At 62.0% G+C, this 115,343-nt stretch carries 104 protein-coding genes, 2 tRNA genes, 2 pseudogenes and 1 riboswitch (2 of these 109 running past the window's edge); of the genes and pseudogenes, 48 read left to right on the forward strand and 60 right to left on the reverse strand.

Features of this window, described 5'->3' with window-relative positions:
* On the reverse strand, positions 1-764 hold the 5' portion of the coding sequence (locus RS897_RS03745; RefSeq protein WP_315835257.1) for a LysR family transcriptional regulator. 166 nt of this gene lie to the left of the window's left edge; 764 of the gene's 930 nt are visible here — the first part of the coding sequence; the start codon lies at positions 762-764; its stop codon lies off the left edge, out of view.
* A 247-nt stretch (positions 765-1,011) separates the two neighbouring features.
* Here RS897_RS03745 and RS897_RS03750 point away from each other — a divergent pair, with 247 nt between their 5' ends.
* The 3 genes from RS897_RS03750 to RS897_RS03760 all read left to right on the forward strand — a co-directional run bounded on the left by RS897_RS03750 (position 1,012) and on the right by RS897_RS03760 (position 5,294).
* Positions 1,012-3,477: an MFS transporter gene (locus RS897_RS03750; RefSeq protein ID WP_315835258.1), complete on the forward strand. Its 2,466-nt coding sequence runs from the start codon at positions 1,012-1,014 to the stop codon at positions 3,475-3,477.
* A gap of 137 nt (positions 3,478-3,614) precedes the next feature.
* The gene (locus RS897_RS03755; RefSeq protein ID WP_315835259.1) at positions 3,615-4,943 is read left to right on the forward strand and encodes an Hsp70 family protein; all 1,329 of its coding nucleotides are present in this window, start codon (positions 3,615-3,617) and stop codon (positions 4,941-4,943) included.
* A 105-nt stretch (positions 4,944-5,048) separates the two neighbouring features.
* Positions 5,049-5,294, forward strand: a complete 246-nt coding sequence (locus RS897_RS03760; protein WP_315835260.1) for a hypothetical protein — start codon at positions 5,049-5,051, stop codon at positions 5,292-5,294.
* A 25-nt stretch (positions 5,295-5,319) separates the two neighbouring features.
* Here the strand turns inward: RS897_RS03760 and RS897_RS03765 are convergent, their stop codons facing one another.
* The 10 genes and pseudogenes from RS897_RS03765 to fdnG form a co-directional block, all read right to left on the reverse strand.
* Positions 5,320-5,715 (reverse strand): hypothetical protein, encoded by a 396-nt coding sequence (locus tag RS897_RS03765; RefSeq protein WP_315835261.1) that lies wholly within the window; start codon positions 5,713-5,715, stop codon positions 5,320-5,322.
* The gene (locus RS897_RS03770) at positions 5,702-6,202 is read right to left on the reverse strand and encodes a hypothetical protein (protein WP_315835262.1); all 501 of its coding nucleotides are present in this window, start codon (positions 6,200-6,202) and stop codon (positions 5,702-5,704) included. Before RS897_RS03770 ends, RS897_RS03765 begins: the two co-directional genes overlap by 14 nt.
* A 23-nt stretch (positions 6,203-6,225) precedes the next feature.
* Positions 6,226-6,321, reverse strand: a tRNA-Sec gene (locus RS897_RS03775).
* A 156-nt stretch (positions 6,322-6,477) separates the two neighbouring features.
* A pseudogene (gene selB / locus RS897_RS03780) lies at positions 6,478-8,304 on the reverse strand (selenocysteine-specific translation elongation factor); the annotation flags it as partial.
* Positions 8,301-9,098: a tetratricopeptide repeat protein gene (locus RS897_RS03785; protein ID WP_407654426.1), complete on the reverse strand. Its 798-nt coding sequence runs from the start codon at positions 9,096-9,098 to the stop codon at positions 8,301-8,303. The pseudogene selB and the gene RS897_RS03785, both read right to left, overlap by 4 nt.
* Positions 9,085-10,530 carry an L-seryl-tRNA(Sec) selenium transferase gene (selA, locus tag RS897_RS03790; protein ID WP_315835263.1) on the reverse strand — a complete coding sequence of 482 codons (1,446 nt, stop codon included), beginning with the start codon at positions 10,528-10,530 and terminating at the stop codon, positions 9,085-9,087. Before selA ends, RS897_RS03785 begins: the two co-directional genes overlap by 14 nt.
* 8 nt (positions 10,531-10,538) lie before the next feature.
* On the reverse strand, positions 10,539-11,462 hold the full coding sequence (gene fdhE / locus RS897_RS03795; protein WP_315835264.1) for a formate dehydrogenase accessory protein FdhE: 924 nt from the start codon (positions 11,460-11,462) through the stop codon (positions 10,539-10,541).
* A gap of 80 nt (positions 11,463-11,542) precedes the next feature.
* Positions 11,543-12,256 (reverse strand): formate dehydrogenase subunit gamma, encoded by a 714-nt coding sequence (locus tag RS897_RS03800; protein ID WP_315835265.1) that lies wholly within the window; start codon positions 12,254-12,256, stop codon positions 11,543-11,545.
* Entirely contained in the window at positions 12,253-13,191 is a 939-nt protein-coding gene (gene fdxH / locus RS897_RS03805) for a formate dehydrogenase subunit beta (RefSeq protein WP_315835266.1), read from the reverse strand. Before fdxH ends, RS897_RS03800 begins: the two co-directional genes overlap by 4 nt.
* Before the next feature lie 15 nt (positions 13,192-13,206).
* The gene (gene fdnG, locus RS897_RS03810) at positions 13,207-16,281 is read right to left on the reverse strand and encodes a formate dehydrogenase-N subunit alpha (RefSeq protein ID WP_315835267.1); all 3,075 of its coding nucleotides are present in this window, start codon (positions 16,279-16,281) and stop codon (positions 13,207-13,209) included.
* Between the two features lie 297 nt (positions 16,282-16,578).
* Between fdnG and RS897_RS03815 the strand changes: the two genes are divergently transcribed.
* Genes RS897_RS03815 through selD form a run of 3 tightly spaced genes read left to right on the forward strand, consistent with a single transcriptional unit; the run spans position 16,579 to position 19,383 of the window.
* A complete protein-coding gene (locus RS897_RS03815; RefSeq protein ID WP_315835268.1) occupies positions 16,579-17,172 on the forward strand; it encodes a TlpA disulfide reductase family protein in 594 nt (197 codons plus the stop codon).
* Positions 17,169-18,272, forward strand: a complete 1,104-nt coding sequence (locus RS897_RS03820; RefSeq protein ID WP_315835269.1) for a transglutaminase-like domain-containing protein — start codon at positions 17,169-17,171, stop codon at positions 18,270-18,272. The genes RS897_RS03815 and RS897_RS03820 overlap by 4 nt, the downstream gene beginning before the upstream one ends.
* A gap of 58 nt (positions 18,273-18,330) precedes the next feature.
* Positions 18,331-19,383 (forward strand): selenide, water dikinase SelD, encoded by a 1,053-nt coding sequence (gene selD, locus RS897_RS03825; protein WP_315835270.1) that lies wholly within the window; start codon positions 18,331-18,333, stop codon positions 19,381-19,383.
* 28 nt (positions 19,384-19,411) lie between these two features.
* Here the strand turns inward: selD and RS897_RS03830 are convergent, their stop codons facing one another.
* Positions 19,412-19,621, reverse strand: coding sequence for a dodecin (locus RS897_RS03830; RefSeq protein ID WP_315835271.1), 210 nt, complete (start codon positions 19,619-19,621; stop codon positions 19,412-19,414).
* A gap of 179 nt (positions 19,622-19,800) precedes the next feature.
* Here RS897_RS03830 and RS897_RS03835 point away from each other — a divergent pair, with 179 nt between their 5' ends.
* The 4 genes from RS897_RS03835 (at position 19,801) to RS897_RS03850 (ending at position 27,354) form a co-directional block, all read left to right on the forward strand.
* Entirely contained in the window at positions 19,801-20,658 is an 858-nt protein-coding gene (locus RS897_RS03835) for a S1C family serine protease (RefSeq protein WP_315835272.1), read from the forward strand.
* Positions 20,659-20,663: 5 nt separating this feature from the next.
* Positions 20,664-21,239 carry a helix-turn-helix transcriptional regulator gene (locus RS897_RS03840; RefSeq protein WP_315835273.1) on the forward strand — a complete coding sequence of 192 codons (576 nt, stop codon included), beginning with the start codon at positions 20,664-20,666 and terminating at the stop codon, positions 21,237-21,239.
* Between the two features lie 236 nt (positions 21,240-21,475).
* On the forward strand, positions 21,476-26,296 hold the full coding sequence (locus tag RS897_RS03845; RefSeq protein WP_315835274.1) for an NAD-glutamate dehydrogenase: 4,821 nt from the start codon (positions 21,476-21,478) through the stop codon (positions 26,294-26,296).
* Positions 26,297-26,922: 626 nt separating this feature from the next.
* On the forward strand, positions 26,923-27,354 hold the full coding sequence (locus RS897_RS03850) for a hypothetical protein (protein WP_315835275.1): 432 nt from the start codon (positions 26,923-26,925) through the stop codon (positions 27,352-27,354).
* Positions 27,355-27,397: 43 nt separating this feature from the next.
* On the opposite strand, the gene RS897_RS03855 is transcribed toward RS897_RS03850, so the two are convergent.
* Both RS897_RS03855 and RS897_RS03860 read right to left on the reverse strand, forming a co-directional pair.
* Complete coding sequence (locus tag RS897_RS03855) at positions 27,398-28,318, reverse strand: CobW family GTP-binding protein (RefSeq protein WP_315835276.1); 921 nt, start codon at positions 28,316-28,318, stop codon at positions 27,398-27,400.
* Between the two features lie 2 nt (positions 28,319-28,320).
* Positions 28,321-29,808, reverse strand: coding sequence for an amidohydrolase family protein (locus RS897_RS03860; RefSeq protein ID WP_315835277.1), 1,488 nt, complete (start codon positions 29,806-29,808; stop codon positions 28,321-28,323).
* Positions 29,809-29,939: 131 nt separating this feature from the next.
* On the opposite strand from RS897_RS03860, the gene RS897_RS03865 reads away from it, so the two are divergent.
* Positions 29,940-30,854 (forward strand): PaaI family thioesterase, encoded by a 915-nt coding sequence (locus RS897_RS03865; RefSeq protein ID WP_315835278.1) that lies wholly within the window; start codon positions 29,940-29,942, stop codon positions 30,852-30,854.
* A gap of 123 nt (positions 30,855-30,977) precedes the next feature.
* On the opposite strand, the gene RS897_RS03870 is transcribed toward RS897_RS03865, so the two are convergent.
* Positions 30,978-31,304 (reverse strand): hypothetical protein, encoded by a 327-nt coding sequence (locus RS897_RS03870; RefSeq protein WP_315835279.1) that lies wholly within the window; start codon positions 31,302-31,304, stop codon positions 30,978-30,980.
* Between the two features lie 311 nt (positions 31,305-31,615).
* On the opposite strand from RS897_RS03870, the gene RS897_RS03875 reads away from it, so the two are divergent.
* The gene (locus RS897_RS03875) at positions 31,616-33,412 is read left to right on the forward strand and encodes an IS1634 family transposase (RefSeq protein WP_315831529.1); all 1,797 of its coding nucleotides are present in this window, start codon (positions 31,616-31,618) and stop codon (positions 33,410-33,412) included.
* Positions 33,413-33,602: 190 nt separating this feature from the next.
* Here the strand turns inward: RS897_RS03875 and RS897_RS03880 are convergent, their stop codons facing one another.
* From RS897_RS03880 to RS897_RS03910, 7 genes are all read right to left on the reverse strand, one after another.
* Positions 33,603-34,484: an amino acid kinase family protein gene (locus RS897_RS03880; RefSeq protein ID WP_315835280.1), complete on the reverse strand. Its 882-nt coding sequence runs from the start codon at positions 34,482-34,484 to the stop codon at positions 33,603-33,605.
* 10 nt (positions 34,485-34,494) lie between these two features.
* The gene (locus RS897_RS03885; protein ID WP_315835281.1) at positions 34,495-35,307 is read right to left on the reverse strand and encodes an amino acid kinase family protein; all 813 of its coding nucleotides are present in this window, start codon (positions 35,305-35,307) and stop codon (positions 34,495-34,497) included.
* A gap of 308 nt (positions 35,308-35,615) precedes the next feature.
* A complete protein-coding gene (locus tag RS897_RS03890) occupies positions 35,616-36,584 on the reverse strand; it encodes a Bug family tripartite tricarboxylate transporter substrate binding protein (RefSeq protein ID WP_315835282.1) in 969 nt (322 codons plus the stop codon).
* An 81-nt stretch (positions 36,585-36,665) separates the two neighbouring features.
* A complete protein-coding gene (locus tag RS897_RS03895; RefSeq protein WP_315835283.1) occupies positions 36,666-37,856 on the reverse strand; it encodes a CaiB/BaiF CoA transferase family protein in 1,191 nt (396 codons plus the stop codon).
* Positions 37,857-37,867: 11 nt separating this feature from the next.
* Positions 37,868-40,060 carry an acyl-CoA dehydrogenase family protein gene (locus RS897_RS03900; protein ID WP_315835284.1) on the reverse strand — a complete coding sequence of 731 codons (2,193 nt, stop codon included), beginning with the start codon at positions 40,058-40,060 and terminating at the stop codon, positions 37,868-37,870.
* Positions 40,061-40,105: 45 nt separating this feature from the next.
* Positions 40,106-40,915 (reverse strand): enoyl-CoA hydratase/isomerase family protein, encoded by an 810-nt coding sequence (locus RS897_RS03905; protein ID WP_315835285.1) that lies wholly within the window; start codon positions 40,913-40,915, stop codon positions 40,106-40,108.
* Between the two features lie 50 nt (positions 40,916-40,965).
* Complete coding sequence (locus RS897_RS03910) at positions 40,966-41,832, reverse strand: FadR/GntR family transcriptional regulator (protein ID WP_315835286.1); 867 nt, start codon at positions 41,830-41,832, stop codon at positions 40,966-40,968.
* An 84-nt stretch (positions 41,833-41,916) separates the two neighbouring features.
* On the opposite strand from RS897_RS03910, the gene RS897_RS03915 reads away from it, so the two are divergent.
* From RS897_RS03915 to RS897_RS03955, 9 genes are all read left to right on the forward strand, one after another.
* A complete protein-coding gene (locus RS897_RS03915) occupies positions 41,917-43,056 on the forward strand; it encodes an acyl-CoA dehydrogenase family protein (protein ID WP_315835287.1) in 1,140 nt (379 codons plus the stop codon).
* Between the two features lie 277 nt (positions 43,057-43,333).
* Positions 43,334-44,161, forward strand: coding sequence for a L,D-transpeptidase (locus RS897_RS03920; RefSeq protein WP_315835288.1), 828 nt, complete (start codon positions 43,334-43,336; stop codon positions 44,159-44,161).
* Positions 44,162-44,885: 724 nt separating this feature from the next.
* Complete coding sequence (locus RS897_RS03925) at positions 44,886-46,178, forward strand: MFS transporter (RefSeq protein ID WP_315835289.1); 1,293 nt, start codon at positions 44,886-44,888, stop codon at positions 46,176-46,178.
* A gap of 18 nt (positions 46,179-46,196) precedes the next feature.
* Positions 46,197-46,952, forward strand: coding sequence for an SDR family NAD(P)-dependent oxidoreductase (locus tag RS897_RS03930; protein ID WP_315835290.1), 756 nt, complete (start codon positions 46,197-46,199; stop codon positions 46,950-46,952).
* Between the two features lie 22 nt (positions 46,953-46,974).
* Complete coding sequence (locus RS897_RS03935; RefSeq protein ID WP_315838514.1) at positions 46,975-47,874, forward strand: polysaccharide deacetylase family protein; 900 nt, start codon at positions 46,975-46,977, stop codon at positions 47,872-47,874.
* Positions 47,875-47,901: 27 nt separating this feature from the next.
* Positions 47,902-48,648 carry an SDR family NAD(P)-dependent oxidoreductase gene (locus RS897_RS03940; RefSeq protein ID WP_315835291.1) on the forward strand — a complete coding sequence of 249 codons (747 nt, stop codon included), beginning with the start codon at positions 47,902-47,904 and terminating at the stop codon, positions 48,646-48,648.
* 228 nt (positions 48,649-48,876) lie between these two features.
* The gene (locus tag RS897_RS03945; RefSeq protein ID WP_315835292.1) at positions 48,877-50,070 is read left to right on the forward strand and encodes a M20/M25/M40 family metallo-hydrolase; all 1,194 of its coding nucleotides are present in this window, start codon (positions 48,877-48,879) and stop codon (positions 50,068-50,070) included.
* Between the two features lie 31 nt (positions 50,071-50,101).
* Positions 50,102-50,224, forward strand: coding sequence for a hypothetical protein (locus tag RS897_RS03950; protein ID WP_315835293.1), 123 nt, complete (start codon positions 50,102-50,104; stop codon positions 50,222-50,224).
* A gap of 348 nt (positions 50,225-50,572) precedes the next feature.
* Positions 50,573-51,445, forward strand: coding sequence for a hypothetical protein (locus tag RS897_RS03955; RefSeq protein ID WP_315835294.1), 873 nt, complete (start codon positions 50,573-50,575; stop codon positions 51,443-51,445).
* 331 nt (positions 51,446-51,776) lie between these two features.
* Here RS897_RS03955 and RS897_RS03960 read toward each other — a convergent pair whose 3' ends face one another.
* From RS897_RS03960 to RS897_RS03970, 3 genes are read right to left on the reverse strand one after another with little or no spacing between them, the layout of a single operon-like run.
* A complete protein-coding gene (locus tag RS897_RS03960) occupies positions 51,777-52,550 on the reverse strand; it encodes a crotonase/enoyl-CoA hydratase family protein (RefSeq protein ID WP_315835295.1) in 774 nt (257 codons plus the stop codon).
* Complete coding sequence (locus RS897_RS03965; RefSeq protein ID WP_315835296.1) at positions 52,547-53,671, reverse strand: aromatic ring-hydroxylating oxygenase subunit alpha; 1,125 nt, start codon at positions 53,669-53,671, stop codon at positions 52,547-52,549. The genes RS897_RS03960 and RS897_RS03965 overlap by 4 nt, the downstream gene beginning before the upstream one ends.
* An 18-nt stretch (positions 53,672-53,689) precedes the next feature.
* A complete protein-coding gene (locus RS897_RS03970; protein ID WP_315835297.1) occupies positions 53,690-54,469 on the reverse strand; it encodes a crotonase/enoyl-CoA hydratase family protein in 780 nt (259 codons plus the stop codon).
* Positions 54,470-54,593: 124 nt separating this feature from the next.
* On the opposite strand from RS897_RS03970, the gene RS897_RS03975 reads away from it, so the two are divergent.
* On the forward strand, positions 54,594-55,592 hold the full coding sequence (locus tag RS897_RS03975; protein ID WP_315835298.1) for a LysR substrate-binding domain-containing protein: 999 nt from the start codon (positions 54,594-54,596) through the stop codon (positions 55,590-55,592).
* Between the two features lie 655 nt (positions 55,593-56,247).
* Here the strand turns inward: RS897_RS03975 and RS897_RS03980 are convergent.
* The 7 genes from RS897_RS03980 to RS897_RS04010 all read right to left on the reverse strand — a co-directional run bounded on the left by RS897_RS03980 (position 56,248) and on the right by RS897_RS04010 (position 64,795).
* Positions 56,248-57,891, reverse strand: coding sequence for a dipeptide ABC transporter ATP-binding protein (locus RS897_RS03980; protein WP_315835299.1), 1,644 nt, complete (start codon positions 57,889-57,891; stop codon positions 56,248-56,250).
* Positions 57,891-58,724, reverse strand: a complete 834-nt coding sequence (locus RS897_RS03985; RefSeq protein WP_315835300.1) for an ABC transporter permease — start codon at positions 58,722-58,724, stop codon at positions 57,891-57,893. Before RS897_RS03985 ends, RS897_RS03980 begins: the two co-directional genes overlap by 1 nt.
* On the reverse strand, positions 58,721-59,692 hold the full coding sequence (locus RS897_RS03990; protein ID WP_315835301.1) for an ABC transporter permease: 972 nt from the start codon (positions 59,690-59,692) through the stop codon (positions 58,721-58,723). Before RS897_RS03990 ends, RS897_RS03985 begins: the two co-directional genes overlap by 4 nt.
* Positions 59,693-59,709: 17 nt before the next feature.
* Positions 59,710-60,504, reverse strand: coding sequence for a phosphodiesterase (locus RS897_RS03995; protein ID WP_315835302.1), 795 nt, complete (start codon positions 60,502-60,504; stop codon positions 59,710-59,712).
* Positions 60,505-60,517: 13 nt separating this feature from the next.
* Complete coding sequence (locus RS897_RS04000; protein WP_315835303.1) at positions 60,518-62,086, reverse strand: ABC transporter substrate-binding protein; 1,569 nt, start codon at positions 62,084-62,086, stop codon at positions 60,518-60,520.
* An 89-nt stretch (positions 62,087-62,175) separates the two neighbouring features.
* Positions 62,176-63,087, reverse strand: coding sequence for a LysR substrate-binding domain-containing protein (locus RS897_RS04005; protein WP_315835304.1), 912 nt, complete (start codon positions 63,085-63,087; stop codon positions 62,176-62,178).
* Positions 63,088-63,910: 823 nt separating this feature from the next.
* Entirely contained in the window at positions 63,911-64,795 is an 885-nt protein-coding gene (locus RS897_RS04010) for an NAD-dependent epimerase/dehydratase family protein (RefSeq protein WP_315835305.1), read from the reverse strand.
* 92 nt (positions 64,796-64,887) lie between these two features.
* On the opposite strand from RS897_RS04010, the pseudogene RS897_RS42445 reads away from it, so the two are divergent.
* From RS897_RS42445 to RS897_RS42455, 3 genes and pseudogenes are all read left to right on the forward strand, one after another.
* A pseudogene (locus tag RS897_RS42445) lies at positions 64,888-65,031 on the forward strand (helix-turn-helix domain-containing protein); the annotation flags it as partial.
* Positions 65,032-65,037: 6 nt separating this feature from the next.
* The gene (locus RS897_RS42450) at positions 65,038-65,451 is read left to right on the forward strand and encodes a LysR substrate-binding domain-containing protein (protein ID WP_484481520.1); all 414 of its coding nucleotides are present in this window, start codon (positions 65,038-65,040) and stop codon (positions 65,449-65,451) included.
* Complete coding sequence (locus RS897_RS42455) at positions 65,448-65,819, forward strand: LysR substrate-binding domain-containing protein (protein WP_484481521.1); 372 nt, start codon at positions 65,448-65,450, stop codon at positions 65,817-65,819. The genes RS897_RS42450 and RS897_RS42455 overlap by 4 nt, the downstream gene beginning before the upstream one ends.
* Before the next feature lie 97 nt (positions 65,820-65,916).
* Positions 65,917-66,013: riboswitch (glycine riboswitch) on the reverse strand.
* A gap of 151 nt (positions 66,014-66,164) precedes the next feature.
* On the opposite strand, the gene RS897_RS04020 is transcribed toward RS897_RS42455, so the two are convergent.
* Together RS897_RS04020 and RS897_RS04025 are read right to left on the reverse strand one after the other, a co-directional pair.
* Positions 66,165-66,647: a GNAT family N-acetyltransferase gene (locus tag RS897_RS04020; RefSeq protein WP_315835306.1), complete on the reverse strand. Its 483-nt coding sequence runs from the start codon at positions 66,645-66,647 to the stop codon at positions 66,165-66,167.
* 107 nt (positions 66,648-66,754) lie between these two features.
* The gene (locus tag RS897_RS04025; protein WP_315835307.1) at positions 66,755-67,594 is read right to left on the reverse strand and encodes an NAD(P)-dependent oxidoreductase; all 840 of its coding nucleotides are present in this window, start codon (positions 67,592-67,594) and stop codon (positions 66,755-66,757) included.
* A gap of 311 nt (positions 67,595-67,905) precedes the next feature.
* On the opposite strand from RS897_RS04025, the gene RS897_RS04030 reads away from it, so the two are divergent.
* The 4 genes from RS897_RS04030 (at position 67,906) to RS897_RS04045 (ending at position 72,949) form a co-directional block, all read left to right on the forward strand.
* Complete coding sequence (locus RS897_RS04030) at positions 67,906-68,757, forward strand: fumarylacetoacetate hydrolase family protein (protein WP_315835308.1); 852 nt, start codon at positions 67,906-67,908, stop codon at positions 68,755-68,757.
* 139 nt (positions 68,758-68,896) lie between these two features.
* Positions 68,897-69,694: a transporter substrate-binding domain-containing protein gene (locus RS897_RS04035; RefSeq protein WP_315835309.1), complete on the forward strand. Its 798-nt coding sequence runs from the start codon at positions 68,897-68,899 to the stop codon at positions 69,692-69,694.
* A 372-nt stretch (positions 69,695-70,066) separates the two neighbouring features.
* A complete protein-coding gene (locus RS897_RS04040) occupies positions 70,067-71,071 on the forward strand; it encodes a TRAP transporter substrate-binding protein (protein ID WP_315835310.1) in 1,005 nt (334 codons plus the stop codon).
* Between the two features lie 6 nt (positions 71,072-71,077).
* Entirely contained in the window at positions 71,078-72,949 is a 1,872-nt protein-coding gene (locus RS897_RS04045) for a TRAP transporter large permease (RefSeq protein ID WP_315835311.1), read from the forward strand.
* A gap of 118 nt (positions 72,950-73,067) precedes the next feature.
* On the opposite strand, the gene RS897_RS04050 is transcribed toward RS897_RS04045, so the two are convergent.
* The 3 genes from RS897_RS04050 to RS897_RS04060 all read right to left on the reverse strand — a co-directional run bounded on the left by RS897_RS04050 (position 73,068) and on the right by RS897_RS04060 (position 74,963).
* On the reverse strand, positions 73,068-73,577 hold the full coding sequence (locus tag RS897_RS04050) for a RidA family protein (RefSeq protein ID WP_315835312.1): 510 nt from the start codon (positions 73,575-73,577) through the stop codon (positions 73,068-73,070).
* Between the two features lie 48 nt (positions 73,578-73,625).
* Positions 73,626-74,423, reverse strand: coding sequence for a transporter substrate-binding domain-containing protein (locus RS897_RS04055; protein ID WP_315835313.1), 798 nt, complete (start codon positions 74,421-74,423; stop codon positions 73,626-73,628).
* Between the two features lie 96 nt (positions 74,424-74,519).
* On the reverse strand, positions 74,520-74,963 hold the full coding sequence (locus RS897_RS04060; RefSeq protein WP_315835314.1) for a cupin domain-containing protein: 444 nt from the start codon (positions 74,961-74,963) through the stop codon (positions 74,520-74,522).
* A gap of 368 nt (positions 74,964-75,331) precedes the next feature.
* Between RS897_RS04060 and RS897_RS04065 the strand changes: the two genes are divergently transcribed.
* The 6 genes from RS897_RS04065 to RS897_RS04090 all read left to right on the forward strand — a co-directional run bounded on the left by RS897_RS04065 (position 75,332) and on the right by RS897_RS04090 (position 80,994).
* Positions 75,332-76,012 (forward strand): amino acid ABC transporter permease, encoded by a 681-nt coding sequence (locus RS897_RS04065; RefSeq protein WP_315835315.1) that lies wholly within the window; start codon positions 75,332-75,334, stop codon positions 76,010-76,012.
* 12 nt (positions 76,013-76,024) lie between these two features.
* Positions 76,025-76,693, forward strand: coding sequence for an amino acid ABC transporter permease (locus RS897_RS04070; protein ID WP_315835316.1), 669 nt, complete (start codon positions 76,025-76,027; stop codon positions 76,691-76,693).
* The gene (locus RS897_RS04075; RefSeq protein WP_315835317.1) at positions 76,662-77,393 is read left to right on the forward strand and encodes an amino acid ABC transporter ATP-binding protein; all 732 of its coding nucleotides are present in this window, start codon (positions 76,662-76,664) and stop codon (positions 77,391-77,393) included. Before RS897_RS04070 ends, RS897_RS04075 begins: the two co-directional genes overlap by 32 nt.
* 220 nt (positions 77,394-77,613) lie before the next feature.
* On the forward strand, positions 77,614-78,324 hold the full coding sequence (locus RS897_RS04080) for a FadR/GntR family transcriptional regulator (RefSeq protein WP_315835318.1): 711 nt from the start codon (positions 77,614-77,616) through the stop codon (positions 78,322-78,324).
* A gap of 28 nt (positions 78,325-78,352) precedes the next feature.
* On the forward strand, positions 78,353-79,939 hold the full coding sequence (locus RS897_RS04085) for a gamma-glutamyltransferase family protein (protein WP_315835319.1): 1,587 nt from the start codon (positions 78,353-78,355) through the stop codon (positions 79,937-79,939).
* A gap of 290 nt (positions 79,940-80,229) precedes the next feature.
* Positions 80,230-80,994 (forward strand): LysR family transcriptional regulator, encoded by a 765-nt coding sequence (locus tag RS897_RS04090; protein ID WP_315835320.1) that lies wholly within the window; start codon positions 80,230-80,232, stop codon positions 80,992-80,994.
* 152 nt (positions 80,995-81,146) lie between these two features.
* Here RS897_RS04090 and RS897_RS04095 read toward each other — a convergent pair whose 3' ends face one another.
* The 9 genes from RS897_RS04095 to RS897_RS04135 all read right to left on the reverse strand — a co-directional run bounded on the left by RS897_RS04095 (position 81,147) and on the right by RS897_RS04135 (position 89,100).
* Complete coding sequence (locus tag RS897_RS04095; protein ID WP_315835321.1) at positions 81,147-82,079, reverse strand: VOC family protein; 933 nt, start codon at positions 82,077-82,079, stop codon at positions 81,147-81,149.
* Between the two features lie 98 nt (positions 82,080-82,177).
* Entirely contained in the window at positions 82,178-83,323 is a 1,146-nt protein-coding gene (locus RS897_RS04100; protein ID WP_315835322.1) for a dipeptidase, read from the reverse strand.
* Positions 83,324-83,426: 103 nt separating this feature from the next.
* On the reverse strand, positions 83,427-84,101 hold the full coding sequence (locus RS897_RS04105; protein WP_315835323.1) for a dipeptidase: 675 nt from the start codon (positions 84,099-84,101) through the stop codon (positions 83,427-83,429).
* A gap of 7 nt (positions 84,102-84,108) precedes the next feature.
* On the reverse strand, positions 84,109-84,588 hold the full coding sequence (locus RS897_RS04110; protein ID WP_315835324.1) for a hypothetical protein: 480 nt from the start codon (positions 84,586-84,588) through the stop codon (positions 84,109-84,111).
* Positions 84,585-85,541 (reverse strand): VOC family protein, encoded by a 957-nt coding sequence (locus RS897_RS04115; RefSeq protein ID WP_315835325.1) that lies wholly within the window; start codon positions 85,539-85,541, stop codon positions 84,585-84,587. Before RS897_RS04115 ends, RS897_RS04110 begins: the two co-directional genes overlap by 4 nt.
* A 21-nt stretch (positions 85,542-85,562) precedes the next feature.
* Positions 85,563-86,465: an ABC transporter permease gene (locus tag RS897_RS04120; protein WP_315835326.1), complete on the reverse strand. Its 903-nt coding sequence runs from the start codon at positions 86,463-86,465 to the stop codon at positions 85,563-85,565.
* Positions 86,466-86,476: 11 nt separating this feature from the next.
* Entirely contained in the window at positions 86,477-87,256 is a 780-nt protein-coding gene (locus RS897_RS04125; protein ID WP_315835327.1) for an ABC transporter ATP-binding protein, read from the reverse strand.
* Between the two features lie 10 nt (positions 87,257-87,266).
* Positions 87,267-88,307, reverse strand: a complete 1,041-nt coding sequence (locus RS897_RS04130) for an ABC transporter substrate-binding protein (protein ID WP_315835328.1) — start codon at positions 88,305-88,307, stop codon at positions 87,267-87,269.
* A gap of 40 nt (positions 88,308-88,347) precedes the next feature.
* Complete coding sequence (locus RS897_RS04135; RefSeq protein ID WP_315835329.1) at positions 88,348-89,100, reverse strand: GntR family transcriptional regulator; 753 nt, start codon at positions 89,098-89,100, stop codon at positions 88,348-88,350.
* Positions 89,101-89,170: 70 nt separating this feature from the next.
* Here RS897_RS04135 and RS897_RS04140 point away from each other — a divergent pair, with 70 nt between their 5' ends.
* The 7 genes from RS897_RS04140 to RS897_RS04170 all read left to right on the forward strand — a co-directional run bounded on the left by RS897_RS04140 (position 89,171) and on the right by RS897_RS04170 (position 96,888).
* Positions 89,171-91,213, forward strand: coding sequence for an FAD-dependent oxidoreductase (locus RS897_RS04140; protein ID WP_315835330.1), 2,043 nt, complete (start codon positions 89,171-89,173; stop codon positions 91,211-91,213).
* 2 nt (positions 91,214-91,215) lie between these two features.
* Positions 91,216-93,069 (forward strand): DUF3483 domain-containing protein, encoded by a 1,854-nt coding sequence (locus tag RS897_RS04145; protein ID WP_315835331.1) that lies wholly within the window; start codon positions 91,216-91,218, stop codon positions 93,067-93,069.
* Positions 93,066-94,106 carry an electron transfer flavoprotein subunit alpha/FixB family protein gene (locus RS897_RS04150; RefSeq protein ID WP_315835332.1) on the forward strand — a complete coding sequence of 347 codons (1,041 nt, stop codon included), beginning with the start codon at positions 93,066-93,068 and terminating at the stop codon, positions 94,104-94,106. The genes RS897_RS04145 and RS897_RS04150 overlap by 4 nt, the downstream gene beginning before the upstream one ends.
* Positions 94,103-94,891 carry an adenine nucleotide alpha hydrolase family protein gene (locus tag RS897_RS04155; RefSeq protein ID WP_315835333.1) on the forward strand — a complete coding sequence of 263 codons (789 nt, stop codon included), beginning with the start codon at positions 94,103-94,105 and terminating at the stop codon, positions 94,889-94,891. Before RS897_RS04150 ends, RS897_RS04155 begins: the two co-directional genes overlap by 4 nt.
* Positions 94,888-95,235 (forward strand): RidA family protein, encoded by a 348-nt coding sequence (locus RS897_RS04160; protein WP_315835334.1) that lies wholly within the window; start codon positions 94,888-94,890, stop codon positions 95,233-95,235. The genes RS897_RS04155 and RS897_RS04160 overlap by 4 nt, the downstream gene beginning before the upstream one ends.
* Before the next feature lie 9 nt (positions 95,236-95,244).
* Positions 95,245-95,622 carry a rhodanese-like domain-containing protein gene (locus RS897_RS04165; RefSeq protein WP_315835335.1) on the forward strand — a complete coding sequence of 126 codons (378 nt, stop codon included), beginning with the start codon at positions 95,245-95,247 and terminating at the stop codon, positions 95,620-95,622.
* 201 nt (positions 95,623-95,823) lie between these two features.
* On the forward strand, positions 95,824-96,888 hold the full coding sequence (locus RS897_RS04170) for an IS630 family transposase (protein ID WP_315835336.1): 1,065 nt from the start codon (positions 95,824-95,826) through the stop codon (positions 96,886-96,888).
* 23 nt (positions 96,889-96,911) lie between these two features.
* Here the strand turns inward: RS897_RS04170 and RS897_RS04175 are convergent, their stop codons facing one another.
* The 5 genes from RS897_RS04175 to RS897_RS04195 all read right to left on the reverse strand — a co-directional run bounded on the left by RS897_RS04175 (position 96,912) and on the right by RS897_RS04195 (position 101,112).
* Positions 96,912-97,835: a PhzF family phenazine biosynthesis protein gene (locus RS897_RS04175; RefSeq protein ID WP_315835337.1), complete on the reverse strand. Its 924-nt coding sequence runs from the start codon at positions 97,833-97,835 to the stop codon at positions 96,912-96,914.
* Positions 97,836-97,924: 89 nt separating this feature from the next.
* Entirely contained in the window at positions 97,925-98,947 is a 1,023-nt protein-coding gene (locus RS897_RS04180) for an ABC transporter substrate-binding protein (RefSeq protein ID WP_315835338.1), read from the reverse strand.
* Positions 98,948-98,981: 34 nt separating this feature from the next.
* A complete protein-coding gene (locus RS897_RS04185; protein ID WP_315835339.1) occupies positions 98,982-99,812 on the reverse strand; it encodes an ABC transporter permease in 831 nt (276 codons plus the stop codon).
* Entirely contained in the window at positions 99,812-100,660 is an 849-nt protein-coding gene (locus RS897_RS04190) for an ABC transporter ATP-binding protein (protein ID WP_315835340.1), read from the reverse strand. The genes RS897_RS04185 and RS897_RS04190 overlap by 1 nt, the downstream gene beginning before the upstream one ends.
* A gap of 53 nt (positions 100,661-100,713) precedes the next feature.
* Complete coding sequence (locus tag RS897_RS04195; RefSeq protein WP_315835341.1) at positions 100,714-101,112, reverse strand: RidA family protein; 399 nt, start codon at positions 101,110-101,112, stop codon at positions 100,714-100,716.
* A gap of 210 nt (positions 101,113-101,322) precedes the next feature.
* Between RS897_RS04195 and RS897_RS04200 the strand changes: the two genes are divergently transcribed.
* Together RS897_RS04200 and RS897_RS04205 are read left to right on the forward strand one after the other, a co-directional pair.
* Positions 101,323-102,078 carry a FadR/GntR family transcriptional regulator gene (locus RS897_RS04200; protein WP_315835342.1) on the forward strand — a complete coding sequence of 252 codons (756 nt, stop codon included), beginning with the start codon at positions 101,323-101,325 and terminating at the stop codon, positions 102,076-102,078.
* Between the two features lie 22 nt (positions 102,079-102,100).
* Positions 102,101-103,045: a fumarylacetoacetate hydrolase family protein gene (locus RS897_RS04205; RefSeq protein ID WP_315835343.1), complete on the forward strand. Its 945-nt coding sequence runs from the start codon at positions 102,101-102,103 to the stop codon at positions 103,043-103,045.
* Positions 103,046-103,340: 295 nt separating this feature from the next.
* Here RS897_RS04205 and RS897_RS04210 read toward each other — a convergent pair.
* Positions 103,341-103,415 (reverse strand) — tRNA-Glu (locus tag RS897_RS04210).
* 111 nt (positions 103,416-103,526) lie between these two features.
* Positions 103,527-103,859: a hypothetical protein gene (locus RS897_RS04215; protein ID WP_315835344.1), complete on the reverse strand. Its 333-nt coding sequence runs from the start codon at positions 103,857-103,859 to the stop codon at positions 103,527-103,529.
* Positions 103,860-103,884: 25 nt separating this feature from the next.
* Between RS897_RS04215 and RS897_RS04220 the strand changes: the two genes are divergently transcribed.
* The 3 genes from RS897_RS04220 (at position 103,885) to RS897_RS04230 (ending at position 106,756) form a co-directional block, all read left to right on the forward strand.
* Entirely contained in the window at positions 103,885-104,931 is a 1,047-nt protein-coding gene (locus RS897_RS04220) for an RluA family pseudouridine synthase (protein WP_407654428.1), read from the forward strand.
* 221 nt (positions 104,932-105,152) lie between these two features.
* Entirely contained in the window at positions 105,153-106,058 is a 906-nt protein-coding gene (rpoH, locus tag RS897_RS04225) for an RNA polymerase sigma factor RpoH (protein WP_315835345.1), read from the forward strand.
* Between the two features lie 359 nt (positions 106,059-106,417).
* A complete protein-coding gene (locus RS897_RS04230) occupies positions 106,418-106,756 on the forward strand; it encodes a hypothetical protein (protein ID WP_315835346.1) in 339 nt (112 codons plus the stop codon).
* 139 nt (positions 106,757-106,895) lie between these two features.
* Here RS897_RS04230 and garD read toward each other — a convergent pair whose 3' ends face one another.
* From garD to RS897_RS04245, 3 genes are all read right to left on the reverse strand, one after another.
* A complete protein-coding gene (garD, locus tag RS897_RS04235; RefSeq protein WP_315835347.1) occupies positions 106,896-108,446 on the reverse strand; it encodes a galactarate dehydratase in 1,551 nt (516 codons plus the stop codon).
* Positions 108,447-108,625: 179 nt separating this feature from the next.
* On the reverse strand, positions 108,626-109,561 hold the full coding sequence (gene kdgD, locus RS897_RS04240) for a 5-dehydro-4-deoxyglucarate dehydratase (RefSeq protein ID WP_315835348.1): 936 nt from the start codon (positions 109,559-109,561) through the stop codon (positions 108,626-108,628).
* A 146-nt stretch (positions 109,562-109,707) separates the two neighbouring features.
* Positions 109,708-110,598: a LysR family transcriptional regulator gene (locus RS897_RS04245; protein WP_315835349.1), complete on the reverse strand. Its 891-nt coding sequence runs from the start codon at positions 110,596-110,598 to the stop codon at positions 109,708-109,710.
* On the opposite strand from RS897_RS04245, the gene RS897_RS04250 reads away from it, so the two are divergent.
* Positions 110,588-110,815: a hypothetical protein gene (locus tag RS897_RS04250; protein ID WP_315835350.1), complete on the forward strand. Its 228-nt coding sequence runs from the start codon at positions 110,588-110,590 to the stop codon at positions 110,813-110,815. The two genes, RS897_RS04245 and RS897_RS04250, sit on opposite strands and share 11 nt — an antisense overlap.
* A 21-nt stretch (positions 110,816-110,836) precedes the next feature.
* Here RS897_RS04250 and RS897_RS04255 read toward each other — a convergent pair whose 3' ends face one another.
* The 4 genes from RS897_RS04255 to RS897_RS04270 all read right to left on the reverse strand — a co-directional run.
* Complete coding sequence (locus RS897_RS04255; RefSeq protein ID WP_315835351.1) at positions 110,837-112,174, reverse strand: MFS transporter; 1,338 nt, start codon at positions 112,172-112,174, stop codon at positions 110,837-110,839.
* Positions 112,175-112,578: 404 nt separating this feature from the next.
* On the reverse strand, positions 112,579-113,172 hold the full coding sequence (locus RS897_RS04260; RefSeq protein ID WP_315835352.1) for a formyltransferase family protein: 594 nt from the start codon (positions 113,170-113,172) through the stop codon (positions 112,579-112,581).
* Between the two features lie 69 nt (positions 113,173-113,241).
* Positions 113,242-114,795 carry a hypothetical protein gene (locus RS897_RS04265; RefSeq protein WP_315835353.1) on the reverse strand — a complete coding sequence of 518 codons (1,554 nt, stop codon included), beginning with the start codon at positions 114,793-114,795 and terminating at the stop codon, positions 113,242-113,244.
* Between the two features lie 39 nt (positions 114,796-114,834).
* A protein-coding gene (locus RS897_RS04270; RefSeq protein ID WP_315835354.1) for an adenylosuccinate synthase crosses the window boundary here: on the reverse strand, positions 114,835-115,343 show its 3' end. 784 nt of this gene lie beyond the right edge of the window; 509 of the gene's 1,293 nt are visible here — the last part of the coding sequence; its start codon lies off the right edge, out of view; its stop codon occupies positions 114,835-114,837.

Below are 115,343 nucleotides of genomic sequence, written 5' to 3' on the forward strand. Positions count from 1 at the left end.
AGCCGCATCCGCTGCAGCGAGGCCGGCACCAGGGAAATCCCGAGTCCTGCGGCGACGAGATTCAGCGTCGCCACGATGCGCGGCGCCTCCTGGCCGACGCGCGGGCTGAAGCCCGCGGCATGACATCCGGCAATGATCGCATCGTACAGGCCCTGCCCGTTCGGGCGCCGATAAACCACGAAGGTTTCCGCGGCGAGCGCTTTCAGCGGCACGGCGGTGTCGGCCTCGTGGGCGAACGGATGCCCATCGGGCAGCGCCACCAGCATCTTCTCGTCCAGCAGGGGGTTGATCACCAGCCCCGCCGGATCGGCCACCGGCGTGCGAATGAACACCGCATCAAGCCGCTCGCTGCGCAAATTGTCGATCAGGGTGTTGGTGCCGCTCTCCTCCAGCGTCAGCGCTACCAGCGGAAAGCTCTCCCGAAAAGCCCGAATCACCCGCGGCACAAACGGATGAAACGGCACTGAGCTGGTGAACCCGACCGAGATTTTCCCTTGCTCACCCCGCGCGGTTCGGCGGGTGGTGGCGAAGGCGTGGTCGACCTGCGCCAGAATCATCCGGGCATCGGCGAGCAGCGCATGACCGGCATCGGTCAGTTCGACGCCGCGCGGCTTGCGGCGGAGCAACAGCACGTCGAGTTCGCGCTCCAGCGCCTTGATCTGCTGGCTGAGCGGCGGCTGCTGCATGCCGAGCCGCTCGGCGGCGCCGGTGATGTGTCCCGCTTCCGCGACTGCGACGAAATATCTGAGATGACGGAGCTCCATGAGACATATCCTGCAGGTATGGATGGCCTCCTGGACATATTACGAAACGTCGCTCGGGAAAAGAGCGGTGTGTGGAACCTTCGGCTGACGCCCTCCGCGTCGCGGCCGGCGCAACAATTTCGGCCGCCGACACGGACAGCCGTCTCACTGCGCGCAAAGGATCGCCAATACTTAATTCGCATTTACCGGATGTTCCGACAAATCGCGCAAGCACGGGGACGACCACCGTCCTCTTGCGATAGACCTCATGATCCGCCTGATCCTCCTGCTCCTCGGAACGCAGCCGCTGCGCACGTACTGGTGGGCGTTCATCGTGCTCGCGGCCTGCAGCCTCGCGACCGGCATCGTGTTTGCGGCGCATCTGTTCGACACCGCGATCATCGTCGTCATCGATATCATCGGCATCGCCTTCGTGATCGAAGGCATGGCGCGGCTGCTGGCGCTCGCCGCAATCGGCTTTCCGAACGCGACAATCCCGGTGCTCAAGTCGCTCGGCTTCTTCGCGCTGGGGTTCATCACCATCGATGTGCCCTGGGACGACAACATCGTCGCCACCATCACGATCGGCGGCGCGCTGCTGATCGACGGTCTCTTTCGTCTGGGGTCCGCGGTGATGATCCGCTCGGAGCGGTGGCGCCGGGCCGCGGTCATCGCCGTGATCGAGCTGATCATGGCGGGGCTGATCTGGACACCATGGCCAATTCCAAACCGTCACACCGTGCCGTTTTGCCTTGGCATCATCCTGATCGCCGCCTCATGGAGCCTCTGCCGGCTGGGGCTGCAGCTGCGCAGACTGCCGTCGGGCGCCTCCGTCACCGATCTGCCGCTGTTCGCCGGGCCAAACTGGCATGGGCGCAGCACCCTGCCCCCGGCGCTCGCACACACAAGCCGCTGGGACAACGACAACCCCCTCACCGTGCACATCTGGACGCCGATCGGCTCGGCCGTGGATCCGCAGCCGCGGCCGGTGATCGACCGCTATATCGCCGCGGTCGACCAGAACGGGGTGATCATGACCGGCCATGCGTCGCTGTCGCTGCCGCCCGGCACCTATGTCAGCCTTTGTCCCGCCAACGATATCGATCGCTCATCGGCCGAATTCGGACGCCTGCTGCGCGCGGGGACGGAAAACGATGTTCCCGGACGATTCAAAGCCTCGCTGGAAGAAGAAAGCACCGCCTGGCGCAAGCCGGACCGCGAGATCAACTTCCGACATTATAATGCCGCCGCGTTGCAGGCGTTTCTGTCCCGTTATCGGCAGGTCGAGGTCTACAACCTCACCCGCCGTAACTGTTCGTCGACGGTGGTGCTGTCGCTCGATGCCGCGATCGAGGGCGCTCTGGGCGAAGGACACCCGTGGCAAACGCTGCTGGCGCTGCTGACCGATCCCGCCATGTGGTTATTGGCGTTGTGGCGGGCGCGCGCCGAGGCGATGACCTGGACGCCCGGGCTCGTGCTCGATTATGCGCAGACGCTGCAGCACGTGCTGGAGCGGCGGAACAACCGCTGGCTCGCCCGTCTGTGGATCGCAAAACGGCGCTTCGAGGAGCGGCGGCGCGCCCAGGTCGCCGAGGGCGTCGCGACGCAATCGCAACTGCCGACGATGGTGTCGCTGATTGCCACCGCGATGATCTTCGGCCTGACCTACGGCCTGAGCGCACCGTTGCTGGCGCTCAGCCTGAGCCGCGAAGGTTTTGGCGAAGGCTTCATCGGCGCCAACGCGGCGATGCATGCGGCGGGCGTGCTGGCCATCGCACCACTGCTGCCCAGCCTCGCCTGGCGCGCTGGTCCGAAGCTGCCGATCGCGGCGGCGCTGCTGGCGGCCGCCGCCGTGCTGGCGCTGTTTCCGGTGATGCCGTCGATCTGGCTGTGGTTTCCGCTACGGATCGCGCTCGGCGCAGCCTCGGAGACGCTGTTCGTGATGTCGGAGACCTGGCTGAGCCAGCTCAGCGATGAGCGCACCCGCACGCGGACCATGGCGATCTATACCACCGCTCTCTCGCTCGGGTTTGCCCTTGGCCCGGTGATCCTGACGACTGTCGGCACCGACGGCATCGCGCCATTTCTTGTCGGCGGCGGCATCGCACTGCTGGCGCTGTTGTCCATTGCCATGCCCTGGGTTCGCGCGCCGGTGTTCGAACGCCCGGCCCATCGCAACATGCTGCGTTATCTCTGGCTGGTGCCGATTGCGCTCGGCGCCACCCTCATCAACGCAGCCGTGGAAACCGCCGGGATGTCGTTCCTGCCGCTTTACGCCATGCGGGTGGGCTGGGACGAACAGCCGGCGACGTTGCTGCTCTCGGTGCTGCTGCTGGGCGCGATCCTGATGCAATTGCCGATCGGCTGGCTGGGTGACCGGATGGACCGCCGCCGGCTGGTGATCGGCCTCGGCTGTCTTTCCACCGTGGGCGCGCTGGTGTGGCCGCTGGTCATCGACACCCCGCTGCTCGCTTATCCCCTGCTATTCCTGTGGGGCGGGGTGTTTGTCGGCATCTACACGGTGATGATGGCGCTGGTCGGCAGCCGCTTCCAGGGCGGCGACCTGGTGTCGGTCTACACCATCACGTCGGTGGCCTGGGGCGCCGGCGCCTTTGTCGGTCCCGGCACTGCCGGCGCTGCGATGGATCTTGCACGCCACGGCCTGCCATATTTCGCCGTATTTGCATGTGCCGCCTTCACTTTGCTCGCGATTTTGCGACGGAACAGCGCCTGATCGAAAAGCAGTCACGGCCAGTCGTGCGTCCAATATTTATGCACGAAGCCGCCAGACTTCGCATGCAAAGCTCTAGCCAGCAGGGGTCAAAGCCGCTAAACGTCCGCCCCCTTTCCCCCGCAGAGTCTGAGCCTGTCATGTCGAGCCATTCCCCTGTCGTGTCGATTGGCATCGATTTCGGCACCAGCAACACGGTGATCGCGCTCGCGACCGGCGACGGCCGGGTGGAAGGAATCCGCTTCGACCATGGCGGCAGCAGCCACAGCGTGTATCCGACGGCGATGTGCTTCTGGGAGGAAGGACCGGGCAACGTCCGCGTCGCGGGCGGCCCCTGGGCGATCGCGCAATTCCTCGAAGGGGACTCGGTTCACCGCTTCATCCAGTCGTTCAAGACCTTCGCCGCAAGCTCCGCATTCAACTTCACCCAGATCTTCCGCAACCGCTACAAGTTCGAGGACCTGCTGGCCACCTTCCTGCGCACCGTGGCGCGCAACGCCGGAGCCGGGTTCGAACTCGCGGCGCCGACCATCATGGTCGGTCGTCCGGTGCGATTCGCCGGCGGCAACCCGGACGACGCGCTGGCGATGCAGCGTTACCAGACCGCCTTCGACACCCTCGGCGCCGGTCACGCGCGGTATGTCTATGAACCGGTGGGCGCGGCGTTTTCGTTCGCGCGACAACTGAATCGCGATGCCACCGTGCTGGTCGCCGACTTCGGCGGCGGCACCAGTGACTTTTCGGTCATGCGGTTTTCGCGCGACCGTGGCACGCTGCGGGCCGAGCCGCTGGGACATGCCGGTATCGGCATCGCCGGCGACACTTTCGACTTCCGGATCGTCGATCACGTCGTGTCGCCCCGGCTGGGCAAGGGCAGCAATTACCGCTCGTTCGGCAAGGTGCTGTCGATCCCGAGCCACTACTACAGCAACCTGGCGCGCTGGCATCAACTGGCCATGATGAAGGGCAGCGGCGATCTGCGCGAACTGCGGGAGCTCTCCCGCACGGCGCTGAATCCGGAGCCATTGCTCGACTTCATCACCATTGTCGAGCTCGACCTCGGCTTTGCGCTGTACCGCGCCGTGTCCGACGCCAAGGTCGCGCTGTCGGCGCGTGAGAGCGTCGACTTCCGCTTCCAGAGCGAGGGCATCGATATCCGCGCCAAGATCACCCGGGACGATTTCGAAGACTGGATCGCCGACGATATCGAGCGGCTCGGCGCCACCGTCGACCAGGTGCTGACCAAAGCGGGCGTCAAGGCGCATGAAATCGAAAAGGTATTCCTGACCGGCGGCACGTCCTTCGTTCCCGCAGTGCAGCGCCTGTTCGTCGACCGGTTCGGCAGCGAGCGGCTGACGTCCGCCGACCAGTTCGAATCGATCGCCTACGGCCTCGCCTTGATCGGGCAGACGCCCGACCCCGACCGCTGGACGGTCGCGGCGAGCGTGCCCGACAGCGTCAGCGCCTAAGCCCTTCGCTGCGACGAGAGCGCGCAGGCTGAGCGGCTGCGTTGTATCGACGCCTGCGGGCGAGTAATCTGGCGCGACGTTCCCTTCGACGGAAGGAGAGCTGGAATGCGCAAGTCCGCATTGAGCCGGTTTTACGCGCACATGATTTCGCTGGGCCGGGAGTTCCGCCACTCTGGCGCGCCACGACGCGAGAACGCGGACAGCGCGACATCGCCGGCCCTGATTTTCATTGCCACCATTCTCGGCACCCTGCTGGCGATCATCGAGATCGATCTCTATTTCGCCGAATTGCAGGCCATCGGCCTGATCAACCGCGACGTGGCGATCGATCCGATTTTCAGAGGTCCATGATCGCACACACGATCAGTGCAAGTCGTCATTGCAACTGCTGGATTTCCTCGATCTTGAGCTGCCGGCCCCAGAGATCGAAGAACTGACCGTGGTTGAGCACCAGACGATCGTCGTCGAGCCCGGCTTCGAGCTCGCGCAGATGGGCGCGCGCCGACGGATCGTCCAGCAGACCGCCAGTGGGCCCTCTCACGGGGAAGAAAGATGCACCATTCCAGTCATGGCCGGAGCCCGCAAACAGCACGGTGATCCCGGCCCAGTCGATCTCGGCACCAATGACATTGAAATAGGTTGAACACAGCGGCGTCACTTTGCTCTCGCCGATCGCGACCAGGATCACCAGCGCGGTGAACTCGCCGGATGATGTAAACTCCCCGGCGATCCAACGATCGAAGTCGGTGTTGTGGGCATCAGAAATCGACAACGGGCGTCTCCGGCATGACGTTCTCGAACAGCACCCAGAACGGCACCGGATGGGTCGCGGCATACCAGGCCTCGAACGCGGCCAAGGCTTCCGTTACCGAGACATCCGTCACCGCGGCTTTCGTTTCGGCAGCCCCTGCTGTGTCAGTTGCTGTCCCGTCCGCCTGCTCTGCCGTATGCTGTTCGAACATGACTTTCGCCACCGGGACGAATCTTTCCACCACCTCGCGTCTCGCATCGCTGTCGCTCGCCCAGCCCAGACGTGCGCGCAACGCCGCCACGACCTGCGCGACAGCCATAGCTTCGTCGTCCGACGCGGTGACCGCATCCGCGACCTCGCGCATCAGGTTGAGACGGCGGAACGCGAAGGCACGCTCGGTTTCCAGCGCCTTGATGCGTGCCGAGATGGTGCGGCGGAACTCATCTTCGGCCCTTGAGGCCGTGTTCGCGGCGGCCGCGAGGTCATCGATGAACAGCGCAAGCGGCATGGTCATGGGACGCTCCGGGTGTGTGGCGGAAGAGAGAGGGAGTCGAACCCACCAAGAACCGGCTCGCGGCCCTTCCCGGATTTGAAGTCCGGACGCCCCACCAGGGACGGTTCTCTTCCAGAAGTCACATGCCCTGGATTGGCATATGCTGAAACTGTCGACTGCTGCGGACTGTCGCTGCCGGCGCGGCGAAACAGATCAAGACGGTGCCTGTTGATCCGCCGCAAGTCGCCGCGACGCAGCGTCACGCCATGCCGGTCGAAAAATTCAAGGATCTGGATCGCCACCTTGCGGCCGTTGTCGACGCGGTCGCGGAACTGCGCCGCGGTGAATTGTCCGCTCTCCGTCGCGAGCTCGACAATGATGTCCACCATCTCGGCGACGGTGCCGCGCAAGAAAAAATGGTCATGGGCGATTTCGTCGACCCTGCCCATGCGTCCCAGCAGCTTGAGCAACTGGCGAACATCGATCTCGCGTAGTGCAAGCAACTCGGCAATATCGCGTGCTCGCGGTGGCCGGAAGCGCTCGGCATCCGACAACAGCGGCGCGATCCGCATCCAGGCCTTCTCGTCTCTGGCGGTGAGTCGCACCTCGTGCGCAGCGAGCCGAACCCAGGCTCCGTCGAGCGCGATCTCCCGGGCGGCGGCGAGTTGTTCAAGATAGGCCCGGAACACCGGCACCGGCAGCCGCGGTTCGAGTTGCAGGCGAAGCCGCTCGAGCCCGATGCCGGACAGGTCCGGATTCTCCAGGTGAAACGCCTTCAGCGTTCCCAGCAGGCTTTGCGCCAATCGCGACCAGCAGGTCTGCGACAACGCGAACTCCGCCCCCGCAACCGTCGCCCGGATCAGACCCAGGCGATCTGCGGTCGCACGAACCTCGGTCATGGACAACGCGCGGTCGCGGCCGAAGCCCCAGAGATCGACAAGAAACGGCGCGCGATCCAGCAAGGCGATCAATGCAGCCTCTGGTGCCGCGATGGCAGACGCCTGCAGCAGCGCCAGCCGCTCCTGAGTCCGGCGCTTGCGGCCCGGCGCGCGCAGATCGAGCAGCGTGCCGCCGCCGATGGTCCGCTGCGCCGTGGTATCACGCAGCACAAAACGGTCGCCGGCTGCTGCCGCGATCGGGCGCTCCAGCACCAGTTGCGCCAGGGTGTCGGTGCCGGGCACGATGGCGTCGTCACCGAGCAGCACGACACGCGCCCCGACCTCGGTGGCGGCATGATGCAACCGCACCGGAAACCACTGAGTCACGGGTTTCGCCTCGGACGGCAGCAGCCGCAGCATCACGTCGATCCGCTCGGTGGGCGCATGCAGGTCGGGATCGAGCACGACATCGCCGCGCGCGATCGCATCCCTGGTGATGCCGCTACCCGCGAGATTGAGGGCGCAGCGGTCGCCGGCAAGACCGCGATCAGCCACGCGGTTCTGCGCATGGATCGAACGCACACGCGCCTCGCGGCCGGAGGGACTGATCACCACCCGATCGGCCACCGCCACCTGTCCCGACAGCACCGTGCCCGTCACCACGGTGCCAATGCCCGCCAGCGTGAACGAGCGATCGACCGCCAAGCGAAACCGTCCCTCGGGCGGACGCTTGCCGACGGTTGCCGCTGCTGCGAACAATTGCTGGCGCAACGTCTCAATGCCCTCGCCAGTCACCATCGAGACCGGCACGATCTCCGCGCCCGCAAGACGCGTGGGCCGCAGCAGGTTCGCGATATCGGTGGCCACCTCATCCCGGCGCACGGGCGGCACCAGATCGCATTTGGTGAGGGCGACGATGGCGTCCTTGATCCCGAGCAGATCGAGAATCGCCAGATGTTCGCGGGTCTGCGGCATCAGACCGTCATCGGCCGCGATCACCAGCAGCGCGACATCGATGCCGGACGCGCCAGCCAGCATGGTGTGGATGAACTTCTCGTGTCCCGGCACATCGATGAAGCCCAGCACCGAGCCGTCGGGCGTGGGCAGATAGGCGAAGCCGAGTTCGATGGAGATGCCGCGGGCTTTCTCTTCCTTCAGCCGGTCGGTATCGACACCGGTCAGCGCCCGCACCAGCGCGCTCTTGCCATGATCGATATGGCCCGCGGTGCCGATGATCATGCGGCAGCCCCCGGCAATGGCGAAGCCGCGCGCAGTTCGGCCTCCTCAAGCTCCACCGGCGACAGCGTGCCGCGCACCGCCTCGAAGAACGGCTCCGCCAGTGCGCTGCCGCCGTTGCGTGCGCGCAGCAACAGCGCGAAGGCGGCCACCGCATCGCGCGGCACGCCGGCGCCGAGATGAAAGGCCGCGCCCAGCATGGCCTGGCTGTCGGCATCGCCGCGCTCGGCCGCCTTGGCCCACCATTCCGCGGCCACCCGCGGGTCGCGGGGAACGCCCACCGCGTTGTGATACATCAAACCGAGCCGCGCCATTGCCGCCACAACACCTTGGGCGGCCGCGGTTTCAGCCCAAAAGCGTCCCTCGGCAAGATCCGGGGCCATGACTTCGCCCTCGACCAACATCCGGCTCAGCATGTCCTGCGCCGGCGCATCGCCAGCCTCGGCGGCGGCGCGGTACAATTCGGCGGCGTGGGCGTAGTCGCGCGCGACACCGTTGCCGTCCAGGTAGAGCCCGGCGAGATTGCGTTGCCCGACGGAATCTCCGTTCTCGGCCGCAAGCGTCAGCCAGCGCAACGCCAGCGCCGAATCGCAGGTCACGCCGAGACCTTCGGCGAAACACGCGCCGATGTTGTTCTGCGCCCGCGCGACGCCGGCGTGCGCCAACGGCCCCCAGATCGCGAGCGCGGTTTCATGATCACCGGCCGCCGCGGCGTCATAGGCCATTGCCATCTGCGCTTCGACCGAAGGCTCGTCGCGTCGCCGGACTCTGGTTGCGATTGCCTCAAGCCAGCGCATCGCCCGCCTCCGGGATTTTGAGAGTGGCGAGATTGGCGATGAAATCCGCTTCATCGCCAAGGCAGCGCAGGTCGAACATCAGCGCCTGGTCCTCGATCCGCCCAATCACCGGACGGGGCAACCGGCGAAACGCCGTGCTCAGCGCGGCCACCTCGCGACCGCTGCGCCGCGCCTTGGCGGACTGGATGCTCAGCCCGGCGCTGGGCAGCGTTTCCACCGGCAAAGCGCCTGAGCCGACCTGGCTGTGACAGGCGGTGACGCTCACCGTGAATGACGCCCCGATCACTCTTGCGATCACGGGCGCAAGCCGCTGCGCCAGCCCCTCGATCTCCTGTTTCGGCCGCGCCAGCATCCGGAAGGTCGGCAGCCGTTCCGAGAGACGATCCGGATCGCGATAGAGCTTCAGCGTTGCCTCCACCGCGGCGAGCCGGATCTTGTCCACGCGCAGCGATCGCTTCATCGGATTGCGGTTGAGTTTGGCGATCAGATCCTTTCGGCCAACGATAAATCCCGCCTGCGGACCACCGAGCAGCTTGTCGCCGGAAAACGTCACCAGATCGGCCCCCTTCGCCACCGCCTCGGCAACGGTCGGCTCATGCGCAAGGCCGAACCGCCGGAGATCGACCAGCGTGCCGGATCCGAGATCGTTCACCAGCGGCACCTGGCGCTCCCGGGCGAGGATCGCAAGCTCCTGCGCCGGAACCTGTTTGGTAAACCCCTCGATCCGATAATTCGACGTATGAACCTTGAGGATGAGCCCGGTCTTCTCACCGATGGCGCCGATGTAGTCCTTAGGATGGGTGCGGTTGGTGGTGCCGATCTCGATCAGACGGGTGCCGGCACGCGCCATGATGTCGGGCATCCGGAACGCGCCGCCGATCTCGATCAGTTCGCCGCGCGAAACGATCGCCTCGCGGCCGCGCGCCAGCGTGTTGAGCACGAGCAGCACCGAGGCGGCATTGTTGTTGACGATGGTGGCATCCTCCGCCCCCGTCAATTCGCGCAACAGGCCCCGCACATGGTCGTCGCGCTCGCCGCGATGGGCGCCATCGACATCGAATTCAAGGGCGACGGCGGAGCGCATGGCCGCAACCGCCGCCTCCACCGCCTGCTCGGCCAGCAAGGCGCGGCCCAGATTGGTGTGCAACACCGTGCCGGTGAGATTGAAGACCGTTCGCAGGCTCGGTTGCGCATCGGTGCCTAGCCGGGCAAGGACGACGGAGGCGACATGCGCGATGTCTCCGGTCACCTCACCATCCTTGCGAGCCTCGGCCAGTACACCGCGAACGGCGCCGACCACGGCCTGCCGCCCGAACTGGTCGAGGGTGGCGACCATCGCAGGAGAGCGAAGCACCTCATCCACCGAGGGTAACTTGCGCAAGGCAGACGAAGCCGTCCTGGTGGTCTTTTGGGGTGCGACTGATTTGGCCATCGCGCGCCTCAATAGCCAACGAGATAAGGATTGACGGCGCCTCGCCGATAACCGGCGTCGCGGACCAGGAGATCGAGACCCAGTGTCGCCACGTCGTCGGCCACCGGATCGAGCGCCGGATCGGCGTGCTGCAGCAGGATCTTTGCGTAGCTGCCGCAGGATTCGCAAGTTTCGGCCCGTACCAGACCAGCGCCCGGACCGGCTTCGATCTCGTGATAGGTGATGCCCTTGGTCGAACCGCAGAGCGTGCACTTGACCCGCACCACGTGCCACAAGGTGGCGCAGAGCCAGCAGGCGCAGAAGCGGGTGTTGTGCGCGCCCGTCCAGTCCACCACCAAACTGCTCACTGGCGCGCTGCCGCAGCAGGGGCAGGCCCCTTCACCCACCGGCACCAGACGCTTGGCATCGAGCCGTGTGGCCAGCCGCGCGACATGCACTTGCAGGGCGGCGGCGACATAGACGCGTTCGGCAAGCCCGTCGGCGGCGGTCGCGCCTGCCAGAACGTCATCCGCCAAAGCAACACGGCCTGCGGCATCGAGCCGGCTCACCTGCTCCAGCGCCAGCCGCGCCTGTGCCGGCATCTCGATTCCGGCCGCCAGCGCGAACAGCCGGTCGAAGGTGACCTCAAGCGCCTGATCGGCGGTGAAGTTGCCACGGTCGAGCGGCGGCATGGCGAAGCCGCGGGCGCGCTCGCGCACCTCGGCCGTCGGCATCTCAGGCTCCGGCAAGTCGCTCTGGCACTGATGCTGCGCCTCGGCGAGCCCGGCCATGAAGCGCAGATAGGGTTCGAGGTCGTGTCCCTGCGACAGCAGCGCAAAGCGCTGCGCGCGTTGCCTGAAATGGACCGTCGGGTCGGGAAGACGAACGAAGGGGGGATTGGCAATCACGCCGATCGGTGGCGAACTGTGCGCCGGGGCGCCTGCGTCACTCATCAAACCTCCTCACGAACCACACGGGCCACGTGAAGGACACCACGGCGCCGGCAGTATCAGCCGGTGCCGCGCTGCTGTCATCAGCCGGGCGGTTTCCCGGTGACGAGCTCCTTCAACCACTTGCGATGATGCCGCCACGCCCAGCCGCCGGTCACCCGGCCACGGGTCATGGCGCCGATGGTGCCGCGCACCCAGATCGCCGCATAGACATGAACGATCCAGACACAGATGATGACGACCGCGGCGATCGAATGGACGATCATCGCAAGACGTTTCTGATCGACCGTCGAATAATCGCTGAAATAGTGATTCCAGATCACGACGCCGCTCGAGATCAGCACGATGATCAGGAACGACATGCCCCAGAAAACGATCTTCTGGCCGGCATTGTACTTGCCGATCTCGACCAGTTCCGGATCTTCATGATCGCGATTGCCGATCACTTCATTGAGCCTGACCATCCAGGTGGTGTCGGCGCCCTTCCAGAGATTCAGCCGCCAGAAGCGGAAGAACAGTCCGGCGAAGCTGAAAAACAAAACAACGCCGATCCAGGGATGCAGCGCGCGGGTCAGTTGCCCGCCGCCGAACAGCCCGGTGAGAAAGAACAGGCTGGGGTGAAACAACGCAAGGCCGGACACTGCGAGCAGCACCAGGCAGGTCGCGGTGATCCAGTGATTGATCCGCGCGCCCGCCGTGTAACGATCGACGGTGACGGGATTGCCGCGATGAACGCTGTCATCGGGGTCCGCGATGCCGTGGCCGACAACACCTGGCTCGATTTTATGTGCGCTCATGACCGGTCCTCGGCCAGCCGCTTGGCGTTCTGCTCATCGTCCTCGGTGACGCGGTTCGGTCCCATGACGACGTGGTGCAGTACTCCGATCGCAGCAAAAGCGGCGATCGCCGTCAATCCGGCATACTTCGTAAGCCCCTTCCAGAGCTGGACCACCGGGCTGATCCTGGGGTTCTCCGGCAGACCGGCGTAGATCTTCGGCTGGTCGGCGTGGTGCAGCACATACATCACGTGCGTGCCGCCGACGCCCGGCGGATCATACAGGCCGGCATTCTTGAAGCCGCGGGACTTGAGATCCTTGATGCGGTCGTCGGCCCATTTCTTCATGTCGTCCTTGGTGCCGAACACGATCGCCTGGGTCGGACAGGCCTTGGCACAGGCCGGGCCCTGGCCGACGGCCATCCGGTCGGAACACAGGGTGCACTTGTAGGCCTTGTTGTCGGCCTTCGAGATCCGCGGAATGTTGAACGGACAGCCGGTGACGCAATAACCGCAGCCGATACAGTGATCGTGGACGAAATCGACGATGCCGTTGGAATACTGCACGATGGCGCCGGGCGCCGGGCAAGCCTTGAGACAGCCCGGATCGGCGCAGTGCATGCAGCCATCCTTGCGGATCAGCCATTCGAGATTCTTGGTTTCCGGATTGACCCATTCGGTGAAGCGCATCACCGTCAGGCTGTTCGGCGTCAGATCGAGCGGGTTGTCGTAGCTGCCGTGATTGATGCCGACATCTTCGCGCAGATCATTCCATTCCAGGCAGGCCGACTGGCAGGCCTTGCAGCCGATGCACTTGGAGACGTCGATGAGCTTCGCCATCGGCGTCAGCTGCCGCGCCGGCTGCGGCACGGTCGACGCGGAGCGGCGGACCAGATCCTGCTCGCCGAATTTCGACGCGGAGGGCTGGACCGATGGATTAGGGAGTGGGGGAAACATGTGCGACCTCCTCCCTTAAGCCACCGGGCCCGAGATGGGCTCGATATTGACCAGGAACGCCTTGTATTCAGGCGTCTCGATATTGGCGTCGCCGACAAAGGGCGTGAGCGAGTTCGGGCCGAAGCCTTTCTTCGCCGCCCCCATGAAGCCCCAGTGCAGGGGAATGCCGACCACGTGCACCTTGCGACCATCGCAGATCAAGGGCTGGATGCGTTTGGTCACCACGGCCTTGGCCTTCACCGATCCGCGCTTCGACCACACCCGCACCCGGCCTCCGTCCTGGATGCCTCTTTCCTTGGCCAGTTCCTCGCTGATTTCGACGAAGAACTCAGGCTGCAGCGCCGCGTTGATCCGGGCATGCTTGGTCCAGAAGTGGAAGTGCTCGGTCAGGCGGTACGACGTCGCCGCGTACGGATAATCCTTGGCGTCGCCGAACTGCTCCATGTCGCCGCGGAACACCCGGGCCGCCGGATTGCCCCGGATCTTTGGGGCAACCAGGTTGGCGATCGGGGCTTCGAACGGCTCGTAGTGCACCGGGAACGGCCCTTCCCGCATCATGCCGCGGGAGAACAGACGCGCCGAGCCTTCCGGGTTCATGATGAAGGGACCGACGTCGGCAGGCTTCGACGCCGGCGCGATGTCGGGCACGTCGTACCCCGTCCACTTGATGCCGTCCCACCACAACAGCTTGCGGCTCGGATCCCAGGGCTGGCCGTTGATATCCGCCGACGCCCGATTGTAGAGGGTGCGCCGGTTGGCGGGCCATGACCATGCCCAGTTCGGGAACGCGCCGGTTTCGTCCGGATCGCGGTTGTCGCGGCGGGCCATGTTGTTGCCGGCCTCGGTGAAACAACCCGAATAGATCCAGCAGCCACAGGCCGTCTTGCCGTCGTCGCGCAACGCTGCGAAGCCGGCAAGCTGCTTGCCCTTTTGCAGCAACAGCTTGGTCGGATCATTGGGATCCGGCACGTCCTCCAGCACGGAGCCGTTCATCTCCTTGGCCAGCTCTTCCGGCGCCGGTTCCTCCGGGTCCTTGTAGCGCCAGTCCAGATTGAGGATCGGCTCGGGGACCGGACCACCCTCTTTCTGATAGAGCGCCCTCAGGCGCAGGAAGATCTGCCCCATGATCCAGGTGTCGTGCCTGGCTTCACCAGGCGGGGTTCCGGCCGCCCAATGCCAGTGCAGCTGCCGGCCGGAATTGGTCAACGAACCGGTGTCCTCGGCAAAGCAGGTGGACGGCAGCTGGATGACTTCGGTCTGGATCTTCGACGGATCGACGTCGTTGAATTCGCCGTGATTGTCCCAGAACCGCGCCGTCTCGGTGTCGAGCGGATCCATGGTGACGAGGAACTTCAGTTTCGACAGCCCGTCGGTGACCTTCTTGCGGTTCGGGAATGAGAGCAACGGATTGAAGCCCTGGCAGAAATAGCCGGTCATCTTGCCGTCGTTCATCATATCGAACACGCGCAGCACGTCGTAGCCCGGCACGTCGAGCTTGGGCAGCCAGTCGTAGGCGAAGTTGTTCTCCGGCGTCGCAGCGTCGCCCCACATCGACTTCAGGAAACTGACGAAGAACTTCTTGTAGTTCTGCCAGTAACTCATCTGGTTCGGCAGCAGCGGCTTGAACCCGCGTGTCGACATGTAGGTGTCGAACGTCGGCTCCCGCTCGTTCGGGATCGTCAGATAACCGGGAATCAGGTTCGACATCAGGCCGAGGTCGGTCAGCCCCTGGATGTTGGAGTGGCCGCGCAAGGCATTCATGCCGCCGCCGCGCACGCCGATATTGCCGAGGATCAGTTGCAGCATCGCCATGCAGCGGATGTTCTGCGATCCCTTCGAGTGCTGGGTCCATCCCAGCGCGTACATCGACGTCATCGTTTTGGTCTTCGACGAACACTCGCCGATCATCTCCGCCACCTTCAGGAACTTGTCCCTGGGCGTGCCGCAGATCCGCTCGACCAGTTCCGGCGTATAGGCCGCCACGTGCTGTTTCAGCAGGTTCCAGACGCTGCGCGGATGATCGATGTTGGAGATGACATAACCGTCCGGCCCCAATTCGTAGTCCCAGCTCGACCGGTTGTAGTCGCGCTTGGCTTCGTCATAGCCCGAGAACAGCCCTTCGCTGTAGCTGAAACCCTCCTTGACCACATACGGCGCATTGGTGAACGCCTTCACATACTCCCACTGCACCTTGTCGTTCTTGATGCACTGGTTGATGACGCCGAGCAGGAATGCGATGTCGCTGCCCTGGCGAATCGGCGCGTAGAAATCCGCGACCGATGCCGTGCGGGTGAAGCGCGGATCGACCACGATCAGCTTTGCGCCACGGTAATGCTTGGCCTCCGTGACCCATTTGAAGCCACAGGGATGCGCTTCGGCGGCGTTGCCGCCCATCACGATCACGAGATCCGTGTTCTTGATATCGGTCCACGAGTTCGTCATCGCACCACGGCCGAATGTTGGAGCCAGACTGGCTACCGTAGGGCCGTGTCAAACACGCGCTTGATTGTCGAACGCCAGCATCCCGGTGCTGCGCACCACCTTGTAGGTCGCCCAGGCCGTCTCATTGGTGGTTGCCGAGGCTGCAAGGAAACCGGTGGTCAGCCATCGGTTCACGGTGACACCGTCGCGGTTCCTGGCGACGAAATTCTTGTCGCGATCGTCCTTCATCAGCCGCGCGACGCGATCGAGCGCGACATCCCAGGTCACGCGCTCGAACTTGTCCGACCCCGGCTTGCGGATCATCGGATACTTCAGGCGAGTGTCCGCGCCCAGCATGTCGAGCAGGGCCGCGCCCTTCGGGCACAACGTGCCGCGATTGGTCGGGTGATCGGAATCGCCCTCGATATGGGTGACCTTCGCGGTCTCCCCCTTCGCGAGATTGCCCTTGGAATACATGATGATGCCGCAACCCACCGCACAATAGGTGCAGGTGTTGCGTGTCTCGGTGAGAGTCGCGAGCTTGAAGGGGCGGATCGCCGCTGCATACGCGCTTTCGGTTTCGCCAAACCCGAGCGCGCCCAGTGTCGTCCCCGCCACTCCCGCACCCGCGCCCTTCATAAACTGGCGCCGCGAGAGTTCGATATTCACGTCCGGTCCTCCCTTAAGAATGGCCTCAGGACGCTTCGCGAAAGACGCTTATGCTTGCTTCTTGATTGCGACTCTCTCGAAGGTTGAACACAGGCAGCGTATTTTTGAATTGTTCTAGTGTCAAATTTCACAGCGGCGTGAAGCAGTTGCCAATGACGGCGTTTTGCTCGGAAACACAACAATACCGGAGCGCGATACCGGCGCGCGCCTAGGACACGTCGTCGCATCGGGCCGCGTGCTTTGCACAAACGCGCATGTTCGTTTGACCCCATCATTTTCTTTTGTGAAGAATGAGCGGTGGTCTTTCGGACGGCTCCCGCGGGACGGGGCGCATCATCCTCGAAGGCGATCAGGGCCTGCGGCATCCTCGCAGGTGCAGTATATTTTTGTCTGCTCGCTTCGACAGATGCAGCCGAACTGGCGCCATGGCGCAACGCCGCCCCCTCTTTCGTCCTGCCAACCGCCGACGGAGCTGACCTCAAGCTTCAGACCAACGGCAGCCGCCTCGTGCTGGTGCATTTTTTTGCGACCTGGTGCGAACCCTGCCGTGAGGAATTGCCGGCGCTGCGTCGGCTTGTTGCGCGCGCCAACCCCAATGACATCCGTGTACTCGCGATCTCCGTGGCCGAGGTGGACCTGCGCGTGCGGCGCTTTCTCGAGACCATGCCTTTGAATTTCCCCGTCCTACTCGACCGCGATCGCGCGGTGGCCAAGGCGTGGAGCATCACGACCCTGCCGTCGACCGTCATCCTCGACGCTGACCTCAAGCCGCGCCTCGCGGTCGAGGCGGATTTTGCCTGGGACCAAATCGAGCCGGATGCACTGACCAAACAACTGGACGCCAAGCCAACACGGCCAACACACCAATCCACCAGGGAGAAACAATCATGAGGTTTCACCGACGCGACGTCTTGAAAGCCGGCGCCGCTGCCACGTTCGCAGCCGTGTTGCCGCGCACCGCCGGCGCCAACACATTGTTCGCGCCGCAGCCCGGCGCCTGGCGCCATTTCCAGATCACCACCCGGCTGCAGGTCACCAAGCCCGAAGGCGCGACCCAGGCTTGGGTGCCCTTGCCGGCCGTGAACGAACCGGACTGGTTCCAGTCGAACGGCAGCACCTGGCGCAGCAACGGCCGCGGCACGATCAAGCGCGACGCGAAATACGGTTCCGAGATGCTGCACGTCGAGTGGGCGAGCACGGAGACCGCACCGGTCGTCGAGGTGACGAGCCAGATCGCGACCCGCGACCGGGCCATCGATCTCGCCAAGCCGGGCAAGGTGGCTGCGCTGTCACCGGCCGAGCGCAAGCTCTACCTCTCCGGTACGGCGCTGATTCCGGTCGACGGCATCGTCAAGCAGACCTCCGACAAGATCCTCGCGGGCACCAAGACCGATCTCGACAAGGCCCGTGCGATCTATCAATGGGTGGTCGAAAACACCTTCCGCAATGCGGCGACCCGCGGTTGCGGCATCGGCGACATCGCCGCGATGCTCAAATCAGGCCATTTCGGCGGCAAGTGCGCCGACCTCAACGCGCTTTATGTCGGCTTGGCCCGGGCGGCCGGGATTCCGGCGCGCGACGTCTACGGCCTGCGGGTGGCGCCATCGCGGTTCGGCTACAAGAGCCTCGGCGCAAACTCGGAGACCATCACCAAGGCGCAGCACTGCCGGTCGGAAGTCCATCTCGCAGGGTTTGGCTGGGTGCCGGTCGACCCCGCCGACGTGCGCAAGGTGATGCTGGAGGAGCCGCCGGCCAATCTGCCGATCGGCGATCCCAAGGTCGCCGCCGCCCGCGCGGCGCTGTTCGGCGCCTGGGAAACCAACTGGCTTGCCTATAATTTCGCGCACGACCTGGCGCTGCCCGGCTCCAAGGGCCCGAAGCTCGGATTCCTGATGTATCCGCAAGCCGAGACCGCGAGCCTGCGGCTGGATTGCCTCGATCCGGATAACTTCAAATACACCATCCTGTCGAAGGAGATCACGGCGGCATAAGGCCCAGCCTTGTTGACGATCGACATATGCAGTCAGGCTCCAGAGAGAGTGCCCCGCCATGAACGTCGTCCCGCAGATCCGGCTCAGCATGCTGTCCCACGGCGGCGGCTGCGGCTGCAAGCTTGCGCCCTCGGTGCTGCAAAAATTGCTGGCCCACGAGCCCGCCGCCAACCCTTACAAGCAATTGCTGGTGGGTCTGGAGACCGGCGACGACGCGGCGGTGTGGGAACTCGACAACGGCACCTGCATCATTGCGACCACCGACTTCTTCATGCCGATGGTCGACGATCCCTTCGATTTCGGCCGCATCGCCGCGACCAATGCGTTGTCCGATGTCTACGCCATGGGCGGCACGCCGATCATGGCGCTGGCCATTCTCGGCATGCCGATCGACAAGATGCCGCCGGAGATGGTGCGCAAGATTCTCGAAGGCGGCGCCGCGGTGTGTTCAGCCGCAGGCATTCCCGTGGCCGGGGGACATTCGATCGACTCGCCGGAGCCGATCTATGGACTGGCCGTGATCGGCACCGGGACCCCGGACAATATCCGCCGCAACGCCGATGCGCAGGCGGGCGACGCGCTGATCCTCACCAAGCCGCTGGGTGTCGGGATCTATTCCGCCGCGTTCAAGAAAGGCGCCTTGAGCCAGCCGGCCTATGAGGACTTCATCGATACCACGACGCGCCTCAACACCATCGGCACGAAACTCGCGCGCGACCCCGACGTGCATGCGATCACTGACCTGACCGGCTTCGGACTGCTTGGCCATACCCTTGAAATGGCACGAGGCGCCGGATTGACCGTGACGATCGATGCGGCATCGCTGCCGTTGCTGAAAGAGGCCGTCTCGCTGGCGCAACAGGGCTTCGTCACCGGCGCGTCGGGACGCAACTGGGCGAGCTACGACCAGAGCGTGTCTCTCCCCCGCGACGTCGCGACGTGGGAGCGACAGCTTTATTGCGACCCGCAGACCTCGGGCGGACTGCTGGTGGCCTGCGCCAAAGACAAGGCCAAGCCCTTGTGCGACCTCATTTCGGGCGAAGGCTACCGGTCCGCGTGCGTGATCGGACGCTTCAGCACGGGATCGCCGCGCGTGGTGGTGGAGCGATAGTCCTGGCGAGAGAAGCGCTCGCCGGGCGCTAACGTTCCAGCGTGAAGCCGACTTTCAGCGTCACCTGATAACTCGCGACCTTTCCATTTTCGATGTGGCCTCGCGTTTGCACCACTTCAAACCATCGCATGTCGCGGATGGTGGCGCCGGCGCGCGCAATGGCGTTCTGGATCGCACCTTCGATGCCTTGATCTGACGATCCGACCAGTTCCAGGATTTTATAAACGTGATCTGTCATGACGCGATCCTCCAAAGCGGGGCTTGCAAGCCGGGTATGGCACACGAGTCGAGACAGCCATGCTGACGCACTTCGCGCCTGCACGCCGGCCGGCATCATCCAACTGGCCATCAGGCCAGGATGCAAGACGAACCTCCGCGAACGACATTCGATCCATCAAGAGACAGAGGACGACAACGATGGATCATATCGAAAGCTGGTCGAACAACCTGCGGCGGCTGGTGCAGGACTGGGCCGGACGCGTGGTCGCCGTGCAGACCAACGACGGCTGGCCCGCCAGCGGCATCGCCTGGCGCAAGGGTTATGTCGTTACCGCCGACGAGGCCGTCGGCGATCACGTTGAGATCACCACCGCTGACGGACACACGGTCGCAGCCGAACTCGTCGGCCGCGATCCCTCCACCGACATTGCGCTGTTCAAGGCGGACGTCGATCCGTCCACGTTCGAGACGGCGCCCGCGGTCGCCCCCGGAGAATTCGCGCTGGCGATCGGACGCGGCGCGACATCGGAGATTGTCGCGACCGGCGTGATTGCGGAAACCGGCGGCGAATGGCGCAGTTCGCTGGGCGGGCGGATCGACGGCAAGATCCGGCTGGATCTTGCACTGCCGCGGCGCGCCCATGGCGGCGCTGTGGTCGATGCCGGCGGGCGCTTCGTCGGCCTGGCCGCATTCGGGCCACGGCGGACAGCGATCGTCATTCCCGCCGCCACCGTCACGCGTATCGTCGACCGGCTGGCGGCATCGGGGTCGATCCGGCGCGGCTATCTCGGCATCCAGTTGCATCCGTTGCGCGACGGCCATCGCCGCACCGGGGCCATCGTGGTCAAACTGGACCAGGATGGACCGGGCGCCAAGGCCGGCCTTTTGGTGGGCGACAGCATCGTCAGTTGGAACGGCGAAGCGGTCTCGGGCGTCCGGGAGATTTTTCGGCAGCTCGGCCCCGAAAGCGTGGGGACGACTGTCACGCTCGGCATCCTGCGGGCACAACAGCCGGCGACGGTCGACATTGTCGTTGGCGAGCGGCCGCATAAATAACCCCAATGCATGCGAACGACGATGACGACGCCGGACCGACGTTTGTTTCGGACGGCGCGGAGACGATTTTGGTCGCCCTCGCCGTGTCCGATCGAAATCTCGCGCTGCGGATCCGGTCCAAAATCGCGGAGATGGCGACTGTCGAGATGACAGCCATCGACGACGCCGATGTCATTGTGACCGACACTGCGCCCCCGCACGCCGGCTCGCACCTGCTCCTGCACGACGCAACCGCGATGGAGCCGCCGGAGAACGGCATCGACCGCAACGCCGGCCATGACGTGCTGGAGGCCGCGATTCGCCTCATTGCTCACGGATATCGGATTGTGGCACCCGCCCGCGCCCAACATCCGGCTCGCAACGCCGCACCCACGGACACCAGCGAGCCGCTGACGCCAAGGGAGCAGCAGGTGCTGGACAAACTGGCCGCGGGCGCCTCCAACAAGATGATCGCCCGCGAGCTCGACATTTCGCTCGCCACCACCAAGTTCCATGTCGCCTCGCTGCTGGCCAAACTCGGCGCCCGCAATCGCACCGACGCGGTCGCGATCGGTCTCAGGGTCGGACTTCTGCTGCTGTGAAGGCTGTGCCGTCCGTGGCTGATCCCGCTTCGAAACCTCCCATGGGGGGTAAATTTCCGGGATTGAATGGCATTGTCATCGAAAGCCACACAGGCTCCGACGCGGAGGGATTCGCAGACGTCATCAATCCCGGCTAAGATGACAAGACTGCAAGACTAATCCTGCCAACAGTTGCACTGCAAAATCGAGCTGACAACAGCAACTGCGGTCAGACGGCGCGGCAAACGGAGGGCGTTATGGCGTGGCGTGACGACAAGGCGCGGGCCACCCTGATTCGCGAGGCTGCGGGAAGCATTCGACCGGGCAAGGCACCCCGGCCCTTCGCCGAACTTCTGTTCGAGCACACCAACAGCGAGGACCTCGCCAATTACGACCCGGCCTCCCTGGCCGTCCTGGCCGAACAGGCTTGGGAGCACGTGCAAAGCCGCACGGCGAGCCGTGCCGATATCCGCGTCGTCAATCCCATGATGCCGGACGGGCGCGAGATTTCCGTGCTTGAAGTTCTCAACGACAACATGCCCTTCCTGTTCGATTCCACCATGGCGGAGCTCGCCGAGCAGGGCATCGAAGTCACACTGGTCGCCCACCCGATCATCGCGGTAGAGCGCGACGAGCAAGGCAAGCTGCTGCGCTTCTACGGCGACACGCTGCCGGAGGGGGCAAGGGGCGCGCGCGAAAGCCTGATCCATTTCCACATTGCGCGGCTGGACGCCGATGCCGACCGCCAGAAGCTGATCGACGGCCTTGCCAAGACGCTCGACGACGTGCGCGCCTGCGTCACCGACTGGCGAGCGATGCGCGCCCGCGTCGAACAGGCGATCAAGACCTTCAGCTCCAACCCGCCGCCGCTGCCGATCGACGAGGTCGCCGAAGCCAACCAATTCCTGCAATGGCTGTGCGCCGACAATTTCACCTTCCTTGGTCTGCGCGAGTATCGCTTCTCGTCGGTCGACGGCGCGTCGGACGACGTCAGCACCGGCGAAGGCCTGGGCATCCTGTCGGACCCCGATGTGAAAGTTCTGCGCCGTGGCACCGACATGGTGGTGATGACATCGGAAATCCGCGAGTTCATGCGCGAGCCGACCGTCCTGATGGTGGTCAAGGCCAATGTGAGCAGCCGTGTTCATCGCCGCGTCCGCATGGATTATGTCGGCATCAAACTCTATGCGCCCGATGGCCGGCTGGAGGGTGAATTGCGCGTCGTCGGCCTGTTCACCTCGGGCGCCTACACCCGTTCGGCGCGGCAGATCCCCCATGTCCGCCACAAGGTGGCGCAGGTGCTGCAGCGCGCCGGCTTCGACCCGAACAGTCATTCGGGCAAGGCGCTGATGCATATTCTGGAAGAGTATCCGCGCGACGAACTGTTCCAGATCGATGCGGAAACGCTCTACAATTTCGTCATGGAAATCCTGCTGCTGTATGAGCGTCCCCGTGTACGGGCGCTGGCAAGGGCTGACAAATTCGACCGCTTCGTCTCCATCCTGGTCTTTATTCCGCGCGAAAAATACGACACCGATGTGCGCACGCGTGTCGCGGCCTACCTCGCGCAGATATACAAGGGGACCCTGTCAGCTTCCTATGCCTCCTTCCCCGAGGGATCGCTTGCGCGCGTCCACTACATCATCGGGCGTTATGAGGGAAAAACACCGGTCATCGAGCGCGCGACGCTGGAGGCGGAGATCAGCGCCATTGCCGCGACATGGGGCGACAAGCTGAAGGCAGCGCTTGCCGCATCCACCGACGGCATGCGGGCCCGCATGCTCGCCACCCGCTATGCACAAGCCTTCACCGGCGGCTATACCGAAGCCTTCGGCACCGCGCAGGCGATCGCCGATATCACGACAATCGAAAAGCTGACCCCGGCACATCCGGTGGCGATTTCGGTTCACCAGATCGAGGGCGAAACCGATCCGGCGCGCTTCGGCCTCAAGGTGTTCTCGCACGGCGTTCCCTTGTCGCTGTCCTACCGGGTCCCGGTGATCGAAAATCACGGCCTGCGCGTGGTCAACGAACGCACCTATCAGGTCGTGCCTCGCGCCATGCCGGCGCCGGCGCCGGTATGGCTGCATGACATGATCATCGAGGCGAGCGACGGCAAGCCGATCGAGATCAGCACGGAGTTCAGCCGGCGCCTGGAAACCTCGATCATGGCGGTGGTCAATGATCGCGCCGAATCCGACGGATACAACGGCCTTGTGCTGCGCACGGCCCTGGGCTGGCGTGAAGTTGCGACCATCAGGGCGCTTTCCCGCTACCTGCACCAGATCCGCGCCCCGTTCAGCCAGGATTACATGTGGGGGACCCTGCGCAGGAACACCGCGATCACCGCCAGCATGGTGGCCCTGTTCCGCGCCCGCCTCGACCCGCACCTCGCCAGCACGGATGCCGAGCGTTCGGCGCGCGAGACGAGCCTGCTTGCGGAGATCGAGGAGCAGCTCCAATCCGTCACCTCGCTCGACGAGGACCGCATTCTCCGCCGCTTCACCAATCTGGTGCTGGCCACCATCCGCACCAATCTGTGGCAGGTCGGCGAGGACGGACATCCACGTTCGGTGATTTCGTTCAAGTTCGATGCGCACAAGATCGAGGACCTGCCGGCGCCGCGGCCGCTCTATGAAATCTTCGTCCATTCTCCCCGCGTCGAAGGCATTCATCTGCGCTTCGGCAAGGTGGCGCGCGGCGGCTTGCGCTGGTCTGACCGGCCGCAGGACTTCCGCACCGAGATCCTCGGCTTGGTCAAGGCACAGCAAGTCAAGAATGCCGTGATCGTGCCGGTCGGCGCCAAAGGCGGTTTCGTGCCCAAACGCCTGCCGCCGCCTTCCAATCGGGACGCCTGGATGGCGGAGGGCACCGAAGCCTATCGCATCTTCATCCGTTCGCTGCTCGAGCTCACCGACAATCTCGATGGCGACGCCATCGTGCCGCCGGACAACACCGTGCGGCACGACGGCGACGATCCCTATCTCGTCGTTGCGGCCGACAAGGGCACGGCCACCTTTTCCGACATCGCCAACGCGATCTCGGCCGAGAAGGGCCATTGGCTCGGCGATGCTTTCGCCTCCGGCGGCAGCCAGGGCTACGACCACAAGAAGATGGGCATCACCGCGCGCGGCGCCTGGGAAGCGGTCAAACGCCATTTCCGCGAGCTCGGCACCGACATCCAGACCATGCCGTTCATCGCGGCCGGCGTCGGCGACATGTCCGGCGACGTGTTCGGCAACGGCATGTTGCTGTCGCCGGCGACCAGGCTGGTCGCCGCCTTCGATCACCGCGACATCTTTATCGATCCCTCGCCCGATCCGGCCACCAGCCATGCTGAGCGCTTGCGCATGTTCAACCTGCCGCGGTCGAGCTGGCAGGACTACAACAAGACGCTGATCTCGCAAGGCGGCGGCGTGTTCTCAAGATCGCTTAAGGCGATCCCGCTCGCGCCAGAGGTGCGGGCCCTGCTCGATCTCGACAAGCCGCAGGCCACTCCGTTTGAGGTGATGACGGCGATCCTCAAGGCGCGCGTCGACCTGCTCTGGTTCGGCGGCATCGGCACCTACATCCGCGCGTCCGCGGAAAGCGACGACCAGGCCGGCGACCGCGCCAACGATCCGATCCGTATCACGGGCAATGATATCCGCGCCCGGGTGATCGGCGAAGGCGCCAATCTCGGCGCAACCCAGCGTGGCCGGATCGAAGCGGCGCAGAAAGGCATCAAGCTCAACACCGACGCCATCGACAATTCGGCCGGGGTCAACACCTCCGACGTCGAGGTCAATATCAAGATCGCGCTGGCGCGCCCCGAGCGCGAGGGACGTCTCAGTCCGAGCGACCGCAACAGCCTGCTTGCCGTGATGACCGACGAGGTCGGCACACTGGTGCTGCGCAACAACTATCTGCAGACGCTGGCGCTGTCGCTGGCTGAGCGCAAGGGTGTGGCCGAGACCGGCTTCCTCGCACGCCTGATGCAGTCCCTCGAGCAGCGCAATCTCCTCAGCCGCGCCGTGGAGTTCCTGCCGGACGATGCGGCACTCACCGAGCGCACCCGGCGTGGCCAGTTCCTGACGCGACCAGAGCTTGCCGTGCTGCTCGCTTATGCCAAGCTGACCCTCTACGATGACCTGCTCCAGACCAGCGTGCCGGACGATCCCTATCTCGCCCGCGAACTGTCCCAGTATTTCCCGCGCGAGCTTCAGGACAAATTCCCGACATCGGTGGAATTTCATCGCCTTCGCCGCGAGATCATCTCGACCAATCTCGCCAATGCCGTGATCAATCGCGGCGGTCCGGCCTGCATCGTGCGCCTGATCGACGAGACCGATGCCGACATTCCCACCATCGTCATGGCGTTCGTGGCGGTGGATGAATCCTACGGCCTCCAGCACCTCAACGACGCGATCGACGCGCTCGACACCCGGATCGACGGGCAACTGCAGCTCGGCCTTTACGCGGCACTTCAGGATCTCCTGCTCTCCCGCATGGTCTGGTTTGTGCGCAATGTCGATTTCAAAGCCGGTCTGGAAGCGGTCGTTGCGCGCTTTGGACCCGCCATCCGTCAGATTGCCGCCGGGCTTGACCGGACCTTGCCGGAAGACTTGCAGGCCGGGCGCAGCAAGCGCCGCCAGGAGCTGATCGATGCACGCGTCCCCGCCGACCTCGCCGGCGAACTCGCCGATCTCGATGCCCTGACCTCAGCGCCCGACATCGTCACCGTCGCGGAGCGCAGCAATCGCGCCATCGGCGACACCGCCATGACTTTTTTCGCTGCCGAGGCCAATTTCCGCCTCGACCGCATCATCGCTGCGGCCCGCAGCGTGCCGGCGAATGATTATTTCGAACGCCTCGCCATCGACCGCGCCGGCGACCAGATCGCCGCCTCTGAGCGAAAACTGGTTGCCGACATGCTGGCCGCCGGCCAGTCCGGCCAGGAGGCCGTCGAGAGCTGGCTCGCGGCTCATCCCGAAGCGACCCGCATCCGCCGCTCGGTGGAGCAGATCGCCGCCAGCGGCTTGACGCTCGCCAAGCTGACGGTGGCCGCGAATTTGCTGGGGGATCTGGTGAAGGGCTAAAGAAATCCCCTCAGATTTTTAAGCTGATGTTAAGAATGTCAAAGCCTCGCGACGACCAGCGCGAACCTCCATGTTATGAAAAACGACCGCCGACAGGCGACGGCCCGAGAGACGAGTACCGCCGATCTGAAGTTCCTGCACCACTTGCCGCCAACTCATCCCAGGAACTTCAGATCGAAAAGCGGTACTCGAATCATAAATTTGCTAGTGCCCCTGATGCATCCGAAGTTCGTGTCAGAGAGTGCGTCGATGTATCACGAACTTCGGATGCGGGGCACTAGTGATGACGATTTGGTCTGCGGCAGAACGCGGTGGTTTGAGAGCCGACGCGCTGGAGTCTTGCGTACCATTATCTTACGCACCATGTGACGCGCGTCCCGGCGCGCCCAGCCGCACGGTAATCGCGCGGGTCGCGGACGTCGATGAAGATGCGCTCTTCGCATTGCTGAAGGAGGGCCCTTTCGATCGCGGCGCCACAAAGATACCCACCTTCACCGAATCCCGCCTGCAACCCGAACCGATGAAGGCACCTGCCGATCTCGCGCCCCTCGAGCCGCAGAGGATCCTGCTTGCAATCGCCGCGGCCACGATCCTGAGCGCTTCCTTGCTCCTTCTCCCGTAAGCCAATGCCCGTCAGCTTCGCCGACATTCTCGATGCCTTTGAATTCGCCAACACGGACAGCAGCCTCGGCGACTATCATGCCGTTGTCTGCAGGCAGACGGGCAAGATCTATACATATGCCGAGGGTTCCGATCTGGAGGAGTTCAATGATGAACTCCCCGACGATATCGAAGACGAAGAGAAATACATTGCGATCCCCGACAAGAAGGAACTCGGTCTTGGCAAGCCACTTGCGCTGAATTTTGCGCGCGAGCATCTACCGAACGACTTCGACGAGGTGCGATACATCTTCAGCAAGAGGGGCGCCTACCGGAAATTCAGAACCTTGCTGGAGAAACGACACTCCGTTGATCTCTGGTACGCCTTCGAAGCGAAGGCGAAGGAACAGGCCTTGCGCGACTGGTGCAATCTCAACGAGATCGCGGTTGTCGATTGATCGCCACCTCCGACTTTCGGTAAGCCGCTGCGCAGCGGCAGGGTCATATCGCGTCCATAGTCCTGTTGATCTCCGCCGTTGAGAGCACCCCGATCTCGGCAATGAAAACGATCCGCGCACGCGGCACGCCGTCCGGCAGCGCGCCACCCGGTGTCAGTGTCGCACGACCGCCTGCGAGCTGAAACACCATCATCCGCCCAGGCTGCTCCACCGTCTCGAACAATCCCTTTGCGCGGGCGAGTTTTGGTGCGAGCCGGCTGATCGCTTGCTGCAATCGCGGCAGCGACACCGGCCGCTGCGAGGTCCAGCTCAGGGTCTCGAACCGGTCGACCACCGGTCGTCGCGGCTCCACCGGCCGCGGCGCCGACATGCGCTCCGCATCGAGCGGGAACACCAGCACGGACGAGACTTCACCTTGCAGCGCGTCGACGACAACAGCGGTCGGGCGTTGCGCCCGAACGGCCTCGCGCAGTTGCGCGTGGGTTGCCGCGTCCACAAGGTCCACCTTGCTCAAGGCGACCACGTCGGCCGCACGCAGCTGGGATCGCAACAGGGCGTCATCATTCAATGTTGGCGCCGGTGTCGTCGCGTCGACCACGCACAGCACGGTATCGAGCGGCGCCTCCTGCCAGATCATCGGATCCATCAGGTTGCGCACGATATCCGCAGGGTCCGCGATCCCGCTGGTTTCGATCACGATGAATTCGGGCCGCGGGTCGCGCCGCAGCAGGGCGGCGAGCGTGCGCAGGAGATCGCCTTCGAGCGTGCAGCAGATGCAACCGTTACCGAGGCTGACCACGCCATCGCTGGCGCCGGCGATCAGCTCCGCATCGATGTTGATGGCGCCGAAATCATTGACCACGGCAGCAATGCGCCGTCCCTCCGCATGCGCCAGCAAATGATTGACGACCGTGGTCTTGCCGGCGCCGAGGAAGCCGGTCACCAGCAGGATCGGGACGGGCACGATCAGCTCTCAGTGACGGGCCGGCGCACCGGCCGGCCCGGCCGCGCCGCCACATCCAGCACGCCGTCGGTGATCAGCGGCTGGCCGCTCACGATCAGATGCCGCACGCCCTCCGAGGGGCGATTCATCGCCGAGAACGTCGCGCGGTCGGTCAGCGCCTCGAAATCGAACACCACAATGTCGGCATCCGCGCCCGGCTGCAGCCGGCCCTTGGCGCGCATGGCGGGCGTGCTCGCGGACAGGATTTCTGCCGGGATCAGCGCGCATTTGCGGACACCTTCCAGCAGCGACAGCGTACGGCGCTCGCGCACCCACTCGCGGATGAAACGGGTGAAGCAGCCGGCGGAGCGCGGATGCGAGGTGGCGTCGTCGGGCAGCGGCCAGGCGTCGCCGGTGTAGGGCTTGCCGTCCGACGTCCAGGGCATTGCATCGGACGCGATCGCGCCGCCGGGATACAGCACCGCCATGTCGAGGAGATCGCGATGGTGCGGATTGTTCTCGGTGTCCAGCACATGCCACAGCACCAGCGTGGAAGGCTCCTCCTTCTGCGCCGCCAGCAACTCCTCCCGATCGCGGAAACGCCGCCCATCGGTCACCCGCTGCACGGAGTCATAACCGGTGCCATTGCGGGCCTCGAACTCGGGATCGCTGAAGAAGGCCGCGGCCAGCACGGTCGAGCCGGTGCCGTAGGGATAGGCCTCAATGGTGATCGGCAGGCCCTGGGCCTGCGCCTTTTCAATCAGCGCCACGCAACGTTCGATGTCCGTCTTGCTGGACGAGTTGAAGTGGCAGATATGCATGTGCGCGCCGGTGGCGCCCGCATAACCGATCAGGCGGATATAGGCCTCGGCCGCACTTTCAGGGTCGATGCGGGACATGTAGGCGACATGGGTGAAGGTCGCGACATTCTGCGCGGCCGCCAGTTGGCACACCGCCGTCAGTTCCTGCACGCCGGCGCCCGGCGCATAGGCATTGAGGATGCCGATGCCGATGCCGCCCTCGTTCAATCCATTGGTTAGGCGATCGAGGATGCCGGCCACCTCCGTATCGCTCGCGACGTTGTCGATCCAGCGGCGATCACGCATGGCATGGCCGAACGCCTCCAGCGAGCTTTCCGTGTTGGAGCCGGTCATGGCGCCAATGCGCGCAAAGGCCCAGTTGGCGGCGGCGCCATAATTGAGCACGCGTCCCTTGTCGACCTGGCGTCGATACCAGGATGCGACCGGCAACACACCCGCTTCAAGGTCGAGTGTTGTCGTCACCCCGTCGAACGCCTGCATGCGGTCCGCCGGGATCGACTGGCCGTGCGCGTGCAGGTCAATGAAGCCCGGAGACACGACGAGCCCGGTCGCATCGATCACCCGCTCCGCACCGCCGAGGTCGGTGCCGACGGCGGAGATCTGGCCATCGAGCACCGCCACATCGGCAACGGCGTCCATCCCGCTGGCCGGATCCACCACCCGGCCGCCCTTGATCACCAATCCGCCCATCGCACCACTCCCGTAAACCTCATCGACTCCCAATAGAGGCAGATTTTCGCAACGACAACCACCTCCGCCGATGCCGATACCTCATGCACAGAGCGGCACACTTTATTGCGCGGGCATGCTAAATAACCGCCATGTCTCAGATCACGACCTATGACGGGCAGCCACTGCCGTTCGAACAGCTCGCGAAAGCGATCGCGGAACACCGGTCGCTTTATGGCCGCGCCAGCGGACTTCGCATTGATCGTGCCGAGCGCGGCGAGGCCTGGTCCAGCCTGCCCTACCAGCCTGTCTTCGTCGGCGACCTCGAATCCGGCGTGGTCCATGGCGGCGTGGTCACCGCCATGCTCGATGAAAGCTGCGGCATGGCCGTGCAGTTGGCGCTCGACGGCATCAGCGCGATCGCGACACTCGACTTGCGCATCGATTACCAGAAGCCGGCCAAACCCGGCCTCGCCATCAAGGCGCATGCGATCTGCTATCACGTCACGCGCTCCATCGCCTTCGTGCGCGCGACCGCGTATCAGGACACTGAGCTGGATCCGGTCGCCACCGCCGCGGCCTGCTTCATGATCGGCGCCAACCGCACCAACATGCTGAGGGACAGACAGGCGTATGAGGTGCCGGTCCTCGACGCACCCGAGGACGACTCAGGCCCCTTCGCCAACAGTCCGTTCGCACGCTGCTTGGGCATCCGCGTCGCCGACGACGGCGTGCTGCACATGCCGTTCTCGCGCAAGATCATCGGCAATCCGGTTCTCCCCGCCATCCATGGCGGCATCACCGGCGCTTTCCTGGAAACAACGGCCATTATCGGCGTGGCGCGCGAGCTCGGCATTGCAATGACAACGCCACCCAAGCCGATCGGGCTGACTATCAACTATTTGCGTTCGGGACGCGGCATCGACAGTTTTGCGACTGTCTCCATCGTCCGGCAAGGACAGCGCATCGTCGCGTTCCAGGCGCAGGCCTGGCAAGACGACGCGACCAAGCCGATCGCGACGGCGTTCGGGCATTTCAAGCTGCGGAAGATGACGGACAAAGACTAGCGCCTTTCTCGTTCCGATAGAATCGGAACGACGGCTCTAGATTCTTGTTTTGACGCATTTTCTCAGCGCAAACGCTTCGCGTTTGTCGCGGGAGAACCGGTATCTACTTCACTGGAAAACGCTCTAGACATCCTCGGGGATCAATGGAGCGGAGGCCATTCCAGTATCAAACGCCGCTTTCGCCAGTAAGGGCAGCAAGATTGTTGCCCGACGGAGCGCTCCCCGGCGGGATCGTCCGGCGGTTGGGTAAGGGGTCAGAGCATTCCTGATCCCAAAGAAATACGGATCGCTTGTGAGCTTGGCCAGGAACGCATCCTGTCCGTTTGCGCCATGATATCGGCTCATCCGTTGAACGGCGCGCTCCGGTTCGCGGTAGCAAAACGAGACAGCCTTGGCGAATGGCAGCCAGGCATGACGCGTCACACTTTCTGCTTCAATCGGCAGCGCCATCGGTCTCGTTTCGGATCGATAGGCACGACCGTGCGAATATCCCACACGCATGGAGAACGCCCCCACTGTTGACCCGCCGGGTTAATGTCACGGTCAGGCCGGCATCTGCGATGATTAGAATTAGATGAGGGTTAGATGCGGTTTAGCCCGAGTTCGCGGATTCGCGCTGGAAAATCGCGATTTTGCGATTTTTTGGCGAGCTAAGTCTTTGATCTGCAAAGGGTGAGGTGTCCGGAATCGGCCGAAAACGGCTGTAGTGAAGACCTACCGGATTCCCAATGACGTGACGGTGCGGATAGATTCGCAGCGCCATGTTCCTGCGACGCACCGAGCGAAAGAAGAACGGCAAGACGCACAGCTACTGGAACGTTGTCGAGAACAAGCGTCTCGATAACGGGCGAGTGGTGCAGCGGCATGTGCTGTATCTCGGTGAGATCAATTCCTCGCAGGCAGCGGCGTGGCGCAAGGCGATCGACGTGCTCGACGAAGACGCCGGACATGCGCGAACGTTGTCGCTGTTTCCGGAAGATCGATGCGAGGCGATCGCGGGCGATGCGTCGATCGTCCAGCTACGCCTGTCCGAGATGCAGCTTCGACGTCCGCGGCAATGGGGCGCCTGCTGGCTGGCCGGACAGTTGTGGCAGGAGCTTCAGCTCGATTGGTTCTGGGCAGAGCGGCTGCCGCCAAGCCGCAAGAAGACGAGGTGGGACCAGATCCTGCAGGTGCTGGCAACCTACCGGCTGATCGCGCCGGGCAGCGAGTGGCGGCTGCATCGGCAATGGTTCGGTCAGAGCGCAATGGCCGATCTTCTGGGAGCAGACTTCGGCCTCGCGGAAGAGCACAAACTCTATGCCTGCCACGATCTGCTGCTCGCGCATAAGGAGGCGCTATTCTCGCATCTGGTCGGGCGTTGGCGCGATTTGTTCAATGCCGACTTCGACGTGCTGCTGTACGATCTGACCAGCAGCTACTTCGAGGTCAACGCATCGGACTTGCCGGAAGGCAGCAAGCGCCGCCACGGCTACAGCCGCGACAAGCGGCCGGATTGCCCGCAAGTGGTAATCGCGCTGGTGGTGACGCCCGATGGCTTGCCGTTGGCTTACGAGGTGCTGCCCGGCAACACCGCTGACAACAAGACACTGCGGATGTTCCTTGCCAAGATCGAGCAGCAATACGGCAAGGCGCGCCGGGTCTGGGTGATGGATCGTGGCGTGCCGACCGAGGCCGTGCTGGCCGAAATGCGCCACAGCGATCCGCCAGTGCAATATCTGGTCGGTACGCCGAAGGGACGCCTGAACCGGCTGGAGAAGCATCTGCTGGACAAGCCCTGGCAGGACGCGCGGGAGGGCGTGCAGGTCAAATTGTTGTCCGAGGACGGTGAGCTCTACGTCTTCGCTCAAAGCGCCGATCGGATCAGTAAGGAACGCGCGATGCGCCGGCGGCAGCTGAAGTGGTTGTGGAAACGGCTCAGGCAAATCGATGCGATGGAGATCACGCGCGAAGAATTGCTGATGAAGCTTGGCGGCGCGCGATCCAAAGCGCCGGCGGCCTGGCGTCTGGTCGATATCGAGATCGACAAGCAGCGCCCGAGCTTCAGCTTCGCACTCAATCGAAACAGATTGAGAAAGACCCGACGTCGCGAAGGCCGTTATCTGCTGCGCACCAACCTCGCCGACAATGACCCCGCCCAGCTCTGGCAATACTACGTCCAACTCGTTGCCGTCGAAGAAGCGTTCCGCAATCTCAAGGGCGACCTGGCGATTCGTCCGGTGTTCCATCAAGACGAGGTCCGGATCGAGGCCCACATCTTCATCGCCTTCCTGGCCTACTGCATGCAGGTCACGCTGACGCGCCGGCTTCATGCCCTCGCATCGGGCTTGACCGCACGTCGCGCGCTCGAAAAGTTCGCCGCCATCCAGATGATCGACGTCCATCTGCCGACCACAGATGGGCGCGAGATCCTGCTCACCCGCTACACCCATCCCGAACCGGAACTGCAGCTCCTGATTGATCGGCTGAAGCTCCGGCTGCCACCGCAACCGCCGCCCAGGATCACCACAGCCGCCGTCAACCAAGCCAGCCGCTGTAGTGAAGACCTTTCGAGCTAAGCCATTGATCTGGCTGATGTCGACCCTTCAAAAACCCGCCAATCCGCGAAGACGGGTTAGAATAGGTCGAGGGTGTGAATGCCTCATCCTATATTCGAACCGCACAAACAGGCGTTCGCCGGCCAGCCCACCGCCTCGCAGCGCCAGGGAAGACGTCTGTTCGCCAGCTCGCCGTCAGTCGGCTCCGAACTCAACTTTTGGCCGCGCCGGTATGGATGATCGACCCGGCGTGCTGGCCGCGCAGCGCGCTGGTCAGCCGGCCCGGAACGAGGCCATTCACGACTTGCACGCGCGCGATGTGGCGCGCGTTCGCCATGACCTCGAGCAGCGTCCGATCGAACGGCAGCGTTGCCTTCTTCATCTTCGCAAGATCATTAAAGCTCGTCTCGCGCAGCAGTTTGGCTTGTTTGCCGTCCGGCCCGTTGGGGTCGGTGGTGTACACGCCGTCGACGTCCTCGACAATCGTCAGTCCGGCCGCGCCAAGCGCATCCGCAATGAGGAACGCGCCGGTGTCGGCGCGATGCGACGGGATGCGCGACGTCGGGAACTCGTGGTGGTGATACGGCGGGAAGGCGCTGCCCACGACCGCGCGAGCCGCGGCGAGATGGATGGCAAGCTGGCTCGCAATGGTCGGATGATCGATATAGGAGACACCTTCCGGTGCGAGTAGGCAGGCGAGGATGTGGCCGTTCTGTCCCGCTTCACTCGCCGCAAGCGGCGCAAGCGAGCCGACGGGCAGGCCGAGATCGAGACCGACACTGTAGAGATGGCGCGCGCGGATGCCGGCCCCGGTCAGGATCAGCAGCCGGTGCTCGGGCAGGAGTCCGCGAATCTCCTCCACGATCGGGAGGATCGCCTCATGGCCGCGATCCATGATGGATCGGCCACCGATCTTGACCACCTGGAGCCACCGCAACAGCGGAATCGGACGGTTGCCGGCGACGGGACCGGTGAGCGCGCCGTCGAGCAGTGTCTGCCGCGCCAACGGTGAGGCGACATGCTTGATGCCCTTGGCCGTCTTGCCGCCCGTGGCCGCGCTTTTTGCGGTTTTGCCCCGAATAATCTTGTCCATGTCAGGGCTCCTACTTCGCGGTGATGATGGTGCCGACGTGCTCGCCGGCGAGCGCGCGGGTGAGATTGCCGGGGACGAGGCCATTGATGATCTGCACCTGGTGGACGTAACGCGCCGACGCCAGCAGATCGAGCACGGGGAATTCGAGGATCGAGTCCTGCAGGCCCTTCGCCTTCATCTCGGCCACCGAGATTTTCGGGATGAAGGTGGCGCTCTTCGCGGTCTTCGGATTCGCGGTGTAGAGGCCGTTTTCGTCTTTCACATAGATCATCGCCTTGCAGCCGAACTGCTCCGCCACTAGGAAGCATCCGGCATCGGTGCGATAGGGCGGGATCACGCCCTCCAGTGCAGGCCGCATCCAGAGGCCGTAGGGCGGCATGCCGCTGAACACGACGGCGTTCACCTCGGCAAGATAAAGCGGCACGGCCGAGAGCCCGGCGCTGTCGACCGCGGAGATGCCGTGCTGGGCCATCAGTTGCCCGAGCATGATCGCGTTCTGGTTGGCAACGGAGGCACCGAGTTGCGAGAGCACACCCGCCGGCAGGCGCAGCCCGGCCGCGATCGAATAGAGATGCCGGGCGCGGGTACCCGCCCCGGTCCCGATCAGCAGCTTGTGGTCCTTGCGGGCCTGCACGATCTCGTCGACCAGCGGATAGACCGCCGCACGTCCCCGATCGATGACGCTCTGCCCGCCGACCTTGATCACCGTGGCATCCGGCAGGATACGGAAGTCCTCCGCCGCCTCCGCGGCCGCCACGAGCTCGGGATCCGTCAGCGACCGCTGCATCAGGAGCGCTTCGAGCTCCGCCGTGTTGGTTGCCATGGGGGTGGGTGCCTTTCGTTTGTTCGGGCGCACGCAAGCACGTCGTGCTGAGACGGTCGGCAATCTTCGGGAGACCGCGCCGCATTGATATGCCTGATGGCGAGCCGACTGACAACCGCGCCCAGGACAAGGCGTGAGGCCGATGGGCCCGCCTATGGCGCTCACATCAGCCAGCCGCGCACGCATATACCACTGGCGGGGGCCTACCAGCGCCAAGGCAGGAGCAACGAGGCCAGAGCGGCAATAAAAAGCGCCACGAAGGCGATGAACGACGCAGGCACCCGACTCCACGCCGGCTCATCCAGCGCCTACTCAGCCTTGACGTTACGCTCCTCGATCACTTTGCGCCACGAAGGAATCTCGGCCTTGATGATGGCAGAGAGTTCAGTGGGGGTACTGGACATCGCCTCCACGCCATAGGTCAGGAAACGATCGCGCAGTTGGGGCGCCGCCAATGTCGTATGGATTGCGGCATTGAGCTTGTTGATGACATCGGGCGGCGTGCCGGCCGGCGCAAGAATCCCGAACCATGTTTCGACCGCATATCCCTTCAAGACGTTGCCGATGGGCGCGGCTCCCGGAGCAACTGGCGAAGTCCCAGGCGACGAAACGCCAAGCAGCTTTACCTTTCCGGAGCGGATATGTTCGTTGAGCGTGTCCGATGTCGTCGTGAGCAGGATGTCGACTTCGCCGGCAAAGATCGCAAGGGTCGTCGGGGCCTGGCCGCGATACGGGACGTGCACCATCTGCAGCCCGGCCTGATTGAGAAAGCGTTCCGTGCTCAGATGCCCGAGCGAACCGGGTCCGGCAGTCGCATACAGCATCGGCTTGTTCTGCGCCCTCGCGAAGGCGATCAAGCCGGCGGTATCGTCCACCGGCACCTTTTCGCTGGCAACCAGAACCAGCGGCGCCTTGGACACCAGCGAGACCGGTTCAAAACTCTTCGGCGGGTCGAAATCGACGCCTTTCTGGAATAGGGGCGCGATCGAAATCGGCCCGTTGTTCGCAAACAACAGCGTGTAGCCGTCAGCATCGGCCCGTGCGGCCTCATTGGCGCCGGTCGTTCCCGCCGCGCCGCCACGGTTGTCGATGACGAGCGGCTGGCCAAGAAGCCTGCTCATCGGCTCCTGCAGCGCGCGCGCCATGATGTCGGTCGAACCGCCGGCGGGATATGGCACGATGAGCCGGATCGGCCGCGACGGGTAATTGTCGGCTGCGGCAGGTCCGGCGAGGATCGCGAGCCCGAGCACAAAAACAGAAATGCGAGAAAGTGTCACTTTGGTCCTCCCATCACGTCGTTTTTTCTCTGTTTTTCGATTCAGACTCTTGATTCGGACTGAACGATCATTCCATCGCTGTCACGCCGTTTTTCCGAATGCGCCGGAAGCGGCAGCTCTTGCAATGTCTTCCGCTGATAATCCGAGCACACGCGCGAGGATGTCGTCACGGTGTGATCCAATCGACGGAATTTCCGGTCCGATCGCGCTACGTGCCGCCGACATCCGCCACGGAGCATTGACGCCCTTGAATGTGCCGGCGGCGTCGGCGATCGGAGCGAACGTCCCGCGCTCGGCGAGATCCGCATCGTGCAGCGTCTCGGCGGGATCACGAAAACGCGCGCAGGGAATGCCGGCGCGGTCGAGCATGGCGAGGCATTCGTCCATGCAATGTTGCACGGTCCATTTTTCGATGATTTGCATCATCGCTGTCCAGTTCGCGCCGCGCGCCGGCACCGACGTGAATCGCGGGTCGGAGAAAAGCTCCGGCAGGCCGGTGAGATCGCGAAGCGCCGCGAAGTTCCGCGCCGACACCGGCGCGATCAGGATGTCTCCGTCGCTGGTCCGTACCGGGCCGTAAGTCGGCCGTGCCATCGGCTCGGAGAATTGTGCTTCCTGCAGTTCATACACCAGAAGATTCAGCATGCAGTCCATCAGCGCCACGTCGATACGTTGCCCTTCGCCGGTCCGCGCACGCTGCACCATCGCCGTCTGAATGGCCGAGAAGCCGAACATACCTCCGAAAATATCGGCGACGAACACCGCACCGGCTGCCGGCCGGTCGCGATCGCCGGCGTACCGCATCAGCGCCCGATCGAAGCCGCTCTCGGCATGAACGATCATTGCATAGGCGGCGCGCTCGGCCTGCGGGCCGGTCTGGCCATAGCCGGAGATCGAGCAGTAGATCAGCCCCGGATTGATCTTTCGCAGCGCTTCATAGCCGAGACCCAGGCGCTCCATCACGCCGGGGCGAAAATTCTCGACCACGATGTCGGTGCTTTCGACCAAGCGATGCACGAGCTTGATCGCATCGGGTGATTTCAGGTCGAGCGCGATACTCCGCTTGCCGGCATTGAGCTGGCCGAAATAGGCGCTGTGCCCATCACGCACCGGCGCGCGCAGGCGCATCTCCTCGCCTTCCGGCGGCTCGATCTTGATGACTTCGGCGCCGACATCCGCGAGCAGCCGTGCGCAATAAGGGCCGGCCAGCATGATTGAAAAATCCAGCACCCGCACACCATCGAGGGGCGATATCGATGTTTGGTCCGGCATGTTGACAGCTCCTATTTGGGCAACCCGAGCCCGCGTTGGGCGATCAGACTGCGCTGGATTTCGTTGGTCCCGATGCTGATCACCCACATCAGTGAATGCCGCAGGTTCTGCTCGAACCGGCCATTATCGATTGTCCCCGGCATCTGCTCGGACAGCGCGGCACGCATCCCGAGTATGTCGAGCGCCGCCTCGCCGAAGCGTTCCATCAGTTCGCCGGAGTAGACCTTGCTGATCGCGCCATATTCCGGCGGCGTCACGCCATCGGCCGCGAGTTCGGCGCAATGCATCATCAGTTGCCGGCCGACCTCGATTTCGCACGCAAGTGTCGCGATCTTGTCGCGAACGACGGGATCCTCGCCGAGCGGTGGTCGGTCGCCTTCGGCCGTCATCACATGTCGGCGTAGTTGCTCGAACGCGTGAGCCACTTTGAGCACGATGCCGCCGCCAACCAGACCACGCTCGAAGGCCAGCGCGCCCGTCAGCACCTTCCAACCGCCATTGACCTCGCCGACGAGGTTGTCCAGCGGGATACGAACGTCGTCATAGAAGATGTTGGCAAACGTGCCGTCATACATGGTGTTCGCTGGCTGGATCGTGATGCCGGATGCATTCATCGGAACGATGAACGTGCTGATGCCGGCATGCGGCGGCGTAACGCTCTTGTCGGTCCGGGCCGCAACAAACATGTACTTGCCCCACCAGGTCGTGGTCCAGATCTTCTGGCCGTTGATGACCCAGTGGTCGCCGTCTCGCACCGCGCTGGTGCGGAGCGCCGCGAGATCGGAGCCGGCCTGCGGCTCGCTGTACCCCATGCCGTGCATGGCCTCGCCACGCAGGATTTCCGGCAGGTATTTCTGTTGCTGCGCCGGCGTTCCGAACATCATCAGGGCGTTGGCCTGGATCGACGCACCGATTCTCGGTGCCTCGCCCTGCTCCATCGTCTCCATGAATGCAATCTGCTCCAACGGCGAACGGGCCTGCCCACCGAACTCCTTCGGCCATCCAAGGCCGATCCAGCCGGTCTCGCCGATATCGCGCGCGAAGTCGGCGTCGAACTCGCGCCTGGAGAATGGTCTGGCACCAAACGCAGCCTTCTTTTCCCCCGACCAGTTCTGGTCGAGCCACCCCCGCACCTGTTCGCGCAACTCATTGCCTGCCGGACCGAGATCGTACTGCGGCAACGGCGCGCCGCCGTGATCCAGCAAGTATGAAGCGAGCCTGCGCCGCGCATCGAGCGAGCCGCCCAGCGCGATCGTGTCCAGATGCACGCGCTTGAAATACTGCGCGGCAGCGTGCTCTTCGGCATAACCGATGGCGCCAAACGCGTGCTGGATCTCGAGCGACACCCGCCGCAGCGCATCACTCGCGAAAGCAACCGAACAATCGGCGAAATAGCACCAGTTACGGTCGTCAATGTCGTGCAGGCGAGCCGCATGATCCAGAATGAGCCTGACGCCTTCAAGCGCGATCAGATTGTTGGCCAGCTTGTGCTGGATCGCCTGGAATTTTCCGATCGGTTGCCCAAACTGGTGGCGTTCCCCGGCATAGTTCACCGCCAGTTCGAACGCCCTCCGGGCCGCACCGTGAGCGCGCGCCAGCAGCGCGAGCTGAGCGCAGCGGCGGAGATCGCTGAGGTCGACGACCTCCAACGGAAGAAGCGTCAACGGCACCGAATTCAGCCGCACTTCGCAGAGCCCCCAGGCACCCATGGCACGCGTCGGCACAAGATCAATGCCGTGAGCATCCAGTGGAACGAGGGCGAGGCGCGAGTCGTCGACGGCAACAAGAAGATGTGTGGCGCCGACCGCCTCGACAAAGCGCAGCACGCCCGTTGCGTGCCGGCCGTCAATCCGGATCGAGCCTCCGCCGGCGTCGGGATCGCAAGCACCGAACGAGAAAACGGCCACTGCCGTACCCGTATGCAGCTTCTCCAGCAGTTCCACGGCGGCGGTGTCCTGCGAGCCTGCGAGCGCCAGATTTGCCAGCGCAGCAGACCACATCGGCGCGAGACACGCGGCGCGACCAAGTTCCGCCATCACAACCAGGATTTCGCGAAGTCCACCCTCGTCGTGGCCGGCCCCCAGCGCAGCAACGCCCTGCCCAACGAGCTTGCGCCAGATCGTCGCGATTTCGTCCGGGGACAGGTTTTCTTTCCTGCCGGCCCAATGCGTTTCGAGGAACCCGCGCAGGGAATCCCGAAGCATCTCGGCGACATCGTCGCTCGGAAGGCTGCTCGCATCCATGCGAAGCTAGGCCTGACCGAACTTCGGCTTACGCTTCTCCTTGAACGACATGGTCGCCTCCCTGTGGTCGGCGGTCTCGAACGTCACCTGTTCGAGCGCCATGGAGGCCTCGAGCAACATGTTCACGCGATCCTTGACGATCTGGTTGATCGACAGTTTCGTCCAGCGAATGGCCCAGGTCGGGCCGTTGGCAAGCTCGATCGCGATTTCACGCGCCTTGGCGAGGACATCCGCGCGCGGCGCAACATGATTGACCAAACCGATGCGCTCGGCTTCCTTGCCTTTCAGAAGAGTGCCGCGGATCAGGTATTCCTTGGCCTTGTTGACGCCGATCAGCAGCGGCCAGATCACGGTGCCGCCGTCACCGGCAACCAGGCCGACGCGCGAGACGTGGGTGTCGCCGATGCTGGCGTCTTCCGCCATCACCGTGATATCGCAAAGAAGCGCGTGGGTCGCGGCGAGACCAATGGCGTCGCCGTTGATGGCGGCGATGATCGGCTTGTCGAGTTCGAGTTGCCGCGTCACACCGCGTCGACTGATCATGGGGTCGTGAACTTCCCCTTCTTCAAGGACGTCGCCGCCGGGCCGCTCCGACATCGCCTTCACATCACCGCCGACGCTGAAGAAGTCGCCGGCGCCGGTCAGCACCACGACATTGACAGCGTGGTCGTCGGCCAGATCGTCCCAGATCGTACGCAACTCGCGGATCAGCTTCTGATTGATGGCGTTGCGGGCTTGCGGCCGGTTCAAAGTGACGGTCGCGACCTTGTCGGCGACTTCAACCGTCAGGCATTCATATCTGGCATATTGCGACACATCTTCCTCCATTGTTATCGTTGTTCGGGCGCGGATCGAGCCGCACTCCGCTATCGGCGCATTCCGGGCTGCACCTCTGCAAGCGCGACGTGCAGCGACATCGCGCCGGGATCCTGCTCCAGCATGCGCTGCACGGATTCCAAATGCGTGCGCATCAGGCGCGTCGCCGACGCGACATCGCGTTCGCCCAACGCCGCCAGGAGCTGTCGGCGCCTTTCCGACAGTCGCGCCATCGCGACACCGCTCGACGAAACCTTGGCGTAGACGAAGCGCATGTGAATCTCGGTGACCGAATCCATGATCATGGCGATCACCTTGTTCCCGGTTGCCGCTGCGAGCAGCTTGTAGAACTCGCGCGAGCATTCGACGCGATCCAGCAATCGCCCTTCCCGCGTGGCATGCTCGGTACGCTCGATGTTGGCCTCCAGCGCGTCGAGATCGGGCCGCCGCGCATTCGCACAGGCCAGCCGCACCACGAGATCGAGAACGTGGATGCGCGCCTCCGACAATTCACGGATCGAAATCGTGCCGAGACTGAGCATATCCCGCATCACGCCGTTCATGCGGCTGGTGTCGCCCTCCTGGATGAAGGCTCCGCCCTTGACCCCTTTCTGGAGCCGCAGCACGCCGGCCATTTCGAGACTGCGCAGGGCCTCGCGCAGGACGTTGCGGCTTACGCCAAGCTGCTGAGCCAGATCGCGCTCCGGCGGCAGCTTGTCACCCGGCTTGAGGACGCCGAGCGCGAGCTGTTCGCGGATGCGCTCGCAGATTTCCTCGAACGCACGCCGCGTATGGATCGGACGAAATGTCGGCGCAGCCGGCGCGCCGGCGCCGCGGAGATCGGCAGCCCGCTCGCGGCGGCTGGGCGATGGGGACCTTGGGCGGGCGGGTGCACGAGGGCTTGACTTGGTGCTCATGCGGTGAATTATTAAATGGATCACCCATTCAATGGAAGCCCCTTTTTCGGGGCTCCGGCAAAAAAGACGATCGGGGGGATCAGCATGAGTTTCACCGAAGAGCAGGTCGCGTTCCGCGACACCGTGCGGAGGATGGTCGCAAAACACGTCGCGCCGATCGCGGCCGAGATCGACGAGACCGACCGTTTCCCGCTCGAGCTCGTCAAGCTGTTCGGCGACATGGGGCTGATGCAGCTCTGGGTGCCGGAACGCTACGGCGGCCCCAACGGCAACCTGACCATGGCCTGCCTCGCCCGGGAGGAAATCTCCAGGGTCTCTCCGGCCTGCGCCTCGATCGCGGCGCTCAACACCATGTTCATCATGCCGCTGCTGCACTTCGGCTCCGAGGAGCAACGGAGCAAATACCTGCCGATCATCGCCAAGGGCGGCATCGTCACGGCGATCGCGATATCCGAGCCTCAAGCCGGATCGGACGTCACCGCGATCAACACCCGCGCGCGGAGCGATGGCGACAGCTACGTTCTGAACGGCCGCAAGCAATGGTGCAGTTACGGCGTCGTCGCCGACTACATCGTGGTGATGGCCCGCACCAGCGACGATCCGGGAGCCGACGGGATCAGCGCCTTTATCGTCGAGCCAAAGACGATGTCGGGAATTTCGTTCGGCCGTCACGAGCGCAAGATGGGTTTTCGCGGCGCGCCGAACACGCCGATTTTCTTCGACAATGTGCGCGTGCCCGCGGAGAATCTTGTCGGGGAAGAGGGCAAGGGTTTCCGGGCGTCGATGCGCGCGCTCGATCTTAACCGCCCGACCATCGGCGCGCAGTCCGTCGGGCTGGCTCAGGGCGCGCTCGACGCAAGCGTCGCCTACGCCAGGGAACGCAAGCAGTTCAAGAAATCAATTTCTGAGTTCCAAGGCGTGCAGTTCATGCTGGCCGACATGGCCATGCAGATCGAGGCCGCGCGCGCCCTCGTCTACGAATGCGCCCGAGCCGGCGACGCCGGCGACTGGAAACGCCTCAATCTGCTCGCCAGCATGGCCAAGTGTGTCGGCAGCGACATGGCCATGAAAGTGACGACAGACGCCGTCCAGATTTTCGGCGGCTACGGCTACACCATGGATTATCCGGTCGAACGCATGATGCGCGACGCCAAGCTGACTCAGATCTTCGAAGGCACCAACCAGATCCAGCGCGTGGTTATCGCGCGCGAGCTGTTGCGATGACGACACAGCCCGCGGTCGACAAACTCGACGATCTCCAAAGACGACGCACAGGCGCTGAATCCTGCTCTTTAAGTCAAAAACATGGGAGAAGGCGCGGCACCGCACGCCAAATCAAATAGATGCGGGTGAAGTCGGCGCCAAAGCGGGCATATCAGCCCGTCACCGCTTGCCAAGCTGGCGTTAACGATACTGACGATTTCCAGCCTGAGCGAAATCGCTTCGAAGTTTGTTAAAATTTGCTGGGTACCCCTCCAGGCATGAAGCTTTGGGGGAAGATGTGAGCAAGCGAACCAGACGCGGAAAGACAGACACGCTCGCACTGCCGGTGGTCGGAAGGGTTGTTGTTGTCGTCGTGGCGGCTGCCGCATTGGGATACGGTTTGATATCGCACCCGACGAACGTTCAACCGATCCGGAAGCCACCCGCGCAGCAAGTTCTGGCACCCTCGACCCCAACTCGCGCCTCAACTCCAGTTCAGGCATTGGCGTCTGCTGCGACTCCGATCCCGGTTCCGGTCGCGAAGCCTCAGGTGGAAACACCTAAAGCCATCGACGCTCCCGGAAAACTTGTTCGTCAGGTGGTCGACTATGTCAGCCGCCAGACGCCAGGTACCCTCGTCATAGATACCGGAAACACATTCCTTTATCTCGTTCTGAACGACCGGCAGGCGATGCGCTACGGCATCGGTGTTGGTCGCGAAGGTTTCACATGGTCCGGTGAACAGACCGTGGCCCGCAAGACCGAATGGCCGGATTGGCGTCCGCCTGCAGAGATGCTTACGCGACAGCCTTATCTGCCGCGGTTCATGGCAGGCGGTCCCGGCAACCCGCTCGGCGCCCGTGCGATGTATCTGGGCGAGACCGAATATCGAATTCACGGCACCAACAAGCCCGATACGATCGGCAAGCGGGTGTCGTCCGGCTGTATCCGGCTCACCAATGAGGACGTCGTTGACCTTTACGAGCGGGTGAAAGTCGGAGCAAAAGTCATCGTGCTTCCGGCAACCGCTGCTCACCGGCCATCCCAGGGAACGCCGCCCGATGCCGCCTCTCGATCGCCGGAACCGGCATCGATGTCAAACCGGGCTTCCGCAACCAGCGCATAAATCCTGTCATCTGGACCTAAGATGGCTGAGGTTCAGTAACTCAGCTCCTCAGTCCCGCCTCTTGCAGTCGCTCTGGCACTCTACGCTGGGCGCAGAAAGTTCGGTGCCCATCTTTGATCAATCCCATCGGCGCGCGCATCAAAAGCTACGTGCGACCATCTGAGTGCAGCCAAATCTATGATTTGCAGATGTTTTTTGAACTTTCAGCGCTTCTAGTACCCCCTTTTCTTGGAACGTGAGTCGCGATTCAAGGTCAGGATGATTCTGCTAGCAAGAGAAGCCCCTTCTTCCGCAGAGGATCGCGTATCACTCAGCTCTGATTCCGGGTACTAGAGCCGCTGGCGCGCCACTCAGAATAAAAAAGCGAACTCTTATGTAATTGAGATTGCGATGTAATCTCGGCTTGCCGGAGGACTTCGGTTCCGGCGCGAGCGTTCCTCCTCCATCGAGGTCGTGGGTTCGAGTCGCTGCTACGTCGCGATGCCCACTTCTCCCCGCGATGCGAAGCATCGTCCGGAGACGACGCCCGCGCGCCTCCTCACCATGAGGAGAAACACCACCCGCCGCGCCCAAGAGCCATGACGGAGAGCCATAACCGAGAGCCATGCCGCGGGGACCTGCCAGCCATCACCGCAGCGCCGTCATGGCGCGCGCCTCCCCCCTCGACACCACCCAGATTGTCATGTGGAATATTGCAGCAAAAAGCACATGACCTGGTGATCCAATGGCGGACGCTTCTGTTCTGGCCGCGCCGAGCGCGCATCTGGCGGACAACTCCCGCAAGGCGATCTGGGCCGCAGCGACCGGCAACCTGCTCGAATGGTACGATTTCGGCGTCTATGCCTATCTCGCCGGGCTGATCGCGACAAAATTCTTCCCGAACAGCGATCCGACCGCCGCGCTGCTCGCCGCCTTCGCAGCCTATGGCGTCGGCTTCCTGGCGCGGCCGCTCGGCGGTATCGTGATTGGCCGCCTCGGCGACACCAAAGGCCGCAAGGTGGCGCTGATACTCACTATCTTCCTGATGGCGTTCGGCACGGTCGGGCTTGGCCTGTTGCCGTCCTATGAGGCGATCGGCGTCTGGGCACCGATCCTACTGGTCTGCCTGCGCATCGTGCAGGGATTAGCTGCCGGCGGCGAATGGGGCACCTCGACCGCCTTCATGGTGGAATGGGCGCCGCACAACCGCCGCGGCTTGTTCGGCAGTTTCCAGCAGGTCTCGACCGCCGGCGGCTCGTTGCTCGGCTCGGGCATCGCCGCCATCATGACCTCATCGCTGAGTCAGGCGGCGATGCTCGACTGGGGCTGGCGCGTGCCGTTCCTGCTCGGCGTACTCTTGCTCTTCGTCGGCGTTTATCTGCGCCAGAACGTCGACGAGACGCCGTCCTATGAAGCAAGCCGTCAGGCCGCCGCCGATCAGCCTGTTGTGGCCGGCTTTCCGCTTGGGGCTCTCGCGTTCGGATTCACCATCTTCTGGACCGTCGCCTATTACACGCTGCTCGCCTGGATGCCGAGCTTCACCCAGCGGTTTGCCGGACTCACGCCGTCGCAGGCGCTGTGGTCGAACACGATCGGCCTGATCGCCATGGTGATCGCGATTCCGTTCTGGGGCGCGCTATCGGACAAGGTCGGCCGCAAGCCGCTCCTGATGGCGAGCGCGATCAGCATCGGGTTGCTCGCCTATCCGTTGTTCTTGCTGATGACTAACGGCACCGGGCTCGCGCTGGTGATGCCGCTGCAAATCCTGCTCGGCATCCTGCTTGCGCTCTATTCCGGCGCGGGACCCGCGGCGATCTCGGAAATCTTCCCGACGCATCTGCGCTCCACCTGGATGTCGAGCGGCTACGCGCTCTCGGTCGCCATCTTCGGCGGGTTCGCGCCGTTCATCGCGACCTGGCTGATCCAGGTCACGGGATCGCCGGTGTCGCCGACCTATCTCTATCTGTTGCCTTCGGCCGTGATCTCGCTTGCCGTGATCTGGCGCCTGAAGGAAACCGCTGGGACAAAACTGAGATGAGGAGCTGAAGAACCGGCCATGCTCATACGGTTCGACGGATGCACCGCGGTCGTGGCGGGAGCCGCACGTGGCATCGGCCAGACCATCGCGCGATCGCTGGCCAATGACGGCGCGCGCGTTGTCGCCTGCGACCTGCTGGTCGATGACCTCGCCCCGATCGCGGGCCGCGTCGATGGCGGCGGCGAGATCATCGCTGCCAAGGTCGACGTCACCGATGAGGCCTCCATTGCCGAGGTCGTGCGCACAGCCGGCGGCAGCGATATCCTTGTCTATGTCGCGGGCGGCGTGCAGGGTCAAAGGCCCCGGCCGCTGGAAGAGGTGAGTGCGGACGATTTCGACGCCATCGTCGATGCCAACCTCAAGGGCGCGTTCCTGTTCATCAAGGCCGTCGCGCCCGGGATGAAGACAAAAGGAGGCGGCCGCATTGTCACCATCTCGAGCCGCGCCGGCCTTGCCACCAGCCTCACCGGCATCCAGAGCTATCCTGCCGCCAAGCACGGACAGATCGGTCTGGTCAAACAGCTTGCCCAGGAGCTTGGACCGTTCGGCATCACCGTGAATACGGTTGCGCCCGGCTTCATGGCGACCAGCCCCGATTACGAGCGGCAATGGCACAACTGGCCGACCGCGTTCCGCGACAATTTCGTCAACACGATTGCGATGCGGCGCATGGGCGCGCCGCAGGACATCGCCAATGCGGTGACGTTTCTCGCCTCCGATCACGCCTCGTGGATCACGGGGCAGACCATCCCCGTCACCGGCGGCCCGCTGTAACAAATCATTCGAGAGGACCATGATGAACGAGACGTCGAAGCTCGAACCCTGGCAGTGGCCGGAAAAACACTGGCGCGATCTGGTCAACCAGGTCCGCGCCGGCAAGACCTATCGACCCAAGACCTGGAAGGGTGGTGCGCGATGCGCGTTCGCGCTGTCGTTCGATTCCGACCACGAGACCAACGAACTGCGCGACGGCGGCAAATCGATCGGGCGCATGGCGTGGGGACAGTACGGCAATCGTGTCGGCGTCCCGAACATTCTAAAGCTGCTAGCTAAACACTCGGTGCCGGCGACCTTCTATGTGCCGGCCGTGTGTGCGCTGCTCTACCCCGACGAGCAGCGCCGCATCATCGCCGAAGGGCACGAGATCGGCATCCATTCCTGGATCCACGAGCTGAACTCGGTGCTCCCCTATGAAGCCGAGAAAGACCTGATGACGCGCGCGGCCGACGTGCTGGAGAAGACGACCAAGATGCGGCCGGTCGGCGCGCGCACGGCGTCCTGGGATTTCTCGCCACATACGCTGCGGATCACCAAGGAGGCCGGCCTGCTCTACGATTCTTCGCTGATGGCCGACGTCGATTGCTACGAACTGCTGTTGGATGGCGAGCCAACCGGCGTCATCGAATTTCCGGTGGAATGGATCCGCGACGACGCGGTCTATTTCATGATGCACCGGTTCCAGGGCCTGCGTCCCTATACGCCGCCGTCGGATGTGTTCGATGTGTTTCGGCGCGAATTCGAGGCGGCCTATGAGGAAGGCGGAATCTTCCAGCTCACCTGCCATCCGCACATGATCGGCTACCGCTCGCGGCTGTGGATCATCGAGGAGCTCATTCGCCTGGCCAAGGCGAAGGGCGACGTCTGGTGTGCAACCCATGCCGACGTGGTCCGCTACGCGCGCGACCACGCCGCCTGAGGACTTGCCCATGACAAGGACTTGCCGATGACAAGGACGGCCCTCGTCACCGGCGGCGCGCGCGGCATCGGCCGCGCCTGTGCGCTGGCGCTTGCCGACTCCGGCTTCGACATCGCCCTCGTCGATCTCCTGGAGATGGAGATGGCAGGAACCGCGCGCGATATCGAGGCGCGGGGCAAGCGCGCGCTGACCTTTCAGGCCGATGTGAGCGATTTTTCCCGCGCGCATGCGATCGTCGAACAGATCAACGCGAAATGGGGACATCTCGACGTGCTCCTGAACAATGCAGGCGCGCCGAACCCAAAACCGATTCTTGAAATCACCGAGGCGGAATTCGACCGCACGATCGCAATCAATCTGAAGAGCTGCTTCAACTTCATTCATGCGGCCGCGCCGATCATGCTGAAGCAGGACACCGGCGGGCGGATCATCGCGATTTCATCCATCAACGCGCTGTCGGGCGGCGTCACCAGCGCCGTCAGCAAGCATGCCTATGCGGCAGCCAAGGCCGGAATCCTCGGCCTCACACGGTCGCTCGCCAAGGAGCTCGGGCCTAACGTGTCGGTGAATGCGATCTGCCCGGGTATTATCGCCACCGACCTCTTGCGCGGTCTGCTCGGTGATCGGGAGGCAGAATTGACCGCAGGCATTGCCATGGGACGGGTCGGCACGCCTGAGGACGTCGCCAGTATCGTGCGCTATCTGGCCATCGAGGCGCACATGTACATGACCGGCCAGCATTTCGTGGTTGATGGATTTCAATGGAGCTGCTGAGCAAAGCTGCGCCCCGACCGACGAGTTCAACTGAGTCAGAAAGTCTCTGGTCCGAAGGCGGTTGGAATCAGTTAACGATCGAGATTCACGACGGTGGGAGAGCAGTGATGGATCATCGCCGGTCTGGAGCGAGTGAATCGCGTTTTGCGGCGGAGGGGTCTTGTGGGCCTTGCAACGTAAGGCGGTGCTGAGGATGATTGCAAGCTTCGCTCATCAAAAGGATTTTGCATGACTGTCGACACCCAAGCCGCCACTCACCGCCTCATGCGCTTCCTCGCGGTCGGGGGCGTGACCGGAAAGGAGGCAGCGATCGGGCGCGAGCTCGCCGCGGCACTGCAGGAAAGCGGCGTGGCGGCGGATGCGATCCGCCTCGACGACGCCAACACACGCATTCCCGTGCCGACGGAGACCGGCAACCTCATCGTCGATCTGCCAGGCCGCGGCGCGATGCACAATCAGCCGCGGATCATGTTCATGACCCACATGGACACCGTGCCACTGTGTGCCGGAGCGAAGCCGAAGCTTGCTGGGCGCAAGATCATCAACGAAGCCAAGACCGCACTCGGCGGCGACAATCGCTGCGGCTGTGGCGTTCTCGTGACGCTGGCGGCCGAGCTCGCGAAGCAGAAGCTCGAACATCCACCGATCACACTGCTGTTCTGCGTGCGCGAGGAGAGCGGGCTCTATGGCGCGCGCCACGTCAAGGCCGAGGACCTCAGGTCGCCGGTCATGGCCTTCAACTACGACGGCGGCTCCGCCTCCAATGTCATCATCGGCGCCGTTGGCGCGGATCGCTGGCAGGTCGAGATCTTTGGCCGCGCCTCGCATGCCGGTGTCGCGCCGGAGCGCGGGATCAGCTCGACCATGATTCTTGCGCTTGCCCTCGCCGACGTGAAGGCTGGCGGCTGGTTCGGCAAGGTGGCGAAAGGCAAGCGACAGGGCACGAGCAATGTCGGCCCTGTCACCGGCGGCGAGGGCCGGCCGGCTGGCGACGCCACCAACGTCGTCACCGACTATGTGCATGTGCGCGGCGAAAGCCGCAGCCATGATGGAAAATTCTTCAAGGAGATCACCAAGGCCTACAAGGCGGCGTTCGAGAAGGCCGCAAAGCGCGTTACGAATACGCAGGGCAAGTCGGGCCGCGTCAAGTTCAAGGCCGAAACCGACTATTATCCGTTCCGCATGAAGGAGAGCCTGCCTGTCGTCAAGCGCGCGGTGGCGGCCGTGTCCGACATCGGCGGAACTCCGAACATCCGTGCCGCGAATGGCGGGCTCGACGCGAACTGGATGGTCCGCCACGGCATTCCAACCGTGACCTTCGGCGCAGGACAGAACGAGGCCCACACAATCGACGAGTGGATCAATCTCGACGAGTACGACCGAGCGTGTGAGCTCGCCATGCGGCTCGCGACGATGCGGTGAGCCTCACGACGACCTCTCGACCTGGAGCGGAATGTTCGCACCCAGGAACGCCCCGCCGGAGGCGATCACGAGGCCGTTGGAGTTGCTGCGCGAAATCCTGGGCGAACCCGCAACTCGCCAGCGTCTCGCCGAGATCGGCTTCAAGGCGCAGTGAGCGCCGCCCAGGGAGTTCGCCGAGTGCACCAGTGACGACATCGAACTTCGAGGCCTGGAGCGTTTTCGAGCGAAGTAGATCCCGGTTCGGGCAAAGCAAACACGTTAAAATAAGAATCTGGAGCCGGGTGCGCGCCCGGCGACATGTCTGCCCCGCCGCCACCAACATCGGTTGATGGACGAGCACAACTGCTCCGTGAGGCTGCATGGTGGAATTTCGTAGAAAATCGCGAAATATCGCGCTGGCGCTCCCTAGGGGAATCGAACCCCTGTTTCAGCCTTGAGAGGGCCAAATAATGGCTCCGCCGCCGTCCGCCAACGTTCAATAATTTCAATATCTTGAAGGTTCATGATCCAGTATTGTTCGCCGACGAAGACACTCACTGAGGCTCAAGTCACGACGGCTAAAGCGCGCTCCAGGCTCGAACTCGGCGTGCATTGGCGTCGTCTCGATGCGGAAGCGCATCTGGGCTATCGCAAAGGAAAACAAAGCGGCGTTTGGTTTGTCCGCTGGCGTAATCACCACGAAGGCGGCAACTACAAGCAGGAGCCAGTCGGCGTCGCGAACGACATCAATGACAAGCCCGCCGACGGGATGCTGACCTTCGAACAAACCGTGAGAACGGCACGGAAGGCCGTAGCTCGAGCCAGGACAGAAGCCGCGTCGCAGGCGGCGGGCCCGGCTCCTACCGTGCGATCGGCCGTTGAAGCCTACGTCAAGGAACGCGACGCTCGAGAAAGACGCCGAACAGGTCGCGACGTCCGATCCGATGCCGGTACCAAACTGCGACGCTACGTTCTTGGTCAAGAAAAGCGCGGCAATCAGGAAGCTGTGGAAGCCGCTCCTCTCGCATCGGTGCATCTGCATGCCTTGAAAGAAGACGACTTGATAACGTGGCGTGAGGGTTTGCCGGAGGACTTAAAGGTCACGACCAAGCAGCGGTTCGTGAATGACCTCAAGGCCGCACTAAATGCCGCGTGGTCGCGGCTTTCCGCAGATCGGAAGAAACTAAACCCGACGTTCCTCGCCATTGTGAAGGCCGGCTTCAAAGCCGAGCGGATCGATGATGATGATGTGACGGTTGCTCGGGATAACCAGATTCTCACGGATGAGCAGGTTGGCGCCATCGCTACCGCCTTTCCCCACACCAGCCAAACCTACGATACCTCATCCGATCCTTTCGCATCAGGCAGTTCGCGAGGGCCGCTCTTACGCGCTTGAAGAGCGGTGTCGAATGGCCGCGAACCGCAGGTCGTGTGAAAGCGGGCGATGTCGTGAAAAAGCGAAAGGGAGCGCGCTTTCAGCACCGCCGTCGTATCGGGGGCGCGCGATGCGGCCAGTGAAAAAATCCGATTGACAGCTTCAAATCGTGGACATGCAACCACCGGCACCAACATTCGCTGATGGTGGCCATTTTGACAGGGGCGCCTGGCACGGCAGCGCGATCGCTCACGAAATGGCCGCCCTCTACACCGTCTCGGCGGCGATGCATCTGCCGCCGCGAAGTGATGATGTAAACTGCGCGCGGTGTGGCGACCAGACGCGAGACGGGTCAGGTGGGCGGGTTGTGGCGCCAAACTCCCGATGCGAAGCGCTGCAAGCCGCCGACCATCTCGCGGGACTTGATGGTTGCCATCCCACGTTGAAATTCATTGAGCAACGCGTCACGGACATCGAGCGGCCACTGTTCGTAGCACGACATTCTGTCGCTGCGCATGGCCGCTTGAGGCAGCGTCGAGAGTTTGCGCGCCATTGCCAACGCCTCGGCCAGCGCGTGGCCGGCCGGGACAAGCCGATTGACCAGGCCCATGCGGTGAGCTTCCCCGCCGGAAACGCCCCGGCCCGTCAGGATCATATCCAGCGCGTGACTTTGTCCGATGAGCCTCGCGAGGCGGATTGTTCCACCGTCCATTAGCGGGATGCCCCAGCGACGGCAAAAAACCCCGAACACCGCGTCCTGCGCTGCGACCCGCAAGTCGCACCAGCAGGCGACTTCCAGCCCGCCGGCCACGGCGTGGCCCTCGATGGCGGCGATCACCGGCTTGCTCAGCAACATGCGCGTGACGCCACAGGGCGCGTCGCCCTCGGGCTCGACCCGAATCTTGCGGGCGGGATCGTCATGCATCATCGACTTGAGATCGTTGCCGGCGCAGAAGCGGCCGTTCGCGCCGGTCAGCACCGCCACCGACAGCGAGTTGTCAGCATCGAAACGCCGGAACGCATCGGCGAGGGCTGTGGCCGTCGGGCCGTCGATAGCGTTAGACACTTCCGGCCGATCGATGGTGACGATTGCGACGGCGCCATCCGTTTCAAAATGGACGGTCATGCAGCATCTCCGATCACGGCCTGGAGGTTGCGGTGAAGGTGGCGGATCGCGCCTTCGAACAGGCCGAAGGTGAATACGTCATTGGCGCGAGCGGCAAGACCACGCTGCGCGGCGCAGGCCATGTCACGGTCCTCCGCCGCGCCCAGCGCGACAAAGTCCCGCCCTTGCGCGATCGCGGTCCGGCCTTCTTCGTGCCCGGCGAGATTGGACAGCGTGTAAGTGACGATCCGGGTGCGGTCGACAGCGAGCGGCTCCAGAACGGTCATGATCATGTTGGTGGGGAACGTCGCAACCATGACGTTCGGAAACAGATGGTAGACATGGGTCAGCATTCCAGAGGTCTTACGTTCGGCCGGCGGCACCTTCCGAAGCTTCTCGATCCGGCGATACGGGAAACTGATCCGGCTGTTGCGCCCGAAGGCTTCGACGACGTTGATGTTGTCGTATTGCAGCGGAAAAAACGTGTCGTGATGGGTCGAGCGGATGTGGTATCCTTCGAGAAATCCCTCGGCGACAATCTTCCAATTCGCCGCAAATTCCTGGTCGACGGTCGTAAACACGCGCCAGTCCGGTCTGAACATGTTCGGTAGTAATGCAGTTGCGCCGTCGCGAATTTCGGTTCCATCTTGTGTGACGAAAACCATGCCGTTCTTCTCTTCGGTCTGGACCGGAACGAGGCCGTAGGCGGTCTTGTCGATGCCGGGAAAGCCGTGTTCGTCGGGAATACCGCGCAATTGGCCGTCGAGGCCGTACGTCCACGCGTGGTAGCGGCAGGTCAGCGCCTTCTTGCAACCGGAGCCATCGACCAGTTGCACGCCGCGATGCCGGCAAGCGTTGCGGAAGGCACGAACCTTGCCGTCGCCGCCGCGAATGGCAACGACCGGCGTGAGCGCGGCGTCGCGCGCCACGTAGGAGCCGATGTCCGGGAGCGCCGCCGAAGGACAGAACGGCGTGGCCGTCTTGCGGAATACCTGGCTGATCTCCGCAGCGAACCGCGCCTGCGACGTGTAGTGCTCAACCGGCTCGTGCCACACCCCATCGCTGAGATCGGTGGACTTGCGATCGATGTGATCAAGGATTCGTTCGACGATTTCCGGTTCGTTCGCCAACATGCCGCTCATGACCGTTCTCCCGGGAAGCTAGGTCGCCGCCACACCGTGCCGTCCAGCGCCGGCGGCGAAACGCCGCGCGCCGTCTTCCGTCTCGCCGGTTGCGACGGTGGCGATACCGAGCCTGAACTCGTTCAACGTCGCCTGCTCCCAGCCGAGTTCCCATTGCTCGATTGCCGACATCCGGTCGCTGCGCAGCGCCGCCTGGGGAAGCCGCGCCAGGGCGTGGGCGAGTTCGCGCGCGGTCGTCAAGGTGGAACCGGGCTCGCTGACCCGATTGGCGAGCCCGATCCGCTCCGCTTCCTCGCCGGAAACGCCGCGGCCGGTTAGGATCAGATCCATCGCGCGGCTGTGGCCAATCAGACGCGGCAGCCTCACGGTGCCGAGGTCCATAAGCGGGACACCGAAGCGCCGGCAATAGACGCCGAAGGTCGCGTCGCGCGCGGCGATACGCACGTCACACCACAATGCCAGTTCGAGGCCGCCAGCTACGGCGTGACCTTCGACCGCGGCAATCACCGGCTTACCGAGCTTGAAGCGGCTCGGCCCCATCGGCGCATCGCCGCGCTCGACGCGATGCTCCCTCCTTCCGGCGGCCGTTTCCTTGAGATCGAATCCGGCGCAGAAGGTGCCTTCCGCGCCGGCGAGGATCGCTACTGACAGCGTGGCATCCGCGTCGAAGCGACGGAAGATTTCGGCCAGCGCGCGCGCCGTCGCCGGATTGACGGCATTGCGCGCGTGCGGCCTGTTGATGGTGACGACCGCAACGGGGCCATCGGTTTCGTAGCGCACAAGATCGGGTTCGGTCATGCCGGATCTTTTCGCCCGAACCGTCGGCGCACAAGAGAAACCGGAACCTTCTCGGATGAGCGTAATTCATCCGTACTTCGCAAAACCAGGCGACGGCCGGTCGTCGGCGCGGTAGAATCATCGAATGAAGCGCGCGCGTCCCACTCCCCGCAAATCCGTCCCGGCAGCGACCTCGCGGCGCCTGTTGCAAGCGGTTCAGCCGGCAATTGCCGCCGGCACGCTCAACACGTCGCAGCTCCTGGCATTGCAAGCGTTTGACGTGGCATTCCGCGCCGGCAGCTTCAAGGCGGCGGCGCGATCCCTCAATCTCAGCCCCTCGGCAGTCAGCCATCGGATACGCAATCTTGAGCAGGCGCTCGGCGTCGCGCTGTTCGTACGCACGCACCGCGCCATCGCTTCGACCGCGGAAGGGAAAATCCTCGCCGCCGCGACGGGCCGGGCCTTTGCCGAACTGGCGCGGGTCGGATCGTCCGCAGCCGGCACGGTCGCACGCCAAAGGCTCCGCCTCAAGGTGCTGCCGATGTTCGCTTCCGCCTGGCTCATTCCGCGCCTGGCCGGCTTCATGACGCGGCATCCGGACATCGACCTTGCGATTGAAAGCTCCAGCCGCAACGTCGATTTCGAACTGGAGGCTTTCGACGCCGGGATCAGCGTCGGAGATGGCACATTTGAAGGGATGACGGCACACCATCTCGCGGCGATCAGAACCACACCCGTGGTGACGCCGTCGCTGGCGCGCCGGCTGAACCTGCGTGAACCTCGCGACCTCAGGCGCGCCACGCTGATTCACGTGACGGCTTTCCCGGCTGCGTGGCCGCTATGGCTGGAGCAAGCCGGTGCCGCCAAACTGAAGCCGGCACGAACAATCTCGGTCGACAGCTTTGTCGCTGCGATGCAGGCCGCCGAGCAAGGCGCCGGTGTCGCGCTCGGACTGGAGCCGTTCATCACCGAGCGGGAACGTCAGGGCATGATCTGCCGGCCGCTTTCCCTAGCGTATCCGACCGGGAGTTACTGGCTCGTCCATCCGCCGGGCGCGCAGCGCAACCGCGCGCTTCAGGTGTTCAAGCGTTGGCTGCTCGCCGAACTTCCCACGTCTGGTGGCACAACACGGTTCTTCAGTTGATGGCCACAGCCACTTGCAACGTTTGAAATTGCGCGCTACGCGACCTTGCCAGAGTTTTGGCCATCTCCCTGAAAACGAAAACCCCAGCCGCGAGGGCCGGGATTTTGCATTGTAGTTGGTTGCGTGGAGGCGCAACCACCGATCCCGACATTCGCCAATGAGTGGGAGGGCACAATACTTTCAGATGTAGAACGCAGACCTAACGTGAGACGATCGGCTCAGAGCAGTCAATATCAGTATCGGTCAGCAATGCATCGCACGTTCCAGAACCTCTTTAGTCGTTTAGCGAGCGCAGCGGACCTAGAGACTCTTCGTGACGCCATGGCTCAGACCGCCACCGCGCTCGAGCTGACTTGCTTCGCCTACCTTTCCATACCGCGCCAGCAGCTTGGGAGATCGGGGTGCAGACTGGGCATTTTCGCGGCATACCGTCGCCACCTATCTCGAGAACGGCAACCTATGTGGCTGTCGACTGCATAAGTCGTTAACTCGATCTGATTGGTCAAAGGCAACGCCTCAACTTTGCTGCGCCACAGCGGGCTGCGGTCTCGAAGCCATCAAGGCCTGCGCGGCACCAGGGGCGAGGCCCCTTCCGTAAAGTGGCAAGGCCATTCTGGGTCGGGCTCGTCGCGCCGGGTGACGAGCAGGAACAAGATCAAGCCGTTGCCGGCGCCATTGCGGTCGGTGGGATGCGCCTCATGAAGTTTTGACCGGGAACGGCACCGAGCAGCTTCTTCGTATAGGCGTGTCGAGGCCTGTCGAAAATGTTCATCGGCGTGCCCTCCTCAACAATTCTGCCGCTCTCAAGCACGATGAGCCGATCGCAGATCCGAGCGGCCAGGCGCAGATCATGCGTTATGAAGAGAACGCTGAATCTCAGCCTCTCCTGAAGACATTTGAGAAGATCGATCATATCGGCTTGAGTGGCGACATCCAGCGCCGAGACAGCTTCGTCAGCGACCAGGATTTTCGGTTCGAGCGCCAGGGCACGCGCAAGGCAAATGCGCTGGCGCTGGCCTCCCGAAAAGGCGTGCGGGAGCCGATCGACGCTCTGAGGGTCGAGTTGGACCATCGTAAAGATGTCGAGCACCCGTCGTCGGGCGGCTGGAGCTGTCATTCTGAATGCGCGCTGGAGATCACGCTGGATTACCCACCCAACGGGGTGCCTCGGGTTGAGCGAGGCGGTGGGGTCCTGAAAAATCATCTGAAGATGAGGCCGAAAGCGTTGCAGGGAGCGCTCGGTCATCCCGGCGATGTCGACACCATCAACAAACACCTCTCCTTTACTCGGCTTGCTCAGTCGGAGAATACAACGTCCGACAGTCGACTTCCCCGAGCCCGAGCCACCGACGAGCCCAAGAGTCTCGCCGGATCGAAGCTCGAAATTGATTCGATCAACAGCCTTCGTCGAGCGGGCACCTCGAAAGAAGCCCCCGCGCTGGTCAAACTGCCGAGAGAGATTGCGCACTCTGAGCCTGAGATCGACATTCCCTTCCATGTCTTTCAGTCGCGGAGGCGATTCCGCTCGAGTTTCAATCCTCGCCAGCTTGAGCAGTTGCTGCGTGTATACCTCGCGTGGATTTGCAAGGAGCTCGGAGGCTGCTCCCTGCTCGACAAGTCTGCCTGCATTGAGGACGACCACCTCGTCCGCGACATCCGCGACAATGCCGAAGTCGTGGGTGATCAGGAGAACACCCATATTTCGCGTCTCTTGCAGGCGCTTCAGCAATGCGAGAACCGTAGCTTGCGTTAGAACGTCGAGCGCTGTCGTCGGTTCATCTGCCACAAGGAGCGCGGGACGTCTTGCGATCGCGATCGCGATCATGACCCGCTGACGCTGGCCTCCGGACAATTGGAACGGATATCGCCGCACCAATTGAACCGGATCCGGCAGATCAACTTCCGCAAGAAGGTCGAGAATCTCCGCCCGTCGGAGAGCACCGCGCGAAACCGTCGCCTCCGCAATCTGATCGCCAATCGTCATGAGTGGATTCAGGGCGGCCATCGGGTCCTGAAAGATCATGGCGAGCTGTGACGCCCGGAAGGGGCGCATTTTCTTGTCATTCAGAAAGGGAAGAGACTTGCAAGAGAGGCGGATTGATCCGGCAGTATGGGAAAGCGTGGTCGGCAGCAAGCCCATGACAGCCTGTGCCAAGACACTCTTCCCGGAACCTGAACGCCCCACCACACATGTGGTTTTGCCCTCCGAGACGGCAAGGCTCACCTGCTCGACGGCATGCTGTCGCTCCGATCCAACGGGCAACGATATCGAGAGATTGTCGATCGTAAGAAGGCTCATCAGGACAATGACCGGGTACGTTTCGGATCAAGATGCTGCCGCAGCCCTGCCGCGATCAAATTGATCGCGAGGATCGTCAAAAAGATCGCCAGACCGGGGAAAACCGCCGCCCACCAAGCGAGGCGAACAATCGACCTGGAAGCGCCAACCATATAGCCCCAGCTCATCAGATTCGGATCGCTCAAGCCCAGGAAACTCATGCTGGATTCAAGCAGAATGGCATTCGCCATCAAGATTGCGGTGTAGGTGACCACAACCGGAAGCGTATTGGGGATGATATCTCGGCACAGGATCGAAAAATCCGCGTGCCCCGCCAGGCGAGAGGCCTGCACGTATTCTCGCGTCCTAAGCGACAGGACTTCCGCCCGCACAATTCGGGCCACGGGAGCCCAACTCACGGCGACAATCGCGATGACGATCGCCCAGATCGAAGGCTCGAAAATCGCAACAAGCGTGATGGCGAATATGAAGCCGGGGATGGTCTGAAAAAGCTCCGATACCTGCATCAAGAAGCGATCGGCGACACCGCCGAAATAGCCTGCCGGAGCGCCGACGGTTATCCCGATCACAAGCGAGGCCACGCTCGAGACGAGGCTGATCAACATTGACGTTCGCGCACCGTGCGCGACCCCAGCCGCAATGTCACGACCAAGATTGTCCGTGCCCAGGAGATCATTCAGGCTCGGCGGCTGCAACGGCGCACTCGCCATATTCCACGGCCCGGCCGGTGCGACCCAGTCAGCGAAAAGCGCAATGGCCAGGACGATCAGTAGAATGAGACCGCCGATGAGGAGCCCACCGTGGCGCCGGATGACGTCGAACCTGCGCGTCACGGCTGCGCTCCAATGCGGGGATCGGCCGCGCTGTAGAGCAGATCAACGCAGACATTGATCGCAACGACCATCACAGACGTCGCCAGGAATATCCCAAGCAGCAGGTTATAGTCGCGGTGCATGAGGGAATCGAAAGCCAGCGACCCAAGACCCGGCCAGGCAAAGACCGTCTCGATGAGCACGCTGCCGCCCAGGAGGTAGCCCGCCTGAATTCCAGCCAGCGTGATCACGGGGAGAATGGCGTTGGGTAAAATGTGCGCATAGGCGATGCGCCAAGGACTGAGCGCCTTTGCGCGCGCCGTCTTGATGAAGTCCTGGGAGGCGATCTCGATCATCGAAGCTCGCGTGGTCTGTGTATAAAGTGCGGCATAAACCAAACCGAGCGTCGCCGATGGCAGCACAAGATGAGCGATGAGATCGCGAATATATGCCAGGCCTGCGAGCGATTCATTGACGGTGGTCATTCCGAAGGGCGGCAGCCAGTTCAACCAGGTCGAGAACAGAAGGATACTGAGCAGGGCGGCCCAAAACGTAGGCGCCGCATACAGCGCCATGGCGACAGCGCAAATCACGCCGTCCAGCCACGTCCCGGCGAACAGCGCGGCAATCACACCGAACGTCACCCCAACAGCGAGCGCAAAGACAAAAGCCGTTCCAGTCAGCAGCAAGGTTGCGGGAAGCCGCTCCGTGATCAGTGACGCAACGCTTCGCTGATTACGATAGCTATACCCGAGGTCGAGCTTCGCCAAGCGCTGCATGTAGGTGGCGAACTGTTCGGCCAACGGACGATCAAGCCCGAAATCGGCTCGCAACTGCGCTAGATATTTCTCGTCCGCCGCGCCAGCCTCGCCTGCCATGATGCTGGCTGGATCTCCCGGCGCAAGATGTACGAGGGCGAAATTGAGACATGCGACGATACCGACGACGGCCAACCCGCGAACGAGCTGCGACATGAGATAATGAAGCATCGACGCAACCTTACGGTTCAAGCGAACGGAAATGGGCCGGGATAAGCGCCGATGTAACTCGTATGGGTGACTAACCCATCGCCGTCAGTCCAGTGATGCAGCAAGCAAGCCGCCGGCTCAAGATAAGAGTTCGGCTTCGCATCCTCGCGGAGAGCTAGGGCGATTTGTGTCGCAGTACTCGGGCACGTCGTGACCAGCGTTCCGCACCACAGCTTCTGCATGCCGCGGTGCACGTGCCCACACAGGATACGTTCAATATTGGAGTACGAAGCGATGACGCTCGCCAGCCGCTCGGGTTCCATACACATGTATTTGTCGAGATACGGGACTGAGCAGGAGAAAGGAGGCTGGTGCATCAAGAGGACGGTTGGCTTGTGCCTGTCCCGGGCCAGGGTCTCATCCAGCCAGGAAAGCGAGTTTTGCTCAAGATGACCGTGGTGGGCGCCGGGCACGGTAACATCGAACGCGATCACCTTGACCGGCAGCGCGTCGTAGACGTAGTTGACGGGGCCCGTCTGAGGCATATAGCGGTGCTGGGGGAAGCCGGCACGTAATCGATCCCTGTCGTCGTGGTTGCCGGGAATGAGGATCAGAGGCGCGCTCACCTCCGCGAGAATTCGGCGCGCAACCCCGTACTGGGTGTCCGCTCCATCTTCCACAACGTCGCCGGTCAACACGACAAGATCCGGCTGAGGAAACAGGCTGTTGACGTGCCTGACGGCGGCCATCGCCATTTCGTTGGTGGAGACGACACCTTTATAGAGGGCGCCGTCATCACAGATGTGCAGATCGGAAATCTGAGCGATCAGCATGGCGATACTTCGGCTATTTGGAGAGGTAGACAGCTTCGAAGCTGTCATTGACGCCGATCCCTGTGCTAACCAGGCCGTGGACGCGCTTGTTGGTGAAGGTGAGAAACTTCATCTCGAGCAGCCAGAGCACCGGAACATCCTCGACAAGAAGCTTTTGCACTTTGGCGTAGAGCTCGGCCCGCTTGTTGTCCGAGGGAGACACCGCGGCTTCGTTGAAGAGGGCATCCACCTCCGGGTTGACGTAGCCCATCGTGTTGTTGAGCAGCACGCCGCGCTTGATGTTGGACGACAGGTAGGTCCGCGAAACGCCAAGGGCCGGGTCGCCATATTGATACGTATAGTCAAAGGTTATCTGGTAATCCCAGTTGGCCACGCGCTGGGCCCAGGCGCCCGCATCGGTAGTTTCCAGCGTCGTCTCGACGCCGATCTTTGCCCAGGCTTGTTTGGCGTACTCCGCCAAACGCGTCCATGTCTCGCCATAGGGCATGACGAGCAGCTTGATCGCAGCGCGCTTGCCGTCTGTTTTGCGGGGCAGCCCCATCTCATCGAGCAGGCCCTCGGCCTTTTTGAGATCGAAGTCGTAGCGTTTGACATCGTCGGAGTAAAAGCGCGTGGTCGATGAGATCGGACCCGTAGCGATTTTGCCTTGGCCGAAGAACAGCCGGTCCCGGATGAATGTTCGGTCTAGCGCATAGAGCAGGGCTTGGCGGAACCGTTTGTCACCGAAGGGCGGGACCCGGTGGTTGATCTCCATCCAGGCATGGGGGGAGAAGAACTCGTAGCCCATGTCGGTATAGTTCAGGGCCGGATTGGCGCGCAGGGCAGGAAGATCAAACCATTCGACGTTATCGAAGCTGGACAACTGGGTTTCGCCGCTTTCTAAGGCGATCCGGCGCGATGCGGCATCGGGGATGACCCGAAAGACGATCTGGTCGAGATATGGCAGGCCAGGCTTCCAATAGTCGTCGTTTCTAACAAGCCGAATGTATTGGCCGCGCTTCCATTCGCCGAACTTGAAAGGGCCCGTTCCGATTGGCGTCTGGTTGGCCGGGTTGCTGCGATAGTCCGTTCCCTCATAAAGATGCTTCGGAATCATCGGTGCGCTGCCCATTTCGAACGCACCAAGGAATGGCGCGAACGGCTCCTTCAACCGAAAGACGACAGTGTGGGGATCGGGTGCCGAAGCTTCCTGGACGCGAGAAAACGTCAGCCGCGCGCGCGGATTGGTTTCAGGCAGGAAAGTCATACAACTGAACAGAACATCATCGGCCGTGAACGGCTTGCCGTCATGCCAACGGACGTTTTCCTGCAATTTGAAAGTATAAGTCAGTCCATCGTCCGAAACCGTCCAGCTCTTCGCAAGGACAGGCTGGGGTTTCAGGTCGAAGCCGTAGGTCAACAGGCTCTGGTAAATCTTGCCGGCGACGGTCTGTGTTGGGCCTTGAATATTGACACCCACCATGAGGATCGGGGGCTCCGGCTGAATGATAGCCGTGAGCGTCCCACCACGCTCCTGTGCATAAGCAGCCGCGCCGAAAAACGCTAGAACTCCAGAAAGAATGACGACAGAAAGCGGGCGCACGCGACGTCTCCTGAGAATGACCGTGCGAAACTTTGCGCAGCGCCGACTGGCGAAGAAAACAAAATAAAATTTACGGCCGGAAAAATAAATTAATGCGCTGCCGCCTGGCTGAGAAACCAGTGAGCCACCGCGTGTGCCTGGGCCGGCGCACTACGGGCGACCGCGATCCAGTAGGAGCAGTGCACGTCATAGACGCTGTCAGAAATGCGCGTCAGCACTCCCTGAGCAAGATCATCGGCGACCAAGACCCCGAAGGCCATCGCAATTCCCTGCCCTCTTCTAGCAGCCTCGATGTTCAGAAAGGTATTGCTCGCGACAGCGCCATACCGAAACTGGTCAGGATTTTGCCCATGTCGGCCAAACCAAGGTCGCCAATCCGGGAGGCTTCTTTCCATGTCGGGCGTTCGGTCCCGAAGCAGATCGATTGTCTTGATGTCATTGTAACTCAGGTTCGTACCGCCCCCAATGAGCTCTGTGCTGCAGACAGGGAACGCCTCCAAACGCATCAGAAGCGCAATGTCTTCGTCGATCGCCCGGCCGACGCCATAAACGACACGGACATCGCAGTCCGGCAGGCGTCCCTCCGGATCACCACCATAATAGGCTTTCAGCTCGAACTGCTGTGACGGGAATGCCTCCTGCAGCGCCCGCAAACGAGGAGAGAGCCAGCAAAATCCAAACGAGACGGGAACACCGATGACGATGGGCTGGCCATCCAATCGCGCGGCGTCAATGCCCTTGCGCAGTTGATGAAAGCCCGTTGTGACCCACACGGCAGCCTGCTTGCCAGCAGGGGTCAGGTCGAACGTCGTCTTGGATGAGCCAGGACCTCCTCGATCGACCAATCGTTTTCCAACGAACCGCTCCAAGACCCGCAGCTGATGATGGATTGCGGCTTCGGTCACATTGAGGTCGTGCGCGGCTATCGAAAAATCCTTCAATCGGCAAAGCGCGTCGAAAGCGCGCATGGCCGCGAGAGGTGGCAGACGATCGAAACTCATGATGGCTCAACACGAAGTCTAGCGAGGCATGGCGCAGCAGTCGGCGCGAGACGATTGCGCCAATCTGTATGAGTTTTTTGTGTCGCAGTGATGATCGCGGATCCAACCGGGTCGAGCAGCGTCGACGATATTAACCATCCTCGTGTAGCGCCGTCTCGAGGCCCGTTCGCGATCGGTAACATCGAGCGAGAATGAGCTTCCGATGCCGAGCCGAATGGCGAGCACAAGCTCAATCTTCGGAGCCCTGCTGGGCCGCCGGCCGGCAACTTTGTCGGCATTGGGCACTCGCATCTTTCGCAAGCCTTTAGAACAAGACGGGCCTGCTCAAGTTCAGACTTCGGGACAAATCGTACAATTTCGCCCATACGCGCTCCACGAAAGCGAACTTGGTGAGAATACCGACGCAAACATCATGCCAACCCCCGGGGGCAACTTTTCGTGCCCCTCGCAAATTTGCCCCACTTTTGGGCAGGCCGCGAACTATGAAGATCGGCAATATCGCTACACCATAGCCCTCCGATGATGGTCTGGGCCATCACGGTAATCGTTATGTCGCAGCAGGATCCACCATGGACGCCAGCAGCTTCCGGCCTTCCGAATTTTCTGCAATCTGTTCGTCAAGTTTAGCAATCTATTGCTGAACGCTGTCTTTCAAGTCCTCGCAAGGCTCAAGCTAGGCGACTCGGGCAGAGCGCACGCAATAGCTGGCGGACAGTCGAAAAAGGCGCAAGCTAGCGCTGTTCGGCCTTCGGACAAGAGATGCTACGGATCCAATGCCAAGCGTTCCTTGCCGTCAGCGCATCCGATGAGCGGTCGACGACGTTCAGGCGACGGCGCGTTCGATCCACGTTTCGGCGGATTTGTGCTGCGGGTTCCAACCGAGTGCGCGTGCTCGCTTGGCGCGAACGCGGCTATTCGAACCAAGGGCGAAGATAGCGACCTCACGACCCCATCGCGCGATTGCATCCTCGGTCGACATGGATTGCGCTTCGCCTAACCCGAGCGTCTGGCCGATGGCCTGCGCCATGTCTCGGAACGATGATTCGCCGTTTTCGACAAAGGCGAAGAAGCCCGTCGGCGCACGATCAAGGGCAAGCAGATAGAGATCGGCGACGTCCGCAATATGAACGGTGGACCAGCGGTTCAGACCTCGCCCGATGTGGTGGGCCGTCCCACTCTCGCGCGCTTCGTCGATCAGGCGGGGCAATTGCACGCTTCGAGCATTTGGGCCGAGCGCATCGCCATAGATAAGACTGTTGCACAGAACGATTGAACGCATGCCCGAGGCCGTCAACACCGCGTTATCGAGCGCCACTCGCGCCACCTTATCCGGTTCCGGAATGCGTGGCATATTTTCGTCGAATACGGCATCCGAGGGCTCGCCCCTAGCCTCATCCGCGACGATGCTGGTCCCGCTGGTGTGGATGAGTGTCTTTCCAGTACCGCTCAGCGCTGCGATCAAGGTGTCGGCCGCATGCCGATTGTCGCTGCTGGCGGCGTTGATGACGGCGTCGGCAGCTCGGGCCTCAACGGTCAGGAGCGTCGTATCGGCGAGCGTACTAAGTATGGGCTCTACGCCAAATTTGCGGCAGGCTTCCGCCTTTTGAGGGTCCCGTACAAGGCCCCTGACTGAATGGCCCGCTTGGACCAGCCGCGAGGCGACCGCCCCGCCGATAAAGCCGCTGGCTCCTGTAAGAAAGATCTTCATAACGCCCTCCATTGAATTGAATGCAACCATGGAGATCCGAAACCGGTGTGAATAGACTGTTCCGGCGCAATCTTGTTTGCTCCGGAGGCAACATGAAGAGAAACTCAGTCGACCGAGCCCGGGAGCTCGAGGTATTCACCGCGATCGTTGAGGCGGGTGGCGTATCCGCAGGGGGGCGAACGGTGGGCCTCTCGCCGTCAGGGGCGAGCCGAACGCTTCAGCGACTCGAGTGCCGCTTAGGGGTGCGGCTGCTGGTGCGTGCAAGCCGGGCGTTTCGCCTCACCGATGAAGGTGAGAGCTACTATCGGTCCGGCCGCCGCATATTGAACGACCTTGATGAGGTCGAGCAGACGCTTGGCGATCAAGCAGTGCCGCACGGGAGATTGCGAGTCTCATCGTCGATCACCTTCGGCCGAGTCGCTATTCTTCCGGCGCTCGGCACGTTCCAGCACGCATATCCGGGCATCTCAATGGAGTTGAGTCTCAGCGATCACATCGCCGATCTCAGCGCCGGAGAGGCGGATCTCGCCGTGCGGGTCGGCGATCTTCCCGACAGCGATCTCAAGGCGCGCAAGCTTGGGGAAAGCCGTCGCATCCTCGTGGCTTCGCCGAATATCTCGCTCGCAGCGGCACACCTATCACTCCAGAAGATCTGACCCATCATAACTGCCTTCGGTTTAGCTTTCGCACCCTACCCGCGACATGGCCATTCCGCCGAGGCGACGAAAACGTCGACATCGACATCGTCGGGAATATCGCTGTCGATAATGGTGACGCAATAATGCAGCTCGCGTTGGCTGGGCATGGCATCGCACGTGTCGGCCATTTCCATGTTAAGCGCGAACTAGAGGCTGGTCGACTCGTGCCTCTGCTTGAGGACTTCGACGCCGGGGAGACTGAGTCCTTTCATGCGGTTTTTGTCGCCGGACAAACTATTCCAGGGAGAGTGCGCGCCTTCGTGGATTTTTTCGCGGGCGCGTTGGGCACCCATGAGCGTGGACGAACGTCGGGATGGCCTCTGTGAGGCAGACGGCTCCTCATCGTGATCTGAATCCAGAGAATAGCGTGTGAACTCAATGCCCCCCCTCGGTGGGCGCACGAAGCGCCTCTCTCCAGATTGTCCAACGATGCAGTCCTTTTGCCTGAGAGTTTCCCCGGAGTTGCCCTTCGGCGCCGGCGCGGGAAAGGCCCCTCGCCGATCTCTCCCAACATCGTCTGATCGGACGTTGCGTATTTTCGCGGTGTCGTGTCGTCGTCCCTCCTTGGCAATGGAGCTAGATTGTCGGTCGAGACGAGCGGGTGGAACCACCGCAGGTTTGGCAGCGAGAGAGTAATACGTCGGCGACTCACATCGGCGATCACATAGCCCTTACCTGTCGACCATCCCGTGCTCGCTCGAGAGGTTGAGCCTCATGAAGACGCTATTCGGATCGAGAATATAGTCACCGAATGGTCCGCAGTTGAGGAATCCGAAGCGAGCATAAAGCGCGCGAGCGGACGCGAACATATCCATCGAACCCGTTTCCAGGCAGACACATTGATAGGAACGGGACCGCGCTTCAGCAATCATGTGCGTCAGCAAGGCAGCCGCCACTCCACGACGGCGATGCTCCGCAGCCGTGTGCATTGACTTTATCTCACCATGAGATCGGTCGAGCTCCTTGAGAGCGCCGCACCCCAGTAGACTTGCCCCATCCCATGCCGTCCAGAGCGTAACCTCCGGTGATCGCAGATAACTCAACTCCAGCGCATGAGCGCTTTCAGCGGGCGACCACCTTCTGCAATGCTCGAGGTGCGCCCGAAGAAGCGCAGTCACTTCGGAGCTTTGCAGGTTGTCAACGCGGATCTTCACGCTACCTTCCTCGGGCACGGTCAGTATGCGCTCTTCAGATTCATCACATCTCATGAGGGCATATTCCGTTCGTGATGTGAATATTGATGAGCAAGATTCCGGACATATCAAGCGAGCTGCTCGTAGACTTGTACAACCGCGGAATCATCGGCTTCTGCAAGTCCGCGCACGACGGCTGCCTGGAATACCTGCAATGCCGTGGCAGCCAGGAAGGCGGGAACGCCGGCGTCACGCGCAGCATTCAAAACGATCGCAAGATCTTTTGTGAACAATTTCATTGCGCTTTTGGTGGTAAAGTCGTTGTCGCGCATGCGTGGCGCGCGGGTGGTAAACATAGATGACTGAGCGGCTCCCGCGCCGATCACTTCCATCAGCATATCGGGATCGACCCCGGCGGATCTGGCGAACGCAAACGCCTCGGCCGCGGCGACGATATGTACGCCGCACAGCAACTGGTTCACGGCCTTAACTAGACTTCCTTGTCCGACCTCTGACCCGACATAATAGATCCGCCCGAGGTGCTGTAAAACCGGTGTGGCCTTGGCCAGGGCTTGATTGCTGCCGGAAGCCATAATGGCGAGGCGACCACCTTCCGCTCCCGCGACGCCGCCGCTCACTGGCGCATCCAAGAAGAGATGGCGGGGTAAAAGCTTCGCCAGCGCACGCGCATCGTGTGGCGAGACTGTAGCACCAAGAATCACGAGTCCTTCCGGCGCGAGCCGACCGGCCATTGAGGCGACGACAGCATGGGCTTGGGCCACGTTGGTTACCATGACGATCGCAACGTCGGCGCCGTCGGCGGCGTTAGCAACAGAATCGGCAGCATGACCGCCAGCGTCCACGAGCGCGGCACATCGGCGATCTGCAACATCAAAGCCGGTCACGGCAATACCTGCTTGTAGCAGCCTCTTCGTCATTGGAAGGCCCATCGCGCCAAGTCCGATCATCGTGCATTTCATCGTGTGCCCTCGCATCGCGTCAGAAACGCTACGCGCAGATGGGACAGCCGTCTGCGATCGCGGGAGGAAGTAAACACTCAGGATCCCAATATTTTGCGTGGAATCGATCGCGACCAATTGGTCAATTGGGATGGTCGGGCAATCAGAACCGGGAACGAGACCAAAATTGGCATTGGCTGCGTCGAGGACGCGCAAGGCATTCTAACGACGACCAAAACGCAGCGGCCGAATTCGGTTCCCAATAGCGCCCTTTGCGCGTTGAATCCAGTTCGATTGGCTGTGAGCAATGGAGAACAACAATGAAGCTCGTTCGCTTTGGAAAGTCCGGGTTCGAGCGCCCGGGTGTGCTGATGGGTGATGGGTCGATCCGCGACGTGTCGAATCTCGTTCCCGACTTTGACCCGGTAAGTTTCCAGTCCGGTGCCTTGGAGAAGCTGCGGTCGGCCGATCTTTCGACTCTCCCCGTCGTCGATCCGACTGTGCGCCTGGGGGCGCCGGTCGCCAGGCCCGGCAAGCTGATCGGCGTCGGCCTCAACTATGCAGATCATGCCGCAGAAGCCGGGCACGAGATTCCGCCCGAGCCGATCTTCTTTCTCAAAGCCACGAGCGCAATCAACGGGCCCCATGATCCGATCGTGCTGCCGCGCAACTCGCGGAAGGCCGATTGGGAGATCGAGCTGGCATTCGTTGTCGGAAAGACGGCGCGCTACGTCGAGGTGGCCAATGCGCTCGAACACGTGGCCGGCTACACGCTGCTGAACGATGTCTCTGAACGCGAAATGCAGCTCGAACGCGGCTCGCAATGGACCAAGGGGAAGAGCTGCGACACGTTCGCGCCGCTCGGACCCTGGCTGGTCACGCCGGAGGACATCGCCGACCCGCAGGCGATCGACTTGCAACTGGCTGTCAACAACATACCTCGTCAGACCGGCTCCACACGGACCATGGTCTGGAGCGTGGCAGAGCTCGTCTCGTTCTTGAGCACCATCTTCACCCTGCATCCCGGAGACGTCGTCGGTACGGGAACGCCCCCTGGAGTTGGAAACGGTATGAAGCCGCCGGTTTATCTGAAGGCCGGCGATGTCCTGACCGTCAAAGGTGCCGGCTTGGGTGAACAACGCTCCGCAGTTTGGGACGAGACGAACTCTTGATGCGAACCTGGTGCCTCGCGGACGAATATCCGTACGGCACCAAGTAGCTCGGGTACCGAACTTCATCGTTGGTACGCATCTTGCTACGATTCGCTCTGTCCATTTGGGGGGCGGAGAGGTCCAACTTGTAGGTGAGGTCATGAACCGCTTTCATCGATCTGGAATGGCAATTGTTGCCGTATGCACGCTGCTCAGCTTCGCGATTTCGGCCGCTTTGGCGCAAACTCCGGACGATATTGCGAAGAAGGGAAAGCTTGTCGTCGGAATGCTGGTTGATGCGCCACCTTTTGGCACCACCGATAAAAACCTTGAGCCGGATGGCTTTGACGCCGATCTCGCGAAGAGACTTGCCAAGTTTCTCGGCGTCGCCATTGAAATCGTTCCCCTGACGCCGCCCACGCGAATCCCGGCCCTCACCAGCGGGCGCATTGACATTCTTGTCGCAAGTTTTGCCGTCACACCCGAGCGGGCGAGGCAGGTGTGGTTCACCAATCCCTACAACGCGCTCGATATGGTCCTGCTCGCGCCGAAGAGCCGACCGATCCGGTCGGCATCCGATCTGGCGGGATTGAAGATTGGGACAACGCGCGGCAGCCTTCATGAGGCATTGATCACCAAGCTGGCGCCGCAGACATCCCAAATCATTCGCTTTGACGACGATGCGACTGCCTATCAGGCGCTGCTGGCGAAACAGGTTGATACCCTCGGCATCGCTGGAGCACTTGCGGCAGAAGTCATGAAAGCCAATCCGGCCGCAGATCTGGAAACCAAGATTCTGCTTCAGCGCACGCCCGTCAGCATGGCCATTCGGCGTGGCGAAACCGAATTGCTGCGTTGGCTCAACAGCACCATTTTCGCCATGAAGAACAACGGTGAGCTGGACGAACTGCATCGCAAATGGCTCGACAGCCCATCGCCCGACCTGCCGAGTTTCTGATCGACGTTCCAGCGACAGATTGGGCGAAATGTCGCGCTTGCTGCACGCGTAGGCGATGTCATGAGATGATGCTCCGTGCGGTTGTCGTCCCGATCCATCATGAACTCCTCCGCCGCGTCCGGTCCGGTCATGGCCCGGGCGATCGCAATATTTTCTTCGAGCGCAATCGTCACCAAGAGGCTTGGCCCTGGTCGTAGGCCGAAGCTCCTGAGAACCAATCCCTCGATTGGCTGCGGCTAATTCCCCCTAACGTTCTACCGATGCGATGGAATGGACCTTCACATCGGCATTTGCCCTGCCTTGCACGCGCATCACAATGAGAGATCGGCCACTGGATGGTCGTTTCACCATAAGCGCGTGAGAGAGCCCGCAATGAAGCGTTCCCGTCGAAAGTTCATGCTTGGTGCGGTTGCCACCGCCGTCGCAGCTCACGGTCCTACGTCGAGCGCCGCAGAGATGACATTCAAGTTCGGCAACAGCCTGCCGGCGGGGCATCCAGTGAACCAGGGTCTTGCGAAGGCATCGGAACGCATTGCCGCCCTCACCAATGGAATCGTCAAGATACGCATATTTCCCAACAATCAGTTGGGGTCGGACACCGACATGCTCAGCCAGGTGCGTTCCGGCGCGTTAGAAATGCTGAGTACGTCGGGTATCTCGCTTGCGGCGTTCGTCCCGGTCGCCGCGATCGGGGCCACCGGCTTTGCTTTCAGCGGCTATGAGCGCATTTGGCCGGCGATGGATGGCGCGCTGGGCGCATACGTTCGCGACGAAATCGCCAAGGTCGGGGTCACACCCATGCGGCGCATGTGGGACAACGGAATCAAGCACATTACGACCCGCGGCCGCCCGGTGCATGAGCCCAAGGATCTCGAAGGCCTCAAGTTGCGCGTTGTCGTTTCACCGATCACGACGTCACTATTCCAGTCGCTCGGCGCGGCACCGCTGGCGATCAACTTCGGAGAGGTCTACTCGGCGCTCCAAACCGGGATTGCAGACGGCCAAGACAATCCGCTGGCAACGATCGAGATTTCGAAATTCTATGAAGTACAGAAATACCTCGCCATCACGGCGCACAACTGGGACGGTTTCTGGCTGATTGCCAATCGCCGTTTCTGGGACCGGTTGCCGAGCGACGTGCGAGCCATCGTCGGCGACGAGCTCGATAAGTCGGCACTGGAGCAGCGCCAGGCGCTGCAGTCCATTGCCGTCTCGCTCGAGGCAACGCTGTCGGATCGCGGGATGATCGTGACAAGGCCGGAGAGAGCGGCGTTCGAAAACAAGCTGCGTCACTCGGACTATTACTCTGGTTGGAGGGACCGCTTTGGAGCAACGGCATGGCGCATTCTTGAGAGCGCCGCCGGCGTCGATCTGTAGCTTACGATGAGTACAACAGCGGGCAAGGTGGTCGCCCCGGGGACGCTCTATGAAGGCGGCATCCGCCGGACAGCCGACGTCGTCGACCGCGCTCTTTCCCGCCTGTTGAGCTCCGTCTGCTCGGCTATCCTGCTCGTGGAAATTGTGGTTCTGCTGGCCGGCGTGGCTTTTCGATATCTCTTGCATCAGCCGCTAATCTGGTCCGACGAGCTCGCATCAACGCTGTTCCTGTGGCTTGCGATGCTGGGCAGTGTGCTCGCAATGCAGCGCAGTGGCCATATGCGAATGGGCGCTATTGTGTCTCGGACGTCCGGCACCGTCAGAGAGATCCTGGAAGCCATGACTCTAACACTGGCGTTGGTATTTTCCGGTGTCATGGTTCTGCCGTCGCTCGAATACGTTGTTGATGAAGCTGTTTTGACGACAACGGCGCTGCAGATATCCGGCGCGTGGAGAATTGCGGCGTTGCCGGCCGGCTTTGCTCTGTTCAGTCTGGCCACGGTCCTGCGGATGATATTGACCTGCCGGCGCGGCAACCTGTTGAAGGCAGCAGCGATTGCCGCGGCAGTGGTCACCTGCCTGTCGTTCTCGGCGCCCGTGCTTGACTGGCTCGGAGACTGGCGTCTTGCCTTTTATTTTGGCGTTCTCGCCCTCGGCCTCGTGCTGGGTGGTGCGCATATCGCGGTTGCGTTCACGCTCTCCAGTTTCGCATATTTGTCGATCTCCACCGATGTGCCCCTGACTGTCGTGGCCAGTCAGATGGGCGAGGGAATGACGCCGATCATCCTGTTGTCGGTGCCGTTGTTCATCTTTCTCGGCCTGTTGATGCGCAGCACCGGGCTTGCCGGTACGTTGGTGGATCTGCTCGTCAAGCTGATCGGCCATTGGCGCGGCGGCCTTTCCTATGTTCTTCTGGCGGCAATGTACCTGGTCTCGGGAATCTCCGGCTCCAAGGCCGCGGACATGGCGGCTGTCGCTCCCTCGCTCGTCCCCGGCATGCGCAGCCGCGGGACACGACCGGCCGACATTATCAGCCTGCTCGCCGCTTCCGGAGCGATGTCGGAGACGATACCGCCGAGTCTGGTTTTGATCGCGCTCGGATCCGTGACGGGTATTTCGATTGCTGCCCTGTTTACCGCCGGGCTTCTCCCTGCGCTCATTCTCGCTGGCAGCCTTTGTATGATCGTCTGGCTCAAGCATCGGCGTGACGTGCGAATGGAACCGGCAGGCGGCCGGACACTCCCACTCGTGGTGGCTGCCCTGCCCTGTTTGGTCCTGCCATTCCTGATCCGCTTCGCCGTTGTCGAAGGGATTGCGACGGCGACCGAGGTCTCTACGCTCGGCATTCTCTACACACTGGTCGCGGCGCTATTACTGAGCTACCGGCCGCGATGGCGGGAGATCGAGGATCTTCTGGCTGAGACCGCCGCGTTATCCGGCTCCATCTTGATCATCTTCGGTGCGGCAACGGCGATGTCCTGGGCTTTGACGCAATCCGGCTTCTCCGAAGGTCTCGCCGCGACGATGCACGGACTACCCGGAGGCGCGGTCAGCTTCATGACAGCATCCCTGATCCTGTTCATTGCCCTTGGCAGCATACTCGAAGGCATACCGGCGCTGATTCTGTTTGCCCCGCTACTCTTGCCGGTTGCGAAGGATCTCGGGATTCACGAGGTCCAGTATGGGATCTTCATCGTTCTAGCCATGGGGCTCGGGTTGTTCTCGCCGCCGTTCGGCGTCGGCTACTACTATGCCTGCGCCATCGCCGGTATCGATCCAGATGAGGGACTTGGAACGGTGTGGATGTACATGGCGGCCATGCTGGTCGGCACCGTTCTGATCGCGCTGGTTCCGTGGCTGTCGATCGCGTTTCTTTGAATGACGTGATCGCGCTTCGATGGTCCATGGCGCATCGAAGCGCGACGCTTGCGCGCAGATCAGGACGGTGGAGACCATGCCGCTCCGTCGAGTTGAAGGCGCAAGCAGGTGTTGGCCGTCAGGGTCGAACCTGAACGGTGAGTTCAGCCTCGACCGGCGCATTCATCGAAAGATCCGGCTGATAGAGCGCTGCCCGCGCATGGGACCCGATCTCGGGGCCGAAGGCGGCCACGAGGAGATCGGAGGCGCCATTCAAGACCAGCGGCGCCTGGATGAATCCCGGCGCCGCGTTGACGTAGCCGACCATCTTTAGAATTCGGACAACGCGGTCGAGGTCCCCGAGCACGGCCTTCATCATGGCGATGTGGTTGATGGCCATCGTCCGCGCCGACGCATAGCCGTCCTCGATCGACAACTCCGCGCCGAGCTTGCCCTGGATCTCCTGGACGTCCGAATCATCGGCACCGGGGACGGTTCCCGTCGCACCAGAAAGGTAGAGAATCTCGCCCGCGACGACCCCCGCGACATAATTTCCCACGGGACGTCCGTGCGTTGGGTGGGGATGCGGTCGCGGTGCTCGCGGCAGCTTGATCGACAGTTCGGCCAGTCGGCGTTCGATGAGGGACATGACAAGCTCTCAGATAGCGTTAACGGATGAAGACAAGCAGCGCGCGGATCAGAAATACCCGAGGTCGGCAGGAATACCGGATCCCAGGAACTTCCGATGGAGGATGTCGAACTCGCCGGTGACACGGCGATGATAGTAGATCCAGGTGTTCAGCCATTGCAGAAGCTCCGGATCGCCTTTTCGGACGCCGATCGAAAATGGCGCCTCGCTCAAGCGGAATTTGATCTCCATCGGCTTGCCGACGCTCTTTGAAATGACTTCTCTGGCAGTTGGTTCGGCCATCGCCGCCAGGTCGACCTGTCCAGACGCGAGGGCTGCGTGGGCCGTCGCGTCGTCGTCGTAGCGCTGTATCTGCGTGCCGGATGGGGCGGCTTTCGTGAGGAACATGTCCTGGAAGCTGCCGCGGGACACGGCGACGCGCTTTCCGACGAGATCGACAATGGTGGCGGCGTGCACCCCTGTTCCACCGACAATGATGTGGTTGAGCGTTCCGTACGGCGAGGAAAACGCAACCGACAAGGCCCGCTCGGGAGTTACCGAGAATGCTGCCATGATCAGGTCCACACGGCTCGATTGCAGATAGACAACCCGGTTCGGGACGGTGGTCTGCACGAACTCGACATCGACCCCGAGGTCCTTTGCCAGCTTCCGCGCCACCTCGACATCGTATCCGGTAGGCTCCATTTTCTCATCGAGCATGCCGAATGGCGGGCCATCAAGCAGAACGCCAATGATGACCTTCTTTCGCTGACGAATGGCGTCGAGCGTATTTGTTTGCGCAAGTGCGGCATCGGCAAACGAAAGCAGCGAGACTGCAATACAAAAGTATTGAATGAGTCGTCTCATCGATCCTCTCCATCAGCTGTGCAAGGTGAAAAGTCCAATCCCGCGTCCAGCCATCACGAACCTGCGTTCGGCAATCCTGCTGGTCGCATCGCTCATTCAGTCGCGGAGCACGAGCGGTATATTTGCGCTGTTCAGGAATTCCACCGCCACGAAACCGAGAGGCCTATCTCCAATGTTTTCCAGATCGTGGATGAACCACCCGTCCTTCTCGACCCGGAAATGCCTGGTATCTCCGAGCTTGTAGTCGGACTCGACAACGCGGCCGTCCCAGAAATGGGAGCGTCCGCGGCCGGCGCTTGTGGTCGTCCAGAAGTAATCGAGAACGTGCCTGTGAAAGGGCAGCCGTTCGCCAGGCAGCAACCAGATATTCCAGACGCGCGCGCGTTCGCTTTCCGAGGCGAGAAAGCCGCCGACGCGGCCGTTTCGCGTATTGAGCCGCAGTTCATCGTGGCGCCAAAGCGGCCATTCGGGCGACGGCTTCAACACACCAGCGTCATCGGGATCGGGCAATCGGGGAATGAGAATTGCAGCCTCGGCCATCCGCGTCTCCTGAGTTACGGCCGACGCGCATCAAACTTCGGGACACACAAGCGTCTCGGTGACCGCATCTTCAGCCTAGGACTGATTTTGACGATACCAGTCGCGGCGGGGCTCACGGCGCTCCCGCCGCACGTGAAGTTGTCATTGTAGTCGAGCAACTTACGCGGTGCGCCGCGAAACCTATCCTGAGATTGGGAGCACTATCGCGCGGTCGCGGCGAGATAACGGAAGCCATTTTTATACCAATTTGTACATTGGTATTCATTTGAATCAAACAAGCCATTGATATATATAGAATAAATTAACGGGCGGCCGCCGGCCGCTGAGCTTCGAAGCGGTGCTTAGTGAGCTGTCCTAACAACTGAGGCATGGCTGTGGATTATCGCTTCGACTGGTCGGTGCTTCCGCATCACGCTGATGCATTGCTACGGGGCGCCTTGCTGACACTCCAGTTGACGTCAACGACGATCGTGCTCGGATTTTTCCTGGCGGTGGTCTGTGCAGGCCTGAGGGGGAGCGGTCCCGTTTGGGCGCGCACGCTTGTCGGAATTTATGTCGAGGTCATCCGCAACACGCCCTTTCTCATTCAACTCCTGATCATCTTCATCGGCCTTCCCAGCGCCGGCATCCGCCTCAATGCCAATGCCGCCGCCACGCTGGCGATGACCCTGAATTTCGGCGCCTACGGATGCGAGATCGTGCGCTCCGGCATCGAAGCCGTCCCCTATGGCCAGATCGAGGCAGGCCGCGCTCTCGGCCTCGGTCGTCTGAACATCTTTCGGCATATCGTTTTTCCGCAGGCGATCCGGGCCTGCTACCCCGCGCTCGCGAGCCAATTCACGATCGTCATGCTGGGCTCCAGCGTTGCCAGCGCCATCGGCGCGGATGAATTGAGCGCGACGGCAAACATCGTTCAATCCCAGACCTTTCGAAGCTTCGAGATCTATCTGGCGGTCACCGGCATGTACCTGGTCTTGGCCCTGACGATGCGGCTGATCCTTCGTGTCATCCACAAAATGTTCTTTGAGCGATCCAATGCAATCGCTTGAGGTACCACACACATGATCCGCACGTTTGGCTGGAACGAAATCTGGTATCTGTTGCTGGCAGCTCGCTGGACGATTGCCCTGGCGCTCATGGCGTTCACCGGAGGCATTGTCGGCGGCTTGCTAATCGCGATCCTTCGAACGTCCCCGTTTCGCCTGCTGCGATGGCTGGCTGTGGGGTTCATTCAGCTCGTGCAAGCCACGCCGCTGCTGATGCAATTGTTCATATGGTACTACGGCGTCAATCTATTCGGCCTTCGGGTCGACGCCTGGACGGCCGTCGCACTCGGAATGACGTTTTATGCGAGTGCGTTCTTTGGAGAGATCTGGCGGGGCGCACTGCAGGCCATTCCCAAGACACAGTGGGAAGCTTCTGCGGCCCTTTCCTTGAATTACCTGCAGCAACTCCGTTACGTGATCGCGCCTCAAGCCTTGCGCATGTCTCTTCCGCCCACCGTCGGCTTCCTGGTACAGATCGTCAAGAGCACCTCTCTCGCAGCCATCGTTGGCTTTACCGAACTCACCAAGGCCGGGCAACTCATCAACAACGTGACGTTCAGTCCGCTAAGCACCTTTGGGATGGTGGCGCTAATCTACTTTTTGATTTGCTGGCCTCTTTCGATGACAGCTCGCTCCTTGGAGAGAAAACTAGATGTCCTACATGGCCATACGCGACGTCTCTAAATACTATGCCACCACGAAAGTTCTCGACGGCGTATCCCTGGACATCGAGCCGGGAGAGGTCGTTGCGCTTATCGGGCGTAGTGGCTCGGGGAAGAGCACCCTACTTCGCTGCGTGAACGGATTGGAGTCGATTGACGACGGCGACATCAAGATCAACGGACGTTCCGTGCGAGACGGGGCCGCGGCGATCCGAGGCATTCGTCGCGAGGTCGGCATGGTCTTCCAGAGCTTCAATCTGTTTCCACACCTCACGGTCGGCGAGAATGTGATGCTTGCTCCGACCATTCTGAAACTTCGGACTCGGCCGGAAGCGCGGGAAATCGCCAAGGAGGTGCTGGCGCGCGTCGGGCTCGCGGATAAGTTTGCGGCCTATCCGGCAACCCTGTCGGGCGGCCAGCAGCAGCGCGTCGCCATTGCCCGCTGCCTCGCCATGTCTCCAAAGGCGCTGCTGCTCGACGAAATCACCTCAGCGCTCGATCCCGAACTCGTGGGAGAAGTGGTGCAGGTGCTTGAACAGCTCGCCAGTCAGGGAATGACGATGCTGCTGGTGACCCATGAAATGGGCTTTGCCCGCCACGCCGCCAGCCGGATGTTGTTCATGAACAAGGGCCGGATCTGGGAGAGCGGTGCGCCGGAAGTGCTGTTGCGGGAGCCGAAGACGGACGAAATGCGACAGTTCGTGAGCAGTATGCGTCACTGATCCCTGCACCTGCCAGATCGGCTTCCGGAAGGCTCCGCAAAAGCGACGATGTCACCGAAGCGGATAATTCACAGATTGCAGAAGAGAGGCGTGCATGTCCTCAAGCAAACCCCCTGTCCAACCGGCTTCCGGTCCACCAGCGCGCCCTGACAGGCCGAAGCTCCGCTATCGCCGGGGCTACGAGGTCCGGCAGCGAACACGAAAAGAGTCCCCAATGCTAATGACCACCGTCCAGCGCATCCGGACGATGATCGAAACGGGGCAGTATCCGCTTCACAGCCAGCTACCGTCGGAACGAGAGCTGTCGGAGCTTCTCGGGGTCGGGCGTGCCACGATCCGGCGTGCCCTGACGATGCTGGAAGATGAGGGTCGCGTCTGGCGTCATGTTGGTCAAGGGACCTTTGTCGGCGGCCAGCCTGGATCGGTCGTCTCCAATCTCAAGACGCTCAGCGCTCGCACGAGCCCGTCCGAGATTTTTGAATTGAGGCTTCTTCTCGAACCAGGCATCGCGCGGATGGCTGCGATGCGCGCAAGCAGCACGAATATCAACTATCTCAATTTCTGCATCAGGAAAGCGGATGAAGCCAAGGACTGGGAGACCTACGAGCTCTGGGACAACACATTCCATCGCACCATCGCGGAATGCACCAAAAGCGTCCTGCTCATCACCATTGTCGACATGATCGGGCAACTCCGGCGTCTGGCTCCTTGGGGACGACTGCGGGACGCGACGTTTTGCCAAGCCAACTACAAGCAGGGTCGAAGCTTCCACAAATCGCTCGTCGGCGCGATTACGACACGCGATTTGGCGGGAGCAGAAAAGATCATGAGAAAGCATATCGAGACGGCCCGCAGCAAAATGATGAATGCAGGAGAACGAATTAAATTCGAGGAGAAGAAAGTTACCCTGCTTCAAAACGAAAATGACTAGCGTCTTCTCTGAAGTGACGGATCTGAATATGAGAGATTTTCATCATCCTGGCCGCTCTGCTGTTTTCGGCACGGAAGCAATGATCGCGACCTCGCATCCAACGGCTTCATTCGTCGGGCTGGAACTGATGCGCCGTGGTGGCAGCGCCGTCGACGCGGCCATTGGCGCCTGTGCCGTGCTGTGTGCGGTTGAACCCGGGCAGACAGGTATCGGCGGAGACTGCTTCGCGATCATCGCAGAAAAGGGACAGCCGATCAGGTCGCTCAACGGCTCGGGTCGCGCGCCTGCGGCCGCATCGCGGGAGGCGCTGACAGACAGAGGCTTCACCGCGATTGCCGACGATTCCCCCTTTGCGGTCACGGTGCCAGGAGCCGTCGACGCATGGTGCCGACTTCATCGAGATTACGGCAAGCTGCCGTTGCAGGAGGTTCTCGAGCCTGCGGCCACAATCGCCGAGCACGGATATGTCATTGCTCCCCGGGTCGCGTTCGACATCAAGGCTCAGAGCGCGCGGCTTGCTCGCCACGCCGGAGCCGCCGCACTGTTCCTGCCTGATGGCGAACCTCTGAAGGCCGGAGACCGCCATGCACAACCGCGACTCGCCGCGACATTACGCAAGATCGGCAAGCACGGGCGCGGTGCGTTTTACGACGGCGAGGTGGCTGACGAGATCGTCTCGCTGCTCCAAAGTCACGGCGGCCCACATGTCATCGATGATTTCCACATCCAACGCTCGGAGTATATTGCGCCGCTGCGCATGCCCTATCGCGGTTACGAGTTGCTCGAATGCGCGCCGAACGGCCAGGGCGCGATCGCAATGCTGATTCTTGCAGCGCTCGGCAGAATGAGCGAGTGGCAGCAGGCGCGTCATTCGGACGCGGCGCGCGCCCGGATGTTCGTGCAGGCCTCCCGGGCGGCCTACTATCTTCGTGACCGCTTTCTTGCCGATCCGCATGCGATGAAGCTGCCGCCGGATAGTTTCTTCCGAGCACCGGACATGATCGACTTCGTTCGCGAGCATGCCCTTGCTGGTGGCCCGATGCGGCTGGACTTTCACCGTCCACAAAGCGAGACCGACACGATCTGCCTCTCGGCCGTCGACCGAGACGGGTTGAGCGTCTCCTTCATCAACTCGCTCTTCACACCATTCGGCGCCACGCTGTTGACGCCGCGCAGCGGCATTATGCTGCATTGCCGCGGAAGCAGCTTCACCCTGGAAGCCGGTCATGCGAATGTTCTGGCAGGCGGCAAGCGCCCAATGCACACGATTATCCCGGGGATGCTCGCGACCGGAGACGATGCGGTCATGCCCTTCGGCGTCATGGGCGGACAATACCAGGCCGCCGGGCATGCTAATCTGCTTATTCAGATTCTCGAAATGGGGATGGATGTGCAGGCCGCGATCGACGCGCCCAGGCTATTCGGATACGACAAGGTGCAAGTCGAGCGAGGAATCTCCCAGGGGATCATTGAACATCTCGAACGAGCGTCACACTCCATCGAGCGCGTGCATATCCCGATCGGCGGCGCACAGTTGGTGTGGATCGACCGCGAGAAGGGTACCTTGATCGGTGCTTCCGATCCCCGAAAAGATGGCTGCGCACTCGGATATTGATATGCGCAAGTTCGCCCTCCTGCGGCTACCGACCTGCTCGCCGAATGCCGCATCCTCGGCGCAGACGAGTTTTCGGCAATCCGGCGGTTTCGCTATTTCCCAATGGCGATGCGACCAACATTGTCTGCACCTCGACGTGCGCGTACGCGGTTCGGAGTCTGAGGCACAGAAGCTCAGCAATCCGATTCAGCGATCTTGCCTCTGCGAGACGTTAAGATTGTCTTGGGACAGCACAACTGTAACACGACCACGCCAGGCATCATCGGGAATCGCCGACGCGAATCCTAGACATGAATGACCAATCCGATTCGAGGAACACGCTGTGCCAGCGCCGGTCAGCGAAAATTGACCTGCAGCATCTGCACTGTGCCGTGGCGGCGGGAGACTGCGGAAGCTTTCGAGGGGCGGCCGAAGCGTTGCTAATGCGGCAATCAACGCTCAGCCGCCGCATCCGTCAACTTGAACAAGCGGTTGGCGTAATTTTGTTTGACAGGTCAAGTGGCGGTGTCCGGGCAACCGAGGCAGGCCGTAATTTCCTCCGCAACGCTCGATCAATCCTTGAGGAGATGGACGCACTCGTCTCAAATGCGCGCAGCGCCGAACACGGAGAAGCCGGCCGATTGACGGTCGGCTTCTCCACATCGCTTTCTGCCGGCAATTTGCGCGCCACGCTAACTGATTTTAAGCAGCGGTTTCCTCAGATCGAACTAGGAATGGCCGAGCGATCGCGGGCACGCCTCATAACGGCGCTGCGGAACGGCGCTTTGGACATTGCGATTGTCACCGGCGATGCACCAATTCTAGATAACAGAGCGCGTTCTCTGTGGAGCGAACGCACCCTGGTCGCATTGCCCGAGGGTCACTCGCTAGCTAATCGAGAGGCGGTCTACTGGACCGATCTACGAAGCGAGACTGTGCTGGTAAGTCACCGTGATCTAGGCCGCGAATTTGAAAATATGTTGATGTCCAAGCTGGGGTCTCCCGAGGACAGACCCAGAATCGAACGTCATGATGTGAGCCGCGGCATTATCGACAGACTCCAAGGTCGAAAATGAATGTCCCAGCGACGGTGACGATCCATTGCTTCAATCCGGTGACCGATGTTCGCGTCTTCTCGGCGCTCTGCATTCAGCCTCCGAGTTGTAGTTTAGTGGGACCATATCGATGAAGCACGCCTTGGCTCCGCCATGATCGCATCACCTTCTCGTCAGCGATGTTCGACGAACTCAATCAGGGTGTTGCACGCGAGATCCCGCGGAACGGCAATTCCATTATCACTCCTGAGGAAATGTACGCCGCTTCTTGTCAACACTTGCTGTACGGTTTCCATTGACGATACAGCGAACGTCGCACTCGTAGTATGCGGCAAGATTCGCTCACGACTAAAATCAAGCCCAGGAAAGATTGATGCAAACCCCTGCGGTGTAACAATTCGCAAGAAAATGTCGCGGCGCTTGATCACCGCAACGTCGTCACTCAACCAGTTGACATCAGTGTCGAAAATATTTCGGGCCATGAACTCCGCGTCACGACGGATGTTCTTCGTGACGCCCGTCACTCCCGCCATATAGAGCGCGGAGTTCTCATGAACGGTCCACGGCTCATATCGGTACCCCTCCAATGTGGAGGTCTCATAGGGATCGAACTGAAATGGAATCTGTCCGAAGACCGGAACACAAGGGCGCGCCTGGATACGAACGAACTTGTTTCGCTCAGCGTCAAACCACCCTGACTCGTAGTCAAGAGGCGGCGCAGTCTGGATACCCAGAGCGGTCATCGCTTCTCTGGTTTTCATTACATCCTTCGTATAGCCGACGATGGTCCGCGGACCTTCGCTGTCCAGCAAGAACGAAAATAACTGAGTGACTTCAGGCGCTGTGTTCAGTTGATCGGGGATGCAATAGATGTTGAGAAAATTGGCAACGTCGGTCCTCCCCGGATATGGCTTGAAAATAATCTGCCTTCCAGTAACGGACGACGTTCTCGGCTTGGCCTCCCCGGCAGCGAAACCCGTTCCCGCCTTACTGTCACGCATCGGAGTAACGGTGAACCCGAGTCCTTCGTAAACTCTCGCGGCTTCATCGAGATCCGATGCTCGGATCATCAAATGATCGATATCCACTATGCCAAGCGAAGTCATTCTCTCTCTAGCCTCTTGATAGTTCCATCATCTGTGACAACCGCATGCACTTCGAAAAGCGAACGACTCCGGATCGACTTTCCGCCGTAACGAACATTCTACCGAAGGCACGATCGCGACATGAATTTGAGCCAATTGCCGCCGACAATGCCTTCCACTTCATGATCCGAGTATCCTCTGTCCATCAGCGCAGCGGTAATGTTTGGCCACGATTCCCACGAGTCCAGTTCAGGTATAATATCTCCGAATTCAGGCAGCTCTTTCTTGCTAAAACCGTGGCTTGCTAGCTGTGCACGCGCTCGTTCTTTTATCTCGTTCGGAAAATCTGCGCACCAAGGGCCCCAATCCGTCCCTATGCCCACTCGATCTATTCCCACGATGTTTGCTGCATGCTCCACGTGTTGCACAATGGTCTGCAGCTTTGCACCCCCTTCTGGCTTCAGAAAGAAAGGAACAGCCAATACGCCAAAGTAGCCATCGCCGTCACGAAGAGCGCGAAGTTCATCATCGGATTTAGCGCGTGGATGGTCCGTAATCGAGCGGCAACTGGAATGTGTAATCGCTATAGGACAAGACGACACCTTGATTGCATCAAGAGTCGTGCGTGAACCTGAATGGGACACATCAACAATGATTCCCAATTCGTTCATCCGCTTGACGACTTCAACGCCGTAGGTACTCAGACCTGATTGCTCACGCTCGGTGCAACCATCACCAATGTAGTTACGATGGTTGAACGTCAACTGAATAACGCGTACTCCAAAATTCTTGAGCACCTGCAATCTGTCGATCTCTTTTTCGATCGCACTCGCATCTTGCAGACCCAGAACAAGACCTACCCTGTTCGAACCCGCCGCAAGGAGCAGATCGTCGACGGAACAACAGATCGACATGTCATCGGATACACAAACCCGTCGATACCAATGGGCAATGTCTCGCAGGATGGCATTCCAGTCGCCTGGATTGAACTCGATACCCCCCAATGTGACTTGAACTCCGTTTACCCCTGATCCAACCCATGCCGCCCTTATTTTTTCTCTGACGTCGACGTTCGTCTCAAGTTCATCGAGCCGGTCGTTCATCATTCTACGCAGAACCTGCGGCGTCGGGAGACTAGCCTCTAGAGCCGACCGCATGACCTTCGACTGACGATCGGTCATAACGAAAGGCTCACCCAACGGTACGAAATCAAACACGAATGCCTTGCGATGGAGTTCGGTGATCCGCTCCTTGGATACGTTCATAGCAAGCTGGTCTCCATCCTGTTGCACGTTAGTTCTCCCGATCGGCGGCCGCTCTTTTAACCCGCTCCATACCGCTTGCTCATTACCGTAAACGCGCGCACGTCTAGGCAGCATCGTGGCGCTGCATAAATGACAGCCAGTTGTTGCCGATCAGCCCCGCTACTTCGGCCTCCGAATACCCGCGTGCCAGAAGTCCAGCGGTGATGCGCGGCCACGATGTCCAGGCGTCAAATTCGGGAATGATCTCACCAAAGCTCAATTCGCCCTTTCTGAAGCCATGGCTCGCGAGTCTCGCCTGTGCGAGCATCTGGAGCTCAGCCGGGAAATCCGGAGACCAGCCGCCCCAGTCCGCGCCAATTCCGACGTTGTCGACGCCCACGATCTCGACCGCATGATCAATGTGGCGCAGGAAGTCTTCGAGGCCGGCTCGACCCTGCGGCTTGATGAAAAATGGGCAACAGAGGATTCCGATGTAACCGTTGGCGTCCTTCAACGCCTTGAGCTGCTCATCCGATTTGGCGCGCGGGTGCCGTGCGATTGCTGCGCACGACGAATGGGTTATCGCGATCGGCCGCTTGGAATAGCGAATAGCGTCGAGGGTGGTCTGATAGCCGGAATGCGAAACATCGATAATGATATTGAGTTCATTCATACGATGAACAAGTTCGATCCCGTAGGTACTTAGACCGGACTGCTCCCGCTCAGTGCAGCCGTCGCCCACGTAGTTTCGCGTATTAAAGGTCAACTGAATTACCCGTGTGCCGAAGTCGCGAAGCATATCGAGCTTACCCAAATCCTTGCCGATTTTGAGTAATGTCCTGCATGCCGAGTACGATACCAACTCTCCCCTCGGCCTGCGCTCGCTTCAGATCCGACACCGATTCGCAGATCAACATGTCGTCCCCGGCGCGAACTCTTCTGACCCAGTGCGCAGCATCCCACATCGTCGAATCCCAGTCGGAGGGGCTGAGAGACAGTCCACCCAACGTTACCAACACGGCTTTGACGCCTGATTTGCGCCAGACCTGACGCACCTCGTCACGGACGAGCGCGTTGGTCTCCAGCTCTCTTATGCGCGCATCGAGCATGGCGCGAATAATCTTTGGAATTGGAGATAGGGCGGCGAGCTCGCACCTCATCGCCGCAATCGTGCCCTCGGTCATGATAAAGGGTTCACCGAGTGGAGAAAAATCAAACACGAAATTACGGTGATGAACGCGCTCGATAACATCGGCTGGCACATCTTTCCAGCTTGCAAAATTCACTTGATTTCTCCTGCTGTAGCTACGAATTCAAGCAAAGTGTTGCAGGCTACTTCGGGGCTGATGCAGACTCGGTCGCCAAAATCGACATGGTCAACGGCATTTGCTCGCAGAATGGATTTTAAGGCGGGCAGGGAATCCACTGCAACGGTTGCGCCGATTGTGGCGAGGAGCAGCCGCACATCACTGTAGTGACACCCGGGATACCGACTCGCGAAGCCGGTCGGACTGAAGAAGCGCCACTCAATATCCCGTGGGCGGATCACGCAAGCATGCTCGTCGAGCCATCGCGGCTCCACGTCCAAAATTCTGGAAGCCATGAATTCGACGTCAGAGCACAGGTTCTCGGTTACGCTCATGACTCCTTTCACATACCTCGCTGTGTTCGGATGCGCAGTCCACGGTGTGTATTGGTAATTGTCAATCGTGCTGGTTTCGTAGCAGTTCATTTGAAATGGCATCTGGCCCGGCAGAGGTACAAAAGGTCGCGCCTCTATACGCACGAACGTTCCCCGCTCTGTGTCGTCCCAACCCGTCTCGAACGGAATGGTGGGAGGGGATTCAAAGCCGCGACGTTTGAATTCCGCGACCGATGCATTGATGTCGGGCGTCAGGCAAACCACGGTCTTCGGGCCTTCGCTGTCTCCTAGAAAGGCCATCAGCTGCGTGACCTTGGACGGGGTAGCGAGCGGATCCTCGATACACATGAACTCCAGGAAGTTCGCCACGTCCGAGCGGCCTGGATAGGCTTTAAAAATAATGTGGCGATTGTTGAGCGTGGCCTTTGGTGCGTTCGCTTGGCTGCGGAAGCCGTCGGCGAACGCAGACATCTCGATCCTCTTGCGCGGCGGGCAGACGAAGAATCCTAACCGCTTATACGCTTGGGCGGCGTGATCGAGGCTTCTTGTTCGGATCATCAAATGATCGATGTCGATGATCCCAAGCCCGCGCTCCATGAGCGTCTTCCCTTCTCGTCGTTAGGAGTTGGCAAACCGGCGCGCCCGACTTTCGAAGGCGACAGGTGCTGCGAGTGTCAGCAGGACGAAGAGGCCCGTCGCCAATTTAAGATCGGATGGGCCGATCCCGGTCGCAAGCGCGGCCGAGATGAGTTGGTAGTAGATAAGGGATCCAACAACGGGCGCGAGCAGTTGCCGCCCGATTGTCCGAGTGCCTATCAACGTTTCGCCGATGATCAGAGCTGCCAAGCCATTGATGAGGATGCCGAAGCCCATCGTGACATCGGCATAACCCTGCGCCTGGGCTGCGAGTGCGCCGCCGAGCGCCACCAACGCGTTCGCAATCCCGAATCCGACGAGGACGTTGCGGCGTAGATTGATGCCGAGGGCCGGGCTGAGGCGCTGGTTCGTTCCGACGCAGCGAAACCGAAGGCCGACCTCGGTGCGGAGTCCGCGGTCGAGGGCGAGGACACCGCCCCCCAGGAAGATGGCCGTGACCGCCATTTGAAAAACGATGTCATTCACAAGGGACGGATTAATCGCGCCGAATAGTGTGCTGTTGGCGTCAACGGGAATGTTTGGCCTCCCCATTACGCGCAGATCGACACTCCACACGATGGTAAAGAGGATGATGCCGGCCAACAGGGTGTGAATCCGGAATTTGAGGTGGATATAGGCCGTGCAGACGCCCGCGGCGAACCCGATGATAACGGCGGCCGCCGTACCCGCTGTGGGGCTAAGCCCCGCGGCCGCCGAGGCCGCGAACATACAGCCCCCGAGCGGAAAGCTCCCCTCGCAGGTCAGGTCGGGCAAGTCGAGTAGCCGAAACGGAATCATCAGCCCGAGTGCGACAAACGCATAGATCAGGCTCTGCGCAACCGTGGTCGGGATGAGGGAATAAAAGCTCAGAAAGAAGTCGTGCATGGCTTTGCTCTCTAGGCCGACAGCAGCATTTTATCGTCGGACAGGCTGAAGCGTGCGATCAAATCGGGAATCGTCAATCGTTTCTTCTCGCTCGCGTCAATGTCGGCGCGCAACTCTCCCTTATCCATCATCAGCAGGCGGGTACCTGTGTCGATCGCATGCCGCATATTGTGGGTGACCATAAGGGCGGTCAGTCCGAACGTCGTGATCGCGTCGATCGTTGCGCGCATCACCAGCTCGGAGGTATGCGGATCGAGCGCAGCCGTGTGCTCGTCGAGCAACAGCAATCTGGGTTCGTTGAGCGTCGCCATGGTGAGAGCGAGGGCCTGGCGCTGGCCGCCCGAAAGTAGGCCGACGCGAGACTGAAGCCGGTCCTCCAGACCGAGTTGCAAGAGCGCGAGCCGGTCACGGAACAACCGGCTTCGCGCCGAAGAGATCGCGGCACGCCAGCCTGGCTTGCGATCGCGTAATGCAGCAAGGGTCAAATTCTCTTCGACCGTCAAATGCGCTGCAGTGCCCAGCATTGGATCCTGGAATACCCGAGCGATATGGCGGGCACGCCGCTCTTCGCTGTCGCCCGTGATATCGGCGTCATCAAAGCGAATCGACCCACTATCCAGCCTGATCGACCCGGCGATGGCGTTGAGCAGCGTGCTCTTGCCAGCACCGTTCCCACCGATGACGATCACAAACTCCCCACTGGTGAAATTGAAGGAAACGTCATTGAGCGCAACGCGCCGATCCGGTGTTCCGGGTCCAAAGATCTTTCGTACGCGCGCGAGAGAAATCATGGCTGCACCGTCAGCGCTTGACGAGACAGTTGCACTGTTCGAGCGTCGGCGGCAACCGAAGGCCAAGAGCGGCAAGCTGCTCGGCGCTGATCGTCGGCTGCAGGTCAGCGGGGCTCGGCCGCCACGGAGGGAGTTCCTTGAGCGGCATCCCTTTAAGCAGCTTGCCGACCATGATGCCAGCCTTCTCGCCGACCTTGTCGTAGGATGCCGAATAAGCGGCGAGGGCCAGATGCTGCTTGACCGGCCCCGGCACCGTCCCGACCAACGGCAATCGCGCACGCGTCGCGACAGCGGCGATTGCCGGGGCCGCGCCCTGAACTCGGCCCGAAGCCGACATGATCAGCACATCGGCACGGCCAACGATCGACTGTACACGCTGCGGTGCTTCACTTGGAGCGTCCATCCCAACTTTTATGAGCGCAAGACCTCTTCGAGTCATGGGGGCGTCGATTGCCGCAAGGTCGATCGAGGAACTCTCGTCGCCCGTGTCGTAGATGAACGCGAAACGCTTGGCATCGGGCAACAACGTGGCGAAGAAGGCAACGACCGCGTCCCAATCCGGCAGATTTGAGGTGCCGGTAATGTTGTCACCTGGGCTGCTCCATGAAGGAACAAGACCAACTGCGATTGGGTCACCGACGGGCGTGAATACGATTGGAAAACGCCGTTCGCGCAGCGCCTTGAGCGCGGTCTGCGACACTGGCGTTGCGATCGTGACCATCACGTCCGGATTGAGCGACGAGAGCCGCGCGAGCATCTGCGGGATGATTGCCCGATCGAAATTCACGTTGGCCTGCTCGATCGCAAGGTTTTTTCTGGATGTGAAACCCTCGCTCTCAAGTCCTCGCAAAAGGCCAGCCACCGCTTCGTCCAGCGAGGAATGCGGCCCCCATCCGGCGATCACGATTTTCTTCGGCGCTGGTTGCGCATTCGAGGCGACTGCACAGAGCGTCCAGAGAACGATCAGGGCTGCAGCGCGCGAAATTCGGTACAATCGACCCACACAACCCCCTGGCCGCGGCATGCCGTCGACACGCATCGCTTGCGCCACTTCGGGATCGTCACAGATCCCATGGAGGTGGAGCCTAGTTCTAAATTTTTAGAAGGTCAATATCATATTTTTCTATCTTTTTAGAATTCCATACAGGTGACTGAAGGTTTAATTCGGAGAGGCCCGGCAAATTCATTAGTCGCTCGTATACCTGACGCTGCCCGTCGCGCAGTAGCCGCAACAGGATCGACTTCGCAGCCTCGGCGTCGCTCTTTTCTATGGCGACGATCAGTTCGTCATGGCCTTCACTCCACGCCTCCGAGGTCGTTTCCGATCGCAGCGCCAGCCACATGATGCGGATTGCGAGATCGTGCAGCCGACCGATCCAGTCCGCCAGCAGGTCATTACCGCTCGCCGACGCAAGTTCGAGGTGAAAGGCGCGGTTCGCTGCCAAGAGGCGAAATTCGTCGTCGGCGTTCCCAGCGCGAATCGGTTTGGCACAGGCTTCGTTGAGTTCGCGCAGGCGCGTCAGCGACACGCGGCCCGTCGCCAAACGCACCGCCTCGGGTTCCAGCAGATTGCGCAGATCGAAGATATCGCGGACGCCCTTCAGCGTCAGCGGTGCGACGATCTGGGTCTTGGGTGCGGCCTGCACAATCAGATGTTCCTGCTGGAGTCGCGCGAGAGCGACCCTCACCGGTGCCTTGCTTGTCTTGTGGGACGCAGCAAGCGCGCTTTCCGACACCCGTTCGCCCGGGCGCAGCCGGTGGGTAACGATGTCGCGCTTGATCCGTTCATAGACCTGACTTGCCAAAGTGGCAGAATCGCCGCGCTCCACGGGCTTGCGCTTCATTTGAAACTCCTTATTGTATAATAATTGCAATTTTGGAATTCCAAAATAGCTGGCTTACAGGTGTCTTCTTATGGCGCAATATCGGGCGCTACTCCAGCCCCTTCGCATCAAAGGCGTGATCATCCCAAACCGGATTATGAGCACCGCTCATACTTCGGGCGCGAGCGAGGACGGCAAGCCCAAGCTGCGTTACCAGCTCTATCACGAAGAAAAGGCCCGCGGCGGCATCGGGCTGACGATGATCGGGGGATCCACAGCTGTTGCCGAGGACACGCCGGGCGCCGATATGATGCATCTCGATGCGTCGAACGACGACATCGTGCCTTATTATCGCGAACTGGCGACGCGCATCCATCGATATGATACGGCGGTATTTGCCCAGATCGCCCACATGGGCCGCCGCTCGAATTGGGACAATCAGCATTGGCTGGCACCAATTTCGCCGTCCCGCGTGCGCGAGCCTGCACATCGCAGCTTTCCCAAGCAAATGGAGGATTGGGATTTCGATCGTCTGCTCGAGGCCTTTGCGCGTGCAGCTGCGCGGGTCCGTAAGGGCGGAATCGATGGCGTAGAGCTGTCTGCCACCCATGGCCATCTCCTCGATCAATTTTGGTCGCCGAAAAGCAACCGACGTTCCGATCATCATGGCGGCTCGCTGGAGAACCGGCTCCGCTTCACACTCGAGATCCTCGCCGCCGTACGGCAGAGCGTCGGCGACGATTTCGTCGTCGGCCTGCGGATGTCGGGCGATGAACTGGTCGACGGCGGGCTGACGCCGAACGAGTGTGTTGAAATCGCGCGTATTCTTGCGGAACGCGGCGGGGTTGACTATCTGAGTGTGCTCGGTGCGTCCGCGGATGATCTTCCATCACATGCAATGATCTTCCCCGGAATGGATTTTCCCGCAGGGCCCTACTTACAACTGGCGAGCGCAATCAAGCGAAACGTCGGAATTCCGGTCTTTCACGCCCAGCGCATGGGCAATTTGGCGACCGCGGCTCGCGCCATCGAGGAAGGCCATGCCGATATGATCGGGATGACGCGCGCGCATCTGGCCGATCCGCATATCATGCGGAAGCTCGTCGAAGACCGCGTTGACGACATTCGTCCATGCATCGGCGCAAACTATTGCATCGACAGACTCTATTCGGGTGGGCAAGCCTACTGCCTGCACAATCCCGCTTCCGGGCGGGAACAACTGATTCCGCATATTGTTTCGCCGGCTCCTAACCGACGTCGCGCGGTCGTCGTCGGCGCCGGTCCAGCGGGCCTCGAAGCTGCACGAGTCCTTGCAGAGCGCGGGCACGCCGTCGTCCTGCTCGAACGCAACGATGTGGCGGGTGGTCAGGTTCGGCTCGCGGCTCGCGTCGCCTGGCGCGAGTCGCTGCTGATGATTACCGGCTGGCTGGAGCGCCAGCTCAGGAATAAGCGAGTCGATTGCCGTTATGGCTGCGCCGCGACCGTCGCTCTGATCCAGGAGCTCGAGCCGGATCTCGTTATTATCGCCACAGGCGGCGTGCCGGACAAAGGATGGATTCCGGGCAGCGAGCTTGCCGCGACGATCCCCGACGTGCTGCAAGAGAGCGTGCGTCCGGCCGAACGCGTATTGATATTCGACGATAATGGTGCCGAACCTGCCTTTTCATGCGCTGAATTCATTACCGAGCGCGGCTCGCAGGTCGAATTCGTTAGCGCCGATCGTCATCCCGCACCGTTGCTCGAACGCACGACGCGCCCGACATTCATGCGGCATCTTTATGAAAGAGGCACGCTGTTCACCAACGATATGCGACTGACCGGCGTGTATCGTGAGGAGAACAAGCTCATTTGCGTGCTCAAGAACGAATATACGCTGGTGGAGGAAGAGAGGGAAGTCGATCAAGTCATCATCGATTATGGGACTAAGCCCGTCGACGCGCTCTATTTCGAACTGAAGGAGCAGTCGATCAATCGTGGCGCATGGGACTATTCCGCGCTGGTGAACGGCAGGCCGCAGGCCATTCGCTACTGCGACGGAGGCGGTTTCCAACTGTTCCGCATTGGGGATGCGGTCGCGAGTCGCAACATCCACGCAGCGCTGCTCGATGCGCGTCGACTTTGCAAGGATTTGTGAAGATGGGACCGCTCAGCTTCACACAGGCGCTTGCGATTACGCTTGGCGGCGCGCTCGCCGTCGGCACCATGGGCATTGGCTGGCGCGCCAGACTCTGGCGGCGGGCAAAACCCGCTCCCGTCGATGTTCTCGCCGGGCTTATCGATCTTCCACGCCGCTATCTCGTTCACGTCCACGGCGCGGTCATACGCACGCCGCGGGCCGCGCGCATGCATGTTCCGGTCGCATCTGGCTTCGTCCTGTTGATCGCTGGCTTCACGATTGCTTGGATTTCGGGAGATCTAGCAGCGGTCGTCGTCCTAACCGGCGCGATACTGCTCGCCGCAGGTAGCGCACTCGATCTATTGCGCCGCGCACAGGAGGCCGCGCATCTCACGCGGAACTGGTATGCTGCGTTTCCATGGTCGTTGCTCAGCCTGTCGCTCGCGGCCGCACTTGGCGCGATGGCAGATCTTTGGGGGTGGACTTATTCAATTCTTGAGGTCTTCCTCGCGATTCTGCTACTGTTGCCGGTCGTCCATCTGAGCTGGGGATTGGCAGCGGGACCGCTTCGTCACGCATTCGTCGGCACGCTTCATCTGATCTTCCATCCACGTCCCGAACGATTCACCCATCCCGCGCGCGGCGCCGCTCTCCATTCCATCGATATTGCGAACCCGAAACTCGGAGCGGCGGCTGCGCCGGATCTGGCGTGGAATGCCGTCCTTGGCGTCGATGCTTGCGTTCAATGCGGAAAATGCGAGGCCGCCTGCCCGGCCCTCGCCGCCGGACAGCCGCTCAACCCAAAAGCATTGATTGCCGATCTCGCCGCTCAAGCATCGCTCGACTGGCAGCCTTATGCGGGCCGCCGGCACACTGAGGATGATCACCCTGTCGGCGTTATTCGCGATGAAACGCTGTGGTCCTGCACGACATGCCGCGCTTGCGTAGAAGCCTGCCCCATGCTGATCGAGCACGTCGATGCGGTCATCGACCTGCGGCGCTTCCGCGTGCTGGAGCAAGGCACGTTGCCTTCGCGTACGGATTCCGCGCTCACGGCGCTGCGCGAGACCGGCAATGCCGACAATTCCGATCCAAAGGATCGCGCGATCTGGACGGCAGGCCTCTCCATTAAGCGGCTCACGCCCGGTGAACAGGTGGATATCCTGCTGTGGCAAGGCGAAGGAGCCTTTCAGCCGCGTGGCCGGCGCGCCTTACGCGCGTTAGCCGAGGTACTCAGTGTCGCGCGCGTGTCTTTCGCGATCCTCGGCGAGGAAGAGATTGATTGCGGCGACCTCGCCCGCCGCGCCGGCGACGAGGCTTTGTTCATAGAAATGGCCTCACGTGTGATCGCGTTGTTAGCAGGTTATCGCTTCTGTCGAATCGTCACCGCCGATCCGCACGCTATGCATGCTTTGCGCAATGAATACCCCGCGTTGGGCGGCCATTGGCGCGTTCAGCATCATAGCGAGGTTCTGGCGGAACTCGTGGAGTGCGGCCTCCCCCTTCAGCAGCGCCCGCGCGTAGTAACGTATCATGATCCATGTTACCTGGCGCGCTACAATCGGCAGGCCACGGCGCCGCGCGCCGTTCTCACAGCGTTGGGTTTCCATCTTGAAGAGATGATGCAGCACGGAACGTCGGCGCGCTGTTGTGGCGGTGGCGGCGCGGCGCCGCTTGCCGATATCCCCGGCAGGACACGCATTCCGGATTTGCGCATGGCCGATGCCGCGCAGACCAGAGCCGAAAGCGTCGCCGTCGCCTGTCCCGGATGCGCCGCCATGCTGTCCGGCGTCACGGGTATTCCGCTTGACGTCAAGGATATTGCGGAGTTCGTCGCGGAAGCCCTGTTCGCCGGTAAGGAGACGGCCGCGTGAGCAATCTCGAGCGGTGTGATCCACGCACACGCGTCATCTGGCGAACTGGGCCAGACAATCGCCTTCGCGGCGTGCTTCGCAAGGCCAAGCAGGTCGGTAAGCGCATCGTTGAACCGTTGATGGCAAGCCGCATGCGTCGGCCGAACGGGCCGACGGTGGTTGCAATCATCGAGTCGGCCGGCGGACGAATAGGGGAAATAGATCGACAACTGCTCGGCGCCGCCCGGCATCTCGCGGATCAGCATGCAGGTGGCGTTCTGGTTCCAGCGTGGGCGGACACCGGCAGCGATGCCCTCGCCGCTTCGGGCGCGGATTACGTGGTTCGCGTCGACTATCCAGTCGACGGCTGCGAACGCGAAGCGATGTCACAGGCGCTCATCGCAATCGATAATCGCTACGCGCCGATGCGCCTGATGTTTTGTGACGCGATTGGCCGCTCGGGGGATGTCGGCCGCCGTTTCACCGCCCGGTCTAGAGCAACGACAACGACCCACCGTCCCGACGATGGAGCTGTTGGTAACGGAGCTGCGCCAGAAGCGAGAGTGGTGTTCTTCCAAGACGAAGGTTTTGCGCCGTGCGCGCCCGGCGCGGGTGTGGCGCTTGAGCGAATCTTGATCGACGGAACCATCACTCGTTACACCGGCACCACCGAGCGCGACCAGTTAGATCTCGTTCTGCCGGAAGCATCGTTCATTCTTTCGGCCGGCACCGGAGTAGAGGACTGGCATACATTCACTGCTCTCGCACGTGCATTGAGCGCGACGATTGGCGCGACACGTGCCATCTGCGACACTGGATTGCTTCCGCGTGATCGTCAGATCGGTGCATCCGGTCAGATTGTCAGCCCGGCGTGTTATATCGCGCTCGGAATCTCCGGCGCCCCCCAGCATGTCCAGGGCCTGCGCGACTGCGAGCAGGTCATCGCAGTCAACACCGACCTGCACGCCGCCATGATAAAGAGGGCCGACCTCGCGATCATCGCCGACGTCCAAAAGGTCATGCCGGCCTTGCTGGACGCTTTGAGGCCACGAAAATGACACTGCGTGTCGCCGTATTGCTGTCATGCGGATGCCATCCGCTCAGTGGACGCACCCGAGGCGCGGCGTTCGACAGGCGCGCACTTGAACTCGCATTGCGGCTGGGGGATGTGGCGGCGGTGCATGTCGGTCCGCAGCGGGAGGATCTGCGGTTCGACGATTATCTGGCCATGGGCTTACCATCCATCGACCATGTGGTGTTGGACGAAGAATTCGACGTCGTCCCTGCCCTGATCGGGTGGCTTAGGGGGCGCGCGGTCGATCTGATCCTTGCCGGCATTCGCACCGAGACCGGCGAGCGCAGCGGAATCCTGCCTTATGTAGTGGCCCAAGCGCTGGCTTTGCCGGTCGTCGCCGACATCGCAGCCTGTCACGCAGAAGGCCGGACGCTCAACGTCGAACAGGCGGCACCTAGAGGCGGGCGGCGTCTACTCTGCTCGCCACTGCCTGCCATGGTCACAGTTGGCGAAGCGGGACCCGCACCTCGGTCAGGTAGCTTCCGACGCCGCAAAGTTGGAATAGTCAAGCCCGTCGAGCCGGACACCAGAACGACGTGGCGCTGCGCGCAACAATCTGACACCGCCACGCCGCCCCGGCAGTCGATCAAGACTTACCATCATGCACTCGCACGCCGACGCATCTCTGCGATCCGCGACCAGCCTGCATCAAATGGAAGGGTCGTCGTAAACCTCGGACCGGAAGCCGCGGCGTCCGAAATACTTTCGTTTCTACGAGAGCGGGATCTGCTCCCTTCGCTGTCATCTGAAAATGAGGAACCGAAATGACGATCGAGAGATACGATACAAATGCGCGTTACGCCCAACTCGTCGCGTACGGCGATACGCTGTATATCGCGGGTCAGATAGCCAACGATTACGATGGCGATATCCGACAGCAAACCGCCGAGGCGCTTGCCAAGATTGATGCTTTGCTCGCGAAAGGCGGGTCAGGCCGAACCAAACTTCTGATGTGCCAGGTATGGATCAGGGATTTCGCGGATTACGGCGGCTACAACGAGGTGTGGGAGAAGTGGTTGCCGCCCGGAAGCCAACCCGCTCGCGCATCCGTCGGCGCGACACTGCTCGATCCGCGGCTTCGAATCGAGATCGCGGCTATCGCAAGCCGGTAAGGGTATACTATGACCATAACATTAGCTCAGCTCTTGAGCGAGGCGCGCACACAAGTCCACGAAATCGAAATTGCTGAAGCCAAAAGTATGTTCGGCGCTCCCGGCGTCGTGGTTCTCGACGTTCGGGACTCGAAGGAACTCAACTCGGGTATGATTCCCGGAGCTCAGCATGCCCAACGCGGGATGCTCGAATTTTATCTCGATCGCGAGTCCGACTTGTTTCTTCCGGCGTTACGGGACCAGACAGCTCTGGTGATGGTCTGCGGCAGCGGTGGGCGTGCCACGCTGGCCGCCAGGCTGGCCGCGGACATGGGGTGGCATGCCCTCGTCCTCAAAGGCGGTATGAAGGCTTGGCGCGCAGCGAACCAGGATTTGGTGTTCCCATGACCCCGAACGATAGGTCACGCCTCGAAGCGGAATTTTCGAACGCGCCATATGAATTCGCCAGATGCGCGCATCTGCGCAATCAAGACGGACAGCCTAGTACCCGGAATCATAGCTGAGTGATACGCGATCCTCTGCGGAAGAAGGGGCTTCTCTTGCTAGTACCCACTTTCCCTGGGAAGTGAGTCATGATTCAACATCGGGATGATACCCGAAGCAAGAGAAGTCCACCTTTCGAAGAAAGATCGCAAGGTGCTTGAAGAACGTTGCCGCTCACCGGTGACGTTGCAGCGCGATTTGAAGCGGGCACGGATCGTTCTTTTGGCCGCTGCCGGTCGTAGCGCCCGATCGATCGCGAAGGAGGTTGGAGTCCAGCCGCGGATTGTCAGCCTTTGGCGGCATCGCTATGCGGATCATGGTCTTGAAGGTCTGCAAAGCAAGCCCCTGCCGGGCAAGCAGCCGATCTATACCAAGGCCACCGACAAACGGATTCTAAAGTTGCTCGATAAGTCGCCTCCCGCGGGATACGCGCGCTGGACTGGGCCTCTGCTGGCAGGGGAACTTGGCGATGTCGACGTGCAATATGTCTGGCGGTTCTTGCGCAGCAACAAGATCGATCTGGCGGCTCGCAAGTCCTGGTGCGAGAGCAACGACCCGCAGTTTACGGCCAAAGCCGCCGACGTGGTTGGCCTCTATGTCGCCTCGCCCAAGAAGGCCATCGTCCTATGCGTGGACGAAAAGCCCTCGATCCAGGCGTTGGAACGAGCGCAAGGCTATCTGAAGCTGCCCAATGGCCGCGCCTTGACCGGCCAGAGCCACGACTACAAGCGGCACGGCACGGCCACGCTGTTTGCAGCGCTGGAAGTCGCCACAGGGAAGATCCTTGCGACGCATTCGAAACGACGTCGCCGGGTCGAGTTTCTCGACTTCATGGATCGCCTCACCGCAGCATTTCCGAACCGCCAGCTTCACGTCATTCTCGACAACCTCAGCACCCATAAGAAGAACGAGGAATGGCTCAAGGCACATCCCAATGTGAAGTTTCATTTCACGCCCACCAGTGCGTCCTGGCTCAATCAGGTCGAGGTGTGGTTTTCGATCTTACAGGGGCAGTCGTTGAGCGGCGCCTCATTCACAAGCCTCAAACAGCTCGAGCAGCACATCAATGCCTACATCAAGGCCTATAACGACAGAGCCGAGCCCTTCGTCTGGACCAAGAAAAAGGTCCGCCAGCGCCCCTTCAAAGGCCGACGTATCACCCAGCTATGATTCCGGGTACTAGATAGCCACCGCTAAGCCTCGACCTCGATTGTCCCCCTGCCGACGATTACGGCACTACCGCCCACCCGCACGGACGACAAGACTCCGTCTGCCAGATCGATTTCGAGGTCGATCAGGCTGGGACGGCCCATATCAACACCCTGATGGATGCTCCAGCGCCAGCCGGCACCCGATGGCTTTTGATCATCGTTCAGGAATCCTGCGAGCGCGACCGCGGCAGCACCGGTGGCGGGGTCTTCCGGGATACCCATCGCGGGAGCGAACATCCGTGCGTGCAGTTCGCCGAGGGTCACAAGGTAGACAGCGAGAATATGCGGCGCTGCGCTACCCTTGAAATGCGTCGCCCAGGTCGCGGTGTTGAACTGTAACCTGGATAGCGCGTCGCGCGAATGCAGCGGAATGATCGTGAAGGGAACACCGGCGGAGTAGGCACGCGTTTTGGTCTCAACTGCGAGATCCGCCTCCTGCAGCCCGAGAAGCTCAGCCTCGATCGCGACGCCCGGGCCCTCACCTATCCTGGCTGGAATACGTGGGCTGGTCAAAACGGCACGGCGCACCCCGCCGCTTGCCGACAGGCGCACCGATACCGGGCCCACGCCTTCGCCGAGCACAATGTCCGACGTAGAGACGTCGACCCGGCTGACGTTGCGCGCATGATTCAGCGCGCCAACCGCTTCGAGCACGAGTGCGGTCCCGATCGTGGGATGGCCGGCAAAAGGCAGCTCCGCGCCGGGCGTGAATATCCGGATCGAAAAGGAAAGATCGGCCGAGCCGGGAGGAAAAACGAACACGGTCTCGCTGAGGTTCAGCTCACGCGCGATCGCCTGCATGAGCTCCGTCGGCAGGTCGCGCATTTGCGGGAACACAGCGAGTTGATTGCCACCAAACCTTCGATCGGTGAACACGTCGGCAAGGACATACTCTAGCGACTTCACGATCAACTTCTCCAGACGAATGGCCCCAGTCAGCCATTCACAGCCAACCTCGATCCCGAATCAACAAATCGCCCCGAACAGGCAACCTTTCATGCACCTACCATACTTCCGTCGAACACGTCACCGAGGCTGAAACTCTTGTCAAGAATGCCATTTATCTTGAGAACAGCCTGAGTCGTGTCAAATTCTTCCGCCGTTACCTTGCCGCTCGCGGATACCGCCGGCTGGATTCGCTTGACCGAATCCAGGAGAACGGCGTCGCCTAGGCTCTCCAGTGTCGGCTTGAGCGACGCGACGATCGCTTCAGGTGTCGACTCGCGGATAAACTGCGATGCCTTCTTGTAAGCACCGACCGCGGCGGCGATGGTTGCACGGTTCGCCGCCAGATACTCCGGCGTCGCCCACAGGCCTTCCATCAGGAAGTTCGACAGCTTCGGATCATCGCCCTTGGCGTTGTTGATGAAGGAAATCGCCTTGCCTTCCCCGACGAGTTTCTCGCCGATCGGCATGGAAATGTACATGACGTCGATGGCGCCGTTGTCGAGCGCCGCGGCCAACGCGGGCGGCCCTCCGACCGCCACGACCTGGGCATCCTTGTCCGGATCGAGGCCAGCGGATACGAGGTTGAAGCGGGCAAGTTGCCAGGTCAGCGCGCCGGCGCGGGTGACGCCAATCTTCAGGCCCTTCAGCAGCTTTATCCTTTCCTTGAAAGTCATAGTTTCCGTGAGCCCGATTTTTTGCGCCGCGGCCTTGCTGATAGTCGCATTGACGATCGATCTGTTGAGGAGGCCGAGAACGCAGACCAGCTTCTGGCCCTGCGCAAGCGCCGGCAGAATCTGTGCGCCGTCATTGACTGTCAGTTCGGCGCGGCCGCTAAGAACCAGCTGCACGTCAGGCCCGCCGCCACCGGCGTCGATGATCTGGGGGGCAAAGCCGGCTTCCCGGAAGTAGCCGTTCTGCTGGGCGATATAGCTCTGCATGTAAGCGAGCGAGGTGACCGCGTGGGTGATGCGCAGCGGCTTGCCCGCACCCTGCCCCAATACGATGGTCGGGCTGACGCCGGCCGAGAGAAGTGCCGCTCCAATTCCGGTGATGACCTCGCGACGCTGCATGGCGCATACTCCTGCGTGGGTTGGACTCTGGTTGCTATTGGTTGGGCGCCACACCGTAGCGCGAGGCGGGCTGCCAGCGAAGCAACCGGCGCTCGGCGACGGCGAGCAAAGAATTCATCGCCACAACGATGAACATCATGACGATCAGCCCCGCCATCGTGCCCGTCGTGTTGTACAGGCTGGTCTCCATCTGGATTTTCCAGCCGAGACCGGCCGACGAGGCGACGAACTCGCCGATGATCGCGCCGATCAGCGCATAAGGAATGGACAGCTTGATACCGAGAAAGATGTGCGGCATCGCCGCCGGCAGAACGACCTTCGCGAACAGATCCTTCTCGCTGGCGCCCATCACAAAGGCAAGATCGGTATACCTGCGTTCCACGCTCTTGATGCCGGCATAGGTGTTATAGAAGATCACGAAGAACACCAGCGTGAAGACCAGGATGATCTTCGGCAGCATGTCGATGCCGAACCACACGACGAAAAGCGGGGCGAGCGCGACGCGCGGAATGCCGTTGATCGCGATCAAAAACGGGTCGAGCACATCTGCAACGAATTGGGTACGGCTGAGGATAACGCCCGCGGTAAGCCCCAGCAGTGTGCCCATGGCAAATCCCGCAAGCATCGCACCGAACGTAAAAGACATCTGATAGAAGAAATCCCCGACCGTCATCCACTTCCAGATATAGGCCGCAATCAGCGACGGCTTCGAAACCCAGAACGCCGAAAACCATCGGCCGGATGCAAATTCCCAGGCTCCGAAAATGAGTGCGACCAGCACGACGCGCGCAATGGCCACGTTGGCGCGATGGCTGAGCGCCCCGCGCTCCGATTTGGCTTCCAGATCGATCGTCTCGGTGCTCATCAGTGATCTCCCGCCTGGACCTGGATCTCTTCCGCCAGTTCGTCGCCGATGCGCGAAAGCAGACTGCGGAAGGTCGCATTCTCGTGCAGATGGCGCAGGTTGCGCGGCCGCGGAATATCGACCGGATGGACCGACTTGATGCGGCCGGGCCGGGCCGTCAGCACGGCGACGCGATCGCCCAGGGCAATCGCTTCCTGCAGATCATGGGTGATGAAGATCACCGTCTTGCGCTCGTCGGCCCACAATTCCAGCAGCAGGTTCTGCAACAGAAGCCGCGTCTGCGCATCCAACGGACCGAACGGCTCGTCCATCACGAGGATTCGCGGCGAGAAGCACAACGCCCGCACGATGTTGCCGCGCTGACGCATTCCTCCCGATAGTTCGTAAGGGTAGCAATCGGCAAAATCCTGCAACCGGACCTTCTCGAGATAATACTGGCTGGTCTTGCGCCGCTCTGCCGCCGGCACTCCGCGCAGTTCGAGCGGAAACTCGACATTCTCGCGGAGCGTTCGCCAGGGATAGAGATTGTCGTTCTGCATCACATAGCCAACCGCCTTGCGATCGACCGATTCTGCGCCGTCCAAAAATATCTCGCCGCGCGAGGGACGTTCGAGCCCCACGAGGATGTTGAGGAGGGTCGACTTGCCGCAACCGCTGGGGCCGACCAGTGTCAGAAACTCCCCTTCCCTGACGTCGATCGAAAAGCCGTTGAGGGCGGTCACCGAACCGCGCTCGCTGCGGTAGGTCTTCACCACGTCCTTGAACTGGAGAATCATCTGGCGATCCGACTGGTCGGAAACAATGAACGACCCAATGGCCAACGCAGTTTTGAGAGCCGGCTCTGTCATGGGACTTCCTTCGGATCGATCGACCTCGACTTGGGCAACTCGTTTGGGGCAGTTCAGGACTGCAGCGCGACGGCCTCTATCTCGATGTCGAACTCCCAGGGCCAGGCGCCAACCGTGCAGAACGTCCGCGCGGGAGGATCCTTGGGGAAATACTCGGCATAGATCGCGTTGATGTCGGCGAAGTAGGCGCAGTTGACCGCATAGATCGTGACCTTCAGCACCTTGTCGAGCGAAGACCCCGCAACTTCGAGCGCCGCCTTCACGTTCTCAAGACATTGGCGCGTCTGCACCAGGATGTCGCCGCGAACCAGCTCGCCCGTGACGTGGTTGACCGGCGGCAGGCCGGAAACGAAAACGAAACCGTTGCCGCTGGTGACCGCGGACAAGGGAATTTTGCGTTCACCGGCGATCGCGCCGGACAATTTTCCAACCACGTAGGTCTTCTTTTCCATCGGACTTTTCCTTTCGCACGCCCTCGAATTTCAGAACCAAATCGGAGCCAATTTGCTTGTATTGACTCGTATTGGTATATATAAGGTCGACAGAGTCAAGCGTACGACTGCTTAAATGTAGGCTTGGAAAAATATACTTGGTCCCTAATTGGTTCTGGATAAGGAGCCCGCGCCCTGCGCAAGCCGGGCAATTTGATTTTGAGGTCGAGAATGCGAGAGAGAGTCGACGGCAATCTGCGTGACCGTGCCCATGTCGCGATGGGTGAGATACGCCGCTTCATTGAAGCCGGCATCGACAAGCAGTTGTTCCGGCCGGGCGACAAGCTGCCGACGGAGCGCGTGATCGCGGCCCAGTTCAGGACCGGCCGCAACACCGTTCGAAAGACGCTCGAGGCGCTGGAACAGGAGGGCGCCATCATCCGGGAGATCGGACGGGGCACCTATATCAAGGAGGCCCTGTCGCCCGGTGCTGTCGTGAGGGCGGCGGTGCCGAGCCTCGCAAACGGCCTGGCGGGATTGAACCTCGCGCAATCGGCGAGTCCGCGGGACCTGATGGAGTTTCGGCTTTCGCTGGAGCCCTTCATTGCTGAGCTATCCGTCGAGCGGGCCAACAGCACGGACATTGCGCAGATGCAGAAGGCGGTCGATCGGTCCAGAGTCGCAAAGAGCCTGCAGGCATTCGAGGATTGCGACGACCTGCTTCACCACACGATCGCGATTTCGACCCGCAATCCGCTGTTTGCCGCCTTTGCCGCCGTCGTCACCAAAATCCGCAATCAAGGCGACTGGGGCGCGCTGAAGAAGCAGACCCTGAACGAAAAGATGCGCGAGGTTCATACCGCCGAACACGTTCGCATCGTCGATGCGATCCGTCGCCGCAACGGGCCGGGCGCACAAAGCGCGATGAAGGCGCACCTGCAGAGCGTGCAGGCCATGATGTTCAAGGAAGAACGTTCACAAAAATGAGTGCCGGGGAGGAGTATTTGTCATGCGGTTCGTCAGTTACGCAGGCCATGGCGGGGAATGCCTTGGAATCCTCATCCGGGATCAGATCATCGACGCGCAGGAATGTGCACGGCATCGCCGGCTCGACACGTCAACCGTTTCCGATCTGGTCCGATTGATCGAGGCCTGTGTTCACGACGGACTGGATGTCGGCGCATTGTTCGACGATCCACCGGCCAGCGCCGTACATGATGCTTCGTCGGTCCTGCTGCGCGCGCCACTCCGGCCGTCGACCATACTGTGTGCGGGCAGCAATTATCGCGCGCACAATCTCGAAAAGGCCAATACGCCGCTGTCGGGCAAGGAACCGGAGTTTTTCGTCAAGACCGCCGATTGCGTGATTGGACCGGATGATGGCATCGTCTCGGACCGCAAGCTCACGAAGAAGCTCGATTGCGAAACCGAGCTCGCCATCGTCATCGGCAAGCCGGGCCGTCACATTCCGGTCGAGCACGCGCTGGATCACGTCTTCGGCTACACCATCGTCAATGATGTGACGGCGCGCGACCGCCAGGTGCGAACCGCTCCCAGCGGAACCGTCTGGTACGAACTTGGGCGAGGAAAGGCCTTCGATACAAGTGCGCCGCTCGGACCCGTCGTCGTGACGTCGGACGAAATCGCCAATCCACAAGCGCTGCATATTTCGATGCGGATCAATGGCGAACTGCGCCAGAGCAGTTCGACATCAGACATGATCTGGTCATGCGCCGATCTCATTCATTTCTTTTCGACCAATTTCACGCTGAAACCCGGAATGGTCATCATTACCGGCTCGCCGGCCGGAACGGCATGGTCGACCGATCGCGAATTGGGCGGCACCTGGACGCCGGCCCCCGGTCTCATTCCGGCCTCCCGCTATTGCTTACCCGGGGATCTGATCGAGTGCGAGGTCGAGAAGATTGGAATACTCAAGAATTATGTCTTGTGACGGTAGCCATCACGCGAAGCATTCTCACGCTCGGTTCAGCAGCTACTCACGTTGGTTGTCCCTGGATTTATTTCATTGATTTCCCGGTACGCCCATCGTGCACACGCCACCTTCGAACTAACTGAAAAAACTGAATCAATGGCTGTAACGGCGAGGCCTCACCCGATCCTGTGCGAATTGGCAAGCCAACATGGGGGCAATGCCGAGCGGCCTGTGTGCTCGACCCATTATCGAGCGGGGGTAGCACTCCCCAACCGGAGGCGTATCGTACAGTGTAGTAGAGTATCGTGGACTTTGGCGCTCCCTAGGGGAATCGAACCCCTGTTTCAGCCTTGAGAGGGCCGCGTCCTAACCGCTAGACGAAGGGAGCGTTGCGGCAGGGAATAACCGCGAATGGGCGCAACTGCAAGGTCACAATGCACCGGCGGCGGGACGAAAATGGCACTGAGACGCCGCCGATTCACCTTGGCGCAAAAAAGCCCTACGGCTCGCTGGCAAATTTCAGGCGGCCGGCGGGTTTCAGGGTGCGGGCGTCGAAGGTGCGGATTTCGGTGGTTCCGCCGATCTCCAGGGTGACAACCAGGCGGTCGCCGGAGATCCCGGTGGCCACAATTTTGGCGCCCCGCGGCAGGGTCGCGGTCAGGTCAGCGATGGGCGCACTTCCCTCGCTCTTGAAAAGACGGTAGCCGATGGCAATGAACACCGCCGCGATGCCGAGGCCGGTGGTGAGCCCCGCAATCAGCATCATGCGCCGCACTTTGGCGGCCATCAGCGCGGTTTGTTCCGGATTTGGGTCGGTTACGGTCTCGGTCATGCGGCCCCTTCAAGCAGGTTTGGCGATGAGTGACAATGCGCTTCAGGACGACGACGATTTGCCCGAGGGCGCGGGCTCGGTCGTCGGTCCACGGCAGGTGATCGTCGCCGGCGACGAGAAGGCGTCGCGGCTCGACCGCGTGCTCGCCGTGCGCAGCCCGGACCTGTCGCGCTCCCGGCTGAAGGCGCTGATCCTGGCCGGCCAAGTCTCGATCGGCGGCCAGCCGATACGCGATCCCTCCCATCAGGTCACGGCGGGCACGACCATTATCGTTGACGTGCCGCCGGCGGTGGCGCCGGAGCCCGAAGGCGAAAACATCCCGCTCGATATCGTCTACGAGGACGACGACCTCATCGTCCTCAACAAGCCGAAGGGCCTGGTGGTGCACCCCGCCGCCGGCCACGAAACCGGGACACTTGTGAACGCGCTGATCGCCCATTGCGGCGCCAGTCTTTCAGGCATCGGCGGGGTGCGCCGGCCCGGCATCGTGCATCGCCTGGACAAGGATACCACCGGTCTGATGGTGGCGGCGAAGAACGACCGCGCCCATGCCTCGCTCACCGCCCAATTCGCCGACCACGGCCGCACCGGGGCGCTGCGCCGTGGCTACATGGCGTTCGCCTGGGGGGCGCCGAACCGCCATCGCGGCACGGTCGACGCGCCAATCGACCGCCATCCCCATGCGCGGGAAAAAATGGCGGTGCGCGAGAGCGGCCGCCACGCCATCACCCATTGGGAGGTGATGGAGAGCTTTACAGGGCGTGACGGCAAGCCTGTGGCCTCGCTGCTCGCCTGCCAGCTCGAGACCGGGCGGACCCATCAGATCCGGGTCCACCTCGCTCATATCGGCCACCCGCTGATGGGTGACGACGTCTATGGCTCGGGCTTCAAGACCAAAGCCAAGCAGCTTGAGCCGGCAGCCCAAACCGCCCTGGAGGCCCTCGGCCGCCAAGCGCTACACGCATACCTCTTGACCCTGGAGCATCCGAAAACCGGGGAAATTTTGCACTGGGAGGCGGCCTTTCCGGAGGATTTGCTTCTCCTGCAAAAAGCCCTCGGCGCGGCGGGATGACGCAGGCCTTCTTGAAAACGACCAAGATTACAATAGTTTAAGGCGTGTCACAGCAACGTGACAGGTCAGTATCCTTCCCCTAACGGCCCCCGTTCGTGTATTGTGCACCTGCGCTGGATGTCCCAGCGCGGAACATTGCAGTCCTACTGGCTTTGACACAGCAGCAGGCCCTGCCTGACCCGCCGCTATCGGGGGTCTGAAACACTCTGGAGGGCGCAAGAATGGCCCGAGCAGCATCATTACCGGTTCTCAGCGGAGAATCCGGTCTTGCACATTACCTCGCCGAGATCCGCAAATTCCCCATGCTGGAACCCCAGCAGGAGTACATGCTTGCACGCCGTTGGCGCGAGCATGACGATCGCGACGCGGCACATCAACTCGTCACCAGCCATCTCCGGCTCGTCGCCAAGATCGCCATGGGCTATCGCGGCTACGGCCTGCCGATCGCCGAGGTCGTCTCGGAAGGCAACGTCGGCCTGATGCAGGCGGTGAAGCGCTTTGAGCCGGAAAAAGGCTTCCGTCTGGCCACCTACGCTATGTGGTGGATCAAGGCGTCGATTCAAGAATACATCCTGCGGTCGTGGTCGCTCGTGAAAATGGGCACCACCGCGAACCAGAAGAAGCTGTTCTTCAACCTGCGTAAGGCGAAGAGCAAGATTTCGGCCCTGGAAGAAGGCGATATGCGCCCCGACCAGGTCAAGCTGATCGCGAAGCGCCTCGGCGTGACGGAACAAGACGTTGTCGACATGAACCGCCGTCTCGGCGGCGATGCGTCGCTCAACGCGCCGATCCGTGACGATGGCGAACCGGGCGAATGGCAGGACTGGCTGGTCGATAACTCGCCGAGCCAGGAATCCATCATGGCCGAGAGCGAGGAATACGATCATCGCCGCGACGCGCTGCAGGGCGCGATGGGCGTGCTCAATCCGCGCGAACGCCGCATCTTCGAGGCCCGTCGCCTTGCGGATGACCCGATGACGCTGGAAGACCTCGCCGCCGAATTCGGCGTGTCGCGCGAACGCGTGCGGCAGATCGAAGTCCGCGCCTTCGAGAAGGTGCAGGCGGCGGTCAAGTCGACCATCGCCCGGCAGCACGATCAGACCCGCGAGCTCGCGCACGCGCACTGATCCGACGCGAGAGAGCAACAGATGACGAAAAGCCGGCGGTGACGCCGGCTTTTTTGTTGGGGGTGAACGCAACGCGATTGCTGTGTGTGGCCCGGATGAGCGCGCAAGCGCGATATCCGGGGCCGATGCAAACCCGGGTATCGCTTCCGCCTTCGCGCTCTGCGCTTCGGCGGATTCTCGCCCGCCAAAGCGCGAACAGCGAGCGCAGGCGGGTCGCTCACCCGGGCGACGAAGTGTGACGAATCTCACAGAAGCCGACGGTAAAGCCGGCTTTTTTTATTGCGCCAACCGAAGCCGATCCGTGAACCCGTCTTTTCGACAGGTCGACTAATCGGAAAGTGCAGCCGTTGGAGGCCACCATGTCCATCATACTTCGCAGCAGTGTCGGCGCGTTTGACGAAGCTTTTCTGCGCAGGCTTCCAGCGATTGAAAAAGCGCTAACGGCCCGTGGCCTCGCGCCCTCGCGATTCCTGATCTCAAAAGACCGTTCGCTCGCCGATCCCCCGAACTGGGACTACACCATCTTCCTCGACGATGAATTCTGCCGGGTGACGCAGCCGGACGACATCACGCTGCTGGATTATTTCGACGCGTGCGGCCGGGTGCTGGACGACGAAGCCGCTTCGCTGCACACGACGGACAGCGAGTACATGGCGGCGAACCTGTTGCGCTGGATCGAGCTGCTGGCGGTCGTCTGACCACGCAGATCGACCTGTCGCGAACACTTCCGAGATCCAACATCATGTAGCCCGGATGAGCGTCAGCGACATCCGGGACTTTTTTGACCGCGCACGCCCCCGGATATCGCTCCGCTCATCCGGGCTACGTCAGAATCGCCTAGGTCACCGGCCCGGGATTGAACAGCGCCAGTGCGTTGTGGATGCCCCAGTGATCGGCCCAGGTGGTCTTGCGGCCGCTGGCGACATCGAGCATCAGGCGAAAGATCTCCCAGCCCACCTCTTCGATGGTCGCTTCCCCCGTGGCGATGGTGCCGGCGTCGATGTCGATCAGATCGTGCCAGCGCTTCTTGAGGTCGCTGCGGGTCGACACCTTGATCACCGGGGCGGCCGCTAAACCATAGGGCGTGCCGCGGCCGGTGGTGAAGACGTGCAGGGTCATGCCGGAGGCCAGTTGCAGCGTGCCGCAGACGAAATCGCTGGCTGGCGTCGCGGCAAAAATCAAACCCTTCTCGCGCACGCGCTCGCCCGGCGCGAGCACGCCGGCGATCGGGCTGGTGCCCGACTTGATTACCGAGCCCATCGCCTTCTCGACGATGTTGGACAGGCCGCCCTTCTTGTTGCCCGGCGTGGTGTTGGCGCTGCGGTCGGCGGCGCCGGTTTCGAGATAACGGTCGTACCAGTCCATCTCGCGGATCAGCGCATCGGCGACGCTCTGGTTGACCGCGCGCGGGGTCAGCAGGTGGATCGCATCGCGCACCTCGGTGACTTCCGAGAACATCACCGTGCCGCCGGCGCGCACCAGCAGATCCGCGGCAAAACCCAGCGCGGGGTTGGCGGTGACGCCGGAGAACGCATCGCTGCCGCCGCACTGCATGCCGACCACGAGATCGGCCGCGGGGCAGGTTTCGCGCTGCCTGCGGTTGAGCACCTCGAGCCGCTGTTCGGCCATGGTGACGATGCTGGTGACGATCTCGTTGAAACCCGTCAGCCGCTCGTCCTGCATACGGACGATGTCGTCGGAATCCTCCACGATCCCTTCCGGCAGCAGCAGCTCTGGCTGCAGCTTCTCGCAGCCGAGGCTGACCACCAGAACCTCGCCGCCGAAATTGGGATTGCGGGCGAGATTCTGCAAAGTGCGAATCGGCACCGCAGCGCCGGGGGCATTGATGGCGACACCGCAGCCATAGGCGTGGGTGACGGTGACCACGTCGTCGACATTGGGATATTTCGGCAGCAACTCTTCGCGGATCCGCTTCAGCGCGAATTCGACGGTGCCGGCCACGCACTGCACGCTGGTGCTGATGGCCAGGATGTTGCGGGTGCCGACCGAGCCGTCGGCATTGCGGTAGCCCTCGAACGTATAGCCTTCGAGCGGCGGCTGCGCGGAGACCGTGCCACGCGACTTCGGCAGGTCGCTCAGCCGCGGCGCATCCGGCATCACCACCAGGGATTCCTTGACCCAGCTGCCCCTCGCGATGTCGGCGGCGGCATGGCCGATCACCTCGCCATAACGCCGGATGATCTCTCCCTCCGCGATGTCGTCCAGCGCCACCTTGTGTCCCTGTGGAATCTGCTCGACCAGCCGCAGCCCGCCGGCGAATTCGGCGCCGGGATGAAGACCGCCGCTGTTGGCGACGATGGCGACATTGTCGTCATCGCGCATGCGGATGTAGAGCGGCTTGCCGGAGGACGGTTGCAGCTGCGCCATGGTCTTCTCCCGTTTTGCGCGCCTTGTTCGAACGGCGCACCTGCGATCACCTTAGTTCGATATAGAGATTTCGCTCCAATTGGAACGAAATCTCTACATATTATTTTGACGCGTTTTCTTCACGCGAACCGGTTTCCACTTCGCTCGAAAACGCCTTGTACAACGCTAACCCGGCGCCGTCAGGCCGCCTTCTGCTGTTTGATCAAACCCTGCACCAGCGCCTCGAGCTCGGCGATCTCGGCAGCGGTGAGGTCGGTCAACGGCGGCCGCACCGGGCCGGAATCGCGGCCGATCACCTTCATGCCGGCCTTGATGATGGAGACCGCATAACCCTTCTTGCGGTTGCGGATCGCGATCAGCGGCAGGATGAAATCGCGCAGACCGGCCTGGACGGCGGCGCGGTCCTGGCGGCGCACCGCGGCATAGAAGGAGGTGGCGAATTCGGGCACGAAGTTGAACACCGCCGAGGAATAGGTGGTGACGCCCATCTCCAGATACGGCAGCGCGAAGGTTTCCGCCGTCGGCAGCCCGCCGATATAGGTGAGACGATCGCCCAGCCGGATGTGGACGCGCGTCATCAGTTCGACATCGCCGACGCCGTCCTTGTAGCCGACCAGATTGGGGCAGCGGGCGCAGAGGGCTTCCAGCGTCGCCTCGTTCAACAGCGCATTGTCGCGATTGTAGAAGATAACGCCGAGCTTGGTGGCGGCGCAGACGGCTTCGACATGGGCCGCCAGCCCGTCCTGCTCGGAGTTCATCAGATACGGCGGCAGCAGCAACAGACCGTCGGCGCCTGCCTTCTCCGCCGCCACCGCCATCTCGGTGGCGATCGCGGTGCCATAACCGGCGCCAGCCAGCACCGGCACGCGTCCGCGCGTCTCGGCTACGGCGATGCCGACCACGCGGGTCACCTCGGCCGGGGTCAGCGAAAAGAATTCGCCGGTGCCGCCAGCGGCGAACAGGCCGGCGACGTCATAGCCGCACAGCCAGTCGAGGTTGTCGCGATAACGCTCCTCGTCGAACGACAGATCCGCCTTGAACGGCGTGACCGGAAACGACAGCAGCCCGCTCCCGATCTGGCGAGCCATTTCCTGCGGCGTCATCTTGCTGGTCATGTGAACATCTCCTGTCGGTCTTGCGGCTGGGCATCGCGCGTGAGCGCGTTTCATGTCCGGTGATAGGCGCCGCATTGCCCGTGGTCCAAGCCAAAGGCTGGGTCGATCGATGCAGATTCTGCATCGATCAGACATCCATTGGACGCTCAGGTGAGCGCGATCTCGCGACCGACTTCCACCACGGTCGGCAGCAGCGGATTATCGCCGTCGCGGCGCCAGACCAAAAACATCTCCACGGGCCGCGGCGCCTTGATGCGCAGGGGACGCAGCACGATCCCATCCATGCGCAGTCCCTCCGCCGTCTCCGGCACCACCGCAAGCCCGAGACCGGCGCGCACCAGCGACAGAATCGAATGGATCTGGCTGAGGTGCTGCACATAACGCGGCAGCACCTTGGCGCGTGCGAACTCGCTTACCAGCAGGTCGTAGAAATAACGCGACTCGTAGGGGGCATACATGATGAAGGGCTGGCCATCGAGGTCGTTGAGCGCAAGGCTCGGCCGGCCAGCCAGCGGATGGCCGGCGGGGACCGCCGCGACCAGCGGCTCGGCGACCACACGCAGGGAATCGAGTTCCGGGCGGCCGACCGGCGGGCGCAGCAGGCCGATGTCGATCTCGCCGGAGCCGAGCGCCTCCAACTGATCGACGCTGACCATCTCCTTGAGCGACAGGTCGACCTCGGGCAGGCGGTGGCGCATCGCGGTGACGAGCTGGGGCAGGAAGGAATAGGCGCCGCCGGCGGTGAAGCCGATCCTGATGCCGCCGGTCTTGCCGGCGGCGATGCGCTTGGCGGCGGCGGAGGCTGAGGCCGCGAGTTTCAGGATACGCCTTGCCTCCGGCAGGAAGCTGCGCCCGGCGGGCGTCAGCCGCACGGCGCGGCTGGTGCGCTCCAGCAGCGGCGCGTCGATGATCCGCTCCAGCACCTGGATCTGCCGGCTCAGCGGCGGCTGGGTCATGTTCAGTCGCGCCGCGGCGCGGCCGAAGTGCAATTCCTCGGCGACCGCCACAAAACATCGCAGCTGCATAATGTCGAACATCGATGCCAATTCGCTATTGATCGAGGCTGTCCGACGCGCCTCTAGCATGGATCGATCGGAGGCGACAACGCCGGGCGGCGCAGTCCTGCTGCGCGCCGCCGGCTCAGGTTCAACATCATCAAAGCGCAAGATCAAAACCTGCGTTGCGCTGGTCCGGACTCTTTCGGCCCGGTTCCCGGCGTGGACACATCAAAAATCAAAAAAGCCGAAAATATGATCCGTTCGAAGCCTGCGAGGCTCACGCCTTGCGCAATTCGACACGGCGGATGTCGCCGACAAGAAACAGATACGCCGCCATGGCGACAAAGGCGTTGATGCCGACAAACACCAGCGCGCCATTGAACGAGCCGGTGTGCTGGATCATGTAGCCGATGATGATCGGCGTGGTGATGCCGGCGGTGTTGCCGAACATGTTGAACAGGCCGCCGCTGAGGCCGCCGATTTCCTTCGGCGAGGTGTCGGACACCACCGCCCAACCCAGCGAGCCGACACCCTTGCCGAAGAAGGCGATCGCCATCACCACCACCACGAGGGTGGGCGAGGAAACGTAATTGCAGATGATGATGGTCATTGACAGCAGCATGCCGCCGATGATCGGGAGCTTGCGGGCCAGTGTCAGCGAGCCTGTCCGCCGGTACAGCGCATCGGAAATCACGCCGCCGAGCACGCCACCGATGAAGCCGCACAACGCCGGCAGCGAGGCGACAAGGCCGGCATTGAGGATCGACAGCCCCCGATCCTTGATCAGATAGAGCGGGAACCAGGTCAGGAAGAAGTAGGTGATGACGTTGATGCAGTGCTGGGCGATGTAGACACCGAGCAGCATCCGGCTGCCGAGCAATTGCCTGAGATCTCTCCAGGCGAAGGGACGATGCCGGCCGGAGGCCTCGGCGCCGTCCATCTGCATCAGCGCGCCACCGCGTTCCAGATGGGTGATCTCGGCATCGCTGATCGCCGGGTGCTCGCGCGGACCGTGCATCAGCCGCCCCCACAGCACCCACATGATCGCGCCGATGATGCCCATGACGAAGAACGAATAACGCCAGCCGAAACTCTGGGTGATCCAGCTGACCAGCGGCGCGAACAAAACCGGCGCGAAATACTGCGCCGCATTGAAGATCGCCGACGCCTTGCCACGCTCGGCGGTCGGAAACCAGGCGGCGACGATGCGCGCATTGCCGGGGAAGGACGGCGATTCCGCGATTCCCATCAGAAAGCGGAACACGAACAGCCAGACGATGGCGGCGCCGCCACTGAAGAAGCCAACCCAGCCTTGCGTGAAGGTAAAGACCGACCACAGCAGGATGCTCCAGGCATACACCTGCTTCGAACCATAACGATCGAGCAGCCAGCCGCCGGGAATCTGCGCCGCCACATAGGACCAGCTGAACGCCGAGAAGATATAGCCGAGCGCCACCGGACTGATGTCGAGATCCTTCGACAGCGGCGCGCCGACAATCGACACGATGGCGCGATCGGCGTAGTTGATCACGGTGACCGCGAAGATCATGGCGATGATCTGGTAACGCACCCGTCCGCTGCTGCTTGCTGTCTCCGTCTGGGGGATCGACACCATGGTTGTTCCCTTCCCGAACATCGTCGCGCGACACACTCGGTCGCAAGACGAACCCTTGCTTGTTGGGACGGGACACTAGGGACGTGGTCGATGCCGGACCATTTTAGACTGGGCATCGATCGATACAGTCTGGGTATTGATGGGGGGTGGGATCGACGCGTTGCCTCTTCCAACGTTGTGGCCTGGAGCGTTTCCTCACACTCCGTGTCATCGCCCGACTTGATCGGGCTATCCAGTACCCGGGGTATCAAGAGCTGGAACGATGAGCTGCAAAACCGGTGGCCACCGTTACAAGCGCCGTCATCTCATCATGAACTTCGCCGCCTACTGGGTCGCCCGATCAAGTCGGGCGACGACAGCAGTGGGTGGCGAAACGCAGCGCGTTTTGATCAGTCGCTGTCAGTTCAGTGCGGCGACAGCGCAGGCGCCTGGGTGGCGAACGCCTCGTCCTGCGGCTTGGACGGCAGTGAGCCGAACGCCTTGGCGTGATCGATCGCTTCCGCCAGCAGCTTGAGACCGAGCGGCGCCAGCGCGCGCTCCCACAATTCGCGGGCGGTCTCGCCCTTTTTCACGAAGCACCAGTCCTGCATCACGATCGCACCGGCATCCATGCGGTCGGCGAGGTGATAGATGGTGCCGCCGGCGATCGAATCGCCTTCCTTGATGGTCCATTCCACCGCGGCCATGCCGCGATGGCGCGGCAGCAACGAGGGGTGATAACCGATGCCGCCGAATTTCGCGGTGGCGAGCGCCTCGCGGCTGACACGGGCGTGGCTGTGGGCGGTGATGATCAGATCGGTCGCGGGCGCGATTTCCGAGGCCGCCACGATCTTCGGATTGGCCTGCACGGTGACCTCGACATTCGCCTTGCGAGCCGCCGCAGCCAGCCGATCCTCGCCATCGTGCACCACGACGCGCGCGACGCCGAAACCGTGCTGATGCAGCATGTCGAAAACGGTCACGCCGAAATGGCGGGAGCCGACGAGCGTGATCCGCATTCCTTACCTACCCCGAGCCCTGTTGTGTCCGAATATCAAAATCGCTGGCTTCAAATCACTGGCCCCAACTCACTGCCCCCAAGCCGCGAACGCATCGTTGAACGCGCGCTCGCCGGGTGCACCCTTCTCGACCGCCAGGATGGCGCGCCGCTGGTTGGTGTAGACCAGCGGAATGTCGAACCAGGAGCGCTCCTTCAGCAACTGGATGTTGCGCGACTTGTCGGCGTCGACATTCGACAGCCCGACCAGGAAAAAGCCGTCGGTGACCTTCACTGCCAGGCCTGCCAGCGGCGTGCCCTTGGTCTGCTCGGCGGATTTCATCAGCACACCCGGCACATTGGCGACGCCGCCGCCGCTGAAGTCCGGCGGCAAGGTGAATGTCAGCTCGGCAGTGTGGCTCGCCGGCAGCGACGCATCGTTGTTGCGGCGGATGGTCAGCGTCATCTTCAGCTTGCGGTCGGGCACGTCGACATCGGCTCGGATCGCGAGATCCGGCGGCTGGCCGGCCGCGCCGGCGATCTGGTCGACGCGCCACACCACGGTGCCCTCATAACGCCGGCCCTCCTGCACGGAGGGGTCCTCGTCATAAAGCACGACCTTCTGCGCCACCGGCGCGATCTGCGAGCCGGGCTGGCCGACGCGGTCGGCGATCTTGGGCCGGCTGCCACTGTCGGTGGCCGGCGTTTTCGGCGCTTCCGCGACCGGCTGCGACTTCATCATGCCGCGGATGGTGGTCCATGCCTTCGGGCCGACCAGGAAACCGACGCCGGCGAGAATCAGCACCACGCCGAGGATCAGCAGGGATTTCAGCGGAAAACGGCTCGGCACCCGTGCCGGCTTCGGCGGCTTGGCCGGCCGCGGCCCCGGACCGGGCATGCCCTGACTAGATTTGGCGCCGCGCGCGACCGGCGGGCGATCCTGGTAGCGGGCGTGATCGTCGGCCGCATCGTCATAGCCGTAAGGCGCCTCCGACATCGGATCGACGCGATTCTCCAGGCTCGGCTCGATGCGGTCGAACTCGGACGACGGCGAAGGGACGTTGGCGTAGGTGCGGCGCGCGGAGCGATTGGCCTGCGCCGCGGCGGCGCCGAGGTCGTCGGCATCCGCCACCACGTCGCGAAAGCCGCGCATGCCGGGCTGCGCCGGACGCTGTGGCGCGCCGGCGGGGCGCGGCGGCTGCGGCCGCGAGGTGTCGCGACTGACCGGCGGAGGGGCCGATGGCGGCGGGTCGGGACGCAGGTTGCGCGGCGGGCGCGGCGCCTCGTCCTCGGGCGACGGACCACGTGGGGCTGGGCGGCCGGCCGCGTTGGGATCGGTGGGATTCGCACGGGCGCGCACGCTGGAGCGCAGGGCATCACCCGGGCGGGTGCGCGACAGAGGGTCGGGCTTCGGTGCCTCGATGCGGGCGCGCTGGGCGGCCTCGGATTCGACCTTGCGGACGGCCTCCTCCAGCGCCAGCCGTTCGCGGGTGATCTCGCTTTCGGTCAGCGGCGGCTGCACGCTGCGCAGCTGCGCGATCAGCGCGGTGCGCGCCCGCTCATACAGTGCGCGACGCGCCTCCCCGGGCGCCCCGGGATCGAGGCCGGAAATCGCACGAGCGATCAGCGGGTAGTAATCAGCCATGAACGTCCGACTTGGGGCCTCACGGCCCGGGTTTAGGTGTTAGGCCTCGAAGGGATTCTGTACCAGAATTGTATCTTCGCGTTCCGGGCTTGTCGAAAGCAAGGCAATTGGACATCCGACCAGCTCTTCGACGCGCCGAACGTATTTGATCGCCTGCGCCGGGAGCTGTGCCCATGACCGCGCGTTGGCGGTCGGCTCCTTCCAGCCCTCGATGGTCTCGTAGATCGGCTTGACCCGAGCCTGAGCGCCCTCGCCGGCCGGCAGATGATCAATCTCCTTGCCGTCCAGCTCATAGCCGACACAGACTTGGATCTCGTCGAAGCCGTCGAGAATGTCGAGCTTGGTCAAAGCCAGGCCATTGATGCCGCAGGTGCGCGCGGTCTGCCGCACCAGCACCGCATCGAACCAGCCGCAGCGCCGCTTGCGCCCGGTGTTGACACCGAACTCCTTGCCGCGACGGCCGATCTCTTCGCCGATCTCATCGGTGAGTTCGGTCGGGAATGGGCCGAGGCCGACACGGGTGGTGTAGGCCTTGCAGATGCCGAGCA

The sequence above is a fragment of the Bradyrhizobium prioriisuperbiae genome (genome assembly GCF_032397745.1).
GTDB lineage: Bacteria > Pseudomonadota > Alphaproteobacteria > Rhizobiales > Xanthobacteraceae > Bradyrhizobium_A > Bradyrhizobium_A prioriisuperbiae.

Excerpts from the sequence above, each read along its gene's own strand:
- RS897_RS03750 (WP_315835258.1), top strand. The coding sequence starts at position 1,012 with ATGATCCGCCTGATCCTCCTGCTCCTCGGAACGCAGCCGCTGCGCACG.
- RS897_RS03755 (WP_315835259.1), top strand. The coding sequence starts at position 3,615 with ATGTCGAGCCATTCCCCTGTCGTGTCGATTGGCATCGATTTCGGCACC.
- RS897_RS03760 (WP_315835260.1), top strand. The coding sequence starts at position 5,049 with ATGCGCAAGTCCGCATTGAGCCGGTTTTACGCGCACATGATTTCGCTG.
- RS897_RS03770 (WP_315835262.1), bottom strand. The coding sequence starts at position 6,202 with ATGCCGCTTGCGCTGTTCATCGATGACCTCGCGGCCGCCGCGAACACG.
- RS897_RS03785 (WP_407654426.1), bottom strand. The coding sequence starts at position 9,098 with ATGCGCTGGCTTGAGGCAATCGCAACCAGAGTCCGGCGACGCGACGAG.
- selA (WP_315835263.1), bottom strand. The coding sequence starts at position 10,530 with ATGGCCAAATCAGTCGCACCCCAAAAGACCACCAGGACGGCTTCGTCT.
- fdhE (WP_315835264.1), bottom strand. The coding sequence starts at position 11,462 with ATGAGTGACGCAGGCGCCCCGGCGCACAGTTCGCCACCGATCGGCGTG.
- RS897_RS03800 (WP_315835265.1), bottom strand. The coding sequence starts at position 12,256 with ATGAGCGCACATAAAATCGAGCCAGGTGTTGTCGGCCACGGCATCGCG.
- fdxH (WP_315835266.1), bottom strand. The coding sequence starts at position 13,191 with ATGTTTCCCCCACTCCCTAATCCATCGGTCCAGCCCTCCGCGTCGAAA.
- RS897_RS03820 (WP_315835269.1), top strand. The coding sequence starts at position 17,169 with ATGAGGTTTCACCGACGCGACGTCTTGAAAGCCGGCGCCGCTGCCACG.
- selD (WP_315835270.1), top strand. The coding sequence starts at position 18,331 with ATGAACGTCGTCCCGCAGATCCGGCTCAGCATGCTGTCCCACGGCGGC.
- RS897_RS03830 (WP_315835271.1), bottom strand. The coding sequence starts at position 19,621 with ATGACAGATCACGTTTATAAAATCCTGGAACTGGTCGGATCGTCAGAT.
- RS897_RS03835 (WP_315835272.1), top strand. The coding sequence starts at position 19,801 with ATGGATCATATCGAAAGCTGGTCGAACAACCTGCGGCGGCTGGTGCAG.
- RS897_RS03840 (WP_315835273.1), top strand. The coding sequence starts at position 20,664 with ATGCATGCGAACGACGATGACGACGCCGGACCGACGTTTGTTTCGGAC.
- RS897_RS03845 (WP_315835274.1), top strand. The coding sequence starts at position 21,476 with ATGGCGTGGCGTGACGACAAGGCGCGGGCCACCCTGATTCGCGAGGCT.
- RS897_RS03850 (WP_315835275.1), top strand. The coding sequence starts at position 26,923 with ATGCCCGTCAGCTTCGCCGACATTCTCGATGCCTTTGAATTCGCCAAC.
- RS897_RS03860 (WP_315835277.1), bottom strand. The coding sequence starts at position 29,808 with ATGGGCGGATTGGTGATCAAGGGCGGCCGGGTGGTGGATCCGGCCAGC.
- RS897_RS03865 (WP_315835278.1), top strand. The coding sequence starts at position 29,940 with ATGTCTCAGATCACGACCTATGACGGGCAGCCACTGCCGTTCGAACAG.
- RS897_RS03870 (WP_315835279.1), bottom strand. The coding sequence starts at position 31,304 with ATGGCGCTGCCGATTGAAGCAGAAAGTGTGACGCGTCATGCCTGGCTG.
- RS897_RS03875 (WP_315831529.1), top strand. The coding sequence starts at position 31,616 with ATGTTCCTGCGACGCACCGAGCGAAAGAAGAACGGCAAGACGCACAGC.
- RS897_RS03880 (WP_315835280.1), bottom strand. The coding sequence starts at position 34,484 with ATGGACAAGATTATTCGGGGCAAAACCGCAAAAAGCGCGGCCACGGGC.
- RS897_RS03885 (WP_315835281.1), bottom strand. The coding sequence starts at position 35,307 with ATGGCAACCAACACGGCGGAGCTCGAAGCGCTCCTGATGCAGCGGTCG.
- RS897_RS03895 (WP_315835283.1), bottom strand. The coding sequence starts at position 37,856 with ATGCCGGACCAAACATCGATATCGCCCCTCGATGGTGTGCGGGTGCTG.
- RS897_RS03900 (WP_315835284.1), bottom strand. The coding sequence starts at position 40,060 with ATGCTTCGGGATTCCCTGCGCGGGTTCCTCGAAACGCATTGGGCCGGC.
- RS897_RS03910 (WP_315835286.1), bottom strand. The coding sequence starts at position 41,832 with ATGAGCACCAAGTCAAGCCCTCGTGCACCCGCCCGCCCAAGGTCCCCA.
- RS897_RS03915 (WP_315835287.1), top strand. The coding sequence starts at position 41,917 with ATGAGTTTCACCGAAGAGCAGGTCGCGTTCCGCGACACCGTGCGGAGG.
- RS897_RS03925 (WP_315835289.1), top strand. The coding sequence starts at position 44,886 with ATGGCGGACGCTTCTGTTCTGGCCGCGCCGAGCGCGCATCTGGCGGAC.
- RS897_RS03930 (WP_315835290.1), top strand. The coding sequence starts at position 46,197 with ATGCTCATACGGTTCGACGGATGCACCGCGGTCGTGGCGGGAGCCGCA.
- RS897_RS03935 (WP_315838514.1), top strand. The coding sequence starts at position 46,975 with ATGAACGAGACGTCGAAGCTCGAACCCTGGCAGTGGCCGGAAAAACAC.
- RS897_RS03940 (WP_315835291.1), top strand. The coding sequence starts at position 47,902 with ATGACAAGGACGGCCCTCGTCACCGGCGGCGCGCGCGGCATCGGCCGC.
- RS897_RS03945 (WP_315835292.1), top strand. The coding sequence starts at position 48,877 with ATGACTGTCGACACCCAAGCCGCCACTCACCGCCTCATGCGCTTCCTC.
- RS897_RS03950 (WP_315835293.1), top strand. The coding sequence starts at position 50,102 with ATGTTCGCACCCAGGAACGCCCCGCCGGAGGCGATCACGAGGCCGTTG.
- RS897_RS03955 (WP_315835294.1), top strand. The coding sequence starts at position 50,573 with ATGATCCAGTATTGTTCGCCGACGAAGACACTCACTGAGGCTCAAGTC.
- RS897_RS03960 (WP_315835295.1), bottom strand. The coding sequence starts at position 52,550 with ATGACCGTCCATTTTGAAACGGATGGCGCCGTCGCAATCGTCACCATC.
- RS897_RS03965 (WP_315835296.1), bottom strand. The coding sequence starts at position 53,671 with ATGAGCGGCATGTTGGCGAACGAACCGGAAATCGTCGAACGAATCCTT.
- RS897_RS03970 (WP_315835297.1), bottom strand. The coding sequence starts at position 54,469 with ATGACCGAACCCGATCTTGTGCGCTACGAAACCGATGGCCCCGTTGCG.
- RS897_RS03975 (WP_315835298.1), top strand. The coding sequence starts at position 54,594 with ATGAAGCGCGCGCGTCCCACTCCCCGCAAATCCGTCCCGGCAGCGACC.
- RS897_RS03980 (WP_315835299.1), bottom strand. The coding sequence starts at position 57,891 with ATGAGCCTTCTTACGATCGACAATCTCTCGATATCGTTGCCCGTTGGA.
- RS897_RS03990 (WP_315835301.1), bottom strand. The coding sequence starts at position 59,692 with ATGCTTCATTATCTCATGTCGCAGCTCGTTCGCGGGTTGGCCGTCGTC.
- RS897_RS03995 (WP_315835302.1), bottom strand. The coding sequence starts at position 60,504 with ATGCTGATCGCTCAGATTTCCGATCTGCACATCTGTGATGACGGCGCC.
- RS897_RS04005 (WP_315835304.1), bottom strand. The coding sequence starts at position 63,087 with ATGAGTTTCGATCGTCTGCCACCTCTCGCGGCCATGCGCGCTTTCGAC.
- RS897_RS04010 (WP_315835305.1), bottom strand. The coding sequence starts at position 64,795 with ATGAAGATCTTTCTTACAGGAGCCAGCGGCTTTATCGGCGGGGCGGTC.
- RS897_RS04025 (WP_315835307.1), bottom strand. The coding sequence starts at position 67,594 with ATGATCGGACTTGGCGCGATGGGCCTTCCAATGACGAAGAGGCTGCTA.
- RS897_RS04030 (WP_315835308.1), top strand. The coding sequence starts at position 67,906 with ATGAAGCTCGTTCGCTTTGGAAAGTCCGGGTTCGAGCGCCCGGGTGTG.
- RS897_RS04035 (WP_315835309.1), top strand. The coding sequence starts at position 68,897 with ATGAACCGCTTTCATCGATCTGGAATGGCAATTGTTGCCGTATGCACG.
- RS897_RS04040 (WP_315835310.1), top strand. The coding sequence starts at position 70,067 with ATGAAGCGTTCCCGTCGAAAGTTCATGCTTGGTGCGGTTGCCACCGCC.
- RS897_RS04045 (WP_315835311.1), top strand. The coding sequence starts at position 71,078 with ATGAGTACAACAGCGGGCAAGGTGGTCGCCCCGGGGACGCTCTATGAA.
- RS897_RS04050 (WP_315835312.1), bottom strand. The coding sequence starts at position 73,577 with ATGTCCCTCATCGAACGCCGACTGGCCGAACTGTCGATCAAGCTGCCG.
- RS897_RS04055 (WP_315835313.1), bottom strand. The coding sequence starts at position 74,423 with ATGAGACGACTCATTCAATACTTTTGTATTGCAGTCTCGCTGCTTTCG.
- RS897_RS04060 (WP_315835314.1), bottom strand. The coding sequence starts at position 74,963 with ATGGCCGAGGCTGCAATTCTCATTCCCCGATTGCCCGATCCCGATGAC.
- RS897_RS04065 (WP_315835315.1), top strand. The coding sequence starts at position 75,332 with ATGGCTGTGGATTATCGCTTCGACTGGTCGGTGCTTCCGCATCACGCT.
- RS897_RS04070 (WP_315835316.1), top strand. The coding sequence starts at position 76,025 with ATGATCCGCACGTTTGGCTGGAACGAAATCTGGTATCTGTTGCTGGCA.
- RS897_RS04075 (WP_315835317.1), top strand. The coding sequence starts at position 76,662 with ATGTCCTACATGGCCATACGCGACGTCTCTAAATACTATGCCACCACG.
- RS897_RS04080 (WP_315835318.1), top strand. The coding sequence starts at position 77,614 with ATGACCACCGTCCAGCGCATCCGGACGATGATCGAAACGGGGCAGTAT.
- RS897_RS04085 (WP_315835319.1), top strand. The coding sequence starts at position 78,353 with ATGAGAGATTTTCATCATCCTGGCCGCTCTGCTGTTTTCGGCACGGAA.
- RS897_RS04090 (WP_315835320.1), top strand. The coding sequence starts at position 80,230 with ATGAATGACCAATCCGATTCGAGGAACACGCTGTGCCAGCGCCGGTCA.
- RS897_RS04095 (WP_315835321.1), bottom strand. The coding sequence starts at position 82,079 with ATGACTTCGCTTGGCATAGTGGATATCGATCATTTGATGATCCGAGCA.
- RS897_RS04100 (WP_315835322.1), bottom strand. The coding sequence starts at position 83,323 with ATGAACGTATCCAAGGAGCGGATCACCGAACTCCATCGCAAGGCATTC.
- RS897_RS04105 (WP_315835323.1), bottom strand. The coding sequence starts at position 84,101 with ATGCTTCGCGACTTCGGCACACGGGTAATTCAGTTGACCTTTAATACG.
- RS897_RS04115 (WP_315835325.1), bottom strand. The coding sequence starts at position 85,541 with ATGGAGCGCGGGCTTGGGATCATCGACATCGATCATTTGATGATCCGA.
- RS897_RS04120 (WP_315835326.1), bottom strand. The coding sequence starts at position 86,465 with ATGCACGACTTCTTTCTGAGCTTTTATTCCCTCATCCCGACCACGGTT.
- RS897_RS04125 (WP_315835327.1), bottom strand. The coding sequence starts at position 87,256 with ATGATTTCTCTCGCGCGCGTACGAAAGATCTTTGGACCCGGAACACCG.
- RS897_RS04135 (WP_315835329.1), bottom strand. The coding sequence starts at position 89,100 with ATGAAGCGCAAGCCCGTGGAGCGCGGCGATTCTGCCACTTTGGCAAGT.
- RS897_RS04140 (WP_315835330.1), top strand. The coding sequence starts at position 89,171 with ATGGCGCAATATCGGGCGCTACTCCAGCCCCTTCGCATCAAAGGCGTG.
- RS897_RS04145 (WP_315835331.1), top strand. The coding sequence starts at position 91,216 with ATGGGACCGCTCAGCTTCACACAGGCGCTTGCGATTACGCTTGGCGGC.
- RS897_RS04155 (WP_315835333.1), top strand. The coding sequence starts at position 94,103 with ATGACACTGCGTGTCGCCGTATTGCTGTCATGCGGATGCCATCCGCTC.
- RS897_RS04160 (WP_315835334.1), top strand. The coding sequence starts at position 94,888 with ATGACGATCGAGAGATACGATACAAATGCGCGTTACGCCCAACTCGTC.
- RS897_RS04165 (WP_315835335.1), top strand. The coding sequence starts at position 95,245 with ATGACCATAACATTAGCTCAGCTCTTGAGCGAGGCGCGCACACAAGTC.
- RS897_RS04170 (WP_315835336.1), top strand. The coding sequence starts at position 95,824 with ATGATACCCGAAGCAAGAGAAGTCCACCTTTCGAAGAAAGATCGCAAG.
- RS897_RS04180 (WP_315835338.1), bottom strand. The coding sequence starts at position 98,947 with ATGCAGCGTCGCGAGGTCATCACCGGAATTGGAGCGGCACTTCTCTCG.
- RS897_RS04185 (WP_315835339.1), bottom strand. The coding sequence starts at position 99,812 with ATGAGCACCGAGACGATCGATCTGGAAGCCAAATCGGAGCGCGGGGCG.
- RS897_RS04190 (WP_315835340.1), bottom strand. The coding sequence starts at position 100,660 with ATGACAGAGCCGGCTCTCAAAACTGCGTTGGCCATTGGGTCGTTCATT.
- RS897_RS04195 (WP_315835341.1), bottom strand. The coding sequence starts at position 101,112 with ATGGAAAAGAAGACCTACGTGGTTGGAAAATTGTCCGGCGCGATCGCC.
- RS897_RS04200 (WP_315835342.1), top strand. The coding sequence starts at position 101,323 with ATGCGAGAGAGAGTCGACGGCAATCTGCGTGACCGTGCCCATGTCGCG.
- RS897_RS04205 (WP_315835343.1), top strand. The coding sequence starts at position 102,101 with ATGCGGTTCGTCAGTTACGCAGGCCATGGCGGGGAATGCCTTGGAATC.
- RS897_RS04215 (WP_315835344.1), bottom strand. The coding sequence starts at position 103,859 with ATGACCGAGACCGTAACCGACCCAAATCCGGAACAAACCGCGCTGATG.
- RS897_RS04220 (WP_407654428.1), top strand. The coding sequence starts at position 103,885 with ATGAGTGACAATGCGCTTCAGGACGACGACGATTTGCCCGAGGGCGCG.
- rpoH (WP_315835345.1), top strand. The coding sequence starts at position 105,153 with ATGGCCCGAGCAGCATCATTACCGGTTCTCAGCGGAGAATCCGGTCTT.
- RS897_RS04230 (WP_315835346.1), top strand. The coding sequence starts at position 106,418 with ATGTCCATCATACTTCGCAGCAGTGTCGGCGCGTTTGACGAAGCTTTT.
- garD (WP_315835347.1), bottom strand. The coding sequence starts at position 108,446 with ATGGCGCAGCTGCAACCGTCCTCCGGCAAGCCGCTCTACATCCGCATG.
- kdgD (WP_315835348.1), bottom strand. The coding sequence starts at position 109,561 with ATGACCAGCAAGATGACGCCGCAGGAAATGGCTCGCCAGATCGGGAGC.
- RS897_RS04250 (WP_315835350.1), top strand. The coding sequence starts at position 110,588 with ATGTCGAACATCGATGCCAATTCGCTATTGATCGAGGCTGTCCGACGC.
- RS897_RS04245 (WP_315835349.1), bottom strand. The coding sequence starts at position 110,598 with ATGTTCGACATTATGCAGCTGCGATGTTTTGTGGCGGTCGCCGAGGAA.
- RS897_RS04255 (WP_315835351.1), bottom strand. The coding sequence starts at position 112,174 with ATGGTGTCGATCCCCCAGACGGAGACAGCAAGCAGCAGCGGACGGGTG.
- RS897_RS04260 (WP_315835352.1), bottom strand. The coding sequence starts at position 113,172 with ATGCGGATCACGCTCGTCGGCTCCCGCCATTTCGGCGTGACCGTTTTC.
- RS897_RS04265 (WP_315835353.1), bottom strand. The coding sequence starts at position 114,795 with ATGGCTGATTACTACCCGCTGATCGCTCGTGCGATTTCCGGCCTCGAT.